75 protein-coding genes, 1 tRNA gene, 1 other RNA gene and 3 pseudogenes are annotated in these 94,331 nt (G+C 40.5%); 44 read left to right on the top strand and 36 right to left on the bottom strand.

Going from position 1 to position 94,331, the window contains the following annotated elements; translation table 11 throughout:
* Positions 1 to 183: 183 nt before the first annotated feature.
* From AACW45_RS22360 to AACW45_RS22345, 4 genes are all read right to left on the bottom strand, one after another.
* Positions 184 to 972, bottom strand: a complete 789-nt coding sequence (locus AACW45_RS22360) for an SDR family oxidoreductase (RefSeq protein WP_190634892.1) — start codon at positions 970 to 972, stop codon at positions 184 to 186.
* Between the two features lie 246 nt (positions 973 to 1,218).
* The gene (locus AACW45_RS22355) at positions 1,219 to 1,980 is read right to left on the bottom strand and encodes a class II aldolase/adducin family protein (protein WP_190634890.1); all 762 of its coding nucleotides are present in this window, start codon (positions 1,978 to 1,980) and stop codon (positions 1,219 to 1,221) included.
* A 181-nt stretch (positions 1,981 to 2,161) separates the two neighbouring features.
* Positions 2,162 to 2,380 carry an RRXRR domain-containing protein gene (locus AACW45_RS22350; protein ID WP_190634888.1) on the bottom strand — a complete coding sequence of 73 codons (219 nt, stop codon included), beginning with the start codon at positions 2,378 to 2,380 and terminating at the stop codon, positions 2,162 to 2,164.
* 590 nt (positions 2,381 to 2,970) lie between these two features.
* On the bottom strand, positions 2,971 to 4,362 hold the full coding sequence (locus AACW45_RS22345; protein WP_190634897.1) for a carotenoid oxygenase family protein: 1,392 nt from the start codon (positions 4,360 to 4,362) through the stop codon (positions 2,971 to 2,973).
* 382 nt (positions 4,363 to 4,744) lie between these two features.
* On the opposite strand from AACW45_RS22345, the gene AACW45_RS22340 reads away from it, so the two are divergent.
* Entirely contained in the window at positions 4,745 to 5,116 is a 372-nt protein-coding gene (locus AACW45_RS22340; protein ID WP_096643774.1) for a hypothetical protein, read from the top strand.
* 809 nt (positions 5,117 to 5,925) lie between these two features.
* Here the strand turns inward: AACW45_RS22340 and AACW45_RS22335 are convergent.
* The 5 genes from AACW45_RS22335 to AACW45_RS22315 all read right to left on the bottom strand — a co-directional run bounded on the left by AACW45_RS22335 (position 5,926) and on the right by AACW45_RS22315 (position 10,422).
* Entirely contained in the window at positions 5,926 to 6,693 is a 768-nt protein-coding gene (locus AACW45_RS22335; RefSeq protein WP_190634887.1) for a DUF1350 family protein, read from the bottom strand.
* A 117-nt stretch (positions 6,694 to 6,810) separates the two neighbouring features.
* Positions 6,811 to 7,830, bottom strand: coding sequence for a UDP-N-acetylglucosamine--LPS N-acetylglucosamine transferase (locus AACW45_RS22330; RefSeq protein ID WP_190634885.1), 1,020 nt, complete (start codon positions 7,828 to 7,830; stop codon positions 6,811 to 6,813).
* A 361-nt stretch (positions 7,831 to 8,191) separates the two neighbouring features.
* The gene (locus AACW45_RS22325) at positions 8,192 to 8,800 is read right to left on the bottom strand and encodes an FHA domain-containing protein (protein WP_190634882.1); all 609 of its coding nucleotides are present in this window, start codon (positions 8,798 to 8,800) and stop codon (positions 8,192 to 8,194) included.
* 3 nt (positions 8,801 to 8,803) lie between these two features.
* Positions 8,804 to 9,511 carry a hypothetical protein gene (locus tag AACW45_RS22320; protein ID WP_190634880.1) on the bottom strand — a complete coding sequence of 236 codons (708 nt, stop codon included), beginning with the start codon at positions 9,509 to 9,511 and terminating at the stop codon, positions 8,804 to 8,806.
* Positions 9,512 to 9,519: 8 nt separating this feature from the next.
* Positions 9,520 to 10,422, bottom strand: a complete 903-nt coding sequence (locus AACW45_RS22315; RefSeq protein ID WP_190634878.1) for a hypothetical protein — start codon at positions 10,420 to 10,422, stop codon at positions 9,520 to 9,522.
* Between the two features lie 216 nt (positions 10,423 to 10,638).
* Between AACW45_RS22315 and AACW45_RS22310 the strand changes: the two genes are divergently transcribed.
* Positions 10,639 to 11,829, top strand: a complete 1,191-nt coding sequence (locus AACW45_RS22310; protein WP_190634876.1) for a glycosyltransferase family 4 protein — start codon at positions 10,639 to 10,641, stop codon at positions 11,827 to 11,829.
* Here AACW45_RS22310 and AACW45_RS22305 read toward each other — a convergent pair.
* The 3 genes from AACW45_RS22305 to AACW45_RS22295 form a co-directional block, all read right to left on the bottom strand.
* Positions 11,790 to 12,977 (bottom strand): glycosyltransferase family 4 protein, encoded by a 1,188-nt coding sequence (locus AACW45_RS22305; protein WP_190634874.1) that lies wholly within the window; start codon positions 12,975 to 12,977, stop codon positions 11,790 to 11,792. The genes AACW45_RS22310 and AACW45_RS22305 overlap by 40 nt on opposite strands.
* Positions 12,978 to 13,122: 145 nt before the next feature.
* Positions 13,123 to 13,404: a type II toxin-antitoxin system RelE family toxin gene (locus AACW45_RS22300; protein ID WP_015131022.1), complete on the bottom strand. Its 282-nt coding sequence runs from the start codon at positions 13,402 to 13,404 to the stop codon at positions 13,123 to 13,125.
* A gap of 8 nt (positions 13,405 to 13,412) precedes the next feature.
* Positions 13,413 to 13,682, bottom strand: coding sequence for a type II toxin-antitoxin system prevent-host-death family antitoxin (locus tag AACW45_RS22295; RefSeq protein ID WP_190634872.1), 270 nt, complete (start codon positions 13,680 to 13,682; stop codon positions 13,413 to 13,415).
* A gap of 232 nt (positions 13,683 to 13,914) precedes the next feature.
* On the opposite strand from AACW45_RS22295, the pseudogene AACW45_RS22290 reads away from it, so the two are divergent.
* Together AACW45_RS22290 and AACW45_RS22285 are read left to right on the top strand one after the other, a co-directional pair.
* Positions 13,915 to 14,190: pseudogene (locus AACW45_RS22290) on the top strand (BrnT family toxin).
* The gene (locus tag AACW45_RS22285) at positions 14,174 to 14,440 is read left to right on the top strand and encodes a BrnA antitoxin family protein (RefSeq protein ID WP_190634870.1); all 267 of its coding nucleotides are present in this window, start codon (positions 14,174 to 14,176) and stop codon (positions 14,438 to 14,440) included. Before AACW45_RS22290 ends, AACW45_RS22285 begins: the two are co-directional and overlap by 17 nt.
* A 178-nt stretch (positions 14,441 to 14,618) precedes the next feature.
* Here AACW45_RS22285 and AACW45_RS22280 read toward each other — a convergent pair whose 3' ends face one another.
* The 4 genes and pseudogenes from AACW45_RS22280 to AACW45_RS22265 form a co-directional block, all read right to left on the bottom strand.
* Entirely contained in the window at positions 14,619 to 14,825 is a 207-nt protein-coding gene (locus AACW45_RS22280) for a phycobilisome linker polypeptide (RefSeq protein ID WP_045870451.1), read from the bottom strand.
* 240 nt (positions 14,826 to 15,065) lie between these two features.
* Positions 15,066 to 15,554 (bottom strand): allophycocyanin subunit beta, encoded by a 489-nt coding sequence (gene apcB, locus AACW45_RS22275; protein ID WP_096644085.1) that lies wholly within the window; start codon positions 15,552 to 15,554, stop codon positions 15,066 to 15,068.
* A gap of 65 nt (positions 15,555 to 15,619) precedes the next feature.
* Entirely contained in the window at positions 15,620 to 16,105 is a 486-nt protein-coding gene (gene apcA, locus AACW45_RS22270; RefSeq protein ID WP_096644086.1) for an allophycocyanin subunit alpha, read from the bottom strand.
* A gap of 460 nt (positions 16,106 to 16,565) precedes the next feature.
* Positions 16,566 to 19,796, bottom strand: a pseudogene (locus AACW45_RS22265) (phycobilisome rod-core linker polypeptide); the annotation flags it as partial.
* A gap of 432 nt (positions 19,797 to 20,228) precedes the next feature.
* Here AACW45_RS22265 and AACW45_RS22260 point away from each other — a divergent pair.
* The 15 genes from AACW45_RS22260 (at position 20,229) to AACW45_RS22190 (ending at position 32,353) form a co-directional block, all read left to right on the top strand.
* Entirely contained in the window at positions 20,229 to 20,759 is a 531-nt protein-coding gene (locus AACW45_RS22260; protein ID WP_190634866.1) for a hypothetical protein, read from the top strand.
* Positions 20,760 to 20,879: 120 nt separating this feature from the next.
* Positions 20,880 to 22,061: a class I SAM-dependent methyltransferase gene (locus AACW45_RS22255; protein WP_190634864.1), complete on the top strand. Its 1,182-nt coding sequence runs from the start codon at positions 20,880 to 20,882 to the stop codon at positions 22,059 to 22,061.
* 240 nt (positions 22,062 to 22,301) lie between these two features.
* Entirely contained in the window at positions 22,302 to 22,835 is a 534-nt protein-coding gene (locus AACW45_RS22250) for a PEP-CTERM sorting domain-containing protein (RefSeq protein WP_190634862.1), read from the top strand.
* A 631-nt stretch (positions 22,836 to 23,466) separates the two neighbouring features.
* Positions 23,467 to 23,907: an ATP synthase subunit I gene (locus AACW45_RS22245; RefSeq protein ID WP_190546691.1), complete on the top strand. Its 441-nt coding sequence runs from the start codon at positions 23,467 to 23,469 to the stop codon at positions 23,905 to 23,907.
* A gap of 60 nt (positions 23,908 to 23,967) precedes the next feature.
* Positions 23,968 to 24,732, top strand: coding sequence for a F0F1 ATP synthase subunit A (gene atpB / locus AACW45_RS22240; RefSeq protein ID WP_190546689.1), 765 nt, complete (start codon positions 23,968 to 23,970; stop codon positions 24,730 to 24,732).
* Positions 24,733 to 24,884: 152 nt separating this feature from the next.
* Positions 24,885 to 25,130 carry an ATP synthase F0 subunit C gene (gene atpE, locus AACW45_RS22235; RefSeq protein ID WP_015112744.1) on the top strand — a complete coding sequence of 82 codons (246 nt, stop codon included), beginning with the start codon at positions 24,885 to 24,887 and terminating at the stop codon, positions 25,128 to 25,130.
* 178 nt (positions 25,131 to 25,308) lie between these two features.
* Positions 25,309 to 25,740: a F0F1 ATP synthase subunit B' gene (locus AACW45_RS22230; protein ID WP_190634860.1), complete on the top strand. Its 432-nt coding sequence runs from the start codon at positions 25,309 to 25,311 to the stop codon at positions 25,738 to 25,740.
* 211 nt (positions 25,741 to 25,951) lie between these two features.
* A complete protein-coding gene (locus tag AACW45_RS22225; protein WP_190546686.1) occupies positions 25,952 to 26,509 on the top strand; it encodes a F0F1 ATP synthase subunit B in 558 nt (185 codons plus the stop codon).
* Entirely contained in the window at positions 26,509 to 27,063 is a 555-nt protein-coding gene (gene atpH / locus AACW45_RS22220) for an ATP synthase F1 subunit delta (RefSeq protein ID WP_096644096.1), read from the top strand. Before AACW45_RS22225 ends, atpH begins: the two co-directional genes overlap by 1 nt.
* A gap of 62 nt (positions 27,064 to 27,125) precedes the next feature.
* A complete protein-coding gene (gene atpA / locus AACW45_RS22215; RefSeq protein WP_190634857.1) occupies positions 27,126 to 28,646 on the top strand; it encodes a F0F1 ATP synthase subunit alpha in 1,521 nt (506 codons plus the stop codon).
* Between the two features lie 99 nt (positions 28,647 to 28,745).
* Positions 28,746 to 29,693, top strand: a complete 948-nt coding sequence (locus AACW45_RS22210) for a F0F1 ATP synthase subunit gamma (RefSeq protein ID WP_096644098.1) — start codon at positions 28,746 to 28,748, stop codon at positions 29,691 to 29,693.
* Positions 29,694 to 30,012: 319 nt separating this feature from the next.
* Positions 30,013 to 30,401: a transfer-messenger RNA gene (ssrA, locus tag AACW45_RS22205) on the top strand.
* A 590-nt stretch (positions 30,402 to 30,991) separates the two neighbouring features.
* A complete protein-coding gene (locus AACW45_RS22200; RefSeq protein ID WP_190634856.1) occupies positions 30,992 to 31,168 on the top strand; it encodes a hypothetical protein in 177 nt (58 codons plus the stop codon).
* Positions 31,149 to 31,961: a hypothetical protein gene (locus AACW45_RS22195; protein WP_190634854.1), complete on the top strand. Its 813-nt coding sequence runs from the start codon at positions 31,149 to 31,151 to the stop codon at positions 31,959 to 31,961. The genes AACW45_RS22200 and AACW45_RS22195 overlap by 20 nt, the downstream gene beginning before the upstream one ends.
* A 122-nt stretch (positions 31,962 to 32,083) precedes the next feature.
* A complete protein-coding gene (locus AACW45_RS22190) occupies positions 32,084 to 32,353 on the top strand; it encodes a hypothetical protein (RefSeq protein WP_190634853.1) in 270 nt (89 codons plus the stop codon).
* A 163-nt stretch (positions 32,354 to 32,516) separates the two neighbouring features.
* Here the strand turns inward: AACW45_RS22190 and AACW45_RS22185 are convergent.
* Positions 32,517 to 32,822 (bottom strand): annotated as a pseudogene (locus AACW45_RS22185) (Uma2 family endonuclease); the annotation flags it as partial.
* 112 nt (positions 32,823 to 32,934) lie between these two features.
* On the opposite strand from AACW45_RS22185, the gene argS reads away from it, so the two are divergent.
* The 6 genes from argS (at position 32,935) to AACW45_RS22155 (ending at position 41,991) form a co-directional block, all read left to right on the top strand.
* The gene (gene argS / locus AACW45_RS22180) at positions 32,935 to 34,701 is read left to right on the top strand and encodes an arginine--tRNA ligase (RefSeq protein ID WP_190634851.1); all 1,767 of its coding nucleotides are present in this window, start codon (positions 32,935 to 32,937) and stop codon (positions 34,699 to 34,701) included.
* 342 nt (positions 34,702 to 35,043) lie between these two features.
* Positions 35,044 to 35,886 (top strand): S-formylglutathione hydrolase, encoded by an 843-nt coding sequence (gene fghA, locus AACW45_RS22175; protein WP_190634849.1) that lies wholly within the window; start codon positions 35,044 to 35,046, stop codon positions 35,884 to 35,886.
* A gap of 370 nt (positions 35,887 to 36,256) precedes the next feature.
* Positions 36,257 to 38,470, top strand: coding sequence for an alpha-glucan family phosphorylase (glgP, locus tag AACW45_RS22170; protein ID WP_190634847.1), 2,214 nt, complete (start codon positions 36,257 to 36,259; stop codon positions 38,468 to 38,470).
* 155 nt (positions 38,471 to 38,625) lie between these two features.
* Positions 38,626 to 39,453: a M90 family metallopeptidase gene (locus tag AACW45_RS22165; RefSeq protein ID WP_190634844.1), complete on the top strand. Its 828-nt coding sequence runs from the start codon at positions 38,626 to 38,628 to the stop codon at positions 39,451 to 39,453.
* Positions 39,454 to 40,048: 595 nt separating this feature from the next.
* Positions 40,049 to 41,365, top strand: a complete 1,317-nt coding sequence (locus tag AACW45_RS22160; RefSeq protein ID WP_190634843.1) for an agenet domain-containing protein — start codon at positions 40,049 to 40,051, stop codon at positions 41,363 to 41,365.
* Between the two features lie 410 nt (positions 41,366 to 41,775).
* A complete protein-coding gene (locus tag AACW45_RS22155; RefSeq protein ID WP_190634841.1) occupies positions 41,776 to 41,991 on the top strand; it encodes a hypothetical protein in 216 nt (71 codons plus the stop codon).
* Positions 41,992 to 42,066: 75 nt separating this feature from the next.
* On the opposite strand, the gene AACW45_RS22150 is transcribed toward AACW45_RS22155, so the two are convergent.
* Positions 42,067 to 43,770, bottom strand: coding sequence for an ABC transporter ATP-binding protein/permease (locus AACW45_RS22150; RefSeq protein WP_190634839.1), 1,704 nt, complete (start codon positions 43,768 to 43,770; stop codon positions 42,067 to 42,069).
* Between the two features lie 504 nt (positions 43,771 to 44,274).
* The gene (locus AACW45_RS22145; RefSeq protein ID WP_190634837.1) at positions 44,275 to 44,442 is read right to left on the bottom strand and encodes a hypothetical protein; all 168 of its coding nucleotides are present in this window, start codon (positions 44,440 to 44,442) and stop codon (positions 44,275 to 44,277) included.
* Between the two features lie 960 nt (positions 44,443 to 45,402).
* Here AACW45_RS22145 and AACW45_RS22140 point away from each other — a divergent pair.
* Entirely contained in the window at positions 45,403 to 46,539 is a 1,137-nt protein-coding gene (locus AACW45_RS22140; protein ID WP_190634835.1) for a PP2C family protein-serine/threonine phosphatase, read from the top strand.
* Here the strand turns inward: AACW45_RS22140 and AACW45_RS22135 are convergent, their stop codons facing one another.
* From AACW45_RS22135 to AACW45_RS22120, 4 genes are all read right to left on the bottom strand, one after another.
* Complete coding sequence (locus tag AACW45_RS22135) at positions 46,540 to 46,872, bottom strand: STAS domain-containing protein (protein ID WP_313933797.1); 333 nt, start codon at positions 46,870 to 46,872, stop codon at positions 46,540 to 46,542.
* A gap of 464 nt (positions 46,873 to 47,336) precedes the next feature.
* Positions 47,337 to 48,029, bottom strand: a complete 693-nt coding sequence (grpE, locus tag AACW45_RS22130) for a nucleotide exchange factor GrpE (protein ID WP_190634831.1) — start codon at positions 48,027 to 48,029, stop codon at positions 47,337 to 47,339.
* Positions 48,030 to 48,319: 290 nt separating this feature from the next.
* The gene (locus AACW45_RS22125) at positions 48,320 to 48,811 is read right to left on the bottom strand and encodes a Dps family protein (protein ID WP_096644070.1); all 492 of its coding nucleotides are present in this window, start codon (positions 48,809 to 48,811) and stop codon (positions 48,320 to 48,322) included.
* Between the two features lie 81 nt (positions 48,812 to 48,892).
* Positions 48,893 to 49,156: a ParB N-terminal domain-containing protein gene (locus AACW45_RS22120; RefSeq protein ID WP_096644069.1), complete on the bottom strand. Its 264-nt coding sequence runs from the start codon at positions 49,154 to 49,156 to the stop codon at positions 48,893 to 48,895.
* Positions 49,157 to 49,266: 110 nt separating this feature from the next.
* Here AACW45_RS22120 and AACW45_RS22115 point away from each other — a divergent pair, with 110 nt between their 5' ends.
* Positions 49,267 to 50,934, top strand: a complete 1,668-nt coding sequence (locus AACW45_RS22115; protein ID WP_190634829.1) for a SpoIID/LytB domain-containing protein — start codon at positions 49,267 to 49,269, stop codon at positions 50,932 to 50,934.
* A gap of 196 nt (positions 50,935 to 51,130) precedes the next feature.
* Here the strand turns inward: AACW45_RS22115 and AACW45_RS22110 are convergent, their stop codons facing one another.
* Positions 51,131 to 51,430 carry a ferredoxin gene (locus AACW45_RS22110; protein WP_190634827.1) on the bottom strand — a complete coding sequence of 100 codons (300 nt, stop codon included), beginning with the start codon at positions 51,428 to 51,430 and terminating at the stop codon, positions 51,131 to 51,133.
* 654 nt (positions 51,431 to 52,084) lie between these two features.
* Here AACW45_RS22110 and AACW45_RS22105 point away from each other — a divergent pair.
* Both AACW45_RS22105 and map read left to right on the top strand, forming a co-directional pair.
* Complete coding sequence (locus AACW45_RS22105) at positions 52,085 to 53,089, top strand: Gfo/Idh/MocA family protein (RefSeq protein WP_190634896.1); 1,005 nt, start codon at positions 52,085 to 52,087, stop codon at positions 53,087 to 53,089.
* Between the two features lie 17 nt (positions 53,090 to 53,106).
* Positions 53,107 to 53,880 carry a type I methionyl aminopeptidase gene (gene map / locus AACW45_RS22100; RefSeq protein ID WP_096644064.1) on the top strand — a complete coding sequence of 258 codons (774 nt, stop codon included), beginning with the start codon at positions 53,107 to 53,109 and terminating at the stop codon, positions 53,878 to 53,880.
* A 695-nt stretch (positions 53,881 to 54,575) separates the two neighbouring features.
* Here map and AACW45_RS22095 read toward each other — a convergent pair.
* Complete coding sequence (locus AACW45_RS22095) at positions 54,576 to 55,928, bottom strand: pentapeptide repeat-containing protein (RefSeq protein WP_190634825.1); 1,353 nt, start codon at positions 55,926 to 55,928, stop codon at positions 54,576 to 54,578.
* A 599-nt stretch (positions 55,929 to 56,527) separates the two neighbouring features.
* Here AACW45_RS22095 and AACW45_RS22090 point away from each other — a divergent pair.
* Entirely contained in the window at positions 56,528 to 57,271 is a 744-nt protein-coding gene (locus AACW45_RS22090) for a tetratricopeptide repeat protein (protein WP_190634823.1), read from the top strand.
* A gap of 440 nt (positions 57,272 to 57,711) precedes the next feature.
* Positions 57,712 to 58,596, top strand: a complete 885-nt coding sequence (locus tag AACW45_RS22085) for an SDR family oxidoreductase (protein WP_190634822.1) — start codon at positions 57,712 to 57,714, stop codon at positions 58,594 to 58,596.
* Positions 58,597 to 58,830: 234 nt separating this feature from the next.
* Here AACW45_RS22085 and AACW45_RS22080 read toward each other — a convergent pair whose 3' ends face one another.
* Complete coding sequence (locus tag AACW45_RS22080; protein ID WP_190634820.1) at positions 58,831 to 60,159, bottom strand: ABC transporter substrate-binding protein; 1,329 nt, start codon at positions 60,157 to 60,159, stop codon at positions 58,831 to 58,833.
* A gap of 512 nt (positions 60,160 to 60,671) precedes the next feature.
* Positions 60,672 to 61,730: a class I SAM-dependent methyltransferase gene (locus AACW45_RS22075; RefSeq protein ID WP_190634819.1), complete on the bottom strand. Its 1,059-nt coding sequence runs from the start codon at positions 61,728 to 61,730 to the stop codon at positions 60,672 to 60,674.
* A gap of 123 nt (positions 61,731 to 61,853) precedes the next feature.
* Between AACW45_RS22075 and AACW45_RS22070 the strand changes: the two genes are divergently transcribed.
* A complete protein-coding gene (locus AACW45_RS22070; RefSeq protein WP_190634817.1) occupies positions 61,854 to 62,222 on the top strand; it encodes a hypothetical protein in 369 nt (122 codons plus the stop codon).
* A 556-nt stretch (positions 62,223 to 62,778) separates the two neighbouring features.
* Here the strand turns inward: AACW45_RS22070 and AACW45_RS22065 are convergent.
* The 6 genes from AACW45_RS22065 to AACW45_RS22040 all read right to left on the bottom strand — a co-directional run bounded on the left by AACW45_RS22065 (position 62,779) and on the right by AACW45_RS22040 (position 74,102).
* Positions 62,779 to 62,870, bottom strand: a tRNA-Ser gene (locus AACW45_RS22065).
* 218 nt (positions 62,871 to 63,088) lie between these two features.
* On the bottom strand, positions 63,089 to 64,021 hold the full coding sequence (crtB, locus tag AACW45_RS22060; RefSeq protein ID WP_190634894.1) for a 15-cis-phytoene synthase CrtB: 933 nt from the start codon (positions 64,019 to 64,021) through the stop codon (positions 63,089 to 63,091).
* Complete coding sequence (gene pds, locus AACW45_RS22055; protein WP_190634814.1) at positions 64,005 to 65,444, bottom strand: 15-cis-phytoene desaturase; 1,440 nt, start codon at positions 65,442 to 65,444, stop codon at positions 64,005 to 64,007. Before pds ends, crtB begins: the two co-directional genes overlap by 17 nt.
* 423 nt (positions 65,445 to 65,867) lie before the next feature.
* Positions 65,868 to 66,518 (bottom strand): sugar transferase, encoded by a 651-nt coding sequence (locus AACW45_RS22050; protein ID WP_190538511.1) that lies wholly within the window; start codon positions 66,516 to 66,518, stop codon positions 65,868 to 65,870.
* Positions 66,519 to 66,901: 383 nt separating this feature from the next.
* On the bottom strand, positions 66,902 to 73,687 hold the full coding sequence (locus AACW45_RS22045; protein WP_190634813.1) for a DUF4347 domain-containing protein: 6,786 nt from the start codon (positions 73,685 to 73,687) through the stop codon (positions 66,902 to 66,904).
* A 247-nt stretch (positions 73,688 to 73,934) separates the two neighbouring features.
* Positions 73,935 to 74,102 carry a hypothetical protein gene (locus AACW45_RS22040; RefSeq protein WP_190634811.1) on the bottom strand — a complete coding sequence of 56 codons (168 nt, stop codon included), beginning with the start codon at positions 74,100 to 74,102 and terminating at the stop codon, positions 73,935 to 73,937.
* A gap of 587 nt (positions 74,103 to 74,689) precedes the next feature.
* Here AACW45_RS22040 and AACW45_RS22035 point away from each other — a divergent pair.
* The 9 genes from AACW45_RS22035 to AACW45_RS21995 all read left to right on the top strand — a co-directional run bounded on the left by AACW45_RS22035 (position 74,690) and on the right by AACW45_RS21995 (position 86,657).
* Entirely contained in the window at positions 74,690 to 76,723 is a 2,034-nt protein-coding gene (locus AACW45_RS22035; protein ID WP_190634809.1) for a GumC family protein, read from the top strand.
* Positions 76,724 to 77,266: 543 nt separating this feature from the next.
* A complete protein-coding gene (locus AACW45_RS22030; protein ID WP_190634808.1) occupies positions 77,267 to 78,379 on the top strand; it encodes a WecB/TagA/CpsF family glycosyltransferase in 1,113 nt (370 codons plus the stop codon).
* Positions 78,357 to 79,304 (top strand): glycosyltransferase family 2 protein, encoded by a 948-nt coding sequence (locus AACW45_RS22025; protein WP_190634806.1) that lies wholly within the window; start codon positions 78,357 to 78,359, stop codon positions 79,302 to 79,304. The genes AACW45_RS22030 and AACW45_RS22025 overlap by 23 nt, the downstream gene beginning before the upstream one ends.
* Before the next feature lie 76 nt (positions 79,305 to 79,380).
* On the top strand, positions 79,381 to 80,337 hold the full coding sequence (locus AACW45_RS22020) for a beta-1,6-N-acetylglucosaminyltransferase (RefSeq protein WP_190634804.1): 957 nt from the start codon (positions 79,381 to 79,383) through the stop codon (positions 80,335 to 80,337).
* Between the two features lie 96 nt (positions 80,338 to 80,433).
* Positions 80,434 to 81,873 carry an oligosaccharide flippase family protein gene (locus AACW45_RS22015; RefSeq protein WP_190634802.1) on the top strand — a complete coding sequence of 480 codons (1,440 nt, stop codon included), beginning with the start codon at positions 80,434 to 80,436 and terminating at the stop codon, positions 81,871 to 81,873.
* 290 nt (positions 81,874 to 82,163) lie between these two features.
* On the top strand, positions 82,164 to 83,162 hold the full coding sequence (locus AACW45_RS22010) for a glycosyltransferase family 2 protein (RefSeq protein ID WP_199331206.1): 999 nt from the start codon (positions 82,164 to 82,166) through the stop codon (positions 83,160 to 83,162).
* A 13-nt stretch (positions 83,163 to 83,175) separates the two neighbouring features.
* A complete protein-coding gene (locus tag AACW45_RS22005) occupies positions 83,176 to 84,498 on the top strand; it encodes an O-antigen ligase family protein (protein ID WP_190634800.1) in 1,323 nt (440 codons plus the stop codon).
* A 68-nt stretch (positions 84,499 to 84,566) separates the two neighbouring features.
* Positions 84,567 to 85,151 (top strand): acyltransferase, encoded by a 585-nt coding sequence (locus AACW45_RS22000; protein ID WP_190634798.1) that lies wholly within the window; start codon positions 84,567 to 84,569, stop codon positions 85,149 to 85,151.
* Between the two features lie 312 nt (positions 85,152 to 85,463).
* The gene (locus AACW45_RS21995) at positions 85,464 to 86,657 is read left to right on the top strand and encodes a glycosyltransferase family 4 protein (protein ID WP_190634796.1); all 1,194 of its coding nucleotides are present in this window, start codon (positions 85,464 to 85,466) and stop codon (positions 86,655 to 86,657) included.
* Positions 86,658 to 87,525: 868 nt separating this feature from the next.
* Here the strand turns inward: AACW45_RS21995 and AACW45_RS21990 are convergent.
* Entirely contained in the window at positions 87,526 to 87,855 is a 330-nt protein-coding gene (locus AACW45_RS21990; RefSeq protein ID WP_242045629.1) for a hypothetical protein, read from the bottom strand.
* Positions 87,856 to 87,868: 13 nt separating this feature from the next.
* Between AACW45_RS21990 and AACW45_RS21985 the strand changes: the two genes are divergently transcribed.
* Positions 87,869 to 88,789 (top strand): septal ring lytic transglycosylase RlpA family protein, encoded by a 921-nt coding sequence (locus AACW45_RS21985; protein ID WP_242045630.1) that lies wholly within the window; start codon positions 87,869 to 87,871, stop codon positions 88,787 to 88,789.
* Positions 88,790 to 88,910: 121 nt separating this feature from the next.
* Here AACW45_RS21985 and AACW45_RS21980 read toward each other — a convergent pair whose 3' ends face one another.
* Entirely contained in the window at positions 88,911 to 89,183 is a 273-nt protein-coding gene (locus AACW45_RS21980; protein WP_190634793.1) for a hypothetical protein, read from the bottom strand.
* A 257-nt stretch (positions 89,184 to 89,440) separates the two neighbouring features.
* Here AACW45_RS21980 and nagZ point away from each other — a divergent pair, with 257 nt between their 5' ends.
* Positions 89,441 to 90,538 carry a beta-N-acetylhexosaminidase gene (gene nagZ / locus AACW45_RS21975; protein WP_190634791.1) on the top strand — a complete coding sequence of 366 codons (1,098 nt, stop codon included), beginning with the start codon at positions 89,441 to 89,443 and terminating at the stop codon, positions 90,536 to 90,538.
* A gap of 244 nt (positions 90,539 to 90,782) precedes the next feature.
* Positions 90,783 to 92,180: a hypothetical protein gene (locus tag AACW45_RS21970; RefSeq protein ID WP_190634789.1), complete on the top strand. Its 1,398-nt coding sequence runs from the start codon at positions 90,783 to 90,785 to the stop codon at positions 92,178 to 92,180.
* A gap of 453 nt (positions 92,181 to 92,633) precedes the next feature.
* Here AACW45_RS21970 and AACW45_RS21965 read toward each other — a convergent pair whose 3' ends face one another.
* The gene (locus AACW45_RS21965) at positions 92,634 to 93,332 is read right to left on the bottom strand and encodes a class I SAM-dependent methyltransferase (RefSeq protein WP_206758478.1); all 699 of its coding nucleotides are present in this window, start codon (positions 93,330 to 93,332) and stop codon (positions 92,634 to 92,636) included.
* Positions 93,333 to 94,331: the final 999 nt, after the last annotated feature.

Below are 94,331 nucleotides of genomic sequence, written 5' to 3'. Positions count from 1 at the left end.
GGAGAAAAAGGCAACTACAGTACACAGCGTATTAAATTTGACTCTAATCGCTCTGATTAAATTTTCGTTACATAGTTATAAATTTTCCCGCCCACCTACTTTTAAAGAGCGATCGCTGTCGAAGGTGTCTCAACTTGAGGCGAGTAATGTTTGCAGAAGCTAGATGCAAGGGTAAACCAGCAATCAAAATATGCCCGCGTTGCTTCCACCATCAACTTGTAGCATGACTCCATTGAGGTAGGAGGCGGCGGGAGAACAGAGAAATACGGCAACATTGGCAAATTCTTCCGGCTTACCCATGCGGCTTAAAGGGATGTTTGCATTGATAGCTGCAATTTCTGCTTCTTTGGTTGTACTATTTTTGGCAATACGGGCATTGATTAATTCTTCTACACGCTCTGTATATGTCCAGCCTGGTAAAATGCTGTTAACGCGGATTTTATCGTTACCTAATTCTTGGCTGAGGGTTTTGGTTAAACCAATAACTGCTAGGCGAATAGAATTAGATAAAATTAGATTTTGCACTGGTTGCTTGGTAGAAGTTGAGGTAACAGTGAGAATTGCGGCGGCACTAGATTGGCGTAGGTAAGGTAAGGCGGTTTTAATTAAGTTCACTGCACTAAGTAAATTCAGATTAATTGCCGCTTCCCACTGTGTAATATCAATATCATCAAATGTGCCAGCAGGCGGCCCCCCGGCATTAGTTACTAATATATCTAAGCCGCCAAATTTCTCTACTGTGGCATGAATTACCCGCTCAATTTCTGCTGGTTGAGTCACATCTACACGCAAAGCTAGGACTTGCTTACCTGTTTCTTCAGCAATTTCCGCAGCAGTTTTGTCAATTAATTCACTACGGGCGCAGATAGCAACTTTTGCACCTTCACGAGCAAATTGTTTGGCGGTGGCTTTACCTAATCCTTTGCTAGCGGCTGTGACTAAAACTATTTTGTTATTCAGTTGTAAATCCATAATCTGAAGTTTTTTAAGTTGATTAAATTTGGTGCATTGTCATTTGTCATTGGTCATTTGTCATTTGTCATTTGTACGGGCAAACTTACCAAACCCTCAACTCGTAGGGGCGGGGTAACCGTAGCCCTACAATTTTGCATAATTTATTTTTTGGAGTTACCTAATAACAAATGACCATTGACCATTGACCATTGACTATTGACTAATAACATCCCTTGCCAATTATATTTAATTACGCCGACCTAATTAATCTAAAAGGTCTGGTTGTTCGCGCACCATTCTGTTATAAAATTGCTGAAAACAACACCAGCCATTAACAGGTGTGCCGAGATGGATGTGTGTTAAGCGTGCGGTTTCATGACCAATAATTTTAGGTTTACCGGCGGCTTCAGCTAATAGTTGTGCTTGGCTAGAACGTTCTAAATTCATGAACCACCAACAAGCTTCATCGACGGAACGACCGACGGTAAGCATTCCGTGATTGCGTAAAATTATAGCTTTATGATGACCTAAGATTTCCACGATTCTTTTAGTTTCGTTAATATCTAACAAATCCCCGGTGTAGTCATCAAAAACGCTGTGATCTTCGTAGAAAGCACAAGCTTCTTGATTTAAAGGTTCAAGGGGACGACCTAAGCAAGACCAAGCTTTACCATAAATTGAGTGGGTGTGTACTGTAGCGATCGCATCTGGTCTAGCTTGTAAAATATAAGAATGTACGGCAAATGTGTCTCGATTTACTCCTAGCTCGCCTTGAACTACATCGCCGTTATGATTTACTAATATTAAGTGAGAAACTCGAATTTCCCTAAAATTTATTCCCTGTGGGTTGATCCAAAAATGATCGGTTAATTCTGGATCGCGAACTGTAATATGACCATTGAGACTTTCATTAAATCCTAGTTTGGCAAATAAGCGAAAAGCCGCAGCTAGGTGTTGTTTGCGGTACAAACGCTCATCTTCAATTCGCTCAAATACTGGCGGTAATGGTTGTTCTAATTTACGCATATTATTTTTCCTACAGTTTTAAGTAACCATGAGTTTTTTGGCTATGGTTAATAGATGTTGTCGTCCAACATCATTTATAAATTCCACGATTAGACAAGCAATCGGCATCAATACCGATTTTCTTGCCTCTGGGGACATAAAAATCTTTATTTAGGCTTTTGTACTTTCGAGAAAGTAAATCTTACTGACGCTGGACGCTACGTTTTTGATTAGTGCCATAGTCAGTCTTTAACCCTAATTGCTCCAAGGGGGAATAACTCAGGGATTCTTTTAAGATAATCGTAAATGGATAGCGCCGGAATACAGTAGCTTGTCCTTGTGACAAAAGCTTTCTGGCATGACTAAGGTGTATAGGAGATAAAGGCAGTTTGTTGGCATCAAGAATAAAAACTTTAGTCATTATGGCTAAATTAACCAAGCAATAATTATCAGGTGTTCTGGTAACAAAGCAACTACCATCTATTGTTGGGGCTGCTGTTGTACTTTTGCTTTTAGTGTTAGGTAATTAGATCGTGAATATAAGCGATCGCCTCTTGTACAAGATGCAATCTTCAAATCAGTATAGTATTTACTCGGATACCTTAGTTATCCTCAAAAAACTTTGCTAGTAAATTCATGACTCCTCATTAGGCTAGTGTCTGTAATATTTTGCCCATCTGCCAATTGGGATAATATTTCTAAGTACTTCTATTTCAAGCGATCGCCAGTTTGATATGCGTGATATTTGGCTCTAAATGAGAAAATATTAAGTTTTGTAGATATGTAAAAGTTTTTTGCTAGATTGCCAATTCGCGAAACAAAACTTAGCAATTGCGCCAGAGGCAGGGGGCAGTCTGGATGAAAAAATTTTCATCGCTATGTATGGAAGGGAAGGAGGACAAGGGGGACAAGGGAAGGGGGACAAGGGGGACAAAATCAATTCAAAATTCGCTCATTCAAAATTCAGAAATATTTTTGACTTTTGACTTTTTATGCCCCATGCCCCATGCCCTATGCCCCTTTCAACTGTGCTTCACTAATCCAAGCACCGTGAAAACCATAAGGTACTCGTTGAGGAATAATTACCCGCGCTACAGGTTCGCTGCTGACATCTTGGGCATTAACTACCACTAGTTCCGAGGTATCAGAGATTTCATCATGAACAAAGGTAATTAGCCAGCCATCATCTTCATCTGTTGCACCAGGACGGGGGGCAAATACAGCTTCGCCGCCAAAGCGTCCTTGTCCAAATTCATGGGTTTGAGATTTCCCGCTACTGAAGTCGTATTTAATCAGACCATCAAATAAAGGTACGGGAGTATTCGCCGCTTTCCCAGCGTAGCCATATCGTGTTGGCAACCCGACATAATTCTCGTTAATCCGGGGAAATTCTGCGGGGGTATCATCTAATCTCTTGTCGCTGACTGCGCCAGTTCTCAGGTTAAATCGCCATTCATGCAAGCGAGGTAGATTAGCATCTGGATCGCTGGAGTTGTCATCACCTAAGACTGTAGTTGAACTCATGCGACAGCCGAGAAGCACGACTTCATCGCCAGCTTCGTAAGCATTGTAAATATGGAAAATGTAACAAGGTTCACTTTCAAACCATCGGATATTACTGTTGTTACCATAACGGGGTACAATACCAAAACGACTAGGGCGATCGCGCTCAAACATAAATAAAGGTTCACCGCGCTGTAACCGTTCACCACTGATAGTCAATGGTAAATCCAGGAAAATACTATAGTTTTTGGTAATAGCAAAATCATGCATCATCACCGGCACAGGCAAATCAATAGGCACTGTTTGCAATAATTCACCCACGGCGGAAACTATACTGTATTGCAGATATGGCGGCGCGAAGGAATAACCAAAAAACATCATCTCGCCGGTGACTGGATCTACTTTCGGATGAGCTGTAAAAGCAGAAACCAGCTTGTCATTGTAAGTATACTCGCCAATTGTTTCTAACTCAGGAACTTTAATTGCGTGGGGTGCGCTACCTTCATGGAGCGCCAACATTTGCCCGCCATGCCAAATTAACGCCGTGTTAGCAGTACGTTTATAAGCACCGTAGGGATTATCCATTTGCGGTGGTTCTAACAGCCCACTCCAAACAGCCTTACCCGCTTCGCGTTCAATCTTCCATCCCTGAGTTTGCACGTAGCGATTGCGATAAGTGGCTTTACCTCCACTAATTTGCACACCATGTAACATCCCATCACCATCAAACCAATGGTAATTACCAATGGGCGGCCATTGGGGATTGGGGCCATTGCGGACAAACATACCCGATAAATCCGGTGGTAATTCTCCTAATACTGGCAAACTATCTGTAGCGATTTCCTGCCCCACTGGTGCAAAATTACCACTAAGATATGGATTATCTGCTGTGGTTGAAATTATGTTACTTGTCATAAAAAGCAAACGCGATCGCGGCAATGTTTCCCATATATTTTAGCGATCGCATGATTTTTTTGAGGACAAGGCAGGGAAGGGGGACAAGGGAAGGAGGACAAGGAAGACAAAGGGAACAAGGAAGCAGAGGAAGCAGAGGAAGCAGAGGAAGCAGGGGTGCAGAGGAGGAAAATTATATAGATGCTCTCCCTCTGCCCCTCTGCGTCTCTTCTCCCTCTACTCACTATTCACCCAATGCCCAATGCCCAATGCCCCATGCCCCATACCCTAAACCAGCAATCTCAGCAATAGTTTTTCAAAGTTGTAATATTTACGTTCTCTGACATGGGAATACCCTTAAATGGAATATAAGTACGGGAAGAATCTCATGGCTGATCTGAATGGTACTTGGCTAGGAACCTATTGGCAACAAGGAGTCCCTAGCCGCTTTGAAGCAGTCTTCGTTCAAAGTGGCAATGCTCTTAGTGGTTCTATTTTGGATGACAATTACTTAGGCGAAGCCCAAATTAGTGGCGAAGTCAATGGACGTAGTATTAGCTTTACCAAACGCTATTTAATTACCTCTCCTGCTCCGATAAAATACATTGGCACTCTTTCAGAAAATGAAGATTACATTCAGGGACAGTGGAACATCGGCCCCCGCCACTATGGCCCTTGGGAAGCGCGACGTAGTGGAGAAGATTTGATGGCAGAACTGAAAACGCGGATTCAGCAGCAAATTCCCCAAGCGACGGGGTGAACGGGTAGGGGGCAGCGCCTCGGCTTCGCTCTGCGGCAGGGGGCAGGGGGCAGGGAGACAAGGGACACAAGGGACACAAGGGGATAACTAACCATTGACAAATGACGCATCATATTTTTCTTTGGTGAAGTAGCATCACTTCTTGTAGTCTGCGCAGGCGGATTTGCTAGAGGTAGCCGCACTATTGTAGGGTGATGGCGAGTTTGAAAACACGCCCTAGCCCTTGCTATTAAAAACTTTCTCCAACAGTCAAACTATTGCACCGAGCGATATTCCGCCAAGAACTTAGCTTAAATACACAAAAATACAATAAAATATTCCTCAATTGACTTAATTTTGCTTAAGCAAGTACTCTGAGCGGAGTCGAAGCAGTATTGCTCGGTTAAGCTCAAAAACCTTAACCCGCGTAGGTTGGGGAGCCACCGCCGTGGACGGGTTTCCCGGCTTGAGGCGAGTGGCGTTTGAGGAACGTAGACGCGGAGCGGCTTCCCGTAGGGTAACCCAACATTTGGGTAGCTGTGTTGGGTTGAGGCTCTGCGAAACCCAACCTACTAGCGCGTCTAGTCTAATTTGTTGGGTTCAAAAAATGGAAATGCCATAATTTCGGAATAATATCATTAATCAACCAAACATTTTAAGGTTGCCGCGCTACTACAATTTTCCTTAACCGAGCAGTATTGGTAGTGCGAGCATCTTGCTCGCGCGGGCAAGACTTCGGCGTGAGCGCTCAGTCGAACGCTGCCCGCACTACAAATATTAAATTGTTCAACTTATTTAGCATTATTTAGCAGGTCATAGTCAGAGATGAATTATGGTGGTGAAAGCGGATTCAGCCACAAGAGCATAGCATTTTTTAGTTGGTTTAAGTCACGGTATGCTTCTTGTTTAAACCATTGTCCTATCGCATCAAAAGGCGTAAAAGATGCTCCTGTTTGCCATTTGATATCTTGGCCTAAGGGTGTAGTATGAGTTCCTGGTAGAGTTTGTATTGTCACCATCTCTGGAAAGCGTTCTTGTAAAATTTGGCTTAAAGCTTTTGATTGGTCAAGGGTATCATTGCTAAATTTAATTAATAAATTGCGCCGGATATTGTAGCTTTCTTTTACTAGCTTGTTAGTTTCCAGGGGTGTGGGGGTAAACTCAATTGCTAAAGCTGAGTTTAACTGCTCTACTAAGGGGATAGCATCTTTAGCGGCGTAGTTGTTAAAAGAAATGAGAATATTACCTGCACGTTCTACATTAAAGACACTACCAGTTAGCAGGTGAAGTTTACAACCCATGCTATGTCCAATTCCATAGATAGGAAGGTAGGCTTTACGTAATGCTGAAGAATCTTGGAGACGTTCGAGAGTGCGCTCAAAATTTAGCAGTACAGATTTAGCGATCGCGATATGATCTAGGGTATTAACAAAAGGTGTGGCAACGATTAAATATCCTTTAGCAGCGAGTTGTTCCAGTAGCCAACGGTAAGTCAGATGGGGTGCAGTTGCGACAAAAGCACCTCCTAAAAAATGGATGATTCCAATAGGATTTCGGGGAATCAGCACCCAGTTACCTCGAATTTCTTTCCATTCCATGCGGATAGGCGATCGCTCAATTAATATATCTTTATGTTAAAGCAGCGATCGCAGTGCGGGAAGAATTTACCTTAAAGTTGTTGATGGTTGACTGTTGAGGGTTGACTGAGAATTACTCTATCTGGTTTGCTCAATTCTATCTACAGCTTGTACAGCGCCATTTATATAAAAAGGCACAGATGAATTTTTGACTGACTTTGCTTGCTTTAAAATCAAATCAACAGTCTGTTCGATATGTAATAGCTGCTTATCTAATTGCATATTTTCAATGTTGTGTATGCAATAACTGTTGCAAGCTCTTTTATCTTGGCGATCGTATAATCGCTCTAAGGCTAAGGCGACTAAAGGTACACCCACAGCAGCGCATTCATAAACTGTATTATAACCTCCACCACCAACGACAACATCAGCTGCGGCGAAACATTCAATTCCTGGATGGTGGGAGATCCAAAGATTTTCTGGACATTCTGGGGGACAATGAGCAGCTAAAATTCTGACTGCGCAATCGGGGAAGTTTTTTTGTAGGTGTAGAGCTAATTTACCAAATAAAGCTAACTCTGATGTTTTACCAGAAGCGCAAACAACAATAGTTTTGACAGATTTATCTACTTTGAGAATATGCGATCGCGTCGTCACTTTATCTGGTAATTCCCAAAAGTTACGAATTAACCAAGGTTCTGTATGTTCTACTATAGGTAAATCGCAAAATGCTAAATCTTTTCCTTCACCGGGAACAATAACTTTATCAAAGTTTTTAATAACAAAATTTCGTAAGTTTTTAGCTGCTACATAACGTGAGTTAATATCCCGATGAATCAAAATCCGGGGTATATGATTCAATTGGGGTAAAATATCTACTAACTCACCTCCTAATCCTCTGGGGAAGGTATCAATAATTAAGCGATCGTAGGCGGTATTATATAGTAATTCTCTGACGCGCAAACAAGTCTGAGAAGCACCTATGTTGTCAGGAATTAGATAGATAAAACAGCCTTCATCATCTATTTGCTTTGCATAGGGACTATTAGTAATAATTTTGACATTTATGCGATTTGTCGCTATTCGTCCCAATGATAAAGCACGATTTAGATGTCCCCAACCACCACCCAAAGCGTAAATTAGCCAAGTCTCCGTCAAAATTACGTTACCTTGCTCTCACTAAAAATTAAAATATAAAATTATCGACATTGCAGAAATGTAAGATGAATTTTATTCATCTCATCAACCAGCAATATCAATTCTCATACCAAGTCACATCTAGCGGTACACGATCTACCTTTAAATAGTTAATCGAGGTATATCATGTATGTCGCTAACTTGACTTTAAGTTAGCAAATTTCGACTTCAGATTATAGTCTATGACTTTTTTGTTGAGTAGATACAATAGCTAAAATCAGATAAATACAGATAAAACCAGATAAATAGCTGTTTAAAGGGAAATTCTAGTTTATAGAAAAATATAGAACAATAATCAAGCAATATTGACCATTAACAAATCTCAACTTGCTCCCATATCGCTTTCAAAATCAGCATCTCGCTCTGTTTCTAAACTTACAGCATCCGCTTCTGTAAAGTCTACATCACCAGTTTCCGGATCGTAAGAATAGCGACCGCGGTCTTCATAGTAATCTCTACCCCAACCGGAGCGATAATTACCATATTCGGAATAATAGGCGTAGTCATCTGCGTAAGTTTGGTTACAATCAGGACAGCCTGTCCTATCAGTACGACCACAGCGACGCTTAAATAGAAAGCCTACCATGCGATCGCACTCCCAAACTGTGGAAGTAAAGCTTACCACGATTTCACAAGCACCAACAGTAATGCGATCGCCATTTTTTAGAATACCACCATTCACCTGTACGCCATTAATTTTGATGCCATTGCTGGTATTTTGGTCAGTAATTACTAATTCTTGATTTTGCCAATCAATTAAAGCATGATAATCTGCTATTAAGTCATCTTCAATAGAAATTCTCGAAACTCTTTGTTCATTGATTTTTTGTGGCATTTCTGAAAATCTTCTGCCAATAGCTACTGGAGTTTCTAATAATGGTTCTCGTTGTTCTTCACTATTGGGATCTAGCCAACTTAACTGAATTTGCAAAGTTTATTTACCTCCTGTTAAATTGACAGCATAAGCTAAACCAGCTTGCTGTTCGCGGGTGAGAACATCAAAGCCAAAGCAGGTAAATGCAATTGGCGATAATTGAGATTTGGTGGAAAAAATTGTTTTTGATGGTGCTTTGATTAACGAGATTTTATCATTTTTAACTTTTACTTGATAAACTAAATTTTTGTTAGGTGTGACTATTTCAAACCCGTTATTCCGCGACTGAATCAGATAAACTTCTTTCTTCGCTCCATCTTCTAACTTATATTCGCTATCATTCTGCTTTCTCAGAATATATAAATCTTGTTGTTGATTAGCATCTTTCAGCTTCCAAGCACCTTGTTCGCTGACTACATAACCTAATACTTTTTCTGATGCATTCTTGATTTTGATTTTCCCGGATTTATCAGCTTTAATTCTGGCTAATTCTTGATTTTTAGCATCAACTAATTTCGCACCATCCGCTTCTGGCTTCATCGTAAATAATTCTGTACCACCCTCAGTCTTAAATTTAATTTTCTCCTGAGTCGCAGCTACATTAGTAGCCACTGATGTAGTTTGAGAACTGCTATTATTATTGTTATTACTGTTATTACTGTTATTACTATTACTCGCTACTTCATTACCAGACTTAGCACTATCACAGCTAACGATAGTAGTGACTAATAATAATGCCAAAAAACTTCTCAAAATTTTTATTTTCATAATTTATCTTATTTAGAAATAACTTTTGCTAAATTTAATACTTGATAAAGACTGAGAAACATCATTGTGATTGTTTCATATATTTCTTGGCTTTTATCTGCTACTTGTGGAGCCATCCGTACACTTAAATGTATAGCTTTATCTGTCAGCTTGATATTCCGCAGATGAGATAAGTAAGGAAGTTTTACCGCATTACTAATTTCATTTTGCAAAATTTTAATTGCTCCATAACGGCGTTGGGGATAATTTAAGCTGATAACTATATCCAACCCTATATCAGTAGTTTTTGTTTTATATTTGCTTTTACCACTGCTACCACGTTTCCAACCATATTGAGTTTTTACCGCTTCAGTAGCAGTTAATAAAAACCGAGTTTTATCTAAAAACTGTCCTGTTAATTTTAACCATTCATTTTGATATTTATCTATTTTCCAGTCGCGCTTAGTGGGATGAGGTACAGTTTCAGCTAAATTTTCTTTAATTCTCGTCTTTTTAAAGGATAATTGAATTTCTAATTCGCTAGCTGTATCCATATCTCGCGATAGCATGTCTACAATTCGCTGCGTCACTTCATAGCGAAAATTAATAATATTTAACTTCCGCAATTTGAATTTTTTAAACAATTCATATAATATTGCAAATATTAAACCAATAATTCCTAAAAACAGCACCAATATTAATAAAGATACGGCTGGAAACTGAGCCATTACTAAAAATAATATAAAACCTAAAACAACGCAGGCAATTATTCCGTAAAAATAATGTAGCGCTCGTTTAGCATATTTACTCTGCTGTAGTTCTGCTAATTGATCTATACCTGCTATTTCTTGCAAATCAGCAATAATTGTACTAATATCTGCTTTTGCTGTATAAATTTGGCTTTGTTTGAACTTAATAAATTCAATCGACATTTTCTCAAAACTCCGCTTATTAAATTAAAAATAGTTTTATTAACTTTATTGACAAAATATATATAAAATTTTACTTTTTTAGCGCTGTCCTTTGCATGTCATCAAAAAAAGTAATTTATTTACACAAATATAATTACTATATATTAGCAATATATACAATGTGGCTGTCAGTATATCAAACAGAAAATTAAGTGTCAACGAAATTTATATACATTAATGAGTAAATCGAAAATTGCTTATATTGCCTTTGATACAGTTCCTGCGCCTAAAGGTGCAGCTATTCATATCCAAGCTTTTTCTATTGCTTTAGCCACAGCTTTTGAAGATATTCATCTAATCACAGTTTCTCCCACAGTAACAGGTATAGATACTCAAGAAATTTATCCACAAGTTAGACAAACTACATTCCCTGCAATAGGAGAGACTTTAATTCACAGAGTTTTATATTTTCGGCATTCACTTCTCAATTGGTTGCAAGGAAAGCGATTTGAATCTATACATATACGTTCAATTTATGAAGGATATCCCATTGCTAGGAATAAACAGAAATATTGCGATCGCCTAATTTTTGAAGTTAACGGTTTACCATCAATCGAGTTAAAATATCGCTATCCTGCCGTAGCTGAAGATAGAGAATTATTGCATAAATTGTACTCTCAAGAGCAAATTTGTCTGGAAGCCGCCGATTTAATTATCACCCCCAGCAGTATCACCAGCGAATATTTACAAAATCGCAGTATTTCTGTCGATAAAATCCGTGTAATTCCCAACGGCGTAGATTTAAAAATATTTACAAATGACCAAGGACAAATGACAAATGACAAACTAGAAATTATCTACTTTGGTACACTTTCACCTTGGCAAGGTGTAAATCTAGCCGTTGAAGCATTAGCCTTAATTAACCGAGAATTTCCTGCTAATTTAAAAGTTATTGCACAAGCCAGAGAATATCAAATTAAAGCATTAAAACAGCTAGCATTAAAACTGGGAGTAGCAGATAAATTAACTATTTTAGAACCAATTTCTCAAACTCAATTAGTGACACATATTCATACCAGTGATGTAATTTTCGCTCCTTTAATGCCAAGCGATCGCAATTTAGTTCAAGGTTGTTGTCCTTTGAAGATTTTAGAAGGGATGGCAACAGGGATACCTGTAATTGCTAGCTATTTACCAGTGGTGAGGGAATTAGGAGAAGATGGAGTACATTTTTTATTAGTTAAGCCAGGTTCCGCCAAATCTCTCAAAGATGCCGTGTTACGCTGGCAAAATGAGCCAGAATTAGGGGAAAAACTAGCGATTAATGCCCGTCAGCGAATAGAAGATAATTATACTTGGCAACGTGCTGGCGCAGCTTTAATTAAAGCTTATACAGAATTGGGAATTAAACGGGCGATTAAAGTTTGAAGCTGTAATTTTTCTTGAGCTAGGGAATATTCAGTTAAAATGCGATCGCGTGCAGCTTGGCTAATGTGATTTTTCTCCTCATCTGTTAACGTCAAATATTCCAACACCGCCTTACCTAGCTTGTGTAACTGTGAACGAGGTAGCAAAAAGCCATCTTTACCATGTGTAATCACCTCTGGAATCCCACCCGCATCACTGGCGATACAACCACAACCACAAGCCATTGCTTCTAACAAAGCATTTGGCATACCCTCCCACAATGAAGGCTGGAGATAAACATCACACAGGCGTAAATATTCAGCCACCGCCTCCAAATTTGGTAAATGTCCTGTGATAATTATTCTCTGGGAATTTTCTGGCTGATTAGTTTTATACAATTGCAGCACAGACTCTTGAGAAGGGCGTACCTCACCAATAATTAACAAACAAGCAGGATGTACTTGTCGAACTGTGGTTAAAGCATTCAATAAAAACTGCTGCCCTTTTTTCTCCCGCAATTCTCCACAAAAGCCCAAAATCACCTCATCTGGAGTAATTCCCAAAGACTCCCTAGTAATTCCTTCCCCCCTCCTCGCTTGCGGAGAGGGGCTGAGGTTTGGCGGAGAAAATATTTCTGTATCAACCGCATTTTTCAATACCAATACATCATCCCGCCCACTCAATAGCTGAATCTTACGAGACATATCAGCACTTACCGCCGTAATCACCTTGGCATGTTGCAGCGTCCATTGCAAACGGGCAAAATCTCCCGGTGGAAACATTTCGCGGTCAATATCATTACCACGGGCGCTAACTGTACTAGGTAATCCTACAAGTGCAGCAAACCAAGTAGCCAAAAAACCACTGGGAAACAAATAATGTCCCCATACAGCATCATAACGAGAGGCAGAATGTAACCATTCCAAAACATTTAATGTATGAGGCATCGTCATATCCCAATGACGATATAATCCGATACGATAAACACGAATCTTTGCTTCTTTAGTTTCCGGTGGTAAAACCTCACCCGGTTGTAAATAACGACTCCAAGTCACAACATCAACCTCTATACCCAGTTGTGACAGCGTCCCTACCAACCTTGTTGCACTCCTAGCCAAACCACCCAAATCTGGCGCAAATCTTTCTGTAATGAAAAGTAGGCGTGTCATGACTGTCCTTTAGCTCATTTCCGCCTTGTAATTATCTCTTGCAGAATGGGAATAAAAGAGTAAAGTTTAATTTTGCGATCGCACTTCTCCAACACCACAAATGCGTAGCCGTAAGGCTTGTCGTCAGACATCGCACTACAAATCTCTAGCCCAGCAAACGTTTAAGCTGCTTATACACTTCATCGTCGTTACGTTTACCGACTAAAATTACCTCGACCAAATCTGCATCTATATCAAAGCGGTAAACAATACGATATTCTCCAGAATCTACGCGATAGTATCCTGGATAACCAATTAATTCTTTATAATCTGCGGGTAAGGGGTCAACATTGAGTGACATTACTTTTTTCGCTATTTGGGCAGCGATTTTGGGTTGTAAACCTTTGAGAAAATCGAGAACCGTCTCTAAACCATCTAATTTTGCCATACCATAAATTAATCATCAAATGCTGCTAGACGTTCGAGTTCTGTAGTAAAAATCTCAGAGCCAACCATTTTAGAATTAGCTACAGCCATTTGTGCTTGTTGACCTAAAATTAAATCTTCTAATTGAGCAATTCTATTCATTAATTGCTCGTAATTCTCCGCTGACATAATTACGTAACTAGCTTGTGATTCGCTTGTCAGTCTGATTGGTTCCGTCGCAGCTTGTTCTAAAACATCGCTGTAGATATTTTGGATATCTCCAAGGGTAAATTGGCGCATTTTCAAGCTTTCCTAAATGCTTATGAAGAGATTATAACAAGTACATCATTAATATTTTTTAGCAACTAATTAAATTCACGCGATCGCATTTTCCCATAAACTTAATAAATGCGATCGCACATCCCCAAAACCAAAACGCGAAGGACTTACTTCTCGCAGTCTCTCTGCACTTCATCCCAAAGTCCAAGTTGGTGTAGGATGGCAAAGACAATATTTTTGGTATATACTATAAATGCGCTTTGAATGGGACGATAATAAAGCTGAGTCAAATTTTTTGAAGCATGGTATTGAATTTGAGAAAGCTGTAACAGTTTTTGCCGACCCTTATCTCATGTTTACGGAAGATTCTAGTCATTCTTAGGGAGAAGAAAGGGAATGGGCAATTGGTGAAACAGAAGATGGCTTAATTGTTGTGGTTGTTTTTACCATGCGAGGTGAGCGAATCAGGATAATTAGTGCAAGAAGAGCGACCAAAAGGGAGTGTCAACAATATGAATCAGGAATCTGAGTTTCCTTTTGACAGAGCAAGACGAGTTACACCAGAAGAAAACCAAAAATTCAGAGATGCGATCGCAGATCAGTTTGGGGTTACACTCAGGAAGCGCGGACGACCAGCCAAGGATGAAGAGGAAAAGTATGAGCCGGTTTCCATTAGATTTCATCCTAAAATTATAGCCTGGGCAAAGAAAGAGGCAGAAAAACGAGGAATAGGATATCAAACAGTTATTAATGAAGCACTATTAGAGAAAATAGGCTGAACAAATGTGATCTACATATCCTCAACCAAAACGCGATCGCTCTACCCGCATCAATCACAAGGGAATGAGGGAACAAGGAGGATAAGAGAGAAAAATGCCCCATGCCCAATAACAAAAAAGAGGCCTCGCTCGACCTCTTCGCAACTCCCTACAATAATCTTCGTTATATAGATGGTAATTACAGCAACCCAGTGTTAGTACCTTGCTTACCAGTTGCCAATTCAACTTTCACGATTTTGCCACCCATTTTCATGATGCGTTGCTGTTCGCGGAACCAGTTCTCGAAGGGTACTAACTTGGTGAAGTAGGTATTTTGTAGTTCGCGTTGGGTGCGAATTCGGGTTTGACTGGGTACACAAGCAGTAACTTTAAACAACCGGGCCATCTTAGATTCTCCTGTAGTAATTGTGAAAACTTTTTTATTTCAAAAAAGGGGAGTGTTTTTTAAGACAAATTCTTTAAATTAATCACTGCAAAGGCTGGAAATCAAGCATCAATACTAGACCACTAACACTCATCATAATTGATTATTTCAACCAAGGTAAGCGATAAACACTCTAGCACTCACGATTGATTTCCAGACCTCAATTAAGTCGCACCTAAATTATTAAGTGCCAACTAACTCTTAGCTTAAGCCAGAGGAGATATAGTCTAGGTAAACACCCATTTCTTTACCAGCATCAGAACCTACCAAGCTAGCGGTTACTTCTTTGATAGCTTGGATAGCTTGTACGGTAGAGCTAACGGGAACGCCCAAGGAGTTGTAGGTTTCTTTCAAACCGTTGAGTACGCGCTCGTCGAGGATGGAAGGATCGCCAGCTAGCATAGCGTAGGTAGCGTAGCGGAGGTAGTAATCCAAGTCGCGGATACAAGCAGCGTAGCGACGGGTGGTGTACATGTTACCGCCGGGACGGGTAACGTCAGAGTACAACAAAGATTTAGCTACAGCTTCTTTAACGATCGCAGCAGCGTTAGCGCTGATGGTGCTAGCAGCACGCACGCGGAGTTCGCCACTGGAGAAGTAGTTTTTCAGCTTGTCTAAAGCAGAAGCGTCTAGATATTTACCTTGAACGTCTGCAGAGTTAATGACTGCGGTAATTGCGTCTTGAGCCATGTTGTTAATTCCTTTTTTCCAACCGTATTACAATACTTCGGTTTTAGCAGCGAAACCGCTTTAACCTAGGAGAGGGCACCGACTACATAGTCGAAGTAAGAACCAGCTTCAGCTGCATCATCAGCAGACAGTAATGCAGAAGCGCCGCTCTTTAAACCACGGATACCTTCAGTAATACCTTCGATAGGAGTACCCAAGGATTTGTACATTTCACGAGCGCCGATTACACCGATTTCTTCGATGGGGGTTACGTCGCCAGAAACGATTCCGTAGGTAACTAGACGCAAGTAGTAGTCTAAGTCGCGTAAGCAGGTAGCTGTCAATTCTTGACCGTAAGCATTTCCACCAGGAGATACTACGTCAGGACGCTTTTGGAAAACTTGTTCGCCAGCTTGCTTAACTAGACGCTCGCGGTTTTCAGTTAAGATTTGTGCAATCCGCAGACGACGCTCACCACTGCTAACAAAGGACTTGATCCGATCTAACTCACCAGGGCTGAGGTAGCGGGCTTCTGCATCAGCATTCACGATGGACTTCGTGACGATACTCATTAATGGATTCCTCCAATCTACGAATTAAACCAGAATTTTAATTAAAACTGGTGCGGCTTTAAATTTTGGATAACGGTAGCTTTTTTCTAGTTAATTCTTCAGAACAAACACTTGACAAAAATGTCATCTGTGTTGTTAGAAGAACTGCTTGTAGTCAATATCTACTACGCAAGCGGCGAAAATTTAGTTACCTTCCGCAAAACATTCTCCGGCATTCTGTTGAGCATTTATGACTGCTCTTAACATTTTGTAATATTCTTTTTCAGATTTAGCGAAAGTTAAAGATTCTGAAAGGAATGTTACGAAAGATTACGGCGTTACCGTCAATAGTCACGACTAAACAGTGCTGAATGATGGCTGAGTTATCAGTATTCAGCACTGAATTAGGTCAAGAGTTCAACACCTTGAACTCTTGACCTGTAACTATGAAAGATTAAGAGTTAACTGCGCTCAACGATTAAAAGCGTGCGTAAGGCACTACATCTTCACCGAAGAAGCGAGCATACTCTGCACTATTAACAATGGCTTCAACAGCAGCTCTCAAACCCCGGCTAGCTAACAGCTTGTTGTACTCGCTGATTTCGCCTGGAGTTTCTGGTGCGCGTCCCAACAGGTGACGGCAGAGGAACTCAATTACTTTAGCACTGGGGTAAGGAGTGTAGAAGCGATCGCAATAGATATCAGAACTAGCTAGTTCGCACACAAACTCCCGCACGGAGATTTCTCCAGCTTGCAGTTTGCTCTCTAATGCAGTTAAGCGGTAATTAGCAGGGATCTCATTGCTAAATACATCCAATACCTGAGAGTAAATAGCATTGATTACCGATTGCGCTTCCGCTTGGTTTGCACCTTGGCTCAAACGATAAATGCGTGCAGGCTTGGAACGGTTGCTAGCTACAGTAACTTCACCCAATTGTCCCTGAACGCTGCTAGAAGAACGACCCAAATCAGTATATGAACTGCCATTAGATGATGAACCAGCCAAAGCTAGGCGTGGTTGTACAGGCTTAAAGCTAGGTACTACCAAATCATCATTTTGCTTAGTCAGCTGGTTGTACAGCTTTTCAGTATTCGGGAAGTTAGCCGCAGGTAGAGTTGGGAAGCGACGATAAGGTACTGTATCTTCACCAAATACTTCGCCATATTCTGCACTATTTACCAAAGCACCAATAAAGGCGCGAATCCCCTGAGTAGCCAAAATTTGGTTATACTTGCGGATTTCTGCCTGATTTAAAGGTGCGCGGCCTAAGAAGTGCTTAGTTCCTAATTCAATTACCTTGGTGTTGGGGTAAGGAGTGTAGAACTCTTTGATGTACAGGCTAGAGTAACCTAAACCTTCAATGAATTCTTTAACAGTAATTTCCCCGTTGCTGAGTTTGCTTTCTAAAGCTGAAAATTCGTTTTTCGCAATATAAGGTGCAACATCCCGTTCAAAAATCTGACGGTAAGCAGCACTAATCAACGTTTGCACAGCAGCTTTATCGTTGATATTTGCCACTTGCTTGAAGATTTTGGTTTGTTCCCGTTGCTTGCTAACACCTTGGTTGATGCGGAACTGAATATCTGGTTCTGTCCGGTTATCCTTAACTGTACCCAAGGTGACAAACAGTGGTGTTTCTTGCTTCTGGACTTTACCACCTACATCTTCACGGATACTGCCAACGCGCAGTTTTCTGGATGCAACACCAGCCGGAGTCAGGTAGCGTTCGTAAGGTACTGTGTCCTCACCAAATGCTTCACTGTATTCTACGCTGTTGATAATCGTATCTACTACAGCATAAAAGCCTTGTTTCGCAGCGATGTCAAAATATTTGTTAATTTCTTGACGACCGTAGGTAGGACGACCTAACAAGCGACGGTGAATGTATTCAATCGCTTTACAAACATACAGCGAAGTCCAGTAGGTTTTGCGGAATACATCCGACTTAGCCAAAGCACGGATAAATTCCCGAACAGAAATTTGTCCGTTTTCTAGCTTAATTTCTTGGACTGTTAAGCGCTGACCTTCGTAAACATCACGACCGAAAACTTGTAGGTATGCAGCTTTGATTACCTTTTGGGTAGAGCTTTCGGAGAACTTAATGCTTGCACCTTTGGCAGCTTTTTTACCAATTGTGCCTGGCAGTTGATCCAACCGGAAGACTTTAGGCCCTAAGCTACCAGGAAACTCACCTCTAGCACCAGGATTGCTAACTTGGCTATTAATTCCCGGACCTTGGTTAATTAATATCCGCTTGGTATCCTTGCTAAAAGGCGCAGGACTGGTACTGGGATTGCGGGTTTCTTTCGGGAAAATCGCGCCAAATTGGATTTCTAATGGGTCGTTACCAGAACCATAGGGATGCTGATCTGGTAATGGGCGATCGTAAGCAGCGAATGTTGTAATAAACTGAGGTACTTTGCGGAAAGGCGCACTGTAGTTAAACAGGTCTTGTTGTGGCCCCCAGTTACGACATTCTTGAGCCTCTTGACCCAAACCACGCAGGTAAGGTACTGTCTCTTCACCAAAATAGTCGCTATATTCTTGTGAATCAACCAAAGCATCTACTAAAGCAGGTAGACCACCATTAGAAATAATCGCGAAGTATTTTTGTACTTCTTCACGACTACTTGGCCCCCGTCCCAAAATGTGACGGAAAGCCAATTCGATTACACGGCTGTTAATAAAAGGCTGGTAAAACTGTTTTTGGTAAAGGGGAGATTTGGTAAGCCGGCGGACAAACTCTTTCATGGAGATGTCGCCGTTCTTCACCTTAGATTCTATGTCAGAGATAGATAAGCTATAAGCACGGGTGATGTCGCGCTCAAAGATTTGCCGATAAGCAGCTTTCACTACCTCATTCTTTTCACTGGCTGATAACCCAGGCTTCATCACAAACTTGGGACGCCGTTCTGCCGCTTCAAAGTAGATTTGTGGCAGTTGTAAGCCTTGCTGGTCAATCGAAGGACGTTGACGCACTTTATTGGAAGGTGTTGCGGCTTTAAATTCTGTCAGCAACACATCCATGTACTGAGACACAATCTCAGTCGCTTTAGCATCTTGGCGGAAAAATGAAAGTGATGCTGCTTTGATTTCTTGTAAAGCCACAATTGTTGCTTCACCAGAACAAGCATTTTCAATAATTTCCCGCAAACCCCTGGTATTCACCACAATGATACTGGGGTCGCCTGCCACGATCGCGTATGTAGCATAGCGCAAGAACCAGGATAAGTCCCGCAAGCTCTTAGCCATATTGCTAGGGCCATAACGAGCCACGTTAATCGGTCTAAAACCTGGAGGGGTTGGGCCGCTAGGAGAACTGTTAAAGATAGAGCGTAAATTTTCAAAAAATCCACCCCGACTTTCCACATAGGTAACAGTACCTAGTTTCATGCCTTCTTGAACATCCCCGCTAGCAGCACCAACTGTAGCTAGTTCTGCTACTCTTGGCTTCTCTAAAAAAGACATTGGCGAGCCACCAACAAAAATTCTGTTGGCTGCCCGAGATACAATAATCTCGGAATTTTCCGTGAGCGTCTGGGCAATCTCTAAACGCTTTGCACCAGATGCAAAATAGCTTGCCAGTTCATTTAGTTCACCAGTCCCCAAAAAGCGGTCTTGCTGTTCCGCTTGGGAAATTGTTGCTACTGCTAGGGTTTGATATAGTTGCGGACGCGCAACCGAGCTTCCACCACTTGCCTTAACACTCATCGGATTTTTAAAACTCCCATCATAATCATTTATGTGTTAAGTCTGGGTCGCTTTGAGGCTTGACACATCGGTGTAGTCATGCCTTAAGAGTACCGCCTTCAAAACTGCCAGTAAATTAACCCAGTCAGCTTTTAGATTAGAACGTTTTGCGGCTTCCCTGTTGATTTATTAAGAAGTATGTAGAATCTGACGTATCCAGACGCTAAGTTCCAGAGCTAATACTCTTGCTTCCCTGAGATTTAGACTAAGTTTTGTATCAATTCTTGATCAAAACCTACACAAATATTTTCGCAGTCAATGGTCATTAGTCAATGGTCAATGGTCATTTGTCATTGGTTATTTGCTTTCTTGGCTACTCAATGGATTTAGCGATCCTTTCTTATACGCAAGCTATAATGTTTTTATTGACACATAAATTAAAATTTAAATACTATGTTCAAGAGTCACATCTTTTTCTTAAAGCTTTCTCTGGCTGTATCTACTTTGGCTGTAAGTCTTTCCCTGGCTCCTGCTCATGCTTTACCAGGACAAAATATTCGTACTGTTGTCAATTGGGTCAAGACTAAAGCCATGTTACCAGCGCTTAAATATAACAGCGAATCGCATGGTTATGATGGCACCAAAGGTAAATTGTATTTTTATGCTGATGTTACTTCTCAGAATGGGACAGTAACGAAAGAGGGAATCACAATCAGTGGTGACTCTAGCCTGAAATTTACACAGAAAAATAGTAAAGCAGTAAAATTAATTCAAAATATTTATAATTCCAGCATTGCTAACGATTATCAAAAGTCTCGTAATGTAATTAAGGTTGGTCGAGACCTTTTCTCTCGCGGTCAAAAATATGCATATATTACTGCTGAAGTGCAAGGTGGTTCTGCATTTCAGATAATTTCCTTAAGCAGTCTTCAAGATGCAATAAATAATGCTAAATATTGCCAAACCAATCAATGCGATATTTAGCATTATTTAATTTGTGAATTTATTTGTAGAGATAGGCAACAGCTAAGACGCCAATAACTTGAGTAGTTAAGTGGCAAACTACATCTGGTAAACTCAATTTTGCCGCCAAAATTACTTGTTATGTCCGACGCCCAAACTGTTAGCGCTGCTGTTGCTCAACTTTACAACACTTACCCCTTTCCTCCAGAACCACTGTTAGATGAACCACCTCCAGGTTATAACTGGCGCTGGAATTGGCTCGCTGCTTACAATTTTTGTACTGGTCAAAAACCGCAAAAGCAAGACATCCGCATTTTAGATGCTGGTTGTGGTACTGGGGTGGGTACAGAATATTTAGTTCACCTCAATCCCCAAGCTTCGGTTGTTGGTATCGATTTGAGTGCTGGTGCTTTAGCTGTAGCTAAAGAACGTTGTCAGCGTTCCAAAGCCGATCGCGTTGAGTTTCATCACCTCAGCTTGTTTGATGTGGAACAGCTACCAGGTGAGTTTGATTTAATTAATTGCGTTGGTGTATTACACCATACTTCTGACCCAATTCGCGGGATTCAAGCCTTAGCGAAGAAGCTAGCACCAGGCGGCTTAATGCACATTTTTGTCTATGGTGAGTTGGGACGCTGGGAAATTCAACTCATGCAAAAAGCGATCGCTCTCCTTCAAGGTGACAAACGTGGCGATTATCGCGATGGCGTACAAGTTGGACGGCAATTATTCTCTTCTTTACCAGAAAATAACCGGATTGTCAAGCGCGAAAAAGAGCGCTGGTCAATGGAAAATCATCGGGATGAAAACTTTGCTGATATGTACGTTCATCCCCAAGAGATTGATTACAATATTGAGACTCTGTTTGAATTAATTGATGCTTCTGGTTTAGAGTTTATTGGCTTCTCTAATCCTGGTTTTTGGCAATTAGACAGACTTTTAGCCAAAGCACCAGAGTTAATTGAAAGAGCCAATCAGTTGAGCGAGCGCCAAATTTACCGTTTAATTGAATTACTCGATCCAGAAGTTAGCCATTACGAATTTTTTCTTGGGCGTCCCCCAATTACCAAAGCCGATTGGTCAGATGATAACACCCTATTACAAGCGATTCCCGAACTGAATCCTTGTATAGAGGGTTTTCCCAGCCAAAGTATTTTTAACTACGATTACCAAATAGTTAAGCTATCGTTAGCAGAATTGGAATTCCTGCAACGCTTGAATGGTAATTATACAGTGACAGAAATATTAGCTGATGTGCAGATAAATTTGGATGATGTCAGAAAATTGGTGAAACAACAGTTGATTTTGTTAACACCAGCTTAATTTCGCTACTGAAATTCCTGTATTGTTCTTATGCTCCGGTCGTTTGCAACGTTCCGGATTTTTTTTGCTCGCAAAATATATATTGATGCAAACTTTAACAAAAATTACTTTCATATAAAGATTTCCTAAAAGCTACTCTTTTTGCATCAGTATCCAAAATTCATAAGATACATTGTTTACAACCTCACGTCAGAGGTTGTACTTAAATAATCGTACTGTAGTCATTCAGAGAATTTGCGGATGAAATTAACTAAACATGTGAGTGTTGCTGCTGCAAGCCTAGCCTTAACTGTTGCGGCTGTGAATGCTAAACCTGCTGAAGCAGCGAGCATCAAGTTCCTGGGACAGGAAGCGGGTAACCTTAATAAATACAATTACGGTGTATTTGCTGACTCACCTAATGAAAAGCTGGGAGGCTTGAGTAGTCTGACATTGTCTCAATTATCCGGTGTAACTGGAGTAAATGCATCACCAGCCTTTGCTGTGGTACAAAATACAATAGATACGGTCTTTTTATTACTTGGTAGTTCCCAGACTGCATCAGCAAACAACGAATTTACAAACTTGAGATTTTCTGTACTCAGTTCATTTACCAAACCTGGGCCAGTACGTTTCGCAGTCGTTAACAGCATTAATGCGAGTGGGATAGTGAATGGGGATACCACTGGGCCAGTTAATGTTCCCGAACCCATGACAGTTGGTGGCTCCTTGCTAGCTGTAGGCTTTGCTGCATGGATGAAGCGGAAAAAAGCAGAATTAGCTGCCAAAGCCTAATTAATCAACCATAACCACTGTTAACTAGTTAGTTAAACGGGGTGCAAAAACCATTGTGACTATAATAAGAACCTTATGCCCCAGAGATTGCCTGTGCCTCTCTTGGGGCATTCATATTGTTTTGTTTGGAATCTGGTAGTATAGCTGTATCGCCCACCCTCTGAATTAACAACCTCAAAACTTAGATTTCTTTTGCTAGTTAGCCCCTCATGGGAAAAACCCACAACCACAACATGAAAATCGCTCTTCCCTAGTCCCTAGCCCCTAACCCCTAATTTCAAGACAGGCGATCGCTCACAAAATTTCTGGGAACTCTGAAGTTAGACTAGCTAAAAATCCTCATCAACTTAACTAGCCTCTACTCACTACACCCACTACAATTGGGAGTTTTACGTATTCACACTGATGACATTACCGAATAGTAACTTAGCCCAGTATTGGGGAAACTCTCAATAGACTGTAACCTTGCATTTAGAGCTTTCTCAATCTCTTCACCTCACTAACTTGGGGAGTTGCTGTTTGCTGAAAAGAAGTTAATTGTTTTTTTCTAAAGTATTGTTACCAGATCGTGATATGATTCAGCTGACTGGATGTGCAGTCATCATCCTTAGCTGTACTGGTTTCGAGTCTCGTGAGCTTGTCAGACGAATCAACTGCATCGACTCCAACAACAACACAAAATGCTCAATCTGGTTCCGAGGACGAAGAACGAGTAAACTCTATGGAGGAGTTCTATCAACTCTACCAGAAGTTGTTGGTAATCACACTTGTCATAACAGGGATTGTTTTTATCTCTGTGTGGATTTTTTATTCACTGAACATTGCTCTGAATTATTTGATTGGGGCGTGTACAGGTGTGGTTTACTTAAAAATGCTGGCCAAAGACGTTGAGCGACTCGGTGGTGAGAAAAAGCGTCTGAGTAAAAGTCGTTTTGCTCTATTTATTGGGTTGATTGTATTAGCAACTCAATGGCATGAGCTAAAGATATTGCCCATATTCTTGGGATTTCTAACTTACAAAGCCACGCTCCTCGTCTACACCGTGCAAACTGCGTTTCTTCCTGATTCTTAACAAGTCAGGCTCACAAAGAAAATACTCCCATCCTCGCTCGTTGGGGAAAATGCTTGAAGAATGCAAATGCTTAGTGTCTTAAACGCCTTTAATACATTTCCCCTCGCCTCGTTAGAAGTAGGTCATCATTTCTACTGGCAGCTGGGAAATCTGAAAATTCATGGGCAAGTTTTTCTCACCTCATGGTTTGTGATTGGCCTGCTAGTAATAGCTTCACTAGCTGCTACTCGCAATGCCCAAAGAATTCCTCGTGGCATCCAAAACTTAATGGAATATGCCCTAGAATTTATTCGGGATCTAGCAAAAAACCAACTTGGTGAGAAAGAGTACCGCCCTTGGGTGCCATTCCTGGGTACCTTGTTCTTGTTTATCTTCGTATCGAACTGGTCAGGCGCTCTCATCCCTTGGAAACTAATCAAGTTACCATCCGGTGAATTAGCAGCTCCCACCAATGACATCAATACGACCGTAGCATTGGCATTGCTGACTTCTTTGGCGTATTTTTATGCCGGTTTTAGCAAGCGGGGTTTGGGCTACTTTAAAAAGTATATTGAGCCAACGCCTGTCCTGTTGCCGATCGCGATCCTAGAAGATTTCACCAAGCCCCTCTCCCTAAGCTTCCGTCTATTCGGGAATATATTGGCGGATGAATTGGTTGTAGCGGTGCTGGTTCTGCTTGTTCCTCTATTTATACCTCTGCCTGTAATGGCTTTGGGCTTATTTACCAGTGCCATTCAAGCCCTGGTATTTGCTACCCTAGCTGGGGCATATATTCACGAGGCCTTAGAGGGACATGGTGGAGATGAGCATGAGGAGCATCACTAAAGCTTCTCAGTAGATAAGCACAGTTCCGACGAGCCTAGATGCTCAAAATATCGCCCAGCGCGATTTGTGAGAACTTGGTGCAGCGTGGAAACCACGTCTTTACTAGTTAACCTACTTTTGTTAGTTCTGTACTTCAAGCAAGGAAAATCATCATGGATCCATTAGTTTCTGCTGCTTCAGTTCTGGCTGCTGCTCTCGCAATTGGTTTAGCTGCAATTGGCCCTGGTATCGGTCAAGGTAATGCTGCAGGTCAAGCAGTAGAAGGTATCGCCCGTCAACCCGAAGCAGAAGGCAAAATTCGGGGTACCCTACTTTTAACCTTGGCGTTCATGGAATCCCTAACCATTTACGGTCTGGTAATCGCTCTAGTATTACTATTTGCTAACCCCTTTGCCTAAGACCTAAAAGTTTTATGATTGTAGAGACGTGAATCTTCACATCTCTACAATTAAAATCTTTTGGGTATTAAATCGTTCTGATGTAAGTTACCCTTGTTGGCTAAGGGTTCCTAAAATATAAACGGTTGGATGTTATTGCTAGCCATGAAAACTGCTACTCCAGCCAAAGAGGAGAGAAATGTTTGATTTCGATGCTACTTTGCCATTAATGGCATTGCAGTTCCTGTTGTTAGCAGCTTTGTTGAATGTAATTTTCTATAAGCCACTGACCAAGGTGCTGGACGATCGCGATAATTACATCCGAACGAATACCCTTGAAGCCAAAGAACGCTTGGCTAAAGCCGAACGCTTAACCCAGGAATACGAGCAGCAGCTAGCAGACGCTCGCAGGCAGTCGCAAGCTACTATCGAATCTGCTCAGTTGGAAGCTAAGAAAATTACTGCCCAAAAAATCGCTGAGGCGCAACAGGAAGCTCAACAAGAAAGAGAACGCGCTGCTATTGAAATAGAGCAACAAAAACAACGAGCTTTTAGCGAGTTAGAACAACAAGTTGATGCTCTAAGCAGACAAATTCTAGAAAAACTATTAGGGCCGACTCTCGCTAGATAAGCGACAGTATAGGTTCTGTGAAAGCATACGCGCAAATGGGCACTTCACCCACAGCGCTTAATTAAGTGTCAGCAAAAGGCACTTTTTTCCTTCGGGAAGTTAAGCCACTTAATTTGCCTTCGGGGTTAAGTAACTTTATTTCCCTGCGGCATTAAGTAACTTTATTTCCCTGCGGGAAAATACAACGTATTAGCAAGCAGCGCACTTGTAGATGGGTAACATGGGCACATTCTTATTACTTGCCACAGAACACTCTGAATTAGCAGAAGGCGCAGCAGAAGGTGGTTTCGGTCTAAACCTAGACATACTAGAAACCAATCTCATTAACCTAGCGATTCTGATTGGCATATTATTCTACTTCGGACGTAAAGTTTTAAGCAATATCCTGAACGAGCGACGGTCAAAAATTGAAACCGCAGTTCGGGAAGCAGAAAAACGCCAAAAAGAGGCGCAAACAGCTTTATCTCAGGCGCAAGAGCAGTTAACTCAAGCTCAGGCAGAAGCACAACGCATCCGCCAAGCTGCCGAAGAAAGCGCTCAAGCTGCGAAAGACGCTGTATTGGCAAAAGCAGCACAAGATGTGGAACGCTTAAAACAAACAGCAGCAGCAGATTTGAATACAGAAAGAGAGCGAGCGCTAGCCGAATTACGGCAGCGTGTAGCTGCATTGGCATTGCAAAAAGTCGAGTCAGAACTGCGGGCTGGTATTGCTGACGATGTTCAACAAACAATAATTGACCGCAGTATCGCGCAGGTGGGAGGACGCTGATGAAAAGTAATGTAGAAACAGCCGAAGTCGCCCAACCTTACGCCCAGGCTTTGATGTCAATTGCTAAATCCCAGAATCTGACAGAAGAATTTGGTGAAGATGCGCGGGCTTTGTTGAATTTGTTGAAAAATTCAGCACCACTGCAAAACTTAATTGACAACCCGTTTATTAAGCCGGATCAGAAAAAAGCAGTCATTACTCAAATCTTGGGTGATGGCGCAAATCCCTACTTACGCAAATTTTTGCAGCTGCTAGTAGACAAGCGGCGGATTTTCTTCTTGGAGCAGATTTTACAGCAGTATTTAACGTTGTTGCGCGAGCTGAATCAAACCGTATTAGCGGAAGTAACTTCAGCCGTTCCCCTCACAGAAGCTCAACAACAAGCTGTAAAAGAAAAGGTTCTTTCCATCACTAATGCTCGCCAAGTAGAACTGGAAATCAACACCGACCGCGACTTAATTGGTGGTTTGATCATTAAAGTCGGCTCGCAGGTAATTGACGCTAGTTTACGAGGTCAGTTGCGCCGCCTTTCTTTGCGCTTAAGCAGTTCATAGAAATTCAGTAGTTTCGGTGAACCGATTACTCTGTTCCGTCTCCCAAAAAAAAAGTTAGACACATGAGCATTTCAATCAGACCTGACGAAATTAGTAGCATTATTCAACAGCAAATCGAGCAATACGACCAAGATGTCAAAGTTGCTAACGTCGGTACCGTGCTGCAAGTCGGTGACGGTATTGCCCGGATCTATGGTCTGGAAAAGGCTATGGCTGGGGAGCTATTAGAATTTGAAGACGGTACAGTTGGCATCGCCCAAAACTTAGAAGAAGACAACGTGGGTGCGGTGTTAATGGGTGAAGGTCGGGAAATTCAAGAAGGTAGCTCTGTTACCGCTACCGGCAGAATTGCCCAAGTACCCGTAGGGGAAGCCTTGATTGGACGAGTGGTTGACGCCTTAGGTCGTCCCATCGATGGTAAGGGAGATATCAAGTCTTCAGAAAGCCGTTTGATTGAATCTCCAGCACCTGGTATTATTGCTCGTCGTTCTGTACACGAACCGATGCAAACCGGGATTACAGCTATCGACTCCATGATTCCCATCGGTCGCGGTCAGCGCGAGTTAATCATTGGTGACCGTCAAACCGGAAAAACAGCGATCGCCATTGACACCATCATCAACCAAAAAGGTGAAGATGTAGTTTGTGTATACGTTGCTGTCGGTCAAAAAGCTTCCACCGTTGCTAACGTTGTTCAAACACTGCAAGATAAAGGCGCAATGGACTACACCGTAGTCGTCGCCGCTAACGCCAGTGACCCTGCAACCCTACAATTCCTCGCTCCCTACACCGGAGCCACCATTGCTGAGTACTTCATGTACAAAGGCAAAGCTACTCTCGTAATCTACGACGACCTTTCCAAGCAAGCCCAAGCTTATCGCCAAATGTCCTTGCTGCTACGTCGTCCACCAGGACGGGAAGCTTACCCCGGAGACGTATTCTACATTCACTCTCGCTTGTTAGAAAGAGCAGCGAAACTGAGTGATGAATTGGGTAAAGGTAGCATGACTGCTCTACCCATCATCGAAACCCAAGCAGGTGACGTATCCGCATACATCCCCACCAACGTAATTTCCATTACCGACGGTCAGATATTCTTGTCTTCTGACTTGTTCAACGCTGGTATCCGTCCGGCTGTAAACCCCGGTATCTCCGTATCCCGTGTAGGTTCTGCGGCACAAACCAAGGCAATGAAAAAAGTTGCCGGTAAGATTAAATTGGAACTAGCGCAATTTGACGACCTGCAAGCCTTCGCGCAATTTGCTTCTGACTTAGATAAAGCTACCCAAGACCAGTTGGCACGCGGTCAGCGCTTACGGGAACTCCTGAAGCAGCCCCAAAATGACCCACTGTCTGTATACGAGCAAGTAGCAGTTCTCTATGCGGGTATCAACGGTTATTTAGATGATATCCCAGTAGAAAAAGTTACCAGCTTTACCAGAGGTCTCCGCGATTACTTAAAGACAGGCAAACCTCAGTACGCTGAAGCAGTGAAATCTTCTAAAGCGCTAGGTGACTCTGAAGAAGCTGCTTTGAAGGAAGCGCTAACCGAATTCAAAAAGACCTTCAAGGCGACAGTGTAATTAGTCATTGGTCAACGGTCAAGAGTCAACAGTCAACAAACTCTGGACTCTTGACTTTGGACTATTGACTATTGACTATTGACTCAGAAACTCAAGAATATGCCTAATCTTAAAGCAATACGCGATCGCATTCAGTCGGTCAAAAACACCAAAAAAATCACAGAAGCCATGCGGCTGGTAGCGGCGGCGAGAGTACGCCGGGCGCAAGAGCAAGTATTAGCTACCCGTCCTTTTGCTGATAAACTAGCGCAAGTTTTATACGGTTTGCAAACCCGGCTGCGGTTTGAAGAAGCCAACTTACCCCTGTTGAAAAAGCGGGAAGTTAAAACAGTAGGGCTGTTGGTTATCGCAGGCGATCGCGGTTTGTGTGGCGGTTACAATAGTAACGTCATCCGTCGCGCTGAAAACCGCGTTAAGGAACTGCAAGCCGAAGGTATAGATTACAAATTTGTGTTGGTAGGACGCAAGTCAATCCAATACTTCCAACGTCGTAATCAACCTATTGATGCTACCTACAGCGGCCTAGAACAAATTCCTACCGCAGCCGAAGCTAACAAAATCGCTGACGAGTTGTTGTCTTTGTTCTTGTCGGAAAGTGTAGACCGGATTGAATTAATCTACACCCGATTTGTCTCCTTGGTTAGTTCTCGTCCAGTTGTCCAAACCTTGCTACCTTTAGATGCTCAAGGTTTAGAAGCAGCAGATGACGAAATCTTCCGACTGACAACCCGTGGCGGTCAATTTCAAGTAGAACGCCAAAAAGTTACTACTGAAGTTCGTCCTTTGTCTCGCGATATGATTTTTGAACAAGATCCAGTACAAATTCTGGATTCTTTGTTGCCTTTATATCTTAGCAACCAGCTATTACGGGCGTTGCAAGAATCAGCAGCTAGCGAACTAGCAGCACGGATGACTGCGATGAACAACGCCAGTGACAACGCCGGTGAATTGATCAGAACCCTATCTTTGTCTTACAACAAAGCTCGACAAGCTGCAATTACCCAAGAACTTCTAGAAGTTGTGGGTGGTGCGGAAGCGTTAACTTAGGGACTTGTCAATTGTTGATTTCTCATAAATAGCCAATTGCTAGTTGTTTTAGGTTAGCAGTTGGCTATTTTGAGTTTTAGGGTAAAGCTGTGTCTTGTAGATTTTGCGTGAAAGCTGTCATTGGTCATTGGTCATTGGTTATTTGTCAGCGATGTACTGAAGCTATGCCGAAGTGTTGTCATTTGTCATTGGACTATTGACTGTTGACTATTGACTATTGACTATTGACTGTTGACTGTTGACTATTGACTCCGGACAAATTTTTTTGTCTGCACACACAATTTAAAATCCGCGTATTATAATTGAAGAATGAACACAAGGGGCTTTCATGGTTTCGACAGGTTGGCGAACGCTGCTCTGTGATTCAGGTCGAGAGTGAGTCTCCTCTCGCAAATCAAAGGCTCAAAACAAAAGTAAATGCGAATAACATCGTAAAATTTGCTCGCCGGGAAGCTCTAGTAGCTGCCTAAACGCCTCTTATAGGTTCGAGCGTCTTTAGTCCGACTCCGTTAAGGGCTAGAGACCAACCCCAACGGATGCTCTAGCAAGTGTTCTCTGGTTGGCTTGCTAGCTAAGACTTAATCAGAGCATCCTACGTTCGGGATAATGAACGATTCCCGCCTTGAGGGTCAGATAGGCTAAACCTGTGAATGAGCGGGGGGTTAATACCCAGGCTGGACATGGGTTCGATTCCCATAAGCTCCATATTTACATAAACTCCATATCCACCTGATAATTTTATATCTAGGTGGATTTTGTTTTTGAAGTTATTTATATTCCAATACAGTTCAGTTAGTGCCAAAAACCTGTAAATGCGTAGGTTGGGCTTACCGTGTGTAAACCCAACAAACCCTCGGAAATGTTGGGTTTCGTTCCTCAACCCAACCTACTGGTCTGTCCCATTAATTTTGAGGGGTAAAAAACGAACCGCGAAGACGCGAAGTGCGCGAAGGAAGAGAAAAGAAGAAGAAACTTACCCTACATAATTAATGAGACAAAGCACTACTAGCGCGTCTAGTCTAATTTGTTGGGTTCAAAAAATGGAAATGCCATTATTGCGGAATAATATCATTAATCAACCAAACATTTTCAGGTTGCCGCGTTACTACAATTATTCTTAACTGAACCGTATTGATCTATATTCAAGTATTACTGGGTTTTAATTTACTTGGTGATTATACGGTTTTTTCCACTAGTAAGGATAGATTAAATTTAACTTAATAATTTAAAAAAACTGTATCTAAACTTGGGCAACAATACTAAGCTTCAAGAGTAGTTAATCAAATTAAGGTAATTATATGTCTAGCGACCAAACTGCTAAATCAATGGCATCACAAATTGCTCTATCATCCTCAAAAATGGCTTTAGGAGCATTTGAGAATTACATTAAAGAAAAACTTAATGAGAACACAGAGAGTCAGAAAAACACGAACTCGAAGCCCAAGGGAAATCTCAATGAACCCAAATCCTTCTAAAATTCTGCGGTTATTTGCTGAATTGCAGGATTGTTTATACCACGGGGACACCGTAAAAAACGCAATTACTCAGATATGCAGGCATACAAGAGACGAAAGTATTATTAAAACTTGCCAAGTTATTGCTGAAGTTTTAGAAATAGAGTTTGAGATTAATTTTGCTCAGGCTAACACCGATTGGCATTTTCAAGCAGTTCACACGTTGCAAAACCATCATAAATGGGTAATGCAAAAATATACAGAAATCGAAAAATGTATAAATAAGTATAATTCAAAGTGGTCAGATCCTTTATTGAAAATTATCGATACTCAATTAGCAAGACTATCGCAGTTAATCATACTTCTAGATAGAGAGCCTGATATCTGTGACAATCAAGGTAATGTAATACGTCCCAACGATTTAGTTGTGTACCCATGTAAAGATGAACAAGGTAGAGATTATGACCACTACGGTGTTGTAAGAGCTACTGCAAACGGTTACAGAGTTGCACACTTTTTTACAGGTAAGACGGTGAAACCGGAAGGGAAAATTGTCAGTGTAGGAATTGGATATGTTCATTTTACTGCCTACACACCAGACTGGTTGTTTAAAGAACGTCCTGAAAAAGAACATCCTCAAAAAGCTTCAGATATCGAAATAGAGGCGCGTATTCAGAAATCAAGAGAAAAAATCCTCTATGCAAAAGATTCTTTGTGGAATTTACTGCATTATAACTGCGAACATTGGGCTAGAGAAATGGTATATAACGAGCCGATTTCTACTCAATCTGAAAGGATAAAAGCAAGAACTTAAGGCTAAAAATTGAAAGTAGCAGAGATAAAAGGAGTGATCGCACTTACTCCCTTTGCATTGTTCCTGATGCTTAACGAACATTGAAGGAGTGTATAATCAGTATTCAAGCGGAGGAATAAAGCTTGAAATTGATATTAGTAGCGCCTGATTCATCATTAGCAGCAGCATTTCAAGAACATTTTTATTATTTGCCTAATGTTGAAATCGTTAATGACTACTTTGAGTGGTTACCGAACTATGACTGTTTAGTTAGCCCTGGTAATTCATTTGGGATGAGTGAGGCTGCTAGACAGATGGCGTTAGCCTACGATCATTTTCTTTACCCACCGAAGCATCTTAACTGTTTTGTTGCAGCTTCTAGACAACTTTTGATTTGGGAAGGAAGTTGTTAAGCCGCACATCAATATATTCTAGAGGGTATGGCAGTGCCATGCCCAACAATATTGGGGGTTTTGGCGTAAGTCCGGTTTGGATAGCGATCGCACTTGCTATTATCCAAATATCAGTTTTTTTCTGTTCGTATTCGCCATCAAAGCTTTTGGAGACGACTTCTCAGGCTAAGATAGGAACAGTACTTGCCTCTTCCCATAGGATATAACTTAAGCGTTCCCCTTTTTCTATAAAACGTTCTATTCCTAAGCTGAGAAATGCATCTGGTAGTCATGGCGGTTGTAATGGTGCATAATAAATGCCCATATCGACACCAAAAAACCAGTCAGCAAAGTCATTTTATGCTAAAGCTAAAATCTCTGCTAGTGAATTAGGGATGAGGTTTTGCAGTTCGTTATTCACTGGGGTGTCATCAGAGTGGGGAAGTTCTGCTGCGGATGGCAGACAGTCAAGGGGGTTGTACTGTACCATGACAGTCTTGAGTTAGAGTAGGTGGCTATATTTTAAGGTTAAAATAATCAAGCTCCTGAGAATATGTACCTTTCAACAGTCACATTACGCCTGTCACAGATAACATTTATATATGAACGCTACACAAGAAAAACTAAAACATCAATTTGCACAGGCCTTGGTGGCTGCGTTTGGCGCTGATTATGCTGGAGTAGATCCGATTTTGGTGACTGCTAGCAATCCGAAGTTTGGAGATTATCAGGCGAATGTGGCTTTATCTTTGAGTAAAAGATTAGGAAAGCAACCAAGGCAAATTGCAACTGCGATCGCGGATAATCTAGATGTGTCAGAAATCTGCGAACCGCCAGAGATTGCTGGGCCTGGGTTTATCAATCTCAAGCTGAAACCCACATACTTGGAAGCACAAATCAATGCAATTCACGCAGATTCGCGCTTAGGTATTCCTACTGCAAAAACACCACAGCGCGAAATTGTTGATTTTTCTAGTCCGAATATTGCGAAGGAAATGCATGTTGGGCATCTACGTTCTACTATCATTGGTGATAGTATTGCCCGGATTTTGGAATTTCTCGGACATGATGTTTTGCGGTTAAATCATGTGGGTGATTGGGGTACTCAATTTGGGATGTTAATCGCCTATCTCAGAGAAGTTTACCCCGAAGCTTTAACTACTGCAAATGCTTTAGATATTGGCGATTTAGTTAGCTTTTACCGCAAAGCTAAACAACGCTTTGATGCAGATGAAGCATTTCAAGAAACTGCCAGACAAGAAGTTGTCAAATTACAAGCTGGTGCGGAAGATACAATCCATGCTTGGAAATTGCTGTGCGCACAATCAAGACATGAATTTCAAGTAATTTATGATTTACTCGATGTTGATGTCAAAGAACGTGGCGAATCTTTTTATAATCCTTTATTACCAGGAATTGTTGAAGATTTAGAAAAATCTGGATTACTGGTAGAAAACCAAGGCGCAAAATGTGTATTTGTCGAAGGATTTACCAACAGAGAAGGTGAACCTTTACCATTGATTGTCCAAAAATCTGATGGTGGTTATAACTACGCGACAACAGATTTAGCCGCCTTACGTTACCGGATTCAAAAAGATGAAGCGAAGCGGATAATTTATGTCACAGATGCTGGACAATCAAACCACTTTTCCCAATTTTTTCAAGTAGCACGTAAAGCCGGATGGATTCCCGATGATGTGGAATTAATTCATGTTCCTTTTGGTTTGGTGCTAGGGGAAGATGGGAAGAAATTTAAAACTCGTTCTGGAGATACTGTTAGGTTACGGGATTTGTTAGATGAAGCAATTTCTCGGACTCGGACAGATTTAGAAGCGAGATTAAAGGAAGAACAACGGGAAGAAACTGAAGAGTTTATTAATAATGTTGCTGAGGTAATTGGAATTAGTGCAGTTAAATATGCTGACTTAAGCCAAAATCGCACCAGTAACTACATTTTTAGTTACGACAAAATGCTGGATCTCAAAGGTAATACGGCTCCTTATATGCTGTATGCTTATGCAAGGGTTCAAGGAATTAGTCGTAAGGGTGAGATTAACTTTGAAGAGTTGGGAAATAATGCCAAAGTTATTTTAGAACATGAAACAGAATTAGCATTGGCAAAATATTTATTGCAACTCGATGAAGTGATTAATACTGTAGAACAAGACTTAATGCCGAATCGGTTGTGTGAGTATTTGTATGAACTGAGTAAAAAGTTTAATCAGTTTTACGATCGCAATCAAGGGGTTCAGGTTTTGGGTGCAGAGGAACCTTGGCGAACATCGCGGTTAGTTCTGTGCAATTTAACGGCGAGAACGTTAAAGTTAGGTTTATCACTGTTGGGAATTCAGGTGTTAGAAAGAATTTAGTTAAGTCAACAGTCAATAGTCAACAGTCAACAGTCAACAGTCACCAGTATTATATTTTGAGCTTTGGTGACAGGTATTGTCTTGTTGTACTAGGGTTTTGTGTTTGATTGATTGAAAACTCAATTTATATTTTTAGAAAAAAGTTCTACATAAATATGTGGAACTTTTTTCTTGTTTATTGAAGAAATTTTTCGTAATACTAATTTCAATAATATTGGCGATACATTAATACAGCATATTTCAGGTAAATGAGGTACGCGCTTGGGGGCATGGCAGTGCCAGTGCCCCTACAATTTGGGATAATTTATTGTTTGGATTTCCCTAGAAATGAGGTTTAATTTAATGACTAGTCTGAAAGTTATATCAGAATATCAATGTTTTGGTGGTAAAGTCGGCTTTTATTCCCACGCCTCGTCAACTTGTAATGGAGAAATGCGCTTTGCTGTTTATCAACCACCGCAAGCTAGTCAAAAACCTGTACCAGTTCTTTATTTTCTCTCTGGTTTAACTTGTACGGAAGAGAATTTTATGATGAAGGCTGGGGCGCAACGTTACGCGGCAGAGTATGGTTTAATGCTAGTTGCACCAGATACTAGTCCTCGCAATACGGGGATTGTTGGGGAGGATGATGACTGGGATTTTGGTACGGGTGCGGGTTTTTATGTGGATGCGACAACAGAACCTTGGAAATCGCATTATCAAATGTATAGTTATGTTGTGCAAGAATTACCTGCTTTAATTAATGCTAACTTTCCTACCCAGCCAGAAAAACAAGGTATTTTTGGTCATTCAATGGGTGGACATGGGGCGCTTGTTTGTGCAATGCGTAATCCTCACCTGTATAAATCTGTCTCTGCTTTTGCACCGATTACCGCACCTATGCGTTGTCCTTGGGGTGAAAAAGCATTTAGTCGTTATTTAGGAATTAATCAAGAAGCTTGGCATAGCTATGATGCTAGCGAATTAGTGAAACAAGTAGGTTATCACAGTTCTATTTTGATTGACCAAGGGACTGCGGATAAATTTTTAACATCACAATTATTACCAGATGTGTTTGCGCAAGTTTGTGCAGAAGTAAAACAGCCTTTAAATTTACGCTATCAACAAGACTACGACCATAGTTATTATTTTATTGCTAGTTTTATGGGCGATCATATTCGTCATCATGCGATCGCTTTGGGATAATTAGTCATTAGAGACGCGATTCATCGCGTCTGTACAATTGTCATTTGTCAATAGTCAACAGTGTTTCTGCGGATGAATCTGCAATTGTGATTGCTTGTTACGTTATTTTAAATAATGTGAATAAGATGTTTTTTTATTTAAAATAACGTGATTGAAATTGATGTAAAAAATCCGGAAAAGCAGAGATAATTCTTAAAAGGTAGACAAAAGCAACACCACCCATTTGGCTCAGGTTTGATATTGATAAACTGCTCCGACTTCAAGAAATAATTTAAAAAAGAAGATTCGGTTGTCATTAACTTGCAGCGCAATTGTTTGGAAAGAAAAAGTTAACTGAAAGAAAAAAAAGTAACAGAGAGTTTAAAGTTGTATGGCGAATAATAGTGTAATGACCGCAGCGCTAAGGTTGAGCGAAAAATTGCCTTTTGTGCTTAAACGTTTGGCAGATTTGGCTTATAACTATTGGTGGAGTTGGAGTAGCGATCGCATTGCTTTATTCCAAAGTATCGATCCCCAAGAATGGGAACGCTGCGGACATAATCCAGTGGCGATTTTAGAGTCTGCAAGTTGCGAACGTCTCAGCCAATTAGCAGAAGATCCTTTGTATCTGAAGCAAGTATCTGCTTTAGCGCGTGAGTTCGACCGATATATGCAACAAAAAGATACTTGGGTAAGTGGTGTTGCACCACAATTAACGAAAGAACACCCAGTAGCTTATTTTTGCGCAGAGTTTGGTATTCATGAATCCTTACCAGTTTACTCAGGCGGTTTGGGAATTCTCGCCGGGGATCACCTGAAATCATCCTCTGATTTGGGTGTACCAATGGTGGGTATAGGCTTGTTATATCGCCAAGGTTACTTTCGCCAACGCTTAAACCGTAATGGTTGGCAAGAAGATTACTATATTGACAACCCTTTTCTACATATGCCAATTGAGTTAATTAAAACTCAAACAGGCGAACCGTTAACTATTCAATTAGAAGTGCGTCAACGGACTGTCAAAGTGCAAATTTGGCAGGTACAAGTCGGGCGAGTCACATTATATTTACTAGATAGCGATCGCGAAGACAACGATCCCATCGATCGTTGGTTGACTGGACACCTTTATGGCGGTAACTTAGAAACCCGCATCGCCCAAGAAGTTGTCTTAGGAATTGGCGGTGTACGCGCCTTAGAAGCTTTGGGAATTCAACCGGCTGTCTATCACCTCAACGAAGGACACGCGGCTTTCTGTACGTTAGAAGTTGCTCGGTTAGAAATCGAACGTACTGGTAAATCATTTTATGATGTTGAAGCCACAGTTCGCGATCGCTGTGTCTTCACCACCCATACACCAGTTCCGGCTGGACATGATGTTTTCTCACCCGATTTAATCGATTCTTTCTTTGCCCATTACTGGACGCAATTGCGCCTGTCTCGCGAACAATTTTTAGCCTTAGGTGCAAGAAGATTGGGCGATCCCTGGGAACCATTCGGGATGACTGTTTTAGCTTTGCGGATGACTCGCGCTTGCAATGGTGTGAGTGAATTACACGGTCAGGTTTCTCGTAAAATGTGGACAGTTCTCTATCCGCGAGTTTCTGAAGATCAAGTCCCCATTGGTTACATTACTAATGGCGTTCACGCACCCACTTGGACTGCGCCTTTGTTAGGTGATTTATATAATCAGTATTTAGGAGAAAATTGGCATACCCAAGCCATGAAGCCCGAAATGTGGGCGAAGGTTGACACAATTCCTGATGAAGAACTTTGGTGGAGACATCGAGTATTAAAAGAAAGGCTGATAGCTTATACCCGTTATAAAGTCAAAAAAGCTAGAGAACAACGGGGTGAGAGTTACGAATCTATTCAAGCTACTGAGACTTTACTCGATCCCGATGTCTTGACTATTGGCTTTGCGCGACGTTTTAGCCCTTACAAACGGGGAGATTTAATTTTACGCGATGCTGAACGGGCATTAAAGATTTTTGGTAATGCTAACCATCCCGTACAAATTATCTTTGCAGGTAAAGCCCACCCAGCAGATGAAGAAGGTAAACGGATTATCCAAAGATTAATGGAATGGTGTCACCACGGAGAAATTAGAAACCGCGTTGCCTTTATTGAAGATTACGATATTTACACCGGACAAAAACTGGTGCAAGGTGTAGATGTGTGGCTGAATAATCCCCGTCGCCCCCTAGAAGCTTCTGGTACTAGTGGACAAAAAGTTTGCTTTAATGGTGGTTTGAATTGCAGCGTCCTTGATGGCTGGTGGTGCGAAGGCTATCAAGCTGATAGTAATGGTAAAGGTATCAACGGTTGGGCAATTGGTGAAGATGCCCACACTAGCGATCAAGAATTACAGGATCGCATAGATTCGCGATCGCTTTATCAACTCCTAGAAGAAGAAATCGTACCTCTATATTACGATCGCAATCCTCAAGGTGTTTCCCCCCGTTGGGTGCAAATGATGAAAGCATCCATCAAAACCAATTGTCCCCTATTCAACACCGACAGAATGATTGCAGACTACGTTTCACAGGTGTACGTACCAGAAATTGCAACCCGTGTAGAACCAATTTTGGCGAAAGTTCTCGTTTAGAAAGTTTTGCTTGATTGAGTTTTGGTTTCATGGTTAAACAAAGGGGTGGTTTATCTACCCCTTTTTTTATTGCGCTTTGCTTGTCATTTGTCATTTGTTATTATTTTTATATATAGATTTAGTCAGATTTTATTTGCAATTATTATCAAAAATTAATGCAGGCAATAATTCTTATTTTTATTATTTTGGGACTAATTGTAACTACTATTCTTATCAGTCCCATACTGACGAAACAGCGCCGAAATCGGATTAAACATCGTTCTTTTCCGCCTCTTTGGCAAGCAACAATTGAAAATAATCTGCCGATTTATCTGCATCTCACAACCGATGAAAGAAGACGGTTGCAAGGTCATATTCAAGTCTTTTTAAAAGAGAAACAATTTATTGGCTGTCAAGGATTGCAGGTAACGGTAGAAATGAAATTAACAATTGCTGCCTTTGCCTGTTTACTATTATTAAATGAAAGAGCAGAATATTTTCCTAAATTGCGTTCGATTTTGATTTATCCCAGTACTTATGTGGTAACTGAAACCATTGCTACTGGCAGTTATTTTATTTCCGAAAAGCGGATAGCTAAGTTGGGTGAATCATGGACTCGCGATCAATTAATTTTATCTTGGGAACAGGTGCAACAAGATATGCGCAATTGGGATGATGGGCGGAATGTGGTGTTACATGAATTTGCCCATCAATTAGATCAAGAAGATGGTAAAGCTGAAGGCGTACCAATTTTACCGAGGAAATCAGATTATGCAATTTGGGCGCAGGTGATGACAGCAGAATATCAGCAGCTTTGTCATGATGTAGATAATGGTTTGCATACAGTTCTTGATAGTTATGGTGCAACAAATCCCGCAGAATTTTTTGCAGTAGCTACAGAAACTTTCTTTGAGAAACCACGGGAATTATTACAGCAGCATCCAGCATTGTATGAGTTGTTGCAAGGCTATTATCAGGTGAATCCTCAATTATGGGTAGTCTAGTTTAAATCATGTTTGCGGTACATCAATATTGTAGGGGCATGGCAATCCCGGATTTCTCACCACACCTCGAATGGAGGAGTAATGAGTAATGAGTAGTGAGTAAGGAGTAATTAGTAATGAGTAAGAATGCGCCTGTTGCTCTCTTACTTATTACTTATTACTCATTACTTATTACTCATCATCAAACGCTTCATAAGCTTGTGAGAAATGCGGGCAATGCCTATTGGTGTCAACTTAATGCGAAACCCGCTTACCGCAAGGAACTGAAGTTCCTTGCTAATAGTAAAAGTCATCTCAAGATGACTAAATATCCTTAAAATCTTGAGTCTACTTTAGTAGACTTGGGCTATTAGCCTGAGAATTCATTCTCAGGCGGGCGACAAAGCTAAGAGTGAGGCTATTTTTAGCTTAAGTTGACACTTATTGGCATTGCCATGCCCCTACAATTTTTCCCATTCTTTTTGCAACTTGGTATGCAATTTAGCATAATTCTTAATCATTTCTCTAGGTGGTGGTGCGGTGACTACTAGCGACATATTCCTAAAACAGTGAGTATAATCGATGACTATAGTTTTCTGGCTTAGAGGATTGATTAATGGATAAGTCAATTATTCAATTGGTTGACGAACTACCAGCTGACAATATTACTGTCAAGGTATTGAAGGCTCTAGATTATGTAGCTCCAGGTCAGTGGAATAATTTGGTGGGGTTTGATAATAATATCCGTGCAATTACGGGGGAGAGTGACGCTAAAGTTATTCAAAAAATTCGCGATCGCGCTGTCTCTCTCTATCACGATCCTCAAAATGGCTATCAAACAGCCATTAAACTTTATCAAACTATCGATAAAGCCGACACAGCTATGGCTACAGCAGCTTTAGCTAATAAAATTGGCGAAAAAATTGGTTTTCTCAATTTTTTAAGTAACATCACTCCCAAAGCAGATTTAACTCAAACTATAGATTTAGTTTTAAAAATTGCGGTGGAAATCATCGCTTTCTCTAAACTTAATGGACTTCCGAGTCCTAATCCTCAAGCATTTGCGGCTACTTTAAGTGAAAACTATAAAGACGCATCCTTAACCCGGATGGTAGCTTTAGTTTGTCTAGATGGACTTTTACCTTTAGGCCCTGATTTCCTCACTAAGATTCATACTATTATTAGCGGCACTGACGCTAATGTAGTAGCGCAAAATCCTGTATTTTCCGCCGTTAGCAACTCTTTACCAGGTAATAATGCGACAGAGAAATTTGGCTTTATTACTCAAGCATTTAACTCGGTTCAAGGTTGGATGAATGGCTTAGTCGCCAAGACTGGTGTAACTCCCCAATCTTTGTTTAGTCATTTAGGTAATTTCATCCAAGTGGCTGATGATAACTTAGATTTCGTCGCCGCATTCTTGGATCAAACTACCAACTACTACGAGCATACAGGTATTCAAACTGTAGCGCGGGCTGTGATTGTGCGATCGCATTCCTTAGTCAAAGCGGAACTAGCACAAGCACCTTCACCACCTGCGAGAGATGCTTCATCCCCTGCAAAATCTACTGCAAAATCTGCTAGTGGCGAATATGCAGTTAACAAAACTGTCGAAGTTTGGGATGAAGACGAAGAAGATTGGTATCAAGCCACAATCGAAAAAATCGACAACGATCAATTTTTTGTACATTATATGGGCTATGGATCATCCTACAACGAATGGGTAGGCGAAGATGAGATTCGGATTCGCGAACATGGCGAAGCCGATAAGAATGGATTTGCAGTCAATCAAAAAATCAAAGTCTGGGATGACGACGAAGAAGATTGGTATTCTGCCAAGATTGAGAAAATCCAAGGTAAACAATATTATGTGCATTACCTAGATTACGACTCTGATTATGATGAGTGGGTAGATTTGGAAGAAATTAGATAATTCGTAATTCGTAATTAAGAATTTGCTGAGAACCCCGACTGATTGAATCAGTCGGGGTTCTTTTTATCGATTCGTTAACTTTCAACTTACACCAAAGTAAATGTAGTAAATGTAGGTTGGGTTGAACGAAGTGAAACCCAACAAATCGCCGAAAATGTTGGGTTTTGTTCCTCAACCCAACCTACGCAGTTTAAGGTTTTTGACGCTAAGGGACTTCCAAGAAATAAATTATCCAATCTTGTGGGGTGGGCAGCGTTCGACTGAGCGCTCACGCCGAAGTCTTGCCCGCCTTTGACTATGGGCGGGCGAGACGCCCACCCCACAATAAATAGTTGTATATTTTTTTATTTGGAAGTCCCTAACTGAACGGTATTAGATTTTAGCAGCTTAAAAATATCGTCGTCAATGTTGTGTTGATTGCTTTCAATGTTGTGTTGATTGCTTCCAATGTTGTGTTGATTGCTTCCAATGTTGTGTTGATTGCTTCCAATGTTGTGTTGATTGGCTTCAATGTTGTGTTGATTGCAATCAAAGTTGTATTGATTGCAATCAATGTTGTGTTGATTGTAATCAAAGTTGTGTTGATTGGCTTCAATATGAATAGGACTTACGCACAACAGAGCTAAAGTAGCGGTAATTTATGAATTACTACTATGCAAGAGTCAGGTTTTCGGTTACATTTTGCGTAAGTCTCAATCGAGTTATGATGAATTAGTTAAATCTAAACTCATTTGGTGATATTTAGAAAGAGTAGGACGGTGACCGACACTGATAAAAGTTGTATGTGTATCTACTAGATATTGATAGAGATTTCCTTCGTTTTCTATATCTAAAGCGCTAGTAGCTTCATCTAAAATCACATACTTTGGCTTGTTAATCATCAAGCGAGCAAAAGCAATACGCTGTTGTTCTCCTAGAGATAGCACATCAGACCAATCTTTTTCCACATCCAATCCGCCAAATCTTTCCACTAAATTGGGTAAATTGACCTGCTGTAATATATGATAGATTTCATCATCAGTAATATCTACAGTAAGTTGAGGATAGATTAACTGATTGCGGAGATTACCCAAAACCATATAAGGGCGTTGCGGTAAGAAAAGAATTTCTTCTAGTTTTGGTCGAATAATCGTACCTTTACCAGAATGCCATAATCCGGCGATCGCTCTTAATAAAGAACTTTTTCCACAGCCACTAGTACCTTTAATTAAAAGTCCTTGTCCTGGTTTTAACGTAAATGAAATATCCTCAAATAAAACTCTCTGATAGTTTGGCGTATACAAAGTTAAATTTTGAATAGCTAAACAGTTATCTTCTACAGTATTAACTATAGTATCAAAATTTTTATACTGCCTTACCCGGTGCTGAATTTCTGTTTCTGGCTGTTCCAAGCAACTATAAAATTCAAATAAACGCTCAATTCCTGCACCCAAACCAGTCAAACTTTCAAACCTTCTCACAAGAACATACAAAGCTCCGTTAAGAGCCATAAATGCTCCTGCTGCTTCTGTAATTTTTCCTACTTCTAATTCCCCTGCTAAAACATTGGGAGCTAGAACCAATGCGGGTAGAATTGGGGGAATAATATCATAAGCTCTCATGAAAGCACCGAAATATACTTGTTGCCACATTATCCAATTTTGGAAGTTATTAAATACTCGCTTAAATAAGGATTGGAGCAAGTTTATTTCCTGTGCTTCTCCGCGATAAAAAGCTACTGATTCAGCATTCTCTCGCAGACGAACTAACCCGAAGCGAAAATCACCTTCTTTTTTCTGCTGCTCGACATTAATGTTAACTAGTCTTTTCCCAAAGAAACCAATTGATATGAGAGTACCAGCACCAGCATAAATAATTAAGAAAATCATCAGAGTAGGTGAAATACTCCAGAGAACTCCACTAAAAGCAACAACTTGTAAACAAGTATTAAAAAGATCCAAAAATATAGAAATTGAAACTTCAGTGAAACCTTGAATATCTTCAGCTATGCGCTGATCTGGGTTATCAATTTCTTTTTTTAAAGTATTGATTTCATAAAAAGAACGTTTATTTAAATATTTCTCGATGAAATGATTAGTTAACCACAATCGCCAAGCTAGAATCGGTTTAAACCGGACATAAGTGTACCAAACTCTCACTACGGCTAAGGAAATTCGCAAGCCTATAAATATGCCTATACTTGTCCAAAACCTCTGAGTATCTTTATCTGCTAAAGCAGAAACAAAATTACCTTGCTGATTGTTAGCAACAACATTAATTTGTGTAGTTAATTGCAACAATGCCAAAAGCATAAAAATTGAAAAGATTGCACCCCATTTTTCCTTACTAAACCAATAAAGTTGAGCAATCGCCCAAAATTTATGAAAAAAATTCAATTTTTTATTTAGATACTTTTTTAGATTCATAAGCGCCAAATTATTTTTCATCATACAAAGTAAATTTAGATAAAATAAACAAGTGATTTTGTACTTGCAGGAAGTATAATGATGTATTAGGCTTAGTAGATAGCTGCACATGGTTGCGTAAACCAACCCTATGCAACTGTTACAGGTCTAGTACTGCAAGGCGGAATTCAAAATTCAGACAGAGTAAGCTTTATTTGATTTTGTAGATGCAGAGTGGCGAGCCAGCGCAGTCTTGGGGGTTTATAATCTGTTTATTTACGCCATACTGTATTAGATAATTCGTATTGGGGACTTACAAAAAATAAATTACCCATATTCCGTAGTGCGAGCAGCGTTCGACTGAGCGCTCAGTCGAACGCTGCTCGCACTACAAATTGATTGGGTATTTAAAAAATTGGATGTCCCTTGAGCCGTTTAAAACAATGCTCCAACTCTTCCCAGATGCAATCCCTATTTTTGTCTTAGGAGTCAACGAATACCGAGTTTAAACGCTCTTGGAATTATTCAGGAATGAGGTGTCAAATCGGTGCGTTCTCGCACTCGCTCTAACATTGTGGCAGTTGATTGAGCAACTTTGGAAGTTCTCTGTTGCAAAGTACCTGCACCCGCAACACTGCTCGCTACAGCCACGTTATTCAGTAAAAAATCACAGCTTGTTGTCTTTTTTACCATCTTTGTTAAAAATTATTCAATTAAATAGAGCTTGTAAATTCAGCTAGTGAAAATTTTTGCAGTTAGACAAAGATATACTTACGTGTTTATTATTTCTTAATTTTTGAATTAAATCAAATTTATTTTTTATATAAATACTGATAGTTTATATAATGACTTACTTATGATCAAGCAAATATATGGTGAAAGCTACGAAATATTGCTGAAATCTGGAAAGTAGACCTATCTTTTTCTACCATAAATTGTTGCATTCTTTATATTGTAAGCTTTCTAGACTATTTCGTCGCCCCGTCAGGGGAACAAAAGGGATAAGAGAGACAAGGGAGACAAGGAAGATATGTATTTGTGAATCATTTAGGATTGCTATATAGGATTCATATTTGATTTTCTCTGTTTCCTCTGTATCCTCTGCGGTTGAATTGGGCGTTAACTTCACCTATTTATAGGACAATACAGTTCAGTTAAGGATAAATTGTAGGTTGGGTTTACCTTGTGTCAATCCAACAAGCCTCCGGAAATGTTGGGTTACCCTGCGGGCACCTGTGTCAACTTAACGCGAAACCCTCATCCCGCAAGGAACTGAAGTTCCTTGCTAATAACCAAAGTCATCTAAAGATGACTAAATATCCTTAAAATCTTGAGTCTACTTCAGTAGACTTGGGCTATTAGCCTTGAGCGAAGTCGAAAGGCGGGCGACAAAGCTAAGACAGAGGCTATTTTTAGCTTAAGTTGACACCAATGCCCTGCGGGAAGCCCCTACTCTACCCTTCGGGAACCCTCTTCGAGGGAACGAGAACGCTCCGCGAACGGATCTACGTTCCTCAAACGCCACTCACCTCAAGCTGGGAAACCCATCCACGGCGGTGGCTCCCCAACCTACGCCCTTTGAAGATTTCTGATGCTAACTGAACTGTATTGATTGATATCAAAAAACGAACTATTTTTATATATCTTATTTTTATGTTTAAAATTCTCGTAATTGACGACGATAATTCAATTTTAATCCTCTTAAAACGCATTTTAGAAAAACAGGGTTATCAAGTAATAACTGCAACTAATGGAGAAGAAGGTATTAAAAAAGTACTTGCTTTTCATCCTGCGCTGATTATTTGTGATTGGATTATGCCTGGTTTAGATGGTTTGGAACTCTGTCAAAAAATTAAAACAGACCCCAAATTATCGACTATATTTTTTATATTATTAACTTCTTTAGATTCCGTTGCCGATCGCGTCAGGGGTTTAGATGCTGGTGCTGATGATTTTATCTCTAAACCCATTGAACAAAACGAATTACAAGCAAGAGTTAGAGCCGGATTGCGATTACATATCTTGAGCCGGGATTTACAAACCCAAAAGCAACTTCTAGAAGCAGAATTAGCCGAAGCCGCAGACTATGTGCGATCGCTTTTACCGCTTCCCATTACCGAACCTCTGCGCATCAATTACCGCTTTCTTCCCTCACGCCAACTCGGTGGCGATTGTTTTGATTTCTACTGGCTAGATAATGATTGTTTAGTAATTTACCTACTAGATACCGCAGGACATGGACTAAAAGCAACTCTCCCTTCTATTTCTGTGTTAAATTTTTTGCGATCGCACTCTATTGCTAATTTAAATTACTATCAACCAAGCCATGTGTTAAAAGCATTAAATGATACTTTTCAAATTAGTTATCAAAATGATAAATACTTTACTATTTGGTATGGCGTATATAATAAAGTTAAGCGTCAACTAATTTATGCTAGCGCCGGACATCCACCAGCAATCTTATTATCTGGCGAACAATTAAATCATGTTGACGTTGAACTTTTACGAACTCCAGGTATGCCAATTGGCATGTTTCCTGAAGCACAATATATTGATAATTTGTGCGAAATTAAAACAGGTAGCACTCTGTATATTTTTAGTGATGGTGCTTATGAAATCACCAAAACAGATGGCAAACTTTGGAATTTAGATGGATTTATTCAGCTACTCAGTAGCTTAAGGCATAACATTGAACCTCATCTAGAACAAGTCTTGAATTACTTAATGGCTTTGCATTCTCAAGATACTTTTGAAGACGATTTATCAATTATTGAAATTCAATTTGATTAATTAAGTTCTGGAAAGTACAGCTTGATGAAATTCATCTTGACTGGCAAATATTTCAAATACTTTATCCATACTAGTTAATTCAAATAAAATTCTTACTTGTTCGTTAATCGAGCAAAGTACAAGTTGTCTATTTGCTGCTCTCAAAGTTTTGAAAGCTAACACTAAAGCTCCCAAACCAGAACTATCCATAAAAGTTACATCTTGAAAATCAACTAACACAATTTTTGCGCCTTTTTCGATTAATTCATTCAGTCGTTGACGCAAATCTTGAGATGTCGCTGAATTGATAATTCCTTTGAGATGAATAATTTGTACTTCTGATTGTGTCATGATTTCTATCCTGATTTTCTAAAAAAGCTTATACTTCGTTGAATTTTAGTATTATATATCACACATATTTTATTTAATAAACTCCCAAGCTAGAGAAGTTCATAAATCACTAACACTCAATGATGTATTGTAAATTATGAACGATCGATCTCAATAAAATCTGAATCTATAATTACCGATTCTTAACTAATTCATCAGTTTTCCTTCATCTAAAGGGCAATCTGGAGTGAGTCAGCTAGCAGTTAGGACTCAAATTAGTAACTTTAAACTAAACTTTGTGCTAACTCCTCAATCATCAAATCTGCCTTTAGCTTTAGCTACATCCTCCCATAGGCTTACTTAGAACAATGATCTGTCAACTCCCATAGAGGATCAACAAAATAAGCAGCACTAATTCCAGAAAAAGCCTCTGATTCTCAGACTTCCCCAATCTCAGGAATTGTTTCACACTTTTGATAGAACTTGATTTACACAGGACTCACTTTAGCACGATAAAGTAGCCTGTCTCCTTGACGATAACCGATATAGCGCACCTTTACTCTCTCACCTGGTTGAAGATTTCCCTCCATCGATTGATGGAATTGAGGATCGTAAGGTAATTCTGCTCCCACAGATGCGATCGCTTCTATTCCCCATTCTTGTAAAAGCTTGTCTAAAGGCTTTTGCACCAAAGGTACTATTTTAATCGCTGCTAGCTGGGGATTTTCTGCCGCTTTGTGCGCTGCTGTCGGCCATTGCAATAACAATGATTCTAAATATTGTAAACTCTGCTGCTGAAACTCTTGTAGCAACCTCTCTCGCTGCTGTTGTAGCGCCAGCTGCGATCGCTCATATTCATTTTTTAACTCAGAAATTTTTTGTAATAATTCTTGCTCAGTATTACTTGGTACAGAATGCCGCTTTCTTTCCTGATTATCCTGATTTAAAACAATATCAGGAGCCAATTTAGAAAACCTCACCACTAATTCATCTAAACTAATTTGTAATACTTGCGACAGCTTTAAAAGTATATCTACGCGCATTTGCGCCACCTTACCCTGTCGCAAGCGCAAAATTTGCCGCTCAGAAACACCAGCAGCATGACTCAGCGCTTTAAAACTGGAAATACCCACTTGCTGCATTAAATTTTGCAACAAATGGGTGAAAGTGTCATTTGTCATTTGTCATTTTTCATTTGTCATTTGTCAGTAGGGGCGGGTTTAGGGACTTACAAAAATAAATTACCCATATTTCCGTAGTGCGAGCATCTTGCTCGCTGTTGTTCGCTCATCGTGCGAGACGCTCGCACTAAAAATTGATTGGGTATTTAAAAAATTGGATGTTCCTTATTTAGATCTTTGTGAATCAATGAGGATATCGGTGAACCCGCCCCGACAATTGTCATTTCTCCCCCTTCCCTTATCCCTCTTGTCCCCTCTACCCTATGCCCCATGCCCCATGCCCCATGCCCCTATTCTTCCAACAAACTTCTCAACATCCAAGCTGTTTTTTCATGTACTTGCATCCGTTGAGTTAGCAAGTCAGCAGTGGGTTCATCGTTGACTTCATCTACCACAGGAAAAATAGAACGTGCAGTTCTAACTACAGCTTCTTGTCCTTCCACGAGTAAGCGGATCATATCCTTGGCTTTGGGTACTCCTGGGGTTTCGGGAATGGAACTGAGTTTAGCATATTCGCTGTAGGTTCCTGGTGCAGGATAGCCTAGCGCTCTAATCCGTTCGGCAATTAAATCCACAGCTAAGGCTAATTCTGTATACTGGGTCTCAAACATCAAATGCAAGGTTTGGAACATTGGCCCGGTCACATTCCAATGGAAATTATGCGTTTTAAGATATAAGGTGTAGGTATCTGCTAATAACCGAGATAAGCCTTCAGCAATTTTCGCTCTGCTAGCATCATCAATACCGATATTCAAAGCTACAGTTTCTGGTGTGGATGGCATAATTTTCTCCTAATTGGTTATTTAATTTAGTTGTCTGTTGTATATTGTTGCGTTTTTTTGCACTGAATCATTGACAATTTATCACGCTAGATGCATCTTGAGAACGCTACGGGGGGCTTTGCGAACTCTAGCTAAGATTGTTTCTTTGCCTAGACGTTGACAAGCTTCATAGCGATGGCAACCAGAAAAGCCATAATACCGTCCATCTACTTCTAGGACATCTATGGGTTCCTGTTGCCCAATCGCCCCAATCGATTCCATTAAGGCTTGTACTTTTTGCGGATCGTTTGTCCGGGGCAAAGGCCGCTTAATCTGATTCAGTGGAATTTCTTGGATTCTAACCATCAGGGTTTTCCTCTTTAATTCCCTTCGTTGACCATAAATAAATCATACTCGTTATGACTTTGTTTTGCAACAATTAGGGCAAAACTGGTAATGGTATCATTGGAGCGCTCATGCGACAAAACCACTACGTTAGAAAGCAATTGGACAATCTCCTCCCAAGCAACGCAGAGGGGCAAAATCAAGTTAGAAAGAAAAAGTCGTACTGGAATGCTTCCCGTACTCTACTGATAGCATTTTGTTTATTAGGACTAACGGCGGCATCAAGTACCGGGAGCAAGACTAATGATGTGGTGTTGAGAATAGGGATTGTCCAAAGATTTGGGGAAGAACCCACAGCCAAACTACAATTGCAACCAACCAAAGGCGATCGCCTCAAGCTGAAATTTCAGACAGGTAACAAAGAACAAATTCTCATTACCCAGAACCCCGTTCAGGTGGAAACGGTAATGCAGCCTTTATCTGAAGCCAAAGTCAATGAGGTAGTCGTTTTAGGTACTTACCGCACCTTTGAAACTGCGGAAGACAGTGCCAAAAAATGGCGCGATCGCGGAATTGAGGTAGAAATAGCTCAACCAGAACGCTGGCAAATTTGGGCGAAACGAGATGTTTACAACACTCCGTTATTAAGAAGATTGTTATTGCAGAGTTTGCCAGAATCTAACCAAAATACCGCCTACCTAGATACCAAAGTTTTACCAAAAGTACCATTGGTGAGTTGGGTAATTAATGGTACGCGCTATAGTCGAAATAATGTCAGAATTAGCACTGATAAAAATTTGATTCGGGTGAATAAAACTGCTAAACCAGAAAATGCCCGTCTTTACGCCGGTCAGATGCAATTACAGCCAAATGCCTATGGCACATACAGTCTAGTTAATGAAGTACAATTAGAAACTTATTTGCGGGGGGTAGTACCTTACGAAATTGGCACAAATGCACCTACGGCGGCTGTAGAAGCGCAAGCGATACTTGCTCGCACTTATGTACTGCGGAATTTACGGAGATTTGCCATAGATGACTATCAGTTATGTGCTGATACTCATTGCCAAGTTTACTATGGACTCAATGGCGTAGCTCCGAGTACAGATAAAGCGATCGCAGCGACTAGAGGTATGGTATTAACTTATCAAAACCAGCTAGTAGATGCCCTTTATTCCTCTACTACTGGCGGTGTAACTGCTTCTTTTAGCGATATCTGGAATGGAGAAGATCGTCCCTATCTCAAACCAATAGTTGATGCGCCAATTAATATCTGGGACTTGTCTAGACAGAATTTAGCCGATGAGAAAAACTTTCAGCAATTTATTAATTTAGAAAAAGGCTTTAACGAAAGCGAATGGGATCTGTTTCGTTGGCGGAGGGAAACGAAGCTAGAAGATATTACCAAGGGCTTACAGAAATTTTTAACAGTGAAAAAAAGCCCCTATAGCAAATTTAAAACCATTCAAGCTATGTCCGTAACTAAGCGATCTGATAGCGGGCGGATTCTTGAACTAGCTGTGAAAACTGATATTGGCGTGTTTACCTTACACAAAGACGAAGTTCGCAGCGCCTTTGCAGCTCCCATCAGCACGCTATTTTACATCCAACCTCTAAACAAAGGTCAATCTAGTTTGTGGGGGTACGCCTTTGTGGGTGGAGGATTCGGACATGGAGTGGGTTTAAGTCAAACAGGGGCGCAAAATTTAGCCAAGCTCGGTTGGTCAAATCCACAAATTTTGCAATTCTATTATCCTGGGACTCAAATTAAAATTTTGAGCGACAAGATTCAGTTTTAATCGGGAGACTCAGGGAATTAGTAATTTTATTTGTACGTAGTAAGCACTTCAGTGCTGAGTCAATAAGGAGTGAAGTACCTACTACGAACTTCAAAGAATACACAGTAAAGGAAAATAATTATCCTTAACTGTGCTACTTTCTTTTTTGCACCATCAATAACTCTGTTCAGAAATTGAGAATTGAAGTGCCTAATTCTTAGTAGAGTTCTTCTTCTTTGTGGGTTTGGATGACTACGTCAGAAGTAGGATAAGCAACGCAAGTCAATACATATCCAGCTTCAATTTGATCGTCATCTAAGAAAGACTGGTCAGATTGGTCAACAGTACCCGATACGAGTTTACCTGCACAGGTAGAACAAGCACCAGCGCGGCAAGAGTAAGGCAAATCATAACCTTGTTCTTCAGCAGCGTCTAGAATATAAGTATCATCCGCAACTTCAATTTCGTTTTTTGTACCTTCAGCTTCGTTGATTAGTGTTACTTTGTAAGTTGCCATTTCCGTAATCCTCTCTTTTTGCGAACGGCAGTATAAGTTATCCTCAAGCAAAAGTAGGCAAAGCCCACGGCTGCTCTTATGGGATCGGCCGCTTGTTTAAATTTGCTTCAATTCTGATACTACGAGAAAAATTAAAATATGTAACTTGAATTTGTCCGCGATTAGTAATGAAATTTAGTTAGTTAATAGTAATAAGAATAACTTATGTAATTCCGGGCTTATTCTGCCTAGTATTGGTAAAACTTATACATAAGCTAAAAAAAATCAATGAATATTAATGTATGGTGAGGGGATAGGGGATAGGGGCTAGAACGGGGACAAGGAGGACAAGGGAGACAAGGAGGACAAGGAGGACAAAAAGCAGAGGAAGCAGAGGAAGCAAGGGTGCAGAGGCGGAAAATTATAGAAATACTCTCCCTCTGCTCCTCTGCATCTCTTCCCCCTCTGCTCACCACTTGCCCAATGCCCAATACCCCATGCCCCATGCCCCATGCCCAATCACAAATGACAGTGTTGCGATCGCAATATTTCCTACATAAAGTAGTAGGGTAGTAAGTGTCGCTAGTGGCATCTACAGCTTGAGCAGAGGGCTGTACAGTAAAAGCAATGAGCTTTGCCCATACAGAAAACATACAAACAGAACTAGGAACTGTCATGTATAATTCCGAGGCCTATTTAACAACAGCAAAAGTGCGGGTGGGGTTGGTTGGTACTGGATATGCGGCAAAGTTGCGGGCGGAAGCATTGCTGCAAGATGAGCGATCGCATTTAGTCGCGATCGCTGGGCATAAATTAGAAAATACCCAAGCCTTCGCCCAAGAGTATCAAGCTGAAGCTGTGAGTTCTTGGGAAGAGTTAGTAGGGCGAGAAGATATAGATTTAGTAGTTATTTCTACAATTAACCGCGATCATGGAGCGATCGCCCGTGCTGCGCTGACAAGTGGTAAACATGCGATCGTTGAATATCCCCTGGCTTTGGATGTAGTGGAAGCAGAAGAAATTATTGCTTTAGCGAAAGCTCAAAATAAACTCCTACATGTGGAACATATTGAACTTTTGGGTGGATTGCATCAAGCATTAAAGCAGCATATAGAAAAAGTAGGTGAAATTTTTTATGTCCGCTACAGTACGATTTCACCGATACATCCTGCACCCCGCAAATGGACTTATAATCATGAATTGTTCGGCTTTCCTTTCATCGGTGCGCTTTCACGATTACATCGTCTGACTGATTTATTTGGTGCAGTCTTCACTGTTAACTGTCATCAGCGATTTTGGCAAGTTGAACAAGACTACTATCAAGCTTGCTTTTGTATGACTCAACTTTGCTTTACTAGTGGACTGTTAGCACAGGTAGTATACGGTAAAGGTGAAACCCTGTGGCAACCAGAACGGAAGTTTGAAGTTCACGGACATGAAGGCGGTTTAGTGTTTGATGGCGATCGCGGATTTTTTATCCAAAATGGCGAATCAACACCCATAGAAGTCGGGACTCGTCGCGGTTTATTTGCGAAAGACACTACTATGGTGTTAGACCGAATCTTTGATGGTAAACCTCTCTATGTCACCCCAGAAGCTAGTTTATATACATTAAAGGTTGCCGAAGCGGCGAAAAGGGCGGCTGAAACAGGCTTAACTATATTTATGAAAGATATTTAACAGAGAAATCACAGTTGATGAAAACCGAAACGATTGTAATTTTATCCCAACGAGAAATAGACAAGATGCGCCGGGCAGGACATTTAGCCGCCCAACTCCTCAAGCATCTAGAACCAATGGTTAAGCCAGGGGTAACTACTCAGCAACTCAATGATGAAGCCGAACGTTGGACGCAGGCGCATGGTGCTAAAAGCGCACCACTGGGTTACAAAGGCTTTCCTAAATCGATTTGTACCAGCGTCAATGAGGTGATTTGTCACGGTATTCCTAATCCGAAACAAATTCTCAAGGATGGAGACATCATCAATATTGATGTTACGCCGATACTTGATGGTTATCACGGTGATACATCCAAAACATTTTTAGTCGGTAACCCTTCACCCAAGGCAAAAAAATTGGTAGAGGTAACCGAAGAATGTCTGCGCTTGGGTATTGCTGAGGTGAAACCAGGGGCGAAAATTGGCGATATTGGTGCAGCTATTCAAGAATATGCGGAAGCTCAAGGTTTTTCTGTAGTCCGTGACTTTGTTGGACATGGAATTAGCAATATTTTCCATACCGCACCAGATATCCCCCACTACGGTACGCGCGGTAAAGGTAAGCGTCTCCGTCCGGGGATGGTATTTACAATTGAGCCAATGATTAACGAAGGAACTTGGGAAGTAGAAGTTCTCAGCGATAAGTGGACTGCGGTGACACGCGATCGCAAACTTTCGGCGCAATTTGAACATACTATAGTTGTGACTGAAGATGGGGTAGAAATCCTTACCCAAGCAGAAGATAATTCGTAATACCCTACGGGAAGCCGCTTTGCGTCTACGTAATTCGTAATTAAAATTGCTCAATGCCCATCAAATCTAGATTTTGGTGGGTATTTTTATGATTTTGCGTAAGTTCTAATCAATTTAAATATGCAGCACATCAATATATTCTAGAGGGCATGGCATTGCCATGCCCCTACCATCTGTTGCATTGTTTTTTTAAATTGGTATGACTACAAAGAAATTGACACTCTCCTGCCTAAAGGCGAGGAGATTCTTGGTTCAACGAGTCCACTTAGATTAGATCCCTTGCGGTATTTAACCTAGAGGTGGTTCTCTCCCCAAGCGTTAACTTTCCGAGTGCCCCTCGGTAGTTGGATTACTCCAAAAATTTGTTTGTTTAAATTCTGTGCTGTTTAGTCCCCATGAAGATTTTACCTATTCCTGGGAAGGAACTAAAACTATGGAATAGAACCTCATATCTTCAATTGTCAAGGTGCAGATTACCGTTAGGTAGTTAGGTTTTTATACAGGTTAATTACCATGCCTGTTAAACTTGATTGTAGCAAAAAGTGGCTCTTGCGTAAACGCCTTAAACCGTTTTCATCCCTTGCCTAAAGTACGGAATACGGCGCGGTGTGCCTGTTCCTCAAGGGTTTTCAACGAGTATTATTATAATTCTAGAATCCAAAATCTAAAATCTAAAATCTAAAATCTAAAATTTATTACCGCTCCAATTTATTAGGAATACCTTCACAACCACCTGGGATAGTACCTCTGGTTTGTTCGCCACCCCAAGCGCAACAGTAATAACGTACTGCATCTGACATTCTTTGGGCGTTAGTAAAATCAGCATTTTCAATCACAGCACCAGTATGTTCTCCCGTTTGATAATTTGGGGGTACAGTGCGACTGCGGGGTGATGCGTTTTCCACAGAACCATAAAATAAACGCACACCATTAAAATCAGCGTTGCAGAGTTTGGCATCATAGAGAATGGCGCGGGAAAGGTTGGCTTTGACTAAATCGCAACCACTGAGATCGGCGCGGACAAGATTAGCTTCGCTGATATCTGTCCACCGTAAGTCTGTACCCGCTAAGTCTGCACCAGCTAGCATTACGCCTAAATCGATCACACGTACACCTTCAATTCTATCTTCCGCATAACCGCCAACACCATTGAGGATAGCTCTTCCCAAACGGCGATCGCGTTTTAGAGGTGTGAGTAATTTAGAACGAGACAGAAACCGGAGAATTTTGGCTTTTCCGCTACCATCAACACTACTTAAAATTGCGGCTGTACGTCCTTCTGCAATTGATCTTTCTTGGGGCCAGTCTTCTAATAATCCTTCTTCATCTAATACTAAGTCAGAAATGCCTTGAAAATAGGAATCTATAGTTTGCTGTTGGGTAATAATATTTTGTTGCACTGTCAGCAGATTTTGCTGAATAGTCAAGTCTTTAGAAATAATATATTGTCGCCAAGCTACATAAACAGCGATGATGGCGATGAGAATTTGTCCTAAAGCGCCAAACCACTCCGCCAATGTTCCAGAAGCTTCCCAATTAACCTTACGTCCCCAAGCTAACAAGCGATCGCCTAAGCCTGAGAATTTGACTAAGCCAATAATTGCTACTACTAGCCCTAAAAAAGCGATCAATAGGGTTCTGTCTTGGGGTGAAAACCATTGCTTGATGGCGCTTTGCACCCAAGGTAGTAAGATTGCCACAGACAGCATTAAAGTCACAAGAGTACCAAAAATGCCAATGAGCTTGTTATTTACAGCTAGCCCGATGATGGTAATAGCGATCGCTAATAAGGTAATTAGCAAGGCTCTAGGCTTGACTGTAAACAAATTGCTTGTCTGTGGCTTAAACAAAGAACGAGCTTGCTGTAAAGCTGCTGTATTTTGCGGAGATTGCAAAGACGCGATCGCCGCTAAGGCTTGTTGTGTCGCCAAGTCATTTGGTGTCAGGTTATGCTCACCTGTACCACCATCAAAATCATCGGGTTGTAAGTCGTGTTCGCAAATGGGATCTGGGGTTGGTGAATTGTTGGAGTTGGATTCAATCGTCATTCTTTCTATTGTGCCCCAGCATTCTCAAATCACAGCTGTTTTATATTAACTGCTGCGGGGTAGGTTAGGGCAATATTAGTCAGCTAATTTGTAATATCCTTCGGGAAGCCACCTCCGGTGTCTACGTAATTCGTAATTCGTAATTCCTGACTTGTCCTGTGGCGACTCTGTTGCCAAAAATGGGGACTGATTTGCAGTAGAGAAAATTTTTAATTTCCAAATTCAGAAACTGTATTAGTACTTAAAATTTAGTTTATTTTGAATTAATTTAACTAAATCAAGCTGCATAATATTATTTATTATTATTATATATCTCTGTATTTATTCTATAAGTACAATTACATTTTTGCCTATAAATCGATGGTTAAAAAACTTGGATATTGCAAAAACTCAGAATATTTAGCCTTGATAAAGAAGAGATATTTTTTTGATGAATATCTTGCTTCTAACAAAATAAATATGCTATATTTTTTATATATAAATGCGAAAATTTCCATTTATAAAATAAAAACAATTTTTGATAAAAATCGTGTACTTTGATACGATATTTTGAGATAGACAAGTCCTAGCATCATAACTATGAGTTCTGTAGGTACAGCATGGTCTTACGGCGCTGCTTGATTGCCTCTAGCTTTATCACTTTCTCAACAGTTGGCTGTAGTGATTGGGCAAATTCAACGGCAAACAATACCAAGCAAGTTGTACAGGAAAGTAATGTTTCCCAACTGCTAATTAAAGCTAAATCTGCACCCACAGCAGAGGATTTTTTAAATCAAGCTAATAACCTGTTAGATAACCAACGCTATCAACAAGCGATCGCGACATACGATCAAGCGATCGCCCTCAACCCCAAAAAAGCTGAAGCTTGGATTAACAGAGGTAATGCTTTGACATCTTTACAGCGCTACAAAGAAGCGATCGCCTCCTACAATCAAGCAATTAACATCAAGCCAAACAAAGATATAACTTGGTTTAATAGCGGGAATGCGTTAACAGCTTTAAAAAGCTATAAAGAAGCGATTGCTGCATACGATCAAGCGATCGCTCTCAACCCCAAAAAAGCCGAAGCATGGATTAACCGAGGGATTGCGTTGACAAAACTGCAAAAATACCCAGAAGGATTACAATCCTACGATCAGGCGATCGCAATTAAACCAGATAAGCATGAAGCCTATTACAATAAGGCTTGTTCCTATGCTTTACAATCCAATGTAGAATTAGCAGTTACCAACCTAGAGAAAGCCATCAAGCTGGCTCCTGCTAAATATAAACAATTGGCGAAAACCGATCCAGATTTCCATAAAATACGTAGCGATAAAAGATTGCTAAGATTGATTCAGTAAATATATAAAATTGCTCTTTTTAGGATATCTCAATAAAATATATCAGTAGTAAGGGTACAACAATGTTGTACCCTTATCATGGTATGTATTAGGTTGGTTTGAAAGAAGTTAAACCCAACAATTATAATACTTTAATGTGTTGGGTTTCGTCCCTCAACCCTACCTACATTCGTATGATATTTTTTGTGAAATGGTATAAATCGTGGTGCGTTGTGCTACGCGACAACACACCCTACTGAGAATTTTTCAAAAATTACTTCGGTTGCATATAAAATAAGATATTGTTTCAACTAAGTAATAAATTAGGAATAAACATAACTATATTCAGCAATGTCAAAAGATTGCTATTGATTTTCTAGTAAGGACTAAAGTACGCACGATAAACCTTTAACTATTTACTCTGTTCAACTTATATATATTTAGATTATTTTCCCTAAAATATGAAAAAATTATTGATTACTGGTGCTAGTGGTTTTTTAGGATGGCATATTTGTCAATTAGCTAAAACAGAATGGGAAGTTTACGGTACTTATTTTTCCCATGCTCTAGAAATCCCTGATGTCAAGATGCAAAAAGTTAACTTGACAGAATTTCAAGAATTAAAAGATATATTTAATAATATTAATCCAACCGCAGTTATTCATACCGCAGCACTTTCTCAACCCAACTTTTGCCAAAATAATCCTGAAGAATCCTATCAAATTAATGTCACAGCATCATGTAACATAGCTGGACTTTGTGCAGATTATCAAATTCCTTGTGCATTTACATCAACAGATTTAGTTTTCAATGGCTTGAATGCTCCCTATAAAGAAACAGATACAGTATGTCCTGTAAATATTTATGGAGAGCAAAAAGTTCAAGCTGAATTAGATATGTTAGCAAGATATCCTCATACCGCAGTCTGTCGGATGCCATTAATGTTTGGTATGAGTACGCCAACTGCAAACAGCTTTATTCAACCTTTTATAGATACATTAAAATCAGGTAAAGAACTGAATTTATTTATCGATGAATTTCGTACACCAGCAAGTGGTACAACTGCTGCTAAAGGCTTATTATTAGCTTTAGAAAAAGTTCAAGGATTGATTCACTTAGGCGGTAAAGAAAGAATTTCTCGTTACGATTTTGGTCAGTTATTAGTAGAGGTATTTCAAATTAGCGAGGCGAAAATTAAAGGCTGTTATCAAAAAGATGTGAAAATGGCAGCACCAAGACCGGCTGATGTTTCTTTAGATAGTTCTCAAGCTTTTGCCTTCGGATATCAACCTTTATCTTTAAAAGAGGAATTAGCAGCATTAGTTAACAGACTATATTTTAGTTAAAAAATAGTGAATAGTGTGAATAAATTGAGGTAGCAGCCCACAAATTTTCGCTCCCACGCAGAGCATGGGAGCGAGGTAGGATCAGAGTTTAACGTTAGTTAAGTTGACACCAATGGGCAATGCCTTGCCTTCTAGAATATATTGATGTGCCGCAAAAACTATATAAATAAAATCACGCAAAGACAAAACCTTTACGTGATTGAGAGTTTGAAAACACGCCCTAGCCCCTAAACCCTATTTCGGGCTAACCTTGTCAATCACCTTAATTTGTCCATCATCCCCGACAGTCCAAACATCGTAGACACCAACCACATCACCATTAGCGTCAATATCTACGTTACCACTGGCTCCTTGGTAGTTAATAGTTTTACCTTCTTTCAGTAATTTTAACCCCTCACAAACATCGGTAACTTCTGTACCTGGCCCAGCAGAAACTTCTCGGATCTTACTGGCGATACCTACACCTGTATTTTCCTTAGCAGCTTGCGCAGCTAAAGCTAAAAGCGCGGCTGCGTCCCAAGCTTGAGGTGCGTATTCTCCAGGAGTACCACCTTTTTTTTCTTTCCACAGCTTGTTAAAACTTTCCAAAGCTTTACCATCAGAACCGGGTACTGTACCGATCGCGCCAGATAAAATGTATTTACCGTCACTACCTTTACCGACTTGTTCCGGGAAGGTAGGTGATTTTACCCCATCTGTGAGCAGAATTTGCACGCCTTTCGTCAAGCCTTGCTGATAAGCCGCTTTCAGGAACAAACTACCTGTTTCTGCATAAAGTACCGCCAATACAGCATCTGGTTTCCCTGCAAAAGCCGCACCAGCTTCGGTATCAAATGTCTGTGCTTTCGGGTCATAGCGGACTGGTTTATCTTTATTAACTATGGTTCCGCCTAATTTTTCAAAAGTTTCTACAAATGCTTTTTCAAAACCAACACCGTAGTCATTGTTAATCACTACAGTAGAAACGCGCTTAAATCCTTTTTTCTTAGCAAGTTGAGCTAAAGCTAGTGCTTGATAAGTATCTGGGGGAGCAGTCCGCGCCCAAAAGCCTTGAAAGTCACCTTTTTTCGCCTTTTCTGTAAATACAGGGCTAGTACTACCAGGAGAAACCAGCATCACTTTATTTGGTGTAGCTACGGAGATAGCCGCAGTAGAAACGCTACTAGCAAAAGAACCCACTACACCAGCCACCTTATCTAAAGTCGCTAGTTTAGTCATACCCGCAGCACCAGCTTTCGGATCTGTTTGATCGTCCACTGGAACTAAGGTTACAGGTTCACCATTAACACCACCACATGCATTAACTGTTTCCACTAACAAAGGAACCGAACCCACCATCTGCTGACCGATAGATGCTAAGTCACCAGTTGTAGGTAATAGAGAGCCTATTTTCAATCCCTTAGCGCTACTTGGTGCGGTAGTTGAGCTACCTGCTGGACTGGCGGAAGTTCCAGTGCTACCTGTGTTATTAGGGTTTGTCGCAGTTTCACTACAAGCCCCTAAAAATACGCCTGTTGCTAGGGTAGCCACACTCAAGGCTAAAGCAGTACGAATTCTGTGCATAAATACTTTCACTCCTCTATTCTTTAGGAGTCTGAAAGTAAGATTCTAACTATATTTTCAGGTTAGATAGCTTTAAACAGACTCCAAAGCCTAAATAATATCATCCTCCCGCAGATATAGACGTAGTTACGCCGACATTAATACCTATATCTGAAGACAGATTTTGATAGAGTGTGAATAGCTTTGATCACCAGTGGATGAATAAACTGATAAAATTAAGTTTTTTAACAGTTTCCGCAAGTCATCAAAAAGGTGGGTGGGTATTCACATTTCCGAATCTTGCAAGAAATTAAATATACATTTACTACAAATGATGAGCGTGATTCCCAAGGGCATAATTTATTTTTTGCCAGTCCCAGATTGGAGAATAGCAATTCAGTAATCGAAGCATTTTAATAGATGGTGAGCCAATTTTTAACAGGTTATTACTGAGATAATAAACCCTCAAATTGTTGCACCATCTACATAGGAAAAATTGGTTTTTATTTTTCTTTGAAAGCCATTAAATAACTTTATGCTGGCTTATGAGCAATAAAATATTTACTTAAGTAGTGGGTTTGCGTCTCAATATTTGCAAATCCTGCTGATTCTAAATGTGCTACCAAATTATCATTAATGTAATGCTTGTAGTAAGGTTCATGAAAGACCGTTTGAAAGTTGTGCATAATCACAGCCATTTCCGGAGAGTCATCTAATTGGATTGAATCACAGATAATAAACACTCCACCTGGTTTTGTCACTCGAAAACATTCTTTTATAACCGTCTGACGAACTGTTCCTGGTAACTCATGAAAGAGAAACACAGAAGTGACAGCATGAAAATAATTATCTACATAAGGGAGCTTTTCAGCATTGGCTTGTAAGAGTTGTGGTAATTCACCAGGAATTTGCGATAAAAGTTCATTTGTTTTACGCAAATAAGCTGGTGATAAATCAGTACCATATAATGATGCCTGAGGCAGGGAAGAGCGAATCATCTTCAGAGTCTGACCAGTTCCACAAGCTACATCTAATATGCGAACTTTGTGTGGTCTAACTGACTGAAAAACTTTTAAACCTTGCTGAAGAGGAGCAAGAACACGTCGGCGCATGGAGTCAGATGTTCCCCCAAACAAAAGCTCGACTTGCAAGTCATATAAATTAGCAGATATATCACTTAAATAGCCATCAGATTGATGATGGAAGTTCTGCAAGTAATAAGCAGGATATCCATCTGTCTCTATTCCTGGTGAAAAGTTTTGATATTTATTTGTTTGAACTCGCTCCCATATTTGAGGAAGATCAAGCCATACTATTGGATAAAAACGGAAAAAATCTTCCCAGCGATTATCAAACAGTAAAGCTTTTGGATAAACTCCTGCTTCGGCATCCTGCCAGTCTATTTCTAGTAAATCATTATATCTTTGTTGTAATTGTAATGATAAGTCATTGGAAATGGCTTTGGTATTGTCTTTAATTTCTGGCCGCAATATATTCCTGATCTGTGTCGCTAATGTTTGGTGAGTTAGACCAAAAAAAGCTTTGCCTTGTTGGAATGTTTGATAGCTAAATTTAGTTAAAGTATCAGACATAAAAATCCTTTATTTGGTTGATTTTAGTTTTCTATTTTTTATTACTATTGCCAAATAATCATCTATTATCCTGTCTATAGACTCCGGCTAAAAATCCTCTGGTTACACAACCCTGCATTATTGATGACAGTATCAATACGAGTGATATTTTTTCTATCGGGTTATGAAAGATATCAACATCTGTCGTTATCATTGTTAAGTCTTTCACTCAAATTTATACTGGGAATTGGTGTTTTTATTGACTACTTTTGGCATTTTTTAAATTTGTCTTTGCTTGTAGCCACTACAAATAAAATGTTTTTACCAACAACTTACGCATTAGCAAAAGCTGTTCTGATTGCTGAAGAAGCTCCATTTCTTAAAGAAGTAGTCTTTAAGTTAAATTTAAGTAACAAAAGTTTAGGTATTAAAATAAATTGTAAAAAAAATATAAAAATATGTCTAGTTATTTTAGGAATTTTTTGTGTAGATTTACTGAAAATCTTATATTGACAAAAATCTGTGATTGTGTATTAAAAAAATATTTTCCTGACGCTATTTCAGGATCAAAAGCCAAAAATTTTTTCAAATACTAAACTGAGAGAATTAGCGTTTTTGCTCTGACTGTCAAGGCATATTCAATCAATCAATAGCCTGTTTCTTGGCTTGCTTTCGAGGTATCATCTTCAGTAGACAGACAAATCTAAATATTAATAATTAGGACAGTACTGATATTCACTTAAAAAGCGAATTGTCGGATTTTTGATAGTAGTTTTAATCCGATATTGATATTTATGCGATCGCTAATACTAATTCTCTGTGAAGCTGCAAATTAAAACTGCAAGGTTATATGCATGTTTTTATTATCTTGGTATAAAATAAAACACATCTAATCTGTTGATGAAATTTTCTCAATCTTTTATGGGGCAAGCATCTTGCCTGCCTCGACTAGCCAAAGACTAGAGTTATCATGTATTAACTGTAATGTTGTTGAGCATATTCTCAGACGCTTAACAACAAAAAAGTGATGAAAAATTAATTTCATCACTTTTTTAATTAGGTCTGAAAACGGAGAGGGAGGGATTCGAACCCTCGGTACGGAGTTGCCTGCCGTACAACAGATTAGCAATCTGCCGCTTTCGACCACTCAGCCACCTCTCCAAGCTGTCACGAATATTAATAGTAGCGGATACTGTGAGGAAAGTCAAATACTTTTTTTAGTCATTTAGTCATTAGTCATTAGTCATTGGTTAAAAGCGGTGGGGCTATTGAACTTTGCCGATCGCCGATGAATTTTTGTACGGACGGGTTTAACCGATATGTTTTTGTTTCCATAAAAATCTCGCCAAACCCGCCCCTACTGAACTATTGACTAATTTTCATAGGACTTGCGATCGCATCCAAGCCAAGGGTAAGGTACGCAATTTTTTCCACTGGGGGACGTAGGCACGTTGAGCGAACACATCGTAATCATTGCGTTCAATGACGTTTAAAATTTGACTGTAATGCATCAACGCTGCCCACACAGGTAACCGGGCATCGGCAGAGAGGTAGGAAATTCCTCTTTCTGCCTTAGTGTAGAAGTCTCTAGCGCGGGTAATTTGGAAGTCCATTAAGGCACGCCAACGATCGTCTACTACACCCTTAAATAGCTCTTCCTCGGTATAGTTAAATCTTGCTAAGTCTTCTAAAGGAATGTAAATTCGCCCTCGGCGCGCATCTTCGCCAACGTCTCTCAAGATATTGGTAAGTTGCTTGGCAATTCCCAAGGCAATTTCTTCTTTGACAGGGACGTAAGGCTGTTGTTCGCGATACCAAGGCGCGGTGTTGCGATTATCATCCAGCCCCATGATCGCTGTGGACATCAAGCCTACAGTGCCAGCGACGCGGTAACAGTAGAGGTATAATTCCTCAAAAGTTTCGTAGCGACTGCGGTATAAATCCATGCGCTGACCGGCAATCATATCCCGAAAGGGTTGAATGTCTACCGGAAAGCGTTGAATGGTATCTGCTAAAGCAACATCAAAGTTTTCTACTGGCTGTCCAGCAAAAATCGCTTCTAGCTGCTTCTCCCATAGATCTAGGGTTTCTGGCGTAGTCATAGCAGATGCAGGGCCATCTACCAGCTCATCTGTCCGGCGACACCAAGCATAAATTGCCCAAACGGCGGGACGCTTTTCTTGACTCAGCAGCAAAGTGCTGAGGTAAAAAGTCGCGGAATACTTGGCGATGAGTTGCCGACAAAGTTTGTAGGAATCGTCTACAGAGACCAGCGTTTTCATGCGCGGGGGTGAATCAGGCAGTTGCAGCATTCGTTGCGGGCGATCGGGTGAGCGTTTGCGGATTTGAGGCACTTGCCACCGGGACTGCTTGCGAGATCGCCTGCGCTGTCAGCTTACCAGAAAGTACGGCCCCTTCCATACTGGCTAAATAGCGTTGCATGGTGTAATCTCCAGTGAGATAGAAGTTAGCGATCGGGGTTTTCTGCGAAGGACGGTGCTGTTGACGACCGGGAGTCGCTTTGTAAACTGAACGCGGCGTTTTCACCACATGATATTTCAGCAGCTGGGCTGGATTGTCTCCGCCAAAGTGTTGGGGGAAGAGTTTTTCTAGTTCGGCAAGGGTTGCATCGACAATTTCCGCATCGGATTTGGCGATCCAATCTTTCGCCGGTGCTAGAACTAATTCCAGCATTGAGCGATCGGGATTAGCATATCCACGGCAGGTATTGCTCATATCAGCATAAACGCTGAGGAGGGGCGATCGCGAAAATAGTAAGTGGTCAATTTCTGTTAACTTGCGATCAAACCAGAGATGGAGGTTAATTACTGGTACTCCTTCTAAGCCATCTAGCTGCTGGAAAAATTCCATTTGCTTCCAGGGTGCTGGTAGCATGACCTTGAAGGGGTCAACGGGCATGGCAGATACATACAAATCTGCCGTTAATACTTCATCTTCTGCCCCGTCGAGTCCCCGAATTAAGAATCCCCTGACGGTACCATCTTCGTTGAGCAAAATTTCTTTTAAAGGGGCATTTAATCTGACTTCCCCACCGCGTTCGGTGATGTAATCTACTATTGGCTGACACAATCGCTCAGTTGGCGAACCATCTAAGAAAGCCATTGTCGAGCCTTTCTTTTCTTGCAGAAAGCGATTGAGGGCTGTCAGCAGAATAGTCGCAGAAATTTCTTCTGGCCCAATGAAGTTTAATGCTTTAGACATAGCAATAAAAACTTCTTTCTCGACTCTTAGGGGAATGTTTTGCTTTTGCAGCCATTCCGTCCAAGAGTATTGATCCATTTCTTCTACGTATTTTTGCCCTTGTACCATTGCTGGTAATAAGCCAAGACCAAAACGAATTTTTTCTGGCCAGGTGAGCATGTCGTTGTTTCGCAAAATTGCCACTATGCCATTTAAGGGGGCTGGCAAATCTGGAAAGTCAAAACGGCTATATGTACCTGGGGCCTCGGGCTGGTTGAAGATCATCGTGTGTTCTTTCCACTGCAAACGATCTTCAATCCCCAGTTCTTTGAATAGCTGCAAAATATTGGGGTATGCCCCAAAAAATATGTGCAGACCTGTTTCGTACCAGTCTCCGTCAGCGTCTTGCCACGCTGCCACCTTACCGCCTAATACGTCTCGGCGTTCCAAGACGATGGGGGTGTGACCCGCGTCTGTGAGATATTTTGCGCAGGAAAGTCCTGCTAGACCCGCTCCCGCGATCGCTACTCGCATTTAACCCTACTGCTTTTCAATATTTCTTAATCGTTTTGCCGTTCTCATTATACGTTGCAATCTGTTACATTTAGCAGTTTTTGTGCGATCGCTTTTCTAAAAAAACTTTGAAATGTCCTGCCCTAACCCTGTTCAACCTAGCAAAAATCAAGGTTTAGCAATGCTAAACCTTGATTTTCCGACTACTGGTAATCAGACTCAGAAATTTTTTTGACTGACTTTTGCCAAGACGGGCGAAAATTCTTGGCTTTTTCCGGGTTCTACGGTTTTCATCCAAGTGATAAAGATTACAACTACTTTCCGTAAAGCGTGTTTTTTGCACACTCTATCATTCATTTGTCAACCGTAAATCATCTATTTAATAGCACTCGAACCCAAAAAACCCTATGTATTTAATGAGAAACTGGAGATTTTGAATGGCGATCAGTAAGCTCCATTGCGATTAAATACTACGAGAATAGTTTTGATAATTAGCTGTAGATCGTAAATATTAGACCATTTAAATTGATAAGCCAAATCCAATTTGACTATATCTTCAAAATCCTCTATTTTAGAACGTCCATTGACTTGCCATTCGCCTGTCATTCCCGGTTTAACCAGCAAGCGTTTAAAGTGATGGGGCTGATAATTTTCAACTTCATCTAGAGTGGGTGGACGAGTACCAACTAAGCTCATATCACCCATTAATACATTCCAGAATTGTGGTAATTCATCTAAGCTAGTGCGGCGGAGAAAAGCACCAATGCGAGTAATTCGCGGGTCTTTGTGATTCTTAAAAATATTGCCTTTAGCCTGATTTTTGACTAAATGCTTCATATTTTCCGCATTAACTAGCATGGTGCGGAACTTCCAAATGCGGAAAGTTTGACCATTTAAACCGCAACGTAGCTGACTATAAAAAATGGGGCCGGGATTATCTAATTTAATGGCGATCGCTATGGGAATTGTCAGTACTGCTGTTATCGTTAAGCCAATTACAGCACCAACAATATCAATTAATCGCTTCAAGTTACAGGTAGCGGAAGGATGTACCCTTTGTTGAAAATTATAAATTTCTGGAAGATGAACCTGCATTGGCTTTTAGGAAAGATAGTAAGTAAGAATTTGTTAATACGCTGGCAATTTATATACTACTTTTCATCAGTCAGATAACTTTTCAGCAGCTAGAAGTAATTATCTGTATATCAAATCTAATTGCTGGAAAAGTAGCAATTATGGAAATCGTTCCCATTCAATACCAATAAAATTTGGATTTATTGGTATTGAATTTTTCCCATACAAAAAAGCGAAATTAGAGAATTTACAGCTACTTTTAGAAACCATAGGTTCAAGTTTTCTTCGTCTTCTCCCCTCGTCTAAACTTCTACAAAATATCTAGGGAGTGGTAGGCATATCTAAGTGCTAGATAAACCAACATTATCAATGCCTAATCCACTTAAAAACCTACAGATTTAGCTTCAAGCAAGGGGAAGAAATGCATCTGTGAGTGTATAGGTTTCTCCAGCAGAGATAACTTTAATATCCAAGAGATCTCCACCTGTTGGGGTTAATTTGGGTAAAATTCCCTTAATTCTGTTATCAGAGACATAAGACAGTTGTGCAGCTATTCCACCTACGGTTACTGTGGTATCGGCGAGAGTACCAAAGTTATCTCCACCAAGGACAAAAGATTGACCACCAATCGCCGGAGCGCGCCAGGGGAAGACATCGTACACAGTCATGTTGACAGCACCTGCATCATTGGGAGTGGCAACGGCGACTGCATTCTCGCTCAAATCCACACTCAACAGCGTGCCACCGGGGCCAGCCAGCAAATCTAACCCATCCAGAACGCCCGCCATTGTATCTTTCTGGATAACCTGAGTACCATCTGCGTTCATCCGGAAGCGGAAGATCGATCCATTCCAATCCTGAGCGAGCAGATTGCCACGCAGTTGCCCATTGAAGGTGGTTGCCCGATATTCAATAATGCCGTTGGTAGAAGCCGTTGCTGTTGCTAGAGGAGCGTTGTGAACTCCTGGAATAGTGGGGTCATTTGCATCGTAGTAAACGTTTTGGCGATTGTCAGTACGTCCCCGGTTACGGTTAGGACTACCGTAGTAGGCACCCTCGACAATCAGGTTCAACTCATCAGGGGAACCACCTGTCATTGGTGACTGTGTGGTTGCTGAAGTTGAGAAGTCCCCAAACCCAGCATTAGCACCGTTATCGGTAGCATAAATTTTTCCTTTGGTAGTGTAAACCAAGTCAAAGGAGTTACGCAGACCGCTAGCATAGACGGAAACATCAACCCCAGGTACAACATTGGCAACTCCACCATTCAATTGATGGTCTTCAGCACCAATGGTTTCTCCTGGAGGAGGAGTATAACCACTGGGGAAAGAAGTGGGCACGATACTGCCAGCAGGTACAGTGTATTCAATCTTGCCATTAAAATCTGGCTTGGTAATTTCTGCCTTCAGCATTGCTGCTGTAAAGTAAGACTCAGGTACACCACCAATTTCATTGGCAGTAATTCCTGCGTTGGTGTTGCTACCCACCAGGATGTAAAGGTCGCCCTTGTTATCAAACTCTAAGCCATTTACACCGTGGTCATGGTTGGAAACACCGATTCCACTAATCAAGGATTGGCGGGTTGTGAAGTTAGCCCCTGACAGGACAGACACCTCGCCACTGTAAGGAGAAAGTTGTGTTTCTGGGAAAGCACCGCCTCCGTTAGCATATAACTTGCTATGAGAGACATAAATTTTAGGTTCTTTATCATAAGGATTAAAGGCAAGACCTAAAATTTGCGCATTGTATAATCCCTTGATGGTATTAATTGCCTGAATAGCAGTGACATTGTAATTGTCATCAAAGGTGTAAGCCCGAATTGACCCATCATAGAAGCCTACATAAAGCCTGCCATCTGGCCCCCATGCACCCACAGTTGGGTTAGCGACATTGGGGATATTATCGTCTGCGGTGATACTTGGATCGTTAGCATTGGTAATGTCAACAATCTTCTTGGTAAAGCTGATTGCTACCACATCATCATCTAGTACCGTTACAGGCACCGATCGCACAGCAGCATTATTGTAATTACTATCGCCACTGCTGACTGTGTGAGTAATGGTAGTGTAATGAATCCCCTCTGCTGCTGTGTCATTAATTGCAGTGACTGTAACTGTCTGAGGAATATCCCAGTTAGTGGGGGTAAAGGTGAGTGCGGTTTTATTGGTATTGAGTTGATTACCTGAGTTGATGTTGATGCTGACATTGGCTGTCGGCTTCGTATTTAAAACGACTTCATAAGTATCATTACCAGCCGCTTCATTTACTTGGGTGTTACCATTGGTTTGCTTGATAATCACCGCAGGCCCTTCCAGGGGAATCACCTCAATACCAGCAATTGTGGCAACATCCACACTAGCATTCAAATCTAAGTTGAGGAAACCATCACTGATAAAGAAAGGCTGATCGATTGTCTTCACCAAGGCAGAGTTTTGTCCTGGGAAGAAAGCGTTCTTGGATTCTTCAAAAATATCCAAGTCATCCAGTACTAAATCGCCTTCTACCTTGACATCAAACACCCTTTGACCGTAGTTTGTCTTGGTCGGTTCCACAAAATGCAGCTTCAGGGTGTAAGCACCTTCAGCCACTGGAATTTGGTAAGATAAATCTTTAGCCGATCGCACATTTTGATAAAGTGCATCATCATTGGTCTTAAAGATTTCTGTGGTACCAGCAACTGCGCTGACAATTCCGCCAACAGAAAACACATCCCGATTCCAGATGCGCCCAGTTGTATCGGTATAAAGGGCAGCATTATTGGGGGAATTTGTACCTGTACCCGTATTAATCCGAATTGACTTATCTTGAGTCAAGCGGACATAGTCTAACCGCGCTGCATCTCCTGACTCTTCAAAGCCTTTGATTTGAATACTATCGCCTGATTTGACGGCGAGGTTTTCTACAGCTCGGATTTCCCACTTATTGTTGATTGTAGCGGTAGCTCCATTTATATTGCGATTAGAGTTAACCGTGCCCCTTAAGGTGTTGTTAACGTAGACTTCAAACTTGGCATTACCATCACTCTCATCCCAGAATGCCAAATTCAGGTCATAAGTTCCAGCAGCTCCGCTATAAACAAAATTGGCTGTCCCCGTTTCATTGGCTGTCCCATTGACAAGGCTGACTAACTTACCGCCGTAGGCTCCAATTCCAGATGAGGTTTCTACGCGATAGCCGCTCAAAACCATGTTTTCTGCTTCAACCAGAACATCTCCCGGTGGAATTGGCGCGTTTGGTTGCGTGACATTAACTGTGAAACTTGTAGACGTAGAAAGTCCACCTGTATCTTTGGCTTGGACTGTCAGTTGTGAGCTACCTGTTGCTGTGGGCGAATAGTTCAGCGTTAATTGCCCAGTTGTGGGATTAATGCTAGGAGCTACTTCAAACAACCCGGCATTGGTATTACCAGTAACGGTATAAGTCAAAGCAGAATCAGCATCTTGAGCATCAGCAAAAGCATTCCACAGATTGATCAGAGTATCCGGCGCATTCTGGGTAACCGTGACATTACCAATACCCGAAGTTGTTGGTGCTGTATTACCAGGAATAATTACATTAACGGTGAAGGTAGTATCAGTAAACAGACCACCTGTATCTGTGGCGCGTACTGTCAGTTGTGAGCTACCCGTCGCTGTAGGCGAATAGTTGAGGGTTAATTGCCCATTTGTCTGATTAATGCTAGGCACAACCTCAAACAGCCCAGCATTGGTATTATTAACTACAGCATATTTTAATGCGGTGTCTGGGTCTTGCAGGTCGCTGAAAGCATCAAACAAGTTAATAACTGTATTTGGTGCATTTTGTGTCACAGATACGTTAGCAATACCTGTAGTGCTGGGTGCTGTATTGATGGGTGTACCAGAAGCAGGTACGAAGCGAATGTAGTCTGTACGTACAGCTTCGCCATTCTCCTCAAAACCTTTGAGTTGAATGCGAGTACCAGGTTGCAAAGCCACAGCCTGAGCAACTAGTTTTTCTACCTTGTTAGCAGCAGATGCAGTACTACCACCAGGACTTTGGTTAAAGGTGAGAGTATTTAGCAACGAGCCATTAGCAGAAACTTCTAAACTGGCAACGCCATCACTTTCATCCCAATAAGAAACATAGATATCGTATGCGTCGGCTGCTCCCTTAAAGTCAAAGTATGCTGTTCCTGTTTCATTAGCGGCTCCATTGATAAAGCTAATACCTTTACCCCCAGAACCACTAGCCTGGTTTTCTACCCTAAAGCCATTGAGAACCATACTCTCAGCTTCAATCTTGATTTCACCTACAGGAGGAGGTGTAGTCACATTGACTGCAAAGCTGACATCTGTGGAAAGGCCGCCTGTGTCAGTGGCGCGTACTGTTAGTTGTGCAGTACCCGTTGCTGTAGGCGAGTAGTTGAGAGTTAACTCCCCAGTTGTGGCGTTAATGCTGGGAGCTACTTCAAATAATGCGCCATTGGTATTGTTAACAATGCTATATTTCAGTGCGCTATCTGAATCTTGCAAATCGCTGAAGACATCAAACAATTTGATGACTGTATTTGCAGCATTTTTGACTACAGAGATATCAGCAATACCTGTGCTGGTAGGTGCAGTATTGGCGGGAGTACCAGAAGATGGAACAAATCTAATAAAGTCAGTACGGGCATGTTCCGATGCATCCTCAAAACCCCGTAGCTCAATCAGAGTACCGGGTTGGAGAGATACTGCTTGAGCGAGCATCACTTCCCGCTTGTTGGTGGGGGTTGCTGTGGTACCGCCTGGGCTTTGGTTAAATGTGAGGGTATTTAATAAGGTTCCACCAGCCAAGAGTTCTAGGCGGGAATTACCATCACTCTCATCCCAGAAAGAGACATAGATGTCATAAGTTCCAGTCGCCCCGGCAAAACCTATAGAAGCGGTTCCTGTTTCATTACTTGCACCGCCAACAAAGCTGATACCTTGACCGTTGGAGGCTCCACCGCCACTAAGGTTCTCTTTCTTGAAGCCTGTGAGAACCATATTTTCTGCTTCAATCTTAATTTCACCTACAGGAGCAGGTTCAGTGACATTAACATTAAAGCTAGTATCAGTAAAAAGACCTGCTGTGTCCGTAGCTCTAACTGTAATTTGAGCGCCACCTGTGGATGTAGGTGAGTAGTTGAGGGTCAACTCCCCAGTGGTGGAATTAATGCTAGGAGCTGCCTCAAATAGATTGGGATTGGTATTGCTAACAATGCTATAAGTGAGAGCAGTATCTGCATCTTGCGCATCTGCGAAGGCATCAAATAATTTGATGACTGTATTCGGAGCATTTTGCACAACAGAGACATTAGCAATCCCGGTGCTGGTAGGTGCGGTATTAGTTGGCGTACCAGAAACAGGAACTAAGCGGATGAAGTCGATGCGGGTTGCTTCGTTTGATTCTTCAAATCCTTGTAATTGGATGCGGCTACCTTGCTGTAAAGATACAGCCTGAGCAATCTTAGTTTCGAGCTTATTACCAGTGGTGGCACTCCCGCCACCAGGGCTTTGGTTAAAGTTAACTGTACCTAATTGGGTGCCGTTGACTGAGAGGTTAACGCTACCAACGCCATCATTTTCATCCCAGTAGGAAATGTAAATGTCATATAAAGAAGCAGCACCCGTAAAGTCAAAGTAGGCTGTGCCAGTTTCTGATCCTGCACTACCAACAAAACTGATTCCTTGCCCGCCTGAAGCCCCGGCTGCGGTTAGGTTTTCTTTTCTGAAGGTGTCTAAAACAAAAGCTTCAGCTTCTATCTTGACTTCTGTGGGTGTGGAGGGAAGATTTAGTTGTAAGGTTTTGACATTTGATACTGGCCCGGTAGTACCATCGGCGAATTTCTGGGTCGCCATGATGTAGTTGAAACCTTTGTAGCCGTTCTGAGTGCTGAGTGTGGATAGGGTGATGGGAACATCAACTGTTCCAGAGGCACCAATTGCGACTGTAACCTCGTTCACCCCAGTGACACTATTAGCTTCAAAGGGGTCAATATCAAAGGCTGTACCATCGGCTTTGGTAAACATGGCTCCCCCAACACTCAGCAAGGATACTTGAGCGCCAGGTGTACCTGTAATCCGGACTGTTTGATTGGCAGATTCAACGATCGCCTGAGTTCCAGAAACCCCTAAAATTTCAATAGTTGGTGTAGTGGGTTGATTAACCTTGAGGAAAACTTGTGAGCCATCAACACTGTCGGGAATGCGGTAGAGTTCTCCAGTAATGGTGGTGTTGTCGTCAAACTCTACAGTAACGACTGAACCAATCATCTCTAAGCCGGAAACACTGGCAGACTCTTGCGGCCCTGGTGCAGCAGTTCCCTTGGTGCTGGTTGGGTCCATGTCAATGGAGAAGGTTAAGGTCTTACCTGCGCCAAAGTCTGTAAACAGTATTTCTAGACCCTGAAAACCACCATCTTTAGCTAAGAGGTAATTGGTTGTCACATTACCAACACCTGGATTGCTATCAAGTGTCAGTGCTTTGGCGATGGTATCACCGCCTGTGCCATTGGGGTCAAAAATGATATCTGGGAGAAAGCCAGCGCTGGTATCGATGAAGATGCGGCGGATTTTTTGTCCGGTGGTGGAGTTGTTTGTGAGTTGGAAACTACCACTGCTGAAGGTACTAGAGTTAATCCCATTACCAGACTGATCGACTTTTAAATATGCTGAGGCTTCCAATACACCGCTATAGGCGGCCATCACCTCTTCTGGGAATGCTAATGCAGATTTTATTTTGCCAATGACTGCATCTAATTCCCATCTGCCACCGAGAGCGCTATTACCTACAGTTGTTGTAGCTGCGGCGACATTTGCGCCTGTAATTTTGCTAATTTGTTCCACCAACTGCAATCCTGATGCTGTAGCGGCTAAGTTACAGCCATACAGGAGAATTTCGGCTTGGGGTAGTAATGCTTTAGACCAACTTTGCAGGCGATCGCGATCGCGTTGGAGACTCTCTAAACTGAGTTCAGTTGAGCCAAGTAGTAACTTTCCTGGCTGTCCATGAGAGACAATGTGAATTGCGGATACAGAATTTAGCTGGCTTAACTTTTCACTGATTTGCCATACTCCATCCTGAGTAGAATCGAGACGAAACACATCTGTGATGTTAGAACGCACTCCGTTAATCAGGCTTTCATAGCTTTCTACGCCAGAATCGACAAAGACAATCTCCCGTCGTAGTGAATCCTGATGCTGCAAATATGTGGAGTGAAGTAGTTTTTTTAAGGAAAACTTAAAAGATTGTGGGAAGAAATGATAGAATTCCATATTCTGAATAGTTATTAACTTACCTAGTAAACACCCGATATTTTGACTTGTACTACGGCGTAGTAGTGAATACAAATGCTAGTTTCACAGCTTTAAATATGGGAATGCTTGTATATTTTTGTAGTACGATTCAGGAGAACTGGCAAAAATTTGACATCCTCCCAGAGGAGTATTTTTACTAGCGCTGATTTCCATGAACCCAATTTGTAATTGAGTTAAGGATGCTGGTATTTGGTGGTTTGCTTTGATAATAAGTATCAAGTGGTGTTGCTGCTGATAGATGTTTTGGATTATTTACACCACACTTTTTATAACCAAGAATATCTTGGCGATCGCAATTGTTCACAACCTGAATTTAGGTTTGGATGTACAAGTACATAGGCAATGAGTATCGTGTGCTACCAGAATTGTGGATAATTTAACCCATGTATGTAACCGCTAGTCGCAGAAATTCCCATGAACCGCTTATACTGACACCTTAACCTTTTGTAGATCGAGAACACATAAAAATACACCTACAAGTATTAGAAAACACGAAGTGCCCTAGATTAAGCAAGACCCAGGGATTTTTTTTACTTAAACTTAATAAACAAATTTCCCGACGCTAAAAATCTTGAATCAAAAACCCTTACTTTAACTATGTCCGGGATTAAGAGAAGGTGTTTTTAAAGTTAAGATGAGGTTATGGCAAGAGAACTCGGATACATTTTTTATTGGTCATAAAGCCCTGAGACTGTTGAAAGCTATACCAGACAAGCGGTTTAACTGTGGTGAAAAACGCTTTATGGTAGAATCACAGAGAGAAGTTAAAGATATCGTAAAGTCATCTACCATAGTTACTTATAGATGTGTTTTAATCCCGATTAGTGAGATAAACCACTGTTGATCGCGGCTGTGGTCTAAAGGGAGAAGCTACCTCAAAATGTTATGGTTATGAATAGAGTTATTGCAATCTTGTTGAGACATTGGATCTTTCTCGCAAGTTTTAATACAGTTTTATTTGCGATCGCCTCTGTCCTGATCTTGAGAGTCCCTCAGGTTTGGATTGCCAAGACTCAGCTGATTCTACCAGTTACAAGTAGCGGCTTAACCGCAGATTTAGGGACTCTCGGCAGTCTCAACAGTGGTGGCGTAGTTTTTTCTCAACAGGTTAATCCCTTAAATATCTTTTCATCAATCCTTTTGAGCGATCAAACTTTGAGCCAACTTTGGAATTCCGATCCAGAAAAAGCTCAGTTTGCGAATCTCAGTAGTTATCGACAACTGTTTACTGTTGCGCCTCAAAGTGAATCAACCATTATCTCAATTACCGTACATGGTTCCGATGAGGAAATGGCTCAAGGAAGGGCGAGAAGATTGTTGAATGTATTTCAACAACGGATGAACCAACTGCGGCAAAATGACGCTATGCAGCGTTCTGAGTTTATGCGTGCAGAACTCAATCAAGCCTTGAGAAATTTACGCCAAACCCAAACAAGACTCACAGAATTTCAACAAAATTCTGGATTAGTCAGTAGTGACAATCAAATTCGCGAAACTGTTGCAGCTGTTGCTCAATTAACTACGACTCGTTCCCAAGTCATTGCTCAGTATAAATCATCACAAGCTCATGTTAAAGAGCTTTCCCAGCGCATTGGCTTAAGCTCCGATCGCGCTGTTCGTTCCCTAAGCCTAGCAGAAAATCGCGATTTTCAATTTATCCGTCAGAAATTAGTAGAGCTAGAGGTACCACTTTTAGAAGCTGAAGCAAAATTTACCCGCAATCACCCGACGGTACAAAATTTGCTCAATCAGCGCCAACAATTATCGAAACAGTTAACAGAATATATCTCGCAAGCAGCAGCAAATACAGAGGGTGTGAATTCCTCGATTGGTGAAAACTACGGAGAATTAATTCAGAATTTGGTATTAGCAGAAGCAAATACCAGCGCCTTGCAGAATCAGGAAATTCAACTCCAAAAACAAATTGATGAATTAAATCAGAAACTGCAAACTTTTCCGCCGGCTCAAGCAAAATTATTAGAACTACAACATCAATATAAGATTGCTGAAGGGGTATATAACGGTTTAGTCGGTAAAGTGCAAGAAGCAAAACTAAATTCTTTTAGTGCTTTTCCGAGTATCCAAGTATTAGATCAACCTACAGTTGAAGTCCAACCTTCTAGCAACAGTCAGCTAAAAATCGCTATTGGTGTAATTTTAGCGGGAATTTTTGGTAGTGCGGCTTTAGCGTTATTCCTAGAAAGTCGCAATCCTTTATTAAGCGCAGAAGATTTACACCTCACAGAAATTCCCATTTTGGGTGCTGTTCCTCAGTTCAAGGTTTTACAAAATCGCGCTGCTGTAGAAACAGAAACAAATCGAGAATTCCAGAGAATGGCTTTAGCTATTAACGCCATGAACCTAGAAAATCGGCGGTTTATGGTGAGCAGTCCCGCATCTGGAGAGGGTAAAACTACTGTTGTCTTAGGATTAGCGATCGCACTGGCTAGTTTAGGTTTACGCATCTTAATTGTTGATACCGATCGAGAGCGATCGGGACTCAGCGCCACATTAGAAAACTCAGAGTTACCTTTATCTCACTCATCAGAGCAACCGATTTCTATTCGTCCAAATATCGATCTGATGACGGTATATCACCCTGAGAGACAATTAGTTGATTTTATTGTCAGCAGAGAATTTGAACATTCTCTACAAAGCTTACAAGATAAGGGCAATTACGACTACATCTTGATAGATAGCGCCTCTATTTGTTCAGCTACTGAAACTTCTTTGATGGCTTCTATCGTCTCTAGCGTGTTGTTTGTTGTTCGTCCGGGAGTAAGTCAAAGATATTTATTCCAAAAGGCGCTGACTCAACTAAATCAACAAAAAGTTAGACCAATGGGAATTATTCTCAACGGTATGGAGATGACACCCAAAGAGTCATCCTATACAACCAGAAATTCTGTGCTTACCACTTCCTAATATAGGAATCTGTCTTGATTCATCAAAAAATTTCATAAATGTAGGGTAACTAGTACTGCGGAAGTCAACCAATTTTAGATTTTGGATTTTAGATTTTAGATTAACTGCAAAGATTCCGGGATGCAGCTTGAGGATTAATCAATTTTAGATTTTGGATTTTAGATTTTAGATTCAATCCGACAATCCAAAATTTAAAATTTGTACTGAAGCTCATGAAGTATCTAAAATTGGCACGATCAACAGTCAACAGTCAACAGTCAACAGAATTGTTAGTTGATTGACACCGCATTGTACTAGCGTATTGCAGCAGCTTTTTGATAGCTGGTTCATATCCCGACACATCCTCAAATATCAGGTGTTCCCTATTTTTTGTAGGAAAAGAGGGTAGTTTGAGAAACTCTCTTGTGGGCAGATATTGCTTGCTATCACCATGTTCTAGTAAGCCATAGCCATCCTACGTGGTTGTCAAAAATCAAGTTAAGAATCCTATATCTTTGTCTACGTTCATCCTGCGTTCATCTACCTCTTCACTTGGTGACAGATATGAAAACAATCAACAATACCGATGTAAAATTAGATTTACCTAGCTTAGTTGTCTATTTATTGGGAAGAAGAATTACCCCGATAACTGTTACAGGAATTATTGATGCAATTCACAATGCTTGCAAATTAAAGCAAAAAATTACGGTAGCTAACTACAACGTTCATGCATTCAATTTGTCGATGCAGTTACCGTGGTTTTATGAATTTATCCAAAGTTCAGAAATCGTACATTGTGATGGTTCTGGGATTCTCAAAGCCTTAAGTTATATGGGACTAGACTTGCCCCTAGAATATCGGGTCTCCTATACAAAACTGATGCCGGAGTTATTAAAATTTTGTCATCAACAAGAGCTTTCAATATTCTTGTTAGGTTCAAAACCTCAATATTTAGATAGCGCAATTAATAATCTAGCTGAGAAATATCCCAATATTAAAGTAGCTGGTCATGATGGCTATTTTTCCATTGACGATCCGGAAATCAATGATTCAATAATTAACAGTATTAATCAGATCAAACCAAATATTTTGCTGATGGGTATGGGAATGCCACTGCAAGAAAATTGGGTAGCAAGATATAAAGATAGATTAGATGTAAATGCCATTTTGTTAGGCGGAGCAGTTATCGATCGCTTGGCGGGAGTTGTTTCTGATTGCCCCGATTTTCTAGCTAAGAACCATTTGGAATGGCTATATCGGCTGATTCGCGAACCCAAACGATTAGGAGCGCGTTATTTACTGGGTAATCCGGCTTTTGCTTGCCATATTGCGTTAGCGAAACTCTATCAATTACGCGAGGGAGTCACCCAGGTAGAATCCAGCAATTACTACAGCTGGAAGTCTAATGGATTTGTGAAGGTGCTGGCGCAAGGAAACACAACACCAACAAAGAGGCTAAGTGATTCTTTAGTAGAAGCAGGTTTATTGAGTAACAACGATATTGACATTGCTTTATCGGAACAGAGAAAAACTGGTATTCCTTTGAGTGACATTTTGATCAATAAAGGATGGATTAAACAAGAAACTATTAATTTCATCTTGAAAAATATCGTCCTCAGCAATCAAAGTAACAGTATGGCTAAGGAGTTATTAAATGGTGTCTACTCCGAGAGTTAGTGTTGTAGTGCCTGCATATAATGTGAGTGCTTATCTAGAAGCCGCATTATCTTCTGTAGAATGTCAATCTTTTAGCGACTATGAAGTTTTAATTGTTGATGACGGTTCTACAGATCAAACGGCTGCGGTAGCATTAACATTTAGTCGCCGAGATCCTCGGTTTAAACTGCTACAAAAATCCAACGGGGGACTTTCTTCGGCTCGCAATCACGGCATTCGCTACGCGAAGGGTGAATATATTGCGTTGCTGGATGGAGATGATATTTACCATCCGGATAAGTTAGCGGTTCATATCGCCAAACTAGACAACTCTCCCAAGGTGGGAGTTACATATAGCGCATCTCGCGCCATCCGGGATGATGGGCAACAGACATTCATGATTTTAAGTGGTAAGCCTGTTGTTAAAAATGTATTGTCGGCATTGTTATATAAAAACTTTATCGGACATGGATCGAACGCTGTTTTTCGTCGTTGTCTGATAGATGAAGTTGGAGACTTTGATGAAACCCTGCGCAGTTCAGAAGATATTGATTTTTGGTTGAGAATTGCAGCTACGGAGCGCTGGGAGTTTGATCGAGAACCGCGTATTTTGTGTTACTACCGAGTACGCCCATCAGGGTTATCTTTCAATGTGGCGCAAATGCAGCGATCGCAAGAACAAGTACTTCAGTCAGCTTATGGGCGATCGCCTGAAGTTGTCGAACCAATGTTACCTACAGCCTATGCTTATATGTATCGCTACTTAGCGCGGATTGCTTTGACAGCCGGTGATTTAGCGCAAGCAGAAGATTTTATTGATCAAGCTTGGGAAAGCGATCGCTCAATTTTTTGGCGCGATATGCGATCGCTAGTCACACTTGTGTCTGTGCGTTTGTCTCCCTTAACAAAGCGCATACTTCAACAAGCACTAGGTTCGGTTGATTAAAGCCTAGTAAAAGACGATTTGACGCGGAAAACTCGCCGCGTCTCCCTAATTTTTGGTAATTCCCCGGAAAAATGCGATGAGAGTTTGTTACTTAATTCAAACCCATAAAAATCCCCAACAAATTTATCGGTTAATCAACTTAATTCAAACATCTAGCCCAGAATGCCAAATTGTCATTAGTCACGATCCAACTTTTTGTGAGTTAGACTTATCAATCCTCCCAAAAAATCACAATATTCATTTATTTTTTGCTAAAGGTGGACGAGCCGACTTTAGTATGGTTCAGAGTTACCTGGATGCATTGCGTTGGCTGTTGAAAAATCAAATTGATTTTGATTGGTTGATTAATATTAGCGGACAAGATTACCCAATTAAACCAATTCCAGAAATCGAAGCTTTTTTAGCAACGACTAATTATGATGGTTTCTTAGAATATTTTGATGTTTTATCTCCTGAAAGCCAATGGAGTATACATGAAGGGCATAGTCGCTACTTTTATCAATATCAACAACTCTCGCCCACGGTAAGCGATCGCCTGCAAAAAAGCCTCAAACCTTTAAAAATTATCAACTATATTCAACCTTGGATTCGCTTTAATTGTTCCTACGATATCAGGATTGGTTTTCAAGCCAAAACTCCTTTCAATGAAGTATTTAAATGCTACGGCGGCTCATTTTTCGCTACCCTTTCGCGACAATGCGCCGAGTATATTGACAATTACGCGAATAACAATCCCAGTTTTATCGAATATTGTCGCCGTACTAGCATATCTGTAGAATTCTTCATTCAAACCATCTTAGTTAATAGCCAATTATTCAACCTTTGTAATGATTGTAAACGCTACTTTGATTTTACCAACTCCCAAAATGGTAGCCCTAATTTTCTCACTCAAAAAGATTATGAATCTCTAGCAAAAAGTCAAGCTCATTTTGCGAGAAAATTTGATTTAGCATTAGACCCAGATATTTTTGATTTAATCGATCGACATAATTCGCCAAATCAAGAATTAATAGCTAATACTTATCAATCATGAATCCTTTAATATTAGCAAAAAATCATACTTATTTCTTCCCTTCTGCCTTCTGCCTTCTGCCTTATTCTGATAAATTCTCAGGTGTGCTAACCAATCATGAATAGTAATTCTATTATTAAAAATGGTTTCTGGACAACTTATGGAGCAATTGTCAACCGCTTATTTGCATTATTAAGTAATTTATTATTAGCTCGGCTGTTATTACCATCAGATTTTGGAGTTATCAGCGTCGCCTATATTTTCTGGTCTTTTATTAATCTTTTTGTACAAGGTACTACTGGCGATTTTTTAGTTTATAAAGGACTGGAAGACCGACGTTATATAGATACTACTTACTCTTTAAGTATTTGTATTGGGATGGTGGGAGCAGCAACAATGATCGCTTTATCACCAATTGCTGCTAATTTTTTTGATATCCCAGATTTAATTGGATTGTTAGCATTTTTTGCTTTTAATTTCTTTCTTTCTTCTGTCCAAGCTGTTTATGCTGGGATTATGCGCAGAAAAATGCAGTATCAAGAATTAGCAAATGCAGCTTTAATTTCTTCCATGATTCGCATCTTTACTACAGCCGGATGTGCGTTAGCAGGATTAAGTTACTGGTCTTTTGCGATTGGCGATACAATTTTTTGGTTAAGTATATTTTGGATTACAGCTTATCAGGCTAATTTTAATTTTTATTTAAAAATCGATCCAAAAATTCGCTCGGAGGCTTTATCTTACTGTATCGGTTCTGTAGGGTCTAGTTTGGGATTTTATATTAATTCTAATTCTGATAATTTTGTCATCGGCAGATTATTAGGAACTACCAACTTAGGCTATTACAACTTTGCTTATCAAGTAACTACAGCTTTTAGTTTAATTATGTCTCAAGTTATGAACCAACTTGGGATATCAGTTTTTGCCCAAATGAAGGACGAACGCCAACAAGAAGATGCTTTAGTCAAAGTTGTTGAGCAGATGTCTTATTTTGCGGCTTTAATATTTGCTGTTCTTTACTTGATAGTCGATAAAACATTTATCATCTATGTATTTGGCGAGAAATTTATTCCTTCAGCAAGCGTTATTCCTTGGTTATTAATTTTTGCCTATTTCCGATTAATTAATACTTCTCTTTCTAGTATGATGGCTGCGAAAGGTAGACCAGATATTAATGCTAAAGTTAATTTGCAGATAGCACCTTTAGCTGTTGTGGGCTTTTTAATTGGCGCTTGGAAAGGGGGAATTTTAGGAGTAGCGATCGCAGTTGTTTTAATCTTAGGTTTTACTTGGACTATTTTTTGGTGGTGGTCAGCTTGTACAACATTTGGTTGGTCGCTTTTTAAATATTTGCAACCTTGTTTTCAAGCTTTATTTATGTCATTATTCGCTCTTGGCATAAATTTTATTATTCCTACATCAAAATTTATTTCACCAATTATCTATATTGTTTTATATTTATTGTTGGTAAGGCTGTTAGTACCAAATCAATTTTTCACATATTTATCTTTAATTAAAAAACTAGGGCGTAAAGTTAAGCAATTTAGTTTTCGTTAAATATTAGAAAATAGGGGCTAGCGGCTAGAGAAGAGAGATTTTCAATAAGTCAGTGTTGTTACAACACGACTTAAGCAAATATAACGGAAAAATAAACCGCAGAGGACACAGAGTTCACAGAGAAATGAGAGTTTGAGAAATTTTCTGTGTAAGTTCTATACAAGTCAAAAAAAATTAACCGCCAAGAACGCCAAGACGCCAAGAGAAAAGAAGAAATTATTAAGTGCAAGTTTACAGAATAATAGACATTAACTATAAACTTTTTGCCAATGACAAATGACCAATGACCAATGACCAATGACTTAATTAATCATGAGGTGAAAATGAACCATCCAATTCAACCGCTAGTAAGTGCTGTCATTCCTACAAAAAATCGCCCATCTGTGGTTACACGCGCTGTGAAAAGTGTTTTACAACAAACATTTTGGCGGCTGGAGGTGGTAGTAGTAGTAGATGGCCCCGATCCGGCAACTGCAAAAGCATTACAGCAAATAGACGATCCTCGGTTGCGCGTGCTTGTACTGCCTAATTCTATTGGTGGTGCTGCTGCGCGCAATGCCGGGGTAGCAATGGCTGAGGGTGAGTGGATTGCATTTTTAGATGATGATGATGAGTGGTTACCGCAAAAAATCCAACTACAGATAGATGCGGCTAATCGCTCTCAAGCTAAATTTCCGATTATTGCTTGTTCTGTGATCGCCCACACACCCCACGGAGAATTTATCCATCCGCGACGGTTTCCTGAAGTTAAAGAACCTTTGAGTGAATATATTCTCGTTCGCAATTCTCCGGGATTTGGTGAGGGTTTAATTCAAACTTCGGGAATTTTTACATCACGAGAATTATTAAGAAATGTGCCATTCCGCGATGATTTACGCAAGCATCAAGATTGGGATTGGTTACTGCGAGTTGCTAATCTAGAAGGGGTGGAAGTGCAATTTGTTACTGAACCCTTAGCAATTTGGTATCATTCAAAAACGCAAAAAAGTGTGAGTAATACCCACGATTGGCAGTATTCTCTAAATTGGATTAAAGAAAATCGTAGCTTAGTAACTCGTCGCGCCTACGCTTCCTTCATTATGGTAGAGGTGGGCGCACAAGCTTCTGCCCAAGGGAAATGGCAAGAATTTTTACCACTACTTTGGGAAGCAATCCGCTATGGAAGTCCAAAACCAATTGACTTTTTATTGTGCTTGGGATTTTGGTTAGTTCCCAGAAATACCCGACGCTGGTTAAAAGGATTGTTAGGCGAAAAGCAAAATCTAGAGCAACCACTAAGTACTATTTAGAAATACCAGGGGAATGTTAACAGCTATTAGTAAAGCGCTGAAATTTACCAAAGAAGATGAGTTAGGAAAATTGTCTTTTGTCGAGCGTGTCTTGTATTGGACAATTGTTTTAACTCCAGTTTGGTGGTTATTGGGAATACAAACTCTGTTGTATCCTGCGATCGCAGTTTGGCTGTTAGTCTGTTCCTTTCGTCTCGATAAATTGCTGAATATTGCCTTACCAACTTGTATTTGGGCTTGGTTGGCGATGGCGATCGCTATGCTGTGGACTGCGGCGCTAGGCTTGGTAGATGTTAATTTTGAACCCTTTCGCCTGATCTCAACTTTAGTTACCTTTTTTAAAGGTTACTTTCTCATTCTTAGTTGTCTGATTCTCCCCTTTTGGAATCCCATTCGCTCTAAAGTTTTAACAAGAGCGATCGCTTGGATGGCTGTAGGTTACGGTATTACAGTTATCTTACAATTTATCCTGCTGTTTGTTGGGATATGGGATCAGCCTTTTTATCCGCCCCTCGCGAGATTGATTCCGGGTGATAAATTAAGCTTGCTGGTAAAACCGGCGATTATTCAAACCTTTTTTGGCATTCCTCTCCCCAGAACATCGCTTTACATGGCCGATCCGCCAATTCCGGGGGTATGTGGCTTGCTGTGCTTCTTTATTTGCTCTGGGGAATCAAATCGGCGTTTGCGCTATTTAGCGATCGCAGGTAGCCTATTAGCTTTATTAGTCAGTCAAAGCCGTGTAGCTTGGCTATGCTTTCCCATTGTCGTTTGGATTTCCCTCAGCTTCCGCAATCGTACCGCCCGCCACAGTTCTTTGTGGGTAACCTCTGCTGTCTTTCTCAGTTGTGCATTCATCGGCGTCACATTAGTAGATGTAATACATCAGTCTTTAGATGTATTTACAGGTGCGCGGGCTGCATCTTCCGCAGATCGTAGCCTTGTAGTTGGTGAAACCCTCAAAGCATGGCAACAACGCCCCTGGCTAGGGTGGGGAATCGCCCAAGGAGAAGTTACTTGGTACATCTATAAAGTTGTACTTGGCTCCTTTTCTACCTATGCAGGTGTTTTATATTTGCATGGAATTTTAGGTTTTATCTGCTTAATTACCGCCCTAAGTACAACCCTGTGGAACTTTTGGAACATCGCCAGATCTGGAAATAAATTAGCTCAGGGAGCCTTTGCCAGCTTTCTAGCATTATGTCTATTAATCGAAGGGTTGCCATTAAGTTGGATGTGCATTTATTTTTGGTTTTATTTTATTTGGTTAGGAGTAATTTTATTTGAAAATCAATTAAAACGTCCGCGCATTTCTCAATGGCATCAACTTATATAAGTAAGCATTGCAATTAAAGATAGCTGTCATTAGTCATTAATTATTATTCTCAACTACGACGTACTGATATGCATCAAAATAAACATCCTTTATTAATCAAACTGGCAAAATATTATTTTGCAACCAAACAACTTTATTACCAATGGCGATATCGTAACTTAACCTTAGAACCAGGAGTTTTAATCAAAGGTAAATTAACTGTCTCTGGTGATGTCAAAGTTAAAATTGGTGCGGGAACTCGCATCTGTATGCACGTTAAAATATACGGTTCTGGGGACGTAACAATTGGCAGAAATACCCTACTCAATGGTTGTTGGATTGGTAGCGTTAAATCAATTAAAATTGGTGATGAATGTCTAATTTCCGATTGTTTCCTCCAAGATTCAGACTATCACAATATAGATCCAAATTTACGTTTTGATCCACCAGGGCCAAAAGTATCAGCGCCTATAGTCATTGAACGTAACGTTTGGGTAGGAGCCAGAGCAACCATTATGAAAGGTGTTCATATCGGTCAAGATAGCGTTATCGGATTAGGGAGTATAATTCGCAAATCAGTTCCTTCTGGTGTTGTAGTAATTGGTAACCCCCAACAAATTGTCAAACATCTCTATAAAGATGCAGATAAAGAAGCCAAGTTATCACATATTTAGCCATATTTTTTAATATAAGTAGGACTTACGCACACTCTACAAATTCTTCTCCCAAGGGGAGACGCTTCGCGAAGGCGTTCTTGGCGTCTTCTCTGCGAGACGCTGCGCGTTGGCGGAAGCCTCTCGAAGAGAAGGCGGTTCAATAAATTAAGCTTTTTGGCAATTTTTGCGTAAGTCCTAATAAATTCTCTCCTCTTTCTAACTCCTCTGCGTCCTCTGTCTTGAAAAGTTCTGAGCGGAGGAAACCTCCGCTCAGACTTTTCGCTGCGTCTCTGTGGTTTATATCTCTAAATAATTCAAGGTAGGTATTTAATGAAAGTCGGTTATCTTGCAGAAAATTATCTCTACAAACGCAATATCACTAATATTGTCAAAGACGTTGAATATCAAAAAGTAAATAATTTATTTGCCCTAACTTATCCTGCCGTTAAATATATCAACAAAATTGCCAAAAAAACTGTCATACCATTTAACGATTCAATATATCAATTCACAGATTTAGATTTCTATAAAGTTGATATTCTCCATTTTTTCAACACTATCAGCTATGGTAAAACACCTTGGATAACCACATTTGAAACAATTTTACCGCGATTAGATTGCAGTCTTTTTTGCCATCAAGGTGCTAGACCTGATTTTTCTGTACTGACTAACTATAAAGCTGTCAAAAAAGCTTTAGCAGCAATGGCTAGTGACTCGTGCAAACGTCTAATTGCTATGTCTGATTGTAATGCCAATATGCAGAGAATTTTGTTAAAAGATTTTCCCCAATATCAACAAGCTATCGAACCGAAAATTACAACTCTGCATCCACCACAGCAATTACTCGTTTCATCCTACGCTGATAAAAAGATTAATTTAGATGGCAAGATAAAATTTATTCTTGTAGGCGCTTCCTTTTTCCGCAAAGGAGGTATGGAAGTAGTAGAGACTTTCAGCAAATTGAAGAGAGAATATAACTATGATTTGGAATTAATTCTTATCTCTTCACTACGCTTAGATGATTATGCCACAAAAGAAACAGAAGCAGATATTCAAAAAGCGAAAATATTAATTCAACAAAATCTTGATTGGATTAAATATTATGAGCAGCTTCCTAATAAAGAAGTTTTAGAATTAACTAAACAATGTCATGTAGGATTATTACCAACCTATGCAGACACCTATGGTTTTTCTGTTCTCGAATTTCAAGCTGCTGGTTGTCCGGTAATTACAACTAATATTAGAGCATTACCAGAAGTAAATGACAACGATAGAGGATGGATCATTGAAGTTCCCACAAATTATTTAGGTGAGGCTATATATACAACGAAAGAAGAAAGATTAGAAATTAATTCTGCTATTAAATCGGGACTTGAGCGGATAGTTCATGAAATCTTCGCCAATCGAGAAGCTGTAATTGCTAAATCCAATCGCTCAATTCAAGGTATTAGGGATAATCATTCTTTGAGTAACTATGCAGATAAAATGAAAGATATATATTTGCAAGTCGTTCCCGAAGGGTAGACGCAAAAAAGAAGGAAAGAATCAAGACTTTTGCAACAAGTCTAATCTAACAAATGAGTAGGGGCACGGCAATGCCCATTGGTGTCAACTTAAGCTAAAAGCTATATACAGCGAGTGTTGTACAAAAACCCTCGCCCTCATCCCCTAACCCCTTCTCCCTCAGGGAGAAGGGGAATTGAATCTCTTGCTCCCCTCTCCCTGAGGGAGAGGGGCTGGGGGTGAGGGCAAAACCTTTATACAAAGCAGGTTTCACGTTAAGTTGACACGTATGGGCATTGCCGTGCCCTCTAATATATGGATGTGTCGCAAACATTATGTGATAAGCTGCGACGCATCTAATTTGTATATAAGACGCGGGCAATACTTCGGCGTGAGCGCTCAGTCGAACGCTGCCCGCACTACAATTATTTTGTGTTTTTGATTTATATAATTTAGCTGCACAGAAGCTTACCAATTTGAGAAAATAATGCGACAGATGGTAGGGGCATAGCAGTGCCATGCCCTCTAGAATATACTTTGAACAATAAATATTAATTGTAAAAAAAAATACGTATTTTTTGAGAACTTAAGTATTATCATCCTTGTTAATTCGATTAATATGCATTCTTTCTATCTATCTGCAATGCAGGTGAATTATAAAAAATTTAAATTTAAAACCTGGGAATATTTGCAAACAGTATCTAAAAGTTTTATTTGTTTATTTCCTGACAACAAGATATGATGATCTCTGCTGGGGATCGCTCACCCCGCAGTCAATTTAGTGCGAGGAATTTTCTACATTCCAAGAATAAAATTGGCATTTAATTGCCAAAAATGTTGTTTACCAAAACCAGGGTTGCACTAGATGAGTTGTGCAGTAACTTGGACATTAAACTGACATGATATTGTTTGAATTTCTTTGCATTACGTCTTGGATTGCTTCTTTTTTAACATCTAGCGAAAACTTACTACCAAGTAAAACAGCAAATGTATTGCCTGCTTTACCTGCAAAAGTTTCTACACAGATAGGGAAATTAGTTAATAAACATCGGCTCTTGTTTGTGCGACCTAAACAACCGATGAAATTGTGGAGTACAACATTACTACCATCAAGATTTTTAAAAATAGATTGGGGCAATAATGAACCCAAAAGCAATTTGAATAAACCGCTTAATTCGCCAGCAAGAGCGGTTAAAAATAGCCAAAAACAATTTTGCACTTTTGGGGAAGATTTGGTAGCTAAACAATCTGGTATCGGTGCTGCTAGTCTTTCTCTTTCGGGAAACATCATTAACGCGAATCCAGAACAGCGAGATTTATTCCCCCATAAATTTCTGCGATCGCTCCAAGATTTCTTTCGCTTTGCACATCCTGTAGAACAGAATTTCATGTCTGCATCCCTACCAGTCTTGATTGTGCAGCGACAGCCAAATAACTATGAAGTTTGGGTAAATCAGCATCTTGTGGCGACTTTACCCACGGAAACCGCAGCCAAATCTCTGCAAAAACGCTTGTTAAAGCTAGCTAAAGCGAAAAATTTTGATGCTAACCAACTCAGACCTGCTTTAGTTGATGGTTTACCTGCTTTAATGGCAGGTAATCGCTTTTTATGGCGGATTGAAAACTCAATTGCTCGTCAATTCCAACAGAATGCAGATTTATTAGCAATTGAATGGATTAACAATCTGCGTTCTGCTTTCAAAGCCTCTAAACTGACACTGGTGGAGGGACAAAAACAAATGTATGGTGTCACGCCAACTTCCACCAAGCTATCTGGTTTGGCTTCTTGGTATGGCGGCTATTTTCATGGACGTTTAACAGCCAATGGCGAGATATATAACAAAAATGAATTGACTGTAGCTCACAAATCCCTGCCTTTTAATACTTATTTGCAGGTAACAAATTTACAAAATAACCAATCAGTAATTGTCCGCGTCAACGATCGCGGCCCCTATATCCCACCTAGAAGCCTAGATTTATCACAAGCTGCTGCCCGTTGTCTCGGTAGTGAAATGGCTGGGGTAGTACCCTATAAAGCTGTAATTTTGCAAAACAGCGAACCGAAAATTACTTTGAAACCTTCCACCTTAACCACCTTCAACAGCATGAAACCCAAGCCTGTCAAACAACTGGCTTTTATTCCAGAGTTTTGAGCCAACTGTTGATTGTTGACGGTTGACTGTTGACGGTTGACTGTTGACGGTTGACCGCGCCAATTTTAGATTTTAGATTTTAGATTTTAGATTATTTCGGTTCATGCCCCGCCTCCGAAGTTCAGATCGCCGGAAGCCGGCGCTCTGACTTCTCTCCTTGTGGGTGGAACAAATCCAAAATCGTCAATTTAAAATCCCCAAGCTGCATCCCGGAATCGGTGTAGTCAATCCAAAATCGTAAATCCAAAATCCAAAATTGATTGACTGTTGACGGTTGACTGTTGACTGAGAAAATTTTTTCTCCCTTGTCTCCTTCCCTTTGATACATAGCAATGCAAATTTTTTCATCGAGACTGCCTTTTGAACAATCCTCATAACTGATGACTGATTGCATAAATAGCTACTAGCAATTACCATACATTTGATATAAGAACATACAGCAGATTTTTAGTTGATGAACTACACAATTTAAGTTGCAAACCTAAGTCAAATACCAAATACCCATTTTGTTAAATTCGGCAACAGATTCACAGCTAAAAACCTAGATTCTGTCCGAATTTCTGCATTTAGAAGCCAGAACAACTGTATTGCCTGTTTAACTGATGAATTCTGCTGTAATGTTGTTAATTTCACAACCACAGGTAAAATATTATGTCAGTAGCGCAGCATCTCCAAAAATTTGGAAATCATTTAATTCTCGGCATTTCCGGGACTCAATTAAGCGACGAAGACAAACGCGCACTCAGTGAATTGCAACCTGTTGGCGTAATATTTTTTGCTAAAAATTTCTTAGATGATGCTACCTATGAAATTTGGTTGCAAACTTTTAGGGAATTGATCGATCAGATTCGCGAATACGCTGAACGGGATTCGATGTTTTTTAGCTTAGATCATGAAGGTGGTCGAGTTGTACGTACACCTGTACCAATTACGCGCTTTCCTTATGCTTTGTCATTGCAATCGCGATCGCGTCAGGTAGCTCAAGCCACAGCTGTAGAACTACAATCTTTGGGGATAAATCTCTCTTGGGCACCGGTTGCAGATATTTATTCTCATCCCGAAAATCCTGTGATTGGTTCTCGTGCTTTTGGTACAACAGCAGAAACGGCTGCTAAATGGGCGCGGGAATATTATTTAGGGCTGCAAGAGTCAGGAATTCTCGCCTGTGCAAAACATTTTCCCGGTCATGGTGATACTAGTCAAGATTCCCATTTAGAACTACCCATACTGGATCTTACCAAGGAAAATCTGCGCGATCGCGAATTAATACCTTTCAACGCTCTCATCGCTGAACAGATTCCCTTGATTATGACTGCTCATATTCTGTTTCCCAAAATCGATCCTGATGTTCCCGCTACTCTTTCCCGAACTATTCTCACTAACATTCTCCGGGAAGAACTAGGTTTTTCTGGGGTAATTGTCTCTGATGACTTAGATATGAAAGCTATTGCCGACCGCTTTACCACAAAAGGTACAGTAGCACAAGCAATTAATGCTGGTTGCGATTTGTTCATTATTTCTCGTAACATAAATTCATCTTCCTTAGAACGCACCTATCACATCGCCCAAGATTTTGGTGATTCTTTGGCTAACGGTAGCTTAAATGACTCAGTTGTCGCAGCAGCGCAACAGCGTATCGAAAAGCTGTTGGTTGTAACTCCGCAATACATTGTGCGCACTCTCGATCCAGAGACACTCACACAACATGCAGAATTAGCGATCGCCTCCTCCTACCAAGAGATTGGGTGACGAATTATAGCGGTTTTAGATCGCAAAGTGTGTGTTGATTTTGCAAAAAATTTGACTAATTGATGAATTTAATGTTATCAATAACTTCAAATACCAAACGCCATTACGTAGTAATACTGGGTGCCTTCGATATGGCTACAAATAATACAGGGAAGCAGTAAAATCGACCTGTAGCCATTTTTTGGAGTAGTGGTACAAGTATTTTCCTTATTTTCGGCTAGTCAATTTAGTTGAGTGCGATTTCATGAAAAAATATTTTGCACTGATGAGTCCCATCAGTACTTTCTCGCGCAATTTGCGACGACAGTTTGGTACAGCTGGACTGATGTTTGTGTTCTCTATTGTCGGTTTCTTGTTGGCGTTACTTTTGACTCAATTTCTCCTGAAATTCTCTGGTGGTTGCTTTTTCGGAAGTTGTCATAGTGCAGCAGAAGCACAATCCACCCCGCCAACGCAGATTATGTATATTTCACCCACAGGTGCTGGTAGCCGTAATGGTAGCAGCGCCAGTAATGCAGGATTACTCAAAGATTTACCGACATTTATCACCAAAGTAGGGCCAGGTGGTGAAATCAGACTGCTCAATGGCACCTACAACCAGCCCAAAAGCATGACAATTGCTAGCGGCGGCGTACCCGGAAAACCTGTAACCATCAGAGGTACAGATGCATCAGGACAAGAAACAACTATGCCTGTAATTATGGGTAATCGCACCAGTCCTTATCAACCACCTTCAATAGGAAAAAGCGGAGACAACCTGTTTAAACTGCTTCCCGGCGCTAGTTACCTCACTTTCCGTAACATTCATTGCATGAATATCGGTAATGGTTGCTTTGTATTTGCTGGTAGCAAAGGTAACGTAACTATCGAAAAAACCAAAGCTACCAATGTGCAAAGATTTGTTGAACATAAGCCAGAATCAACCAGTGCATCCGGTGCTTGGGAAGTAGCCAACGTTGTCATTAGAAATTCTGAAATTCAAGGCTTTTCTAAAGGTGCTATCCGTTTCGGTAAACCAGATGAAAAAGCCAACAACTCACCTGATGCTCATGACATTCTCATTCAAGAAGTCTTTGCAGATTCTCAACGCCAAGATGGTGATAACTTCTGTATGGGTGTCCACCTCCAAGGCGATGTGCATCACGTTAAGATGATCAAAACCACTATGAATAACTGTCATCAAACTCGTAAACCCAGTGATTACTGGAATGGAGATGGCTTTGTTGCTGAAGAACATGTCTCAGATATTTACTTTGAAGATACTAGTGCTTCTGGCCATACTGATGCAGGTTATGATATTAAAGCCAGCAACTCTGTATTAGTGCGCACACAAGCAGCAGACAACAAGCGTAACTACAGATTTTGGTCAACAGCAACTGTGCAAGATTGTGTAGGTATAGAACCTCGTTGTCGTGGTGGTAGAAGTTGCCAAGCTCAAGTTTACGTCACAGAAAAAGCTGATGCTAAACTTAACCGTTGCACATTTAAATCAACTAATCCTACAACCGATGTATTCCAATCTCAAGAAAGTGGCAAAATCACAGTTCAAGGAGGAACTGTAGAACACCGAGGTATTTTACAAAAAGTTGAAGGATCTCCTAGCTTAATTCAATTGAACAGCGTTACTGTCAAGCTGATTTAAGCATCTTACTAATTAACATTTGATCAATTCCACAGGTGCATCTACCATTAAATGCATCTAACATTAAAAGAAATATAGTTATCAGATTTGTTGGCTGGTGATGAGGGTTGAAATTTAAGCGCAAAGTTTTGCGCAGGTAAGCTCAGAGTTACGCAAAGAATGAGCTACGAATTTATGAAATGTTGTACTAAGTTCTGTATATGGTGAGAATCGTAATTTTGCAGAAATAGGTAAGACTGATGCAAAAACCCTTTTCAATTCTCTTACCTTTATGTCTTTTGTGTTTATCCGGTGGGATGCGCCCTGTTTATCTACCGAATCCTGGTATACATTGACCTATGAATAACTAATTAAATCAGGAAAACTTGGCACTTAATGCTCTGAATTTAGACAAATTGGCTGGTAACTGTGCTTGATGTTTTCTGTCTGATAATTTATTAGCACTGCCAAAAATTAAATGGCACTTACAGGTATTTTTTGACTGGCTAAATATGCTTGGCGTTCAGCTTCAATTTCGTCAACAATCTTGGCACAAGTAGCTAAATCGAAGCGACTAAAATCTGCGTTACTCGGCTTAATACCAAAAATTGTCTTACCAATTTTATGGGTAGGTTTAAACAGTCCCCATTTAATTATTTGATTCAGTAAACGATAGGTAAGAATTAATTTTGCACCGCCTAAAGGATGACGCTCGCTAATAGGTTGATAATTGGCTTCGTTAGCATAGTCATCGATAATAATTAACCCACCTTCGCACAGCAGAGGCCAAAATAAGAAAAAGTCTCGATCAATCCGTCCATCTGCATCATGAACAAAGGCTGCTAATTGAGGAGTTTGAACTAAAGAAATGGCTTCATTACCATTGTTAAATGTGAGTTCTTTGGGGAACAAGCGTATTTGCTCGCTTACCCCAAATTTGCTAAAATGACTGTTAATTAGTTGCAAATTTTCAGCGTATCCACCCACATCTACACGTGTACCACCTTCGCACTTTTCTACTACAATTAATTTAGATTGTTTTTGCTGATCCTTGAGTGCCCAAGCTAGTGCAACGCTTCCTGTACCTGTGGCTCCGCCGACTTCGATAATATCAAGGTCGGGTAACTGGGAACAAAGATCGTACATTTTTCGATAAACAATAGGCAGTAACATGCCATTTGTTTCTGCGCGTAATTTATAAAATCTAGAATTTGTAAATTGCTCATAAGAAAGCACCAGGCTTTTGACAGACTGCTTGAAGCTACTATTTAGTTGGAGCATTTTTTACCTAATGAGAGATTTTCATACCTTCTAGACAATAACACCGTATTTTTAGAAAAAAAATGTAATTTGAATAAACTATGGAGATAAATAAAAAGTTTTCTTAAAGATTATTGAATAGTATATGTCTATACTGTTTATCAAAAAAATCTCAAAAAATTTTTTTAATAAAACAGCAATTTTGCACTCAGTAAATTTTTATGCCAGTATCTCAAGATTACTGTTTTTGCAGGGAAACGTGTTTTGGGACATCCAATTTTTTAAATACCCAATAAATTTGTAGTGCGAGCGTCTCGCTCGCTGGTGTTCAAAAGCGAGCAAGATGCTCGCACTACGGAATATGGGTAATTTATTTTTTGTAAGTCCCTTTATTTTACATTAAAAAAATCTGTAATTTCTATTAATAAACCTCGTCCATTTTGAAACCAGGAGTAGTGCGGGCAGCGTTCGACTGAGCGCTCACGCCGAAGTCTTGCCCGCTACTACCACCAGGGAGCAAGATGCTCCCACTACTTTTAAAACTATGGTTATCAAAATAGATGTGGTTTAATTTTTCAGAAAAAATATAAGTTTTAAGTATGGGAAAAATTTTAAAAATGAGGCGAATATAGCTTACAGCTATTTTTAGGTAAATAGATCACGCTGTAGGGGGCACGGCACCGACAATCGTTTGGTACATACAATAATTTTACTAGTGCCGTGCCCCTACGACAGATGTGATTTAAATAGGTGAAAACTGCTGTAAGTTATAAAAATATCTTTAAAATAATAGAGAGCATCCCAAATGTGCAAAAACGCCCTCACCCTATAAGGGTGGGGCTAGAAATACGAAGCCTGCCTACCCTTCGGGAACGTCTTCGACGAACGCAGGCTAAAAGTTTGAGAGCCTGC

Origin of the sequence: Calothrix sp. FACHB-168, assembly GCF_963889195.1 — a bacterium.
Taxonomy (GTDB): Bacteria; Cyanobacteriota; Cyanobacteriia; order Cyanobacteriales; family Nostocaceae; genus Aulosira; species Aulosira anomala_A.
This window is presented reverse-complemented; position numbering and strand designations above follow the sequence as displayed.

Bases quoted from the DNA above. Each gene is read 5' to 3' on its own strand.
- AACW45_RS22320 (WP_190634880.1), bottom strand. From the start codon at position 9,511: ATGAAAATAAAAATTTTGAGAAGTTTTTTGGCATTATTATTAGTCACT.
- AACW45_RS22285 (WP_190634870.1), top strand. From the start codon at position 14,174: ATGAATCAGGAATCTGAGTTTCCTTTTGACAGAGCAAGACGAGTTACA.
- AACW45_RS22360 (WP_190634892.1), bottom strand. From the start codon at position 972: ATGGATTTACAACTGAATAACAAAATAGTTTTAGTCACAGCCGCTAGC.
- AACW45_RS22005 (WP_190634800.1), top strand. From the start codon at position 83,176: ATGTTAACAGCTATTAGTAAAGCGCTGAAATTTACCAAAGAAGATGAG.
- atpB (WP_190546689.1), top strand. From the start codon at position 23,968: ATGCAAATGCTTAGTGTCTTAAACGCCTTTAATACATTTCCCCTCGCC.
- atpE (WP_015112744.1), top strand. From the start codon at position 24,885: ATGGATCCATTAGTTTCTGCTGCTTCAGTTCTGGCTGCTGCTCTCGCA.
- AACW45_RS22030 (WP_190634808.1), top strand. From the start codon at position 77,267: ATGAAAACAATCAACAATACCGATGTAAAATTAGATTTACCTAGCTTA.
- AACW45_RS22025 (WP_190634806.1), top strand. From the start codon at position 78,357: ATGGTGTCTACTCCGAGAGTTAGTGTTGTAGTGCCTGCATATAATGTG.
- AACW45_RS22035 (WP_190634809.1), top strand. From the start codon at position 74,690: ATGAATAGAGTTATTGCAATCTTGTTGAGACATTGGATCTTTCTCGCA.
- AACW45_RS22335 (WP_190634887.1), bottom strand. From the start codon at position 6,693: ATGGAATGGAAAGAAATTCGAGGTAACTGGGTGCTGATTCCCCGAAAT.
- AACW45_RS22295 (WP_190634872.1), bottom strand. From the start codon at position 13,682: ATGCGCCAATTTACCCTTGGAGATATCCAAAATATCTACAGCGATGTT.
- AACW45_RS22120 (WP_096644069.1), bottom strand. From the start codon at position 49,156: ATGGTTAGAATCCAAGAAATTCCACTGAATCAGATTAAGCGGCCTTTG.
- AACW45_RS22160 (WP_190634843.1), top strand. From the start codon at position 40,049: ATGGATAAGTCAATTATTCAATTGGTTGACGAACTACCAGCTGACAAT.
- AACW45_RS22110 (WP_190634827.1), bottom strand. From the start codon at position 51,430: ATGGCAACTTACAAAGTAACACTAATCAACGAAGCTGAAGGTACAAAA.
- AACW45_RS22310 (WP_190634876.1), top strand. From the start codon at position 10,639: ATGAGTAAATCGAAAATTGCTTATATTGCCTTTGATACAGTTCCTGCG.
- pds (WP_190634814.1), bottom strand. From the start codon at position 65,444: ATGCGAGTAGCGATCGCGGGAGCGGGTCTAGCAGGACTTTCCTGCGCA.
- AACW45_RS22225 (WP_190546686.1), top strand. From the start codon at position 25,952: ATGGGTAACATGGGCACATTCTTATTACTTGCCACAGAACACTCTGAA.
- apcB (WP_096644085.1), bottom strand. From the start codon at position 15,554: ATGGCTCAAGACGCAATTACCGCAGTCATTAACTCTGCAGACGTTCAA.
- AACW45_RS22255 (WP_190634864.1), top strand. From the start codon at position 20,880: ATGTCCGACGCCCAAACTGTTAGCGCTGCTGTTGCTCAACTTTACAAC.
- AACW45_RS22115 (WP_190634829.1), top strand. From the start codon at position 49,267: ATGCGACAAAACCACTACGTTAGAAAGCAATTGGACAATCTCCTCCCA.
- atpH (WP_096644096.1), top strand. From the start codon at position 26,509: ATGAAAAGTAATGTAGAAACAGCCGAAGTCGCCCAACCTTACGCCCAG.
- AACW45_RS22200 (WP_190634856.1), top strand. From the start codon at position 30,992: ATGTCTAGCGACCAAACTGCTAAATCAATGGCATCACAAATTGCTCTA.
- AACW45_RS22280 (WP_045870451.1), bottom strand. From the start codon at position 14,825: ATGGCCCGGTTGTTTAAAGTTACTGCTTGTGTACCCAGTCAAACCCGA.
- argS (WP_190634851.1), top strand. From the start codon at position 32,935: ATGAACGCTACACAAGAAAAACTAAAACATCAATTTGCACAGGCCTTG.
- AACW45_RS22090 (WP_190634823.1), top strand. From the start codon at position 56,528: ATGGTCTTACGGCGCTGCTTGATTGCCTCTAGCTTTATCACTTTCTCA.
- AACW45_RS22150 (WP_190634839.1), bottom strand. From the start codon at position 43,770: ATGAATCTAAAAAAGTATCTAAATAAAAAATTGAATTTTTTTCATAAA.
- AACW45_RS21970 (WP_190634789.1), top strand. From the start codon at position 90,783: ATGAAAAAATATTTTGCACTGATGAGTCCCATCAGTACTTTCTCGCGC.
- AACW45_RS22125 (WP_096644070.1), bottom strand. From the start codon at position 48,811: ATGCCATCCACACCAGAAACTGTAGCTTTGAATATCGGTATTGATGAT.
- crtB (WP_190634894.1), bottom strand. From the start codon at position 64,021: ATGCTGCAACTGCCTGATTCACCCCCGCGCATGAAAACGCTGGTCTCT.
- AACW45_RS22080 (WP_190634820.1), bottom strand. From the start codon at position 60,159: ATGCACAGAATTCGTACTGCTTTAGCCTTGAGTGTGGCTACCCTAGCA.
- glgP (WP_190634847.1), top strand. From the start codon at position 36,257: ATGGCGAATAATAGTGTAATGACCGCAGCGCTAAGGTTGAGCGAAAAA.
- AACW45_RS22010 (WP_199331206.1), top strand. From the start codon at position 82,164: ATGACCAATGACTTAATTAATCATGAGGTGAAAATGAACCATCCAATT.
- AACW45_RS21995 (WP_190634796.1), top strand. From the start codon at position 85,464: ATGAAAGTCGGTTATCTTGCAGAAAATTATCTCTACAAACGCAATATC.
- grpE (WP_190634831.1), bottom strand. From the start codon at position 48,029: ATGACAAATGACACTTTCACCCATTTGTTGCAAAATTTAATGCAGCAA.
- AACW45_RS22340 (WP_096643774.1), top strand. From the start codon at position 4,745: ATGGCTGATCTGAATGGTACTTGGCTAGGAACCTATTGGCAACAAGGA.
- AACW45_RS22315 (WP_190634878.1), bottom strand. From the start codon at position 10,422: ATGTCGATTGAATTTATTAAGTTCAAACAAAGCCAAATTTATACAGCA.
- AACW45_RS22095 (WP_190634825.1), bottom strand. From the start codon at position 55,928: ATGACGATTGAATCCAACTCCAACAATTCACCAACCCCAGATCCCATT.
- AACW45_RS22015 (WP_190634802.1), top strand. From the start codon at position 80,434: ATGAATAGTAATTCTATTATTAAAAATGGTTTCTGGACAACTTATGGA.
- AACW45_RS22165 (WP_190634844.1), top strand. From the start codon at position 38,626: ATGCAGGCAATAATTCTTATTTTTATTATTTTGGGACTAATTGTAACT.
- AACW45_RS22355 (WP_190634890.1), bottom strand. From the start codon at position 1,980: ATGCGTAAATTAGAACAACCATTACCGCCAGTATTTGAGCGAATTGAA.
- AACW45_RS22140 (WP_190634835.1), top strand. From the start codon at position 45,403: ATGTTTAAAATTCTCGTAATTGACGACGATAATTCAATTTTAATCCTC.
- fghA (WP_190634849.1), top strand. From the start codon at position 35,044: ATGACTAGTCTGAAAGTTATATCAGAATATCAATGTTTTGGTGGTAAA.
- apcA (WP_096644086.1), bottom strand. From the start codon at position 16,105: ATGAGTATCGTCACGAAGTCCATCGTGAATGCTGATGCAGAAGCCCGC.
- AACW45_RS21965 (WP_206758478.1), bottom strand. From the start codon at position 93,332: ATGTTACTGCCTATTGTTTATCGAAAAATGTACGATCTTTGTTCCCAG.
- AACW45_RS22300 (WP_015131022.1), bottom strand. From the start codon at position 13,404: ATGGCAAAATTAGATGGTTTAGAGACGGTTCTCGATTTTCTCAAAGGT.
- AACW45_RS22210 (WP_096644098.1), top strand. From the start codon at position 28,746: ATGCCTAATCTTAAAGCAATACGCGATCGCATTCAGTCGGTCAAAAAC.
- atpA (WP_190634857.1), top strand. From the start codon at position 27,126: ATGAGCATTTCAATCAGACCTGACGAAATTAGTAGCATTATTCAACAG.
- nagZ (WP_190634791.1), top strand. From the start codon at position 89,441: ATGTCAGTAGCGCAGCATCTCCAAAAATTTGGAAATCATTTAATTCTC.
- AACW45_RS22230 (WP_190634860.1), top strand. From the start codon at position 25,309: ATGTTTGATTTCGATGCTACTTTGCCATTAATGGCATTGCAGTTCCTG.
- AACW45_RS22260 (WP_190634866.1), top strand. From the start codon at position 20,229: ATGTTCAAGAGTCACATCTTTTTCTTAAAGCTTTCTCTGGCTGTATCT.
- AACW45_RS22070 (WP_190634817.1), top strand. From the start codon at position 61,854: ATGACAGTATCAATACGAGTGATATTTTTTCTATCGGGTTATGAAAGA.
- AACW45_RS22305 (WP_190634874.1), bottom strand. From the start codon at position 12,977: ATGACACGCCTACTTTTCATTACAGAAAGATTTGCGCCAGATTTGGGT.
- AACW45_RS22000 (WP_190634798.1), top strand. From the start codon at position 84,567: ATGCATCAAAATAAACATCCTTTATTAATCAAACTGGCAAAATATTAT.
- AACW45_RS22195 (WP_190634854.1), top strand. From the start codon at position 31,149: ATGAACCCAAATCCTTCTAAAATTCTGCGGTTATTTGCTGAATTGCAG.
- AACW45_RS21980 (WP_190634793.1), bottom strand. From the start codon at position 89,183: ATGCAATCAGTCATCAGTTATGAGGATTGTTCAAAAGGCAGTCTCGAT.
- AACW45_RS22105 (WP_190634896.1), top strand. From the start codon at position 52,085: ATGTATAATTCCGAGGCCTATTTAACAACAGCAAAAGTGCGGGTGGGG.
- AACW45_RS22350 (WP_190634888.1), bottom strand. From the start codon at position 2,380: ATGACTAAAGTTTTTATTCTTGATGCCAACAAACTGCCTTTATCTCCT.
- AACW45_RS22250 (WP_190634862.1), top strand. From the start codon at position 22,302: ATGAAATTAACTAAACATGTGAGTGTTGCTGCTGCAAGCCTAGCCTTA.
- AACW45_RS22050 (WP_190538511.1), bottom strand. From the start codon at position 66,518: ATGCAGGTTCATCTTCCAGAAATTTATAATTTTCAACAAAGGGTACAT.
- AACW45_RS22075 (WP_190634819.1), bottom strand. From the start codon at position 61,730: ATGTCTGATACTTTAACTAAATTTAGCTATCAAACATTCCAACAAGGC.
- AACW45_RS22085 (WP_190634822.1), top strand. From the start codon at position 57,712: ATGAAAAAATTATTGATTACTGGTGCTAGTGGTTTTTTAGGATGGCAT.
- AACW45_RS22145 (WP_190634837.1), bottom strand. From the start codon at position 44,442: ATGGTAAAAAAGACAACAAGCTGTGATTTTTTACTGAATAACGTGGCT.
- map (WP_096644064.1), top strand. From the start codon at position 53,107: ATGAAAACCGAAACGATTGTAATTTTATCCCAACGAGAAATAGACAAG.
- AACW45_RS22020 (WP_190634804.1), top strand. From the start codon at position 79,381: ATGAGAGTTTGTTACTTAATTCAAACCCATAAAAATCCCCAACAAATT.